Genomic DNA, 115,343 nt, shown 5'->3' with positions numbered 1-115,343 from the left:
ATGAGCTCGATGTGTCTTTCAACCCTCTTTTTAAACAAACGAAGGTCAACTGGAATATTCGCATTGAAGATTCTGTTCAAACTAGCACACTGACAACTGATCGCAGCCGATTAAAGCAAATACTGCGTAACCTGATTTCAAACGCGCTTAAATTTACCAGCGAAGGGAAAGTCGAGTTATATCTTCATCAGCGCAGCGCTGACACGATTTCTCTTTCCGTTTCAGATACGGGGGTGGGTATAGATGCCTCTAAACAGCAGCGGATATTTGAAGCCTTTGAACAGGAAGATTCTTCTGTCGATCGCGCCTATGGCGGCACCGGCCTGGGCCTCTCAATTTCAAAAGAGCTGGCGAGTTTGCTGAAAGGGTGCATCACACTTGAATCTGAGAAGGGTAAAGGCAGTAAGTTTGAGCTAACTATTACAACCAAACTCGATGCTCCTGAAGCCACTAAGTTACCTGCGACGTTTACAATGCTTGAGAAAGGGAGTCAGCAAAAGGCCCAAACCTTAAGCAGCGAATTCATTGAAAAAGACGCTAACGCGGATGAGCTTATTGAGCTGAAAAGGCAAGTCGAAGAATTGGACGGAACTAAGCTCTGTTTGTTGATTGTTGAAGACGATAAAGCGTTTGCAATGGCGGTTGGAGCTGCGGCTAAAAGACTGGATATGCAGGCCGTGTGTGTGGCCAGTGGTGAGCTGGCCATGGCATTGTTAGATAGTTTTACGCCTGATGCCGTGCTGTTGGATATCAAACTGCCTAATCTTAGCGGTATGGCCATTCTTGAATCTTTAAAATCCAACGTTAAAACGCGGCATATTCCCGTTCATATGATATCGGGTATGGACTATCAAAATAATGCCCTGCGTCTTGGGGCAATGGGGTATCTGACTAAACCCATGACGATTGATAAAGTTTCAGCCGCATTGGAACGGGTTAAACGAATTATTACTACGCCTCATCGTCGTCTGCTCTTGATTGAAGACAATGCAGGACAGCAGCAGGCAATTTCAGCGTTGCTGGGTTCTAAAACCACAGAAGTTGTGGTGTGTGGTTACGGTGAGGATGCTATTGCGGCGCTCAAATCGTCTAATTACGATGCTATTGTGCTGGATTTAAGTTTACCAGATACAACGGGTTTAGCTTTCCTTGAAACCATAAAATATATGGATATTTCGCTTCCCCCTGTGGTTATTTACACTGCAAAAGAGTTGGACCTAGAAGAAGAAAACACGCTATCCGGCCTGGCGGAAAGTATTATTCTGAAAGGTGCTCGCTCGCCAGAAAAATTGCTTGAACAAATCAATCTGTTCTTACATCGCGATGAAGCAGAATTATCCATAGAGCAACGTAAAGTGTTAGAAAAAAATACGCTCGCTGATTCAGAGCTGTCAGGGTACAAAATCATGCTGGTGGACGACGATATGCGCAATATATTTGCCTTAACCAGCGCGCTTGAGCAACGGGGTGCAGATGTCGTTATTGCCAAAGATGGTGTGGAAGCGATGAATCTGCTTGCTTCTGAAAGTCATTTGGATTTGGTGTTAACCGATATCATGATGCCTAACATGAATGGCTACGAACTCATAAAAGCCATCCGGGACGGTAAAGTAAAAAAATACGCCCGGGTGCCAATAATAGCGTTAACGGCAAAAGCTGGAAAAGAAGATCACGAGCAAATAATTGAATGTGGCGCCAATGATTATCTTGCAAAGCCGTTAAACCTGACCGCATTAATGTCTGTATTACGAGTATGGCTGCCAGAACAAGGGCTCATGGTGTGAGTCAGTTTCTACAGCAGGAAAATGCGCTTTTTCTGCATGGGCTAAAAATTTGTTTCAATTATGATTTTCAGCACTATGCTGACGATTATATTGCCCGCAGACTAGATAGCCTGCGCGGACAAAGTGGCGGTCGCTCGTTACTTGCGCTTCTGGATGAATTGCTCAAAGGAAAAGAGTCTCTCGCGTGGATAATTGATATTCTAACGGTGGGGACCACCGAGTTTTTTCGTGATCCGGATACGTTCCAGTTAATCAACGAGCAGTTATTTCCCTACTTTGAAACCCGTGCACATATTAAGATTTGGTCTGCAGGTTGCAGCAGCGGTAAAGAGCTCTACAGTTTGTTAGTGCTGCTATCGGAACAGGGCTTGTTATCCCGCACCAGCGTTTATGCCACAGATGTGAGTACTGCGGCGCTAGAAAAAGCCCAGCGCGGTGCATTTTCCCAAGATGAGATCAGGCAATTCATCCGTCACTACACCCAGGTGTCGGCGCAGAAACATGCCAGCGATTATTACTTTTTTCGCTACAATCTTGGCTTCTTTGATCAAGCGTTATTAGACCAGGTTACTTTTATTCAGCACGATCTTATTAAAGATGAACCTCTTGATGACATGGATCTCATACTGTGTCGTAATGTATTGATTTACCTGAACGAAGACGCGCAAAACAAGGCGTTGTCGTTGCTGGTATCGTCTCTTCACCAATCCGGTTTTCTTGTTTTAGGCCAATCCGAATCGCTGTTCAAACGAGAGAGTGAATTCGGGCTTCGAGCCTTCAATAGCCCAAAGCGTATATATCAGCGAAATACAGAGCACGTGTAGTATGTCTAATAAAATTCTAGTCGTAGACGACAATAACAGAAATCTAATGGCCATTGAGGCCCAACTGGAAACTCTCGAGCAGGCAGAGATTATTACTGCCCAAAGTGCAGATGAAGCGCTTGCTCTACTCACTGAGACGAACTTTTGTCTTGCCATTATCGACATAGAAATGACGCCCGTTTCAGGCTTTGAATTAGCGCGTTTAATCCGCGGTGTAAGAAAATTTCGCGAGCTGCCTATTGTGTTTCTTACTGCGCACAGTCAGTCAGAACAGTTTGAGTTAGATAGCTACGAAGCCGGTGGCGTGGATATTCTTTTTAAGCCTGTGTCTCGACCGGTTATTCAAAGCAAGGTGAAAGCTTTTTTACAGATGCATCAGCGCAAGCAAGATCTGGTGGCAAAACTGGAAAAAGAAGAAGCATTGCGCCAAAAAGTGGAAGCTGCGAATAAATCCATCGCGTTGATGCTTGCGAATGTTTCTCATGAACTGCGGACGCCACTGGGTAATATTACCGGGTTTGGTGAATTGCTCACTATGTCAGAATCCTTAAGCGATGAGCATCGCTATTTAGCGGAAAAAGTACTCAAAAACAGTCGCGAACTGAAAAACATTATTGATGATGTACTTGACCTTTCCCGGATGGAGGCGGGCCGTATTTCCATCGATAGAACAACGTTCTCTCCACGGGAACTATTGAGAGAGATAGACGAGCAAGCATTGCAAGCGGCACAGGCCAAAGGTCTGCGATTTATTTTGGCTATACAAGATCCGCTTCCCGTTAAAGTTGTTTGCGACCCCTTGCGAATGAAGCAAGTACTGAACAACATGATAAGTAACGCGGTTAAGTTCACCGAGTCTGGTGTCGTTACCTTATCGGTTTACTATGAAGACGAGATCCTCACCTGTAAAACTCAGGATACCGGTATTGGCATCAATGAGTTTCAACAAAAAGCGCTTTTCCAGCCCTTCAAACAGGCGAATAAGGCAATTATGGGGCGCTTTGGAGGCACCGGATTAGGACTCGCGCTGTCAAAAGACATTTGTGAAGAATTGGGTGGCTCATTGGTGCTGGAAAAATCCTCACCGTCAGAGGGTAGCCTCTTTGCTGCAAGTTTTCATGCACCGGTAGCAGAGCAGGTGGTTCCGGAAAAAAGTAAGCAGAGTAAAAGCGATCTACTGGCTGATATCAGAGGAGCCGCACTACGAGCACTGTACGTAGACGATTTAGAAGAAAATCGTTTTGTTACTGAGGCGTTGCTTTCACACATTGGTATCGACCTTCACACGGCCGAATCTGGCCCGGAAGGGTTAAGGTTAGTCGCTGAAAACCAATATGATTTCATTTTACTGGATATCCAGATGCCAGAAATGGACGGTTATGAGGTTCATGCCAAACTGCGAGAGATGGGATACAACAAAACCGTCATTGCACTCACCGCTCATGCCATGCCTGAAAATGTAGAAAAGTGTAAAGCATTAGGGTTTGATGGCTTTTTATCGAAACCGGTTTCGATAGATAAAATCGCAGCAGAGCTGAAGACTTTGTTACCATAAATATTAGGGTAGCGTTTTAAAATCCAAAAAAAGCCCCGCAGTGCGGGGCTTTGTTTTGTCAGTGGTTTGCCTTATTTGCGCTTTGCCATCTTAGAAATACGTCATATTCAATAATATGAGTACAATGCTGCTATAGGTTAGCGATATGGGTAATCCAATTTTAATAAAATGGGAAAACCGATAATTCGCCGCGTTATATACCAGCAAGTTGGTCTGATAGCCGTAGGGCGAAATAAAACTGGCGCTGGCGGCAAATGCGACAGCCAGTGCGAATGGCATCAGAGGCGCACCAATCAGGCCCGCCACGCCATACGCAAACGGGAACATTAATGCCGCCGCTGCGTTATTGGTGACAAACTCGGTAAGCAGCAAGGTAGCGACATACACCACGATAAGAGCAACAAACCAGTTGGTGTCAGACAAGTACGGCATCAGCATTTCGGTGCTCATGCTTATCACACCTACATTTTCCAGCGCACTGGCTAGGCTTAGCGCGCCTACAATCACCACTATGAGGTTCAGTGGCAGGTTGCGTTTGATTTCACTATTGCTGGTTACCTTGGCCGCGATAAGCACTGCAGCGAAGAACAGCAGCCCGATGCCGAGGCTAAGTATATCTGTTGCTGATAGGGCAACTACCAGTAAGAAACCACCCATGGTGATCCATTCCTGCCAGTTCGTCAGTGGTCGGGTGATCTTCTGCTCCGAGAGGATAAAGAAGTTTTTCGACAAATTCTGGCGAGTCTGGAAATCCGGACCGGTGGCTAACAGCAAAAAGTCACCCGCCTGCAATTTTATTTCACCAAGTTTGCCTGATAGCTGCTCACCATCCCGGCGAATCGCTACCACCGCAGCATCAAATAATGCGCGGAAACCGAGGGCTTTGATGGTTTGGCCGATGATTTGCGCGCGGTTAGATATAATCACTTCGGTAAGGTTTTCGCGAAGAATGCCGTCGGCTTCAGCGAACATGGTTAAGCCTTTAATGTGGCTTAAATTGTCCAGCTTTTGCACGTTACCAGAGAATATCAACTTGTCGCCCTGTTCAATAATGAAATCAGGAGACACCGGCGTGATCAGCTGACGGTCACGAACGATTTCCACCAGGAACAACTCAGGCAGATTTCGTAGGTGGTTCTCTTCCACCGATTTACCAATCAGTTCAGAACCGGCTTCTACTTCGGCTTCAACAATGTACGACCGGTAATCGGTTTTCTTGTTGGCGATATCCGGGAGCAGGCTTGCCAGTACGAACATTAACAAACCACAACTTAAACCCGCAGTAAGGCCATAAAGGGTGAAATCCCAGAAGGCAAAACCCGGATGACCGTGTTCCTGCAGAAACGAATCTACAATCAGATTGGTAGAAGTACCAATTAACGTGACCGTTCCACCGAGAATAGCGGCATAGGAAAGTGGAATAAGTAAGCGGGATGACGGGTGATACTGATTCTGTTTTACCGGGCCTATCAAGCTTGCTACCACTGCCGTGTTGTTAAGTAGGGCAGAAGAGAAGAAGGTTAAGCCGAATAAACGCCAGTAGGAAAGGGCAAAACTTGGAGCAATAAGTTTGCGACCAATTTGCTTTATCAATGCCGTTTTGTCGATGGCACTGCTTACCAGCAATAGGAGAATAAGGGTGATAAGCCCTTTGTTAGTCAGGTTCTGCAGTATTTCATCAAAGGTAATTTGCTGAGTAACCAGCAAAAGCAACATGGCGACCGCGAAAATAGTCGAAGGCCGCTTGTTGGTGGCGACTAGCGCAAAAATGGTGCTGAAGAAAACCCCCAGCACCATGATTTGGTTGACATCCATTTAAACCATTCCGGTTTGTTACAGTTTGCTGATGTCGATCGCGTTCCAGTGTGGGAAGTGCTTGCGAACCAATTCGTTGAATTCCAGCTCGAATGCTGAGAACTCAGGCGCTTTGTGTTGCTTGTCTTCGGCCAACTGGTCGATGATCATACCTGCACCCACGGTGCCATTGGTCAGCCGGTCAATAACGATGAATGCACCGGTTGCACGGTTGCGATCGTAATTGTCACAGGCCACTGGCTGAGTGAATTTCAGATCAACAACGCCAATTTCGTTCAGATTGAGATGGGCACCAGGCTTGTGTTCCATGGTGTTTACATCAATCTGGTATTCTACTTCTGACACAGAACCTGAAGTCGACTTGGTCGCAAACTTAAACAGATACTGCTTATGCGGCATCATCGGCTCTTCAGCCATCCATACCAGGTGAGATTTAAACTGGCTCGACAGCAGTGGCAGGTTGTCAGACTTAACAATCATATCGCCGCGTGAGATATCGATCTCATCTTCCAGTGTCAGGGTAACCGCCTGCGGTACGTAAGCACGTTCCTGATCGCCCTCGAAAGTCACTACTGACTTAACCTTAGACGTTTTCATTGAAGGCAGTGCAGTGATTTCATCGCCAGGCGCAACTTGACCAGATACCACGGTACCCGCGAAGCCACGAAAGTCCAGGTTAGGACGGTTTACATACTGAACCGGGAATCGGAAGTCGTCTTTGTTGTCATCGTTACCGATTTCAATGGTTTCCAGCATTTCCATGAGAGGTTTGCCAGTATACCAGGGCGACTGTTCGCTGCGGTTTACCACGTTGTCACCCTCAAGGGCTGACAGCGGAATAAACTGGATATCAGGGATATTCAGATTTTCAGAGAACTTCAGGAAGTCAGCTTTGATGTCTTCAAATACTTTTTCACTGAAGTCCATCAGGTCCATTTTGTTCACAGCAACGATAACGTGCTTGATACCTAACAGGCTGGCCAGGAACGAGTGACGACGGGTCTGGGTTTTTACCCCGGCGCGGGCGTCAACCATCAGGATGGCCAGATCACAGGTAGACGCACCCGTTACCATGTTACGGGTGTACTGTTCGTGTCCCGGCGTATCCGCGATGATGAACTTACGCTTGTCGGTGGAGAAGTAGCGGTAGGCTACGTCGATGGTGATACCTTGCTCACGCTCAGACTGCAGACCGTCTACCAGCAGTGCCAGGTCAACCTTGTCACCGGTGGTACCGCTTTTCTTACTGTCTTTAGTAATTGCTGCCAGCTGATCTTCATAAATCATTTTTGAGTCATGCAGCAGGCGGCCGATCAGGGTACTTTTACCGTCGTCTACGCTACCGCAGGTAAGAAAGCGCAGCAGGTCTTTCTGTTCGTGCTGTTCAAGGTAGCCCAGGACGTCTTCTTTCAATAATTCGTTATCTACATTCATTGCTTATGCGCTCACTAAGAAATAAGGGTTCAACACAGATTCTTTCTGGTTATAAGTCAGGTCAGGGGCGTCTTCTGCCAGCGGGTTTGAGCCATCCAGCACGGTCACTTTCGCGCCTGCTGCTGTGGCAACCGCATGGGCTGCGCCGGTATCCCATTCAGAAGTTGGGCCTAAACGCGGATACAAGTGGGCTTCACCAGAGGCTACCAGACACAGTTTTAACGAACTGCCCATAGCAACCAGTTCCGCTTCACCGCCCAAATCTTCCAGTAACTTCTGGATTTCAGGACTCTGATGAGAGCGACTGCCTACCACTTTCCATACTTCACCGTCTGTGTGTTTCTTCGCAGAAATCGGAGCAAAACCGCCTTCGTCTTCAATCCACGCGCCTTGCCCGTCGATACCGATGTACGAACGTTTCAGGGCCGGGGCGTAAACCACACCCATCACAGGCTTACCGTTTTCGATAAGGGCGATATTGACGGTAAATTCACCGTTCTTCTTGATGAATTCCTTGGTGCCATCCAGCGGATCAACCAGCCAGTATTTATCCCAGCCACGACGTTCGTCCCAGGGGATATCTGCAGATTCTTCTGACAGGATAGGCAGGTGAGATACCGCTTCCAAACCGGCAACAATAACGTTGTGTGCGGCAAGGTCAGCTTCCGTCAGTGGGCTGGTATCTTCTTTTTCGTAAATGGCGAAATCTTTCTCGTAGATTCCCATAATTTTGTCACCAGCTTCTTTGCTGATGGCAAGAATCTTTTCTGCTAATGGATCAGGTAATGCCATTACACAAGTCCTTTTTCTTCAAGCATGGCGTACAGACGTTCTGCAGTTTGTTCTGCAGGCTCGTCTTTGTACTCCAGATGGATCTCCGGGTTAACCGGTGCTTCATAAGTGGAGGAGATACCGGTGAAATGCTTGATTTCACCTGCTCGGGCTTTCTTATAAAGCCCTTTGGGATCGCGGGATTCACACACGTCCAATGGGGTATCAATGAACACTTCCACAAACTCACCTTCTTCAAGCAGATTGCGGCAGTAGTCGCGGTCAGCCTGAAACGGAGAGATAAATGCAGTCAGTACAATCACACCAGAATCGACAAACAGTTTGGCCACTTCACTCACGCGACGAATATTTTCAACCCGGTCTTCATCGCTGAAGCCCAGGTCGCCACATAAACCGTGACGCACATTGTCGCCATCCAGCAGATACGTGTGTTTGCCCTGTTCCTGGAATTTCTGCTCCAGCAGGTTCGAAATGGTGGATTTACCGGAACCGCTGAAGCCCGTCAGCCACAGTACGCGTGGCGTTTGGCCAAGGCTTTCGGCACGGGTCTTTTTATTGACCTCGTACTTATGCCATACGATATCCGTCGACATTAGAAGTACCCTTCCATTTTCTTCTTCTCCATAGAACCGGAGCTATCGTGGTCGATAACCCGGCCTTGACGCTCGGAAGTCTTGGTCAGCAGCATTTCTTGAATAACCTCAGGCAGCGTCGCAGCTTCAGACTCAACAGCACCGGTCAGCGGGTAACAACCTAAGGTACGGAAGCGTACTGAACGCATTTCAGGGGTTTCACCTTCTTCCAATGGCATACGGTCGTCATCAACCATAATCAATACGCCATCGCGCTCTACAACCGGACGTGGTTTTGCCAGGTAAAGAGAAGGAATATCGATGTTTTCCAGGTAGATATACTGCCAGATATCCAGCTCAGTCCAGTTAGACATAGGGAATACACGGATACTTTCGCCTTTGTTTACTGATGAGTTGTAGATGTTCCACAGCTCAGGACGCTGATTTTTCGGGTCCCAGCGGTGGTTACTGTCACGGAACGAGTAAACACGCTCTTTCGCACGTGATTTTTCTTCGTCTCGGCGGGCGCCACCGAATGCGGCATCGAACTTATACTTGTTCAGTGCCTGCTTCAAAGAAGCGGTTTTCATGATGTCTGTGTGCTTTGCACTACCGTGGCTGAATGGACCAACACCGGCATCAACACCTTCTTGGTTGATGTGTACCAGCAGATCGAAACCATGTTTCTCAGCTTGCTGATCACGAAACTCTATCATTTCGTGGAATTTCCACGTGGTGTCAACGTGCAGCAGTGGGAAGGGAATTTTGCCTGGGGCAAAGGCCTTACGAGCCAAGTGTAAAAGAACAGAGGAATCCTTTCCGACGGAATATAACATGACCGGATTATCAAATTCGGCAGCAACTTCACGGAAAATGTGGATGCTCTCGGCTTCGAGTTGTTTCAGATGGGTAATAGACGGTATATCAAGTGTCATTTTCGAGTCCGATTGTTGGGGTTATATGCTAAACAATTATATGTATAGAACCCTAACATATTTAGATCAGAAAGTAGTAATGCCAATTTGCTATACAAAATAGCCGTTTTATTACATTGAAACGAAATCGTCATACTAAAAAGCCGCTCAGGAGAGCGGCTTTGGTCAGGATATGCTTATTGGATGGCTGTTTCTCGTTGAGAAGTGCAGTAATCTGTCTGCGCACATCATGTCTGATTTAGCTGCCATGTTTCGCAGCGTTATGTCAGGTTCTAAAGCGATGCAATCTTTCAATGAATACGCCGGCCCATCCTATAAGTTCATCTATTTCTTAAATTCAGTCAGCTTTGCACTAAATGCATCAAACACATCAACAACACCTTCTCTAGGCGTTCCACTCTTACTCAGAATGATGATGGTCAAACTCGATAGAATAAATCCTGGAACGATTTCGTACATCCAGCTACTCAAGCTTTCACCGCCAATAGTGAATGGCAGGTAAATCCAAAGCAGCACCGTAACCGCACCCACAATCATACCGCCTAGCGCTGCTCTGCGGGTCATATCACGTTTAAACAAGCTAAACAGGACGAGTGGGCCAAACGCTGCACCAAACCCAGCCCAGGCATTACTTACCAGTGACAGAATTGTACTGTCTCTGTCGTAAGCCAGATAAATTGAAACCAGAGCAACAAGGATAACCGAACCTCGTCCAGCCAAAACTAATTCTTTGTCTGACGCATCACGACGCAGGAATGCTTGATAGAAGTCACTGGTTAATGAACTTGAGGTCACCAACAGTTGCGAGGAAATGGTACTCATGATGGCGGCCAGAATCGCTGCCAGTAGGAATCCGCCGATAAACGGGTGGAACAGCAATTGAGACAGGTGGATAAAAATGGTTTCGGGATCAATGGTATTGCTGTTTGCGGTAACATAGGCCAGTCCGAACAGGCCTGTCATCAGCGCACCAATGATAGACACAATCATCCAGCTCATACCGATACGACGCGCGGTTGGCACATCGCCCACCGAACGAATGGCCATAAAACGCACAATAATGTGCGGTTGACCAAAGTAACCTAGACCCCAAGCGAGTAAAGACACGATACCAATAAGCGACAGTGCTTCTCCGGTATCAGCATCGGTGAAGGGGTCAAATAGTTGTGGGTTGATGGTCGAAACAGCGTCAACGGCTTGGCCAAATCCGCCTAGCTCCATGATCACCACAACGGGTACCATAACCAGTGACACGAACATGATACAGCCTTGCACGAAATCGGTAATACTTACCGCCATAAAGCCACCGAAGAGGGTGTAGGCAACCACCACGCCGGTCGTAACATACAAACCGGTTTCATAACTGAGGCCAAATGAGCTTTCAAACAATTTACCGCCAGCTACAACGCCCGAGGAGGTGTACAGGGTAAAAAAGATAACAATTACCACAGAGGCAATAACCCGCAACAAGCGACTGTTATCGGCAAAGCGGTTCTCAAAATAATCGGGAAGTGTGACTGCGTTGTTAGCAACTTCTGTGTAGATACGCAGGCGAGGAGCCACCAAAATATAGTTGGCGAATGCGCCAGCCACTAAGCCAACGGCTATCCAGCCAGAGGATATCCCAGATACATACATCGCACCGGGCAGACCCATGAGCATCCAGCCACTCATGTCTGACGCACCGGCAGATAACGCGGTAACTGCAGGGCCTAATTGGCGACCCCCGAGCATGTAACCTTCAACGCTGGTATCTGTTTGTCGGTATGAGAATAACCCTATACCGAGCATGACCGCAAAATAGATGCCCAGGGAGATTATCGTACTTATTTCCATCGTATTCCTTCCTGTTTTTTTCTTTCATGCTAACAGGAAGTAGATACAGTCTCTATGGCAGTCTGGTTTATCTATCGGAAAATTCGGTTCGCTTTTGTTTGCAATGATTTTAAAAACAAAGGGTTACTGAATTCTATTAAACTCTGAATCGACGGACTTTACTTTCAATATTACCGCTAATATCGTTCAATTGCTCACTAAGTAACCCGACCTTGTCTGCATTTTCAGACACAGATCCTGCCAGGGAATTAATGGCTTCCACCTTCGCATTTAGCCGTGTTGCGACTTGATTTTGCTCTACGGCGGAATTTGCCACCTGGGCATTCATGTCGTTGATGGTTTTAACATTGGTAATGATCTTATCCAGCGCATCTATGGCTGCTGATGATTCATCAATGGTACCGGAAAGGGTTGCTCTGGTGGTTTCCATCATGCGACTGGAGTTATCCGAAGAAGATTGAAGCTCCTTAATGACTTCTTCAATTTCAGCCGTCGATGCCTGCGTTCGTTGAGCCAGTGCGCGAACTTCGTCGGCCACCACCGCAAAACCCCGGCCCATTTCTCCCGCCCGGGCAGCTTCGATGGCCGCGTTTAAGGCCAGCAGGTTAGTTTGTTCGGCAATTCCCTTAATCACCACCAGTATAGTGTTGATTTGGTCACTTCTATTTTTCAGTTCATTGATTTCCAGCGATGTTTCACCAATTTCTTTTCCAAGGTGTTTTATTTCGCCAATGGTTTTCTGAACAATACTATTGCCGTTGATGGCTAATTCATTACATTGATTGGTTTTTTCTGAAGTGATACTTGCATTAGACGCCACTTCTTCTATCGCTTTAGTCAGTTCGGCGAGTGCCGCAGCAACCTGCGCCGTTTCTGTTTTTTGCGTGGTGGTTGAAGAATGGTTACTGCCGGCGCTATTGTGGATGCCGGTGGCACACTGTTTTAAATCATTCGTGTGCTGAATGATTTCCGCAATGAGTGTTTGTAAATTACCAATAAATTGATTGAACGCTTGAGCCAACTGACCAATTTCATCTTCCGTTTTAATTTTTAATCGCATGGTTAAATCGCCGTCACCTTTGGCGATGCCACGTAACGCTTCTACAACCTGATTAACCGGCTTAATGACGTAGCGTCCAAGGACAAACCAATTCACTATCTGCAAAGTAAGAAGAATAATGATCGCGAGAATGATAAACATTACTTTAGTCGCGTTGAGCAAGCCCTCATTGCTGTCCAGCCTGAATGTGATGTCAAGCACGCCCACCTTTTGTTGACCATTCCAGATCACATCGATTTTTTTGTTCAATACTTGATCGGGTGACGGGGCGGTCTCGTTTGCGTTGGCCTCACCAATGGCTCTGCTGCGGTGGTCGTAAGCTTTTACCATTTGCACATAGGGCAATTTAACGAAAGACGTCAGGATATTGCTTGTTAATTCCTGATCATATGAAAACACCGGTTCCTGAAGCACCACTGCCAACATGGTGGTGGTATCTTCAATCTGTTCATCCCGCTGATGATTGAAATACATCGAGGTGAACATGTAGGCCACCACAAAAGCAATCACCATTACGGCGGCAGATACGCCTGCCAGTAAAATCATACTTCGTTGTTTAATCGACGTCATTTGTTGCCTGTTCCAAAATTAATGTGCAGATACATCCAACCAATATGCTTTTTTGTCGAGCGGTGTGTCGGCATGAAGGGCGGGATTATCAATTCTCAAAATGGTGCGTTGCTTCAAATTGGCCTTTGTCAGCACATCCTGAATCATAGGGTTGCTAAAAAATAGGTCATCAAAGCTGCCATCATCGATTGCGGCATTAAAACCGTTGTAAATAAGGTCGTGTAGCAATTGGTTATCTTTCTTCACATAGAAGTACATCGCGAAGGGATAAATGAGCATGACGTTTTCGTCGATTACAAGGTTTAGCTCAGGAAACCGATTTACTTCCACCCAAGGCTCGTGGACAGCCCGCGGAAAATAGTCGAACCTGCCGCCTTCCAGCATAGAAAATAAGTTGTTAAATTTTGTTGTAGTAACAAGGGGGATTTGCGCACTTTTCAGTACCTCGCTATCGCCCCAAAAGCGACCCTGTCCGGCCCTTAGTTGTTTTAAATCGTTCAGTGTTTTGATGTTTTTAAACGTGTCTTTATCTTGTTCCCGAATGATGAATATTCTGTGCCCGAGCAGTCCTTTTAACGCCGGAATTCGCACAGCCAGCATGTTTTCATCTTTATCCTGGGACGCGCCAGCCCACATGATATCCATTTCACCGGTTTCGATATCCGCCATCATTTGTGCTTCATTTTTTGTAACGGTATCAAATGTAAAATTGATATCTTCGTCGTTTTTAGACAGTGCCAATGTAAGGATATCGAGAAGCAGTTGCTCTTTCTCTTCTTCAATCTTTTTAAGCTTTACGGTCAATGCCTGAGCCTGTGTAAACGGCAGGGCCAGTAAAATTAGGAAAATGGCTAACGACTTAATTGATAAACGCATTAACTTCTCACGCAAACGATGGATCAGAAAGAATTGAACTTCTTTAAGTTATAGACGCGTTTAAAGGTGAGTCAAGGTGAATGCCGCCGCAAAGAGTCTTTTACGGCAACACGAAGAGGGGCTTAGGCTGAGAAGGTGATACTGCGTTTTACTTTTTGCATGAGCGGGGCTAAGTCAGCGCCTTTTTCACCCACAACCATAATACTGGCTTTTTGTAGCGCCCAGCTTTCACCGTGGTACTGGTTATCAGCAAACGCGTCGGGGACATTCTGGTCGCGTTTCTGCGGCATAATAAACACCGACATGGGGCCCTGATCTGTGTCGAGGATTAAATGTAGGCTCTGCGTTGTATTCAAATGACAATAATTCGCTACCCGCACGTTACCAATGGATGACACCAATGTGCCGCCAAAACCGGCAAGCTTAGCGTTGATTAGATCCATGTTTACCGCAACCGCTGAATGAGATTGCTCGGTTTCTGCATAGCGCATGTGAGCAAGGGCTTCATCGCCTATGTTTACATTAGCCCCGTGCATAACCACAGTGCCTGTTACACCTATTGTCAGAGCAACCGATGCAGCTAGACCGATGTACCAGGGTGTCCGACGTTTGTGTCGCTTTAGTTCTTCAGACTTTTGCTCCCAAATAAGTTTGTGGGCTAAATTGTCTGGGACCTGCACTTTTAAAGCCTTCATCAGATCATCGTCTAATTGTTGCAGGCTGTTTTTTAACTGTGCTTTGTCAGGATTTTTGGCAGCAATATCCGCTACCTCTTTGTCAGTCGTGTTTGGATTGGCGAAAACACGACGCCGAAAATCTAAATCATCCATTTTGACGACCTCTTTGTTGTGAAGATTCCTGCGCTAACATGTCTTTGAGTTGATTCCGGGCACGAAATAACCGCGTCATCACCGTGTTCTTGTTCAGTGATAGTTGTTCAGCAATTTCTTCCCCGGAATAGCCAAATAAAAGTTGTAAAAGAAGTGGCTCTCGATAGTCCATGGGGAGGCGGGCAATTAGCACGCGCAGCTCATCAGATTCATCTTGCGGCACAGCATGGAAGGCATCATCAGACACACTCACATCATCTATATCGACTAAATCTAATTGTTTGCGTTCAAACCGCCGTGCATTTTCCCGTCGCACAATAGTGATAAGCCAGGATTTTGCTGACTTTTCATCTTTTAACGCGTCGAGAGAACGCCACGCCCGCAGGAACGTTTCCTGGACCACGTCTTCGGCGATGGTTGGGTCACGGGTGAGCCAATAGGCATAGCGATAAATATCGCCATGAAAGGCATGCACCAGTGTTTCGTATCTTTGCTGTTTTTCTTTCATGCAAGAGTAGACCTGCAGTACCCGCAAAAACTTTCGTGTTTTCTAAATTATTTTTAGCCTAGAGGGGTGAAGGTAAGAAGGCAATCAGAAATCTGATTGCCTTTGAAGGAAGAAGCTTACATTGACTGCTGTTGTTTAACCCATTTATCTATTTTTTGTTCCAATACAGACAGGGGAACCGGACCATCTTTTAGCACTTCATCGTGGAAGCCTGAGAGGGAGAATTTATCTCCTAATGCGTTTTTGGCTTTTTCACGCAATTCCATGATTTTCAGCTTACCAATCATGTATGCGGTTGCCTGGCCTGGCAGAGCAATATAACGTTCAATGGCTTTTACCACATCGTGCTTCGGGTTTGGTGTGTTATCTAGCAAATACTGAATCGCTTCTTCTCGCGACCATTGTTTGTCGTGGATGCCGGTGTCGACCACCAGACGACAAGCGCGCCAGAGCTCCATGGCAAGACGGCCAAAGTCGGAATAGGGATCTTCATAGAAACCCATATCCTTTGCCAGCTCTTCAGAATACAACCCCCAGCCCTCGGTGTAGGCGGTTGCACTCAGAAACTTCTGAAACTGAGGAATTCCCTCCAACTCCTGAGCAATAGCCCTTTGCATGTGATGGCCAGGAATGCCTTCGTGAAAGGCCAATGCTTCTAATTGATAACTGGGCATGGCTTCCATGGTGAACAGGTTGGCGTAATAGGTGCCCGGGCGGCTGCCATCCTGAGACGGGCTTTGATAGAAAGCTTTCCCAGCCGATTGTTCACGGAAAGGTTCTACCCGTTTTACCACCATTTCTGCTTTTGGCAGCAAACCGAAATAGTCTGGCAGCGCATCGCGCATCTTATCAACCGCAGATTTTGCATCTGCGAGATACTGCTCTCGCCCTTTATCGGTGTTTTCATAATAGAACTGGGGATCGGTACGCATGAACTCGAAAAATTCAGTCAGCGTGCCGTCAAAACCAACCTGTTGTTTAATGGTTTCCATGGCGTTGTGAATGCGCTCAACATTCTCCAAGCCTATTTGATGGATCTCGTCGGCGCTTAGGTCGGTGGTGGTGTACCAAGCAAGACGATTGGCGTACCACTGATCTGCATTGGGTAAGCGCCAAACGCCATCGCCCTCAGGTGATAACTGGCGCTGCTGGATATATGCTGCAATGAGGTCTTCATAGGCAGGTTTAACCGACGTAACGAGGGCGGCTTTTGCCTCACCTAACAAGGTTTGTTTCTCAACGTCATCTATATCCAGTTTGTTCACTTTGTTCTGGAAATCGCTCCAGATCACAGACGGTGCTTCCGATGCATCGAAAGGTGCGCCGATAATCACGTTTTGCGCCGCTTTCACCATTTGGTCATAAGACCACTTGGGCGGAAACACGCCAGCTTCTTCCCGCACTTTCATTTGTTCGATAACTTGCGCAAAGTATTCATCCACTTTGTCGAGGCGGGAGATATAGGCTTTCGCATCGGATACATCTTTAACCTGGTGAATATTCGCCAAAAAGCTCGGAACCTGGGTATGCGCCGCCCGGAACTGTTGAACAATGTAGGTGTGATGTCGGAACGCATCGTTTGCCAGTTCGCGGCTAAGACCATAACGATAGAGTTCAACACTGAGCTTTTCCTGTTCGCTCAGGGCTTCTGTATTGAAACTGTCGAGCTCTTCAAGACGGTTTCGCTTCAGTGCTGCGGTTTGGTCTTTATATTCATCGCTGATGTCATCCCACTCACCATAATTCCATTTTTTGCCCAGGTAACTTTGAAATTGTGGGGAACGTTTAAGATCTTCTTCAAATGTACGGGCAAAAAAGGCTTCCAGGCGTTCAGATTCGCTCTGATTTGCGATGGTTTCGGTAGGGGCTTCAACTCTGTTGTCAGCGGGGTTTTCCGGTGCAGGTGAACAAGCTGAAAGCGCTGCAACCAGCAGCGCCAGCGGGGTAAGTTTTAGGTTTCGATTTGTGCTCAAAAAGGTGTCTCCCATAGTCGTATTATTATGATTACGGAAGACACTGCATTTACGATGAACGGCCTTCCGGATAAAGCGGCGAAAGAGAAGCTGTTGACGCGCTTTTTGGTTGCCCGCGAACGCTACTAATACGCTTTAACAGTGCCTTTCTATCCCATTGCTGCCTGTTTTCGCCATATTGACACGACAGCATGGCGTTAATCTGCGGCTGAAGTCCAGATTGAGCTAGCCAACTGTCTACCGACTGTGACGAGTTGAGAGTTTTCAGGTGACAGATAACCCAACGGTGTAACGCCTGCTGAATTTGCCCGGGTGTTCCCGTTTCGATAGTTTTAGAAAGTGTGTTGAACGCTTCCTTTTCACTACTATTAAAGGTGCTTGCGGACGGGCTCGTAATTTGAGGGCGTTCTGCCTGATTACGTTTGAAGTACAGAACAGTCATTACCCATCCAACAATGGTAAGTAGCCACAAGGATGCAAAGACATAAATCCAGAGCATAGAAACGCCGCTTTGCGATTCACCGCTCACCATTGAAGGGGGCGTTTGTGCTGTAGGCTCTTTGGAGGCCGGTTGGGGCGTAGCCGCGGGCTGCTGTATCGCTGGAACGGCAGGTGTTGCGCTGGCTGCAGCAGGGGCAACTTCTATGGAACGAGCAGGTAAAGTTGCGTATTCGGTACTGCCCGTTTTCACGTTAAACCAAGGCACTTTCACTTCAGGCAACACGAATTTTCCGGCCTTTGTGGGAATCATCGCCAGAGTTTCTACGCGGTTCGCAATCAGGTGATTGCCACGGTTAATTGTCGCTGTGCTGGCCTGATCAGGATACAACTTAAAGTCAGGCGGATACATTTGCGGCAGTTCAGGCAGTTGTTCTTCTACCACACCATCCGCCGTTAGCGTAATTGTGCGGGTAACCGGCTCGCCAACAGTAAACGCTTCCTGTTCCGGCCATTCTTCGTTAATCGCCACATATTCACTGGGTAACCAATAATAATCGATATCGGATGGGATAGGTTTTACGTTAATTGAGATATCCGGACCCCGGCGATTAATGCGTTTCGTACGATTAAAAAAACCAAAGCGGGCGTTGGGGTCTTCTGCCAACACTTCACCACTAAAAACAGGCCCACGGATGGTAAAAGTCCCTGATGATTGAGGCACCACAGCAAAGTTTCGTTCAATGACTTGATAGCGTTTGCCATTCACAATATCAGTATATTGTTTGTCTTCACCTAATTGCTGGATTTGTGCATTTTCAAGTTCTGGTGCTTGCAGGCTACCGCGCTCAATGTTTGAAGCCAGGTAAAGTTTCGTGGTGTACAGAATTTGTTGCTGCAAATACACATCACTGGATTTTACATTAGTGGTGAGATAATAGTCGCGGGCAGGTTCATCGCTACCAGACCGCACGGGAATTACTCGAACGGTAATCGGTTTGGTTTTTTTGCCTTCAATGTCGATGGCGGGAATCGTGAAATTTCCTTCGCCACGAGGAAATAGGGTGGTGGTCCAGGTTACGGTTTCCTGTTTATCAAAATTGATAATCCGTGTATTGGAACTTACCGATGTACGGCCGACCACGAAGTCTCCCAGCAGTGCTGAGCTATCGAATGCTTCCCGTGCCGGATCGCCTTCTGCCACTACCGTCAGTTGAATAGCTTCATCCACCATCACCGGGTTCTTGTCTATTGTTGCTTCAACGCGGGTGACGTCTGCAACTGCCGACTGCATCACCAGAAAAAGCGTTAAACCTAATCCAATCAGTTTTTTCATTTGCTACCACTCACTCCGGTTTGACGGCGGTCCCTGACGACGGCGCTGCTGCGCTTCCAATTGCATTTTACGTTTCAGCAAAAATGCCGGGTCATCGGGAATTCGCTTCATCAAATTATCCAGTCTTTGCATTTTTTCTTTCTCTTCATCAGTCAGTTCAGCGGGTTGTGCCTGAGCTTGTTGAGCCTGCTGCTCACCTTCCTGTTCCTGCTCATCACCAGGTTTTTCACTTTGCTCTTGCTCCGGTTCACCCTGTTCAGACTCGTTGGATTGCTGATCTTGCTGCTGGTGATTATCTTGTTCAGATTCATCCTTCTGACCGTTCTGTTGCTCTTGTTGCGACGAATCCTGTTGACTATTTTGTTGTTGCTGTTGGTCTTGCTGCTGATTGTCGCTTTGCTGCTGATCTTGGTTTTGCTGTTGGTCCTCACCGTCTTGATTTTGCTGATCTTGATTCTTTTCCTGATCATCCTGCTGTTGCTGATCTTGACGCTCTTGCTGTTCCTGTTGCTCTTGCTGTTTTTTCATTTCTTCCAGCAACGCCTTATTGGCTTTCGCATCGGCATGATCTGGATCACGGGCCAGTACTTTGTCGTATCGATGAATTGCATCATCAAGCTCACCAAGTTGAGCCAGCGCATTGCCTTGATTGTAAAGTGCCTCTGTGCTGTCAGATTGCGAGAATTGCTTCAGCGCTTCCTCAAAATTGCCAGCATTGTATGCAGCGGAGCCTTTCCATAGCGCGGATCGGAATGTGTCTTCAGCCGTTTGATAATTCTCGGCGGAATATTCCTTTAAGCCCTGCTGGTCGCGATTAAGAAACGGCTTCTCATACCATAAGGTGGCGGGAACTTCCGGTTCTGAAGCGGCTTGCTGGTCTTGCTTTACTACCGCCGGCATCGACTGTGCAAATGCAGGTTGGGAGGCCGAGAAAAACATTGGCGTCAACAATAGCGCAATCAAAACCCCGCGACGAAATGCGTAAGCAGCAAAGGGCAGCAATACAATCAGTAACCAAGGGCCAAGTTCTGCCCATTGGTCGCCATCCTGACTGGTTTGTTCATCGGTTTCCTCTGCATCTGCACGCAATATCTGCTGTTGGGTTAGCGCACGAATGTCAGATTCATCAGCGGTGAATTTACGATAAGTACCGCCACTTGTATTGGCGATAGCCTTTAACTGTTGGCCACGTAATTTCGGAATAACAATCTGGCCACGCTGGTCTTTCACCAGTTGCCCATCTAACTGACGAATCGGCGCGCCTTCTTCGGTACCGATTCCTAAGACGTTCACCGTAAACGGAAGATCACTGATGAGGTCTTGTAAGTCCTGGGTCTGAGACAGAGTAACACCATCGGTGACCCAGTAAATGTTGCCACTTTGATAGCCCGCATTGGATAGCAATTCTGCTGCCGCCTGAATTCCAGAGTACGGATCGCTTCCTGGTACCGGCATGATTTCCGGGCTCAAGCTTGGCAACAGCGCAGTAATATTGGTCGCGTCAGAGGTTAACGGGCTAATGGTGAATGCATCGCCAGCGTATGCTACCAGGCCCATTTCACCCTCATCAATGGTGTTGACAAGGTCGATCGCTTTATATTTTGCCCGGGTTAATCGGTCGGGAGTAACATCGGTAGCACGCATAGACAATGACATGTCAATTAACACCACATTACCTTGCTGCACCTGAAAAACCGGTTGCGGCAAACGTTCCCAAGTGGGTCCGGCAAGGGCAAGTACTGCCAGCAACCAGCCCCAGCCGAGCAGGCTTAATGAAGCTTGTTTTTTCGCAATAGCCTTTCCTGAAATCAGATGGTCGTAGAGATGTGGCGGAATGACACTTTGCCAACCAGACTGACTTTTGCGGTAGCGCCTAATCAGCAGTAGCATCACCAGCAGGGGGATAAGTGCAATAAACCATTCGGGCCTCAAGAAATGGAAATCTTGTAGTGGAAAATTCATGCCCCACCTCCTGAGCTAGCCTGACCACGTAAACGGTAGCCCACATTTCTCAAGCAATAAATCAGTGCGGGCAGGGCAGATAACAACAGCCCCAACGCAAGGGGATAGAAGAATAATGCTGTTCGAGGCCGCAATTTCCTCGCTTCGCCTTTTATGGGTTCAAGTTGGTCCAACGTCTGATAAATATTTTCCAGCTCTTCGGCATTGCGCGCTCTGAAATACTTCCCACCGGTAGATTCGGCTAAATCAGTCAGCATGGCTTCATCAAGTTCCTGAGAAGGATTTACCTGACGGCTGCCAAAAAAGCTGCGTATAAGCATTTCGTCGGCGCCTACACCGATGGTGTATAACGTAGCACCACTTTCCACTGCGAGTTCTTTTGCCTGTGCCGGGGTAATGTTACCCGCGGTGTTTTGTCCGTCTGTGAGCAGAATCACCACATTATTAGATTCGTCACGTTGCTTAAAACGTTTTACAGCTAGGCCGATGGCATCACCAATAGCCGTTTGTTCACCCACCAACCCGATGACCGATTCGTCGAGCAAGTCAGCGACAGTTTGACGGTCGTACGTTAGTGGAGCTTGCAAATAAGCCGTGTCGGCAAAAAGAATTAAACCGAGGCGATCGCCAACCCGGCGTTTGATAAAGTCGTGCAACACAGATTTAATCATGGTCAACCGGTTAACCTGTCGACCATTTACTTCCATGTCGTCTATTTTCATACTGCCGGACAAATCTACGGCCAGCATAAGCTCGCGGCCTTCATCGGGAATGCTTACCGGCTCTCCTAACCACTGTGGACGTGCTGCTGCGAAAACCAGGCACAACCACGCTAGCAGGGCGATGATTAACATCCATTTGGAACGAGCCGGTTTACGGCCGCTGGCAGTTTCACCTGGAAGTAATGCGGGTACTCGCAACGATGCGCCTTCCGCGCGCGGAACCGCAGGAAGTAATAAAAACAGGAGTGGTAAAGGCAGGGCAAACCACACCCACCACCAGGCAAATTCAAACATGAGTAGCAGGCTCCCTGACTGAACGACGTAAGGAGAATGAGTAAATATTGGCGTGGCGAATCCAGTGAGATACCGCGATTTTAATTTTCGATGTTTGCTGCGAGGTGGCCGCTGATTTCTGATAGAGCAACGTATTCATGTCGGTGAAAGGTTGCTGTGTAGCGGCTTGATGTTTTTCCGGCAACCGCTTCATGAGATAGATTGTCCACTGGTCACCATACATTGATGCCACATTGGAGGCACTATCGTAGTGGCGACTGACGCGTTTTAATATTTGATTCAACGTGGCAATGGCGTCTGGCGATTCGGGATTTATTTGTTCAACCAACCTTAACGCCTGACGCTTTGCCAGGTTAAATTGACGGTAACGTTTCCAAAGCAAAATGCTGCTTACAATCAACAGTATGACCGCAATGATAATAACCCACCAACCCCAGGCCAGAGGCCAGGCGCTGACATCCGTCGGCGTGTGGATGGCTTTTAACTGATCAAGCGGGTTCGGTGCTGCGGTTTGTGGCATTACCTGCGCCCTCCTAATGCTTCCATTTGCTGATCGAGGGGGAGTCCGGCAGAAATTCGGCTGTACTTTACCAGTTTGGACTTGAAGGTTTTTTCTATGTTCACGCTAACGCTGTCACGCCATTGACTGTATCGCTTGTTCAGCGATTTATCACCCAGCAACCAACTTTGATCGGTAAACCCATCGGTCACACTGACCTGTTGTGCTATTGCCACATCTGGCAGTGAGAAATCCATGGGGTCGTCAACCCGAATTGCTTGCACATCGCAGTGTCGAGCTATGTGGCTAAGCGGTTGCTCGGCACTTTGCTGTAAACTTTCGAAGTCGGAAATCAAATACACCAGGCTGCCAGGCTTCGCCAAACGACGCAGTCGCATGCAGGCATCGGTAAATGCGCCGGAATTGTGGTTTGCTGCAGGGGTACTTTGTACGCGGATAAGCTCGTGGCACATGGATAATACGGCACGTTGACGAGATAGCGGTTTGCACTCCCGGTGCATGCCATCGTTGAAGATGAGCGCGCCAACTTTATCGCCACGGGCTGCGGCGGCCCAGCTCAGTAGGGCTGCAATATGCGCTGCCTGTACGGATTTCAGCAACAACTGACTACCAAATTGCATACTGGCGGTTAGGTCACACAATATGAATACAGGGCGCTCTCGTTCTTCACGATAAATTTTGGTATGCGTTTTACCGGTACGTGCTGTCACCCGCCAGTCAATGGCACGAATGTCGTCGCCAGGCAGGTAATGACGCGCTTCGTCAAACTCCATGCCGCGGCCTTTTTGACGACTGAGATAGCCGCCAGACATCATTGCCCTGGGCGGGGACATAGGCTTCTGATTCAGAAGACGGGTAAGTTGTTGATATCGTATCAATTCCGGAAGAGACAGATGTACCCCATCGGTTTTTAACGATGCCAGTGCCTGTTGTGCTGCTGTCATGATCTTAAGGCACTGCTACCAAACGCAGAATGTTATCGAGTACCTGATCAACCGTAACGCCCTCGGCTTCCGCTTCGTAGGATAAAATCATACGATGACGCAACACATTGTGAGCAACGGCTTGGATATCGTCCGGACCTACAAAGTCACGACCTGCCAACCAAGCATGGGCTCGCGCACAGCGATCAAGTGCGATGGTTGCGCGGGGACTCACGCCCATTTCAATCCAATCCGCCATTTTCGGGTCGAAGGCCGCGGGCGTTCGGGTGGCCATAATGATTTGAACCAAATACGCTTCGAGCTCAGGCGCCATGTGCAGTGACAAGGCATCATTACGTGCTTTGAAAATATCATCCTGACTGAGTGAAGGGGCCTGTACCGGTGCCTTTTTTAAATCTTCGTTGCGAGTAAGGCGGAGTATCGATAATTCTGTTTCTGCGCCGGGATAGTCAATCGTCACGTGCATCAGGAAACGGTCAAGTTGGGCCTCTGGCAGCGGATACGTACCTTCTTGCTCGAGCGGGTTTTGCGTAGCCATCACCAAAAATAACGGCGACAGTTTATAAGTTTTATTGCCTACGGTAATTTGTCGCTCTGCCATGGCCTCAAGCAACGCAGACTGCACTTTTGCTGGCGCCCGGTTAATTTCATCAGCCAGAACCAGGTTGTGAAAAAGGGGGCCTTGCTGAAACACGAATTCGCCGGTTTCAGGGCGGTAAATATCTGTACCAGTTAAGTCTGCGGGTAGAAGATCAGGGGTAAACTGCACACGGTGGAAATTGCCATCGACGCCATTGGCAAGGGCATTAATCGCACGGGTTTTTGCCAAGCCGGGAGGGCCCTCAACCAGCATATGACCATCTGCCAGTAAGGCGATAAGCAAGCTTTTTGTAAGCTCTGACTGACCGATGATCTGAGTATCCAGATAGCGATGTAGCTGTTGAAACTGCTCTGCAGACATAGTGATCCAATCCACTTTTTATTTTTCGAATTTATTCACAACGGTGAAATACAAGTTACCGCCGTGGCGCTCTGTGCGACCGTGCAAACGAACGATTAAATATTTAACGGGTTAGGCTAACCTTTTACACCGATGAAATAGTACTTATACATAATAAGGTTCCATTCCTTTGCTTCAAGTCGTTATCAGAAAAATATCCTAAACCTTAATTGCGTGTTGTGATGTTGTGAAACCGTATTGGTTTCAATCTGTTGGATAAGGTAACTATTTTTCAGGACAAACAGCAGGCACGGGATATTTGCTATTTTGTTCATAGTTTGTAAAAATCAATATCTTTACAGGTCAGACCACTTAGGTCACACATATCAGGTGCTTTATGACAGTTAAACAATCAGTCACGACACGAAACGGTGACAGGATCGCGATTGTCGCGGGATTACGTACCCCTTTTGCCAAAATGGCAACCTACTTCCACGGCGTGCCTGCCGTCGACCTCGGCAAGATGGTCGTGAATGAACTGCTTATCAGAAACAACGTTGAAGCCTCATTAGTAGAGCAGGTGGTTTATGGTCAGGTTGTGCAGATGCCAGAAGCGCCGAACATCGCCCGCGAAATTGTGTTGGGTACCGGCATGAATGTGCATACCGATGCTTACAGTGTCTCCCGCGCGTGTGCTACCAGTTTTCAAAGCACGGTGAATATTGCAGAAAGTATGATGGCCGGAAATATTGAAGTGGGTGTAGCGGGCGGTGCCGACTCAACGTCAGTGTCTCCTATTGGCGTGTCCAAGAAATTAGCGCGGGCGCTGGTGGATTTACAGAAAGCTAAAACCATGGGCCAGAAATGGGCCATTGTTAAACGCCTTGGGTTAAAAGATTTATTACCCGTACCGCCTGCCGTAGCCGAGTACTCCACGGGGTTATCCATGGGGCAGACTGCCGAACAAATGGCAAAATCACACGGTATTAGCCGTCAGGCGCAGGATGAATTAGCACATCGCTCTCACTCTCTGGCAGCCGAGAGTTGGAACGAAGGTAAGCTGGATAGCGAAGTGATGACGGCTTACGCAGAACCCTTTAAAGGCTTTCTTGGAAAAGATAACAACGTACGCTTTGATTCTAAGCTGGAAGGCTATGCCAAACTGCGTCCGGTATTCGATAAAAAGTACGGTTCTGTTACTGCGGCAAACGCCACGCCGTTAACCGATGGTGCTTCTGCCGTATTGATGATGACAGAGAGTAAAGCAAAAGCGCTGGGCTACACGCCTTTAGGCTACATTCGTAGTTATGCGTTTGCGGCAATTGACGTGTGGGAAGACATGCTCATGGGGCCATCTTACGCCACGCCCATGGCTTTAGACCGCGCAGGTATGACGCTGAACGACCTTACACTGATTGAAATGCACGAAGCTTTCGCGGCACAAACGTTGGCCAACGTTAAGATGTTTGCAAGCGACAAGTTTGCACGGGAAAAGCTGGGCCGTGATAAAGCCACCGGTGAAATCGATATGGACAAATTTAATGTCATGGGTAGCTCTATCGCTTATGGACACCCATTTGCAGCCACAGGTACCCGAATGATCACGCAAATGCTGAATGAACTACAACGTCGTGGCGGCGGTAGCGGTCTGCTAACGGCTTGTGCGGCAGGTGGCCTAGGTGCAGCAATGATAGTGGAGACAGAATAATGAGTGAACAGGACATGCAAAAAAACACTGTTGCCGAGCAGACAAACGCCTTCACATTAACAAAGCAGGATAACGGCGTTGCCATACTAACCATGGATGTCCCCGGTGAATCCATGAACACATTAAAGGCGGCGTTTGGCGATGAAATCTCTGCCATGCTGGACGAAATTGATGCCGACAGCAGTATAAAAGGCGTGGTATTAACGAGCGGTAAGCCTTCATCGTTTGTTGCTGGTGCGGATATCACGATGTTGGCGGCCTGCAAAACCGAGGAAGATGCTCGTGCATTGGCAGCGGGAGGTCAGGCGGTATTCGATAGAATCGAAAAGATGCGCGCGACTTTTGTTGCTGCTATACATGGCCCGGCACTAGGCGGCGGTTTGGAATTGGCACTGGCTTGCCATTACCGCATTTGTTCTGATTCGCCGAAAACTCAGCTTGGTTTGCCTGAAGTTCAACTAGGTTTGTTACCGGGCAGTGGCGGGACACAGCGTTTACCTCGCCTTATTGGCGTACAGCAAGCCATGAAAATGATGCTGACGGGCTCAGCAGCCCGGGCTAAGCAGGCCAAGAAGTATGGCATTGTGGATGACATGGTGCCACAAAGCGTACTGTTAGAAGTGGCCCAGAAGTTTGCCTTAAAAGGCAAGCCTAAGCGTGAAGCGCCGCAAAAAGGCCTGGTTAACAAAGCGCTGGAGCAGAACAGCTTTGGTCGTAACATCTTATTTAAAAAAGCCCGTGAACAAACATTTTCGAAAACCAAAGGTAATTACCCTGCACCAGGCATGATTATCGACGTTATCGAAACAGGATTAAATGAGGGCATGCGAGCAGGGCTTCAGGCCGAGGCTGATGCGTTTGGCAAACTGGTGATGACGCCAGAGTCGTTTCAACTGCGTCAAATTTTCTTTGCTACCACCGACATGAAAAAGGAACATGGTGTAGAGGGCGTTAAGCCAGCTAAAGTCGGAAAAATTGGTGTTCTTGGTGGCGGTTTGATGGGCGGCGGTATTGCTTACGTCACTGCGACAAAAGCCAATGTGCCTGTGCGTATCAAAGATGTTCGCGAAGACGGTATCGCCAATGCCATGAAGTACAGTTATGACATTCTTAATAAGAAAGTGAAAAAACGCTTCATGCTAAACAGTGAAATGCAAAAACAAATGTCTCTACTCACCGGTAGTCTGAACTATAACGGGTTTCAGGATGCAGATATGGTGATTGAGGCCGTGTTCGAAGATTTATCACTGAAGCAGCAGATGGTGTCAGACGTTGAGAGTCACTGTAAGCCTGAAACCATCTTTGCATCGAATACTTCATCGATTCCGATCACCGATATCGCCGCTAAGGCCGCTCGCCCAGAAAATGTGATTGGCCTTCACTATTTCTCGCCAGTGGACAAAATGCCCTTAGCTGAAGTTATTGCGCACGAGCAGACATCGGATGAAACCATATCTACTACGGTGGAATTTGCCCGTAAACAGGGGAAAACGCCTGTGGTGGTGAAAGACGGAGCCGGCTTTTATGTGAACCGTATTCTGGCCCCTTACATGAACGAAGCGGCATGTTTACTGCTGGCAGGCGAGCCTGTGGACCATATCGACAAATCGTTGGTGAAGTTTGGTTTTCCGGTAGGGCCGGTGAAGTTACTGGATGAAGTGGGCATCGATGTAGGCACTAAAATCATCCCTTTCCTGGTTGAGCAGTTTGGCTCGCGATTCGAAGCGCCGAGCGCATTTGATAAAGTTTTGGCAGATGATCGCAAAGGTAAGAAGAACGGCAAAGGCTTCTATGCATACAGCGGTAAAAAGCCAGGTAAAGAAGTAGACGAGAGCATTTACTCTGTACTGGGTGTGTCATCGTCGAAAAAGCTCAGTGAAAAAGCGATTGCAGAGCGCTGTGTGCTTATGATGCTAAACGAAGCGGCTCGCTGCCTCGATGAGGGCGTAATCCGCAGTGCCAGAGATGGCGATATTGGTGCCATATTTGGTATTGGTTTTCCGCCATTCCTTGGCGGGCCCTTCAGATACATGGATAGCCTGGGTGTACAGAATGTCGTCAATAAGCTGACACAACTCAGTGAAACTGTCGATCAGAAATTTGCTCCAGCAGAGATCTTGGTTAACATGGCAAGTGTTCAAAAAACGTTTTACTGATGTTTAAATAATGTAAAAAAACCGGGCTTAGCCCGGTTTTTTTATGCTAAAAGGTTATTTAACTGGCTTTTCTCACTGATTTGAGTAAAATTCGCTCGCTTTGTTTATTTTGCAGTCAATTAATTGACGCGACGAATCAAGAGGTTACTGTCATGGGATTATTAATTCTGGCTGTGGGTGTATTAATGCTAAGTGCAGTGGCTTTTTATGTGGCAGCGTTTGAAGCGGGTATGAATGCGAAGCGATGGGCGGTAGCCGGTTTAATACTCGGTCCCGCATTGTTTCCGCTGTTTAATATGAAGCGTTACTTATTGTGGCGTCAGATTGTTGGCTTCCGGAATCCAGTCATGCCAGCTTAATTGTTATTTCGCGCTAGAGGCCATCTATATGGCTGAGAACCTACACTTCGTAGGCATCCTTGGCGCACTATTTATCAATTTCAGATACAAAAAAAGCCAGAAGATTCTGGCTTTTTTTATGTAATCTGACACTTATTTCAGGTCACATGCGCCAAAGTTTTTGCAAGGTAAAACCTTTTTAAACTGAGTGGTCGCTTCCTGTTGCTTCTGAACCGGCTTCGCGCCTTCTTCTACAGTAGTTACAGGTGCAGTTGTTGAAAGTGCGAGTGCTACAGCGGCTGCTTTTAACATGTTATATATCCTCTGATTTTTTATTTGAACAAACAACACCGTTATGTTCGGTGCACCAGAGATATTGCTAGATACGTGCCAGACTAAACCTTTAGTATGATTTTTTTATTTTTTCCAATAAATTCAACGAATTATTTTTGTTAGAACTTTGGTGTAAGAAATAAAGAAAATCTTTTGACTATTTGTTTAAATCGACTACGACTTTTTTTTGACGTTGTCTAGTTAAACGAATTATTACCAATAAGATTATAAAGCTTTTGATTTTCTTGAAGTAATTTCTCAAACCGCTCTGCGTTTAACGGTTTTGAATACAAATAGCCCTGCAGCATCTCACATTCGTAGCGACGTAAAATAGCAAGTTGGTCTTCTTGCTCCACCCCTTCCGCGACCACTTTTAGCCCCAGGTTATGGGCAATATTGATGATAGCGGCAGCCATATGCCGGTCTGTGTTGCTCACGGCAATGTCATCAATGAAGGCTTTATCAATCTTTAGCGTATTCAGCGGGAAGCGCTTCAAATAGGCAAGAGAGGAGTAACCGGTACCAAAATCGTCCAGTGCCAAATGAATGCCACGGTCACGTAGCCGCTTCATCAGTTCTAAACCCTGTTCCGGGTTTTCCATCAGTGTGCCTTCGGTGATCTCACACTCAAGGTGAAGGGGAGACAGGCCCACTTCTTTTAAAATCCTTTCAATGCGATCGTCGAGATCGAGAAGCTCGAATTGCTTCGCTGAAATGTTCACAGCAACCCGCCCAGAGAACAAGCCGGCACTCACCCAACGTTTAGTATCGGCACAAGCTTTCCTTAACACCTGCTCGCCAATTTCAACAATTTGGCCAGTTTGCTCTGCAAGGGGAATAAACTGGCCTGGGCTGACAATCCCTTTTTGTGGGTGCTCAAATCGTACCAAGGCTTCCATGCTGACTAATTTACCGGAGGCAATATCCACTTTTGGTTGATAGTACACGGTAAACAAATCGTCTTTGATACCCTGACGGATCAGGTTTTCAATTTGCAGTTGACGAACAGCATTCTGGTTCATTTCGCCACTGAAAAACTTGTACGTATTACCGCCATTATTCTTGGCAAAATACATGGCCGTATCTGCATTTTTCAGCATTTCCTGAGGGGTTTTGCCGTCATCAGGATAGAAAGCAATACCAATACTGGCACCGAGCACGAATTCCTGCTTGTTGATAATGAAAGGTCGCGACAAGTTATCTAGGATGTTCTGCGCATAATGGGTAATGGTATGAATGTCAGCCTGATCTTCCATCAGAATACTGAATTCATCACCACCCAAGCGGTAACAGGTAGCAGCGCTACCGGTGATACGCTGCAGACGTCGTGCAATTTGTTTTATCAGCACATCACCGGTTTGATGGCCCAGCGAGTCGTTAATTTTCTTAAAGTTGTCCATATCCAGGCAGAGCAGGGAATGAGACGCTGCCTTACGCACCAGGTTTTGGTGGCTGGCTTGGAAGAATGAACGATTCGGCAATTCTGTCAGGGGGTCTGTGTTTGCCAGTTTTAGCAGTTCTTTTTCAGTATTCTTACGCGAGGTAATGTCGGAAAATACGCCTACGAAGTGGCTAATGCGGCCATCATCATCGTGAACAGCATCGATATTAAGCTCCATTTCATAGCGCTCACCATTCACCCGCACAGACTCTACTTCACCGAACCAGTTCCCTTTTGTGCGCAGTGTCTTTTTGATCTCTTCGGTAAACGCATCAGGATACTGATTAAAGTACATATAGGAGGCCAATGCCTGGTCGCGACTCTCGCCGGTATAGCCGCAATACGCATTATTAATCGAAATATAACGGAAGTTAGTATCGGTAATGAATACCCCTTCCGAAATGTTTTCGATTGAGCGTTTAAATAAATTAAGTTGCTCTTCCGCCTCTTTAAGGTGGTGAATATTTTTCAGTGTTCCCGTCATCCGCATAGGTTGCTGATTGTGGTCTCGCTGAACAACTTTGCCGCGATCAAGCACCCATATCCATGCATTAGAGAAGGTTTTGGCTCGGTAGGCTAATTCGTAAAACTCGGTTTTACCTTCCAGGTGCGACTTAAGCGCTTCCTGCACGCGCAGAATGTCGTTAGGGTGAATATTGGCATCATACGCACTGGTTGTACGAATGTTGTCCTGCGGGAAATCCAGTGTACCCCAGGTGTTAGCGCGGTAAACTTGTCCTCGGTATACGTCCCAGTCCCACAGTTCGTCGCCAGAACTCCAAAGGGTGAGTTTTAGCCGCTCTTCAGATTCCTGTATTGCGCGCTGGCTTTGTTTACGTAGCTGATACTGACGTAGAATATAAAACAGAATAGTCAGCGCAACGAAGGCATAGAACACAAGCGCTGCAGTGTGTAGCCAGAAAGGACGACCGATAGTGACGTTGAGAGTACGACTGTCCGACCAATCTTTATCACCTTCTTTTGCCTGCACTTCAAAGGTGTAATTACCAAACGGAACGTTGTTGAATTGCGCATTTTGACTATTTCCTGCCGGGAACCACTCATCAACATTTCCAGTCATTCGATAGCGGTAGAGCACATCGCTAGACGAGATTGGATTAACAAGACCGAAATTTATGCTAAATCTTGATTGTTCGTATCCCAGGAAGTATGAATCATGTTCTAATAGGCTAGCACTTTTTGCGTTTGAAGCTTCTGTGTCGAATCCAGAAACGTGCGCAGATCCAAAAATCTTAATATCAAAGAGAAGGGGAATACGGGTAGCTTTTATATTTTCAATATTACTATCAATGTATGATTTTTTTATGATATTCAGACCTTTCACGCCTGCAAAGACTAATGCGTTTTGGGCTGTGAGAATTGATGCGCCTTCACTAAATTCGTTATTGCCTAAAGCTTCGCTGGAGATACTTTCTTTATCTTCGAGAGTGAAAAGATCAACTCTGCTAATTCCCTGTCGATTTGTATACCAAATTGAGCTATCAATTCCTATCGATGAAAAGGTAATGCCATCATTTGATGTTTTATTTTGCTTTTCTTCAATATCTAGAGTTGCTGCATTTACCTTAATAATCCCGTTGTAACGAGTAGATATCCAATAAAAATTTCTCCAGGAATATACGTTTACAGGATAAAATGCATTCGATGATTTGCCGCCAATTTCTTTTACAATTTCTTTGGAGTAAGTGTCGTAAATAGCAATGCCATACTCAGTGGATAGCCAGACACGGTCCTCGAAGTCCGTAAACATTGGATAAAACGAAGTATCTATTCCTGTTACGGGATACCGAGAAATAGTTAATTCAATTTCCTCTTCTGGCGCTGAGGTTGGTATCGATAATAAGTCCCCATTACTACTATTTACCCATATTTTTTGACCATCGAAATGTAGTCGTTCAACAATTTCACCGTCAAGCATTGTTCGCTCGAGGCTAAGAGTTGTGTCGTCATAATGATAGATCTTTAGTCCAGACGAAGAGGCAATCCAAAATCTTCCATTTTGGTCAATTGCAAAATCCCAGAACAAGTCTTCACTATTTTCCAAGTAATAGTCTATAGTGCCTAACTCAGGATTGAATTTACCTAGTCCTTCATTTTGAGTAACAAACCAGAGGTTACCAGTTGTATCTTCATCGATAGCCCATATCGTTGATGAAATTGAGGCCTCTTGAAACTCTTTTTTATTTCTGAATGTACGAACAGAACTCAATTCTGGCTGATATCTAAACAAGCCTGAATATGTTCCGACCCAAGTGCTACCGGTACTATCGGAAGCAATTGAGAAGATAATATTTTGAGTAACTCCAATTAATTTATTGTCTTTCGAGCCGTTTACAATAAATCTTTGTTTTTTAATATCATATATACTGAGGCCTTTGTAAGATCCTATAAAAATTAAATCATTAACTTGCTTGATAACTGATATTGCAGAGAGTTGCATTTCTCCAACTCTAGAACTTCCTTGGAGATATTTAGAGTTCCCATCGTTATCGATTATCAAAATACCATTCTCGGTTGCCAACCAGTACTCGCCGTTAATAACCTCAATATCACTGATGCGAGAATCTTTTGTTGAATAGCCGTAGGGATTTACTTTTGATAGCGGAAATATTTGATCAGAGTTTTTATTGAAAATGAAAACTCCGTGATCTCTTGTTCCAATCCAAAGACGATGCTGTTCATTATAAATTGTTCTCATATCATCTGGGAAATTAGTGCCTCGAAATGCGGGTTCGAGAGACTTCATATCTGGGGAAAGGCGATATATTTGATTCTTTGTCGTGACAATTAGCCTACCGTTTTCGTCCGACGTAATGTTGACAATGTAAGTTGAACTATTGCTATTAACTATTTCGAAAGGAATGACACTAAAATCGTCTGAACTGGCATTATATTTAGCTAAGCCTTGGTCTGTACCAGCCCACAACGTATCTTTTTCATCGATGTATAATACATTCACCCATGCTGACGGCAATGAGTTAGGATTTTGAGGCTGAGGATGATACTGCTTAGAACCGGAGTCATAGCCTGTGTAACGATGAAGGCCTGTAACAGTTCCAATCCACAAAATACCGTTTTTGTCTTCAACGATATCCAGTACGGTATGATCGGAAATGCCATCCTTCTGAGTGATGGACTGGAAGTAGATGTCTGTTATGGATACAGCTTGGCTGTCCGGAGAGAGAAGTGTCCCCAGTAGCAGAGAAAAGCTAACAAAAATCCAGTTTAAGGTTGAGCGCACCAATACACCTTTGGCGATATTATACTATCGTTCTAATTAAGTTTTATATCGGCAGCTTCCCTACAAACCGAAGGTTCAATATGCCGAAATACGCCATTATCTACAAGTTTTTTTCAGATTAGGCGGGTGTAGAGGTTAAATAATGCTCACATTATACTTTATTGCGTTTTTCTACCTTACTTATTGAAAATACTGTGTTGTTTTTTTGAACAATGCCAGGTCTTTCAATTTTTTGTCGTCAGATACGTCCATCGATGGAAATTTACCTGAAGCAAACAAGACCAGTTCGCCGAATACATTTCGCTCGGCGATTTTGTTCGCATAGGCCTGAATGTCCTGAAAAGACGTTCGGCTTATCAGGTCGGCTAATTTAGCATTTCGGTCGAAGGCTAAATCCTGCGTGCCTAAACAAACCCAAAGTCGCTGGGACTTCATCGACAACGAAAGGTCTCGTTCCTCAAGTTGCTTCAGCAGGTTTTTTTGAATCGTGGACCAGTAGAAACGATAAAAATCGATTTCATTAAGCTGTTCAAACAGAAATGAAGTCATTTCTTTTAAAAGCGCTTCGGGGGCATGTGAAGGGCTTTGAATGTAAAAAGCCATTCCAGGATGCTGATTGTGGGGTACATAGCCGGTACCCACAACATAACCGAGTTGTTTTTCAGTGCGAAGCACATTAAAGAAGGGGGCGGCCAACATCTGTTCAAGCACCATGCACATGGCGGTATCTATCAGGCTATTGCTAGGCGCCTGCAAATACAACACAACTGCCGCATCTTCATGTTCACAAGTCACTTCATGATAAAGTGCATCGCCAACAGGTAAAGCGGTTACTGCCCTAGACATGGGGCCCGCATTGGCATCTGTACATTGTTGTTGTAACTTCTCGGCAAAGTTCTGTGCTTCATCTTCAGACCAATTGCCATGCATGAAACATTCAACGTAATAGCCTTTAAGGGCGTTATCTAAACATTCACGCATGTGTTGATAAGTACATTCTTTTACCGCTTTGAGCAGGTCTATCGGTGCTTGTGTGTTTTTCTGAACAATGACACTTAAGCGGGAAAACAACCTGTTTGTAGGCTTATTCATCAACGCATTTTCGAGGGACTGTATTTGCATCGCTTTTAAACGATCGAAATGCTGTTGGTCAGGGACAAATGCGTAAATGGTTTCCAGCAACTGACCCGCGAGTTTGGGCTGATGGTTAGAAAAACCCCGTGTATGTAAGCTGAACCCAGCCTGATGCCCATAAATACGATAATGAAGGCCCGCAATTTCAGCGCGATAATACTTGGCTTGTAAAAAGTCGTTGAGCGCGGCCAACCAAATGCGTTTTGCCGCAACGGCCAGTAAATCGTCCGAAAACGCCGGGGTATCGAAGGAGACATACAAGTCGCCTTTTGGGCTATGGAAGGTTTCGTCCTGAGCAAACCAAAGTTTGGTGTAATCGTTATCCAGTATAAGCCGAGGCGTGAGATTTTCAGCCTGAGGAATCGTGAGGTGGTAATCGTCGCCTAAATACGGATTGGGAGGAGGAAGCTGAAGCTCAGGGATAATTTCAGGCTGGCAGAGTTGAGACAGCAAGCTTTGCGAAAGCGGGCGCATTTGATACTTTGCGTTATAAAAACGGCACACAGTATCTGTGGCCAGTTCTGGTGCAATCATTTTTACGCGAATGTTATCGGGCCTGAAATAGCTTAATGCGTTTTCAAGCACGTCTTTATCGAAGCTATCGATAACAATTCTGAAAAGTTTGATGTCGTCGCTGGTAAACGAGAATAAATGTTGCGAATAATCACACACGATATTCTGTAGTTTAGGATTGTCTTCATACTGATAAGCTAACGCACCCAAGTGTGCTTTTTCCTGGTAGCGCCATTTTTCATCCATTGCGTTGCTGATGAGTGCAATAAAAGAGAAGAGCGCCTGAAGGATGTGATCGCGGTTGGCTAAACCTTGCTCTGTAAGCTGAAAGCTGACATTGAAGTCTTTAAAGTCTTCACCTTCAATACCGCTGCCGGCAATAAGGTTGGTCACCCAGTTTTTATTTTTCAGGTAAGCCAGTAAACTGCCTTCGCCTTCATCTCCAATAAGGTGGCTCAGGTAATTTAATGGTTTGGTTCGAAAATCCTGATGCAGGCCGGGCAGGGCAAAAGTGACTATCATTCGGCGCGCCGTTTGCAGTGGAATAATGTTGATTTCAACAGCCAGTTGTTCCGGCGTGTACAAGGCTGGCCATTCCTTGTTGGCTTCTTCGCCTGCCTTCAATGCGCCAAAGCTTTGTGAAACCAACTCTAGTACGTCGTCAACATTTTCACTGGTAAAAATAGCAAGGCACATGTTTGCGCCTACATAATACTTCGCGTGATATTGCTGCAAAGCGGCGTGCAGCTCGCACTCAGGTAGCGAGCGAAAAATGTCTGCATTACCAACCGAGAACTTACTAAACGGGTGTAACGGATTCGCGGTTTCTTTATGGATTTGATAAAGGCGTCGTAAGTCGTCTTTAATCTTAAATTGAAATTCGGCTTCAATGGCATTGATTTCTTTATTCAATGTATCCGGATCGAGCAGGGGCAAGCGCATCATATCGCCGAATGCGGGAAGAATACGCTTTATTTCTGTACTGCGACAGTGGAAGTGATAGTTAGCAAACTCAGTACCCGTCCAGGCATTAATGGCACCGCCTGCACTTTCAACCATATCGTTAATGCTGTTTGCCTTTGGTAAATGCCGACTACCCAGAAACATCATATGTTCTAGTAGATGTGATAAACCTTCGCATTCCTGAGGGTCATAAAAATGTCCGGCTCGTACACTCATCGACACAGAGGTTGCAGGAGAAAGGTCATGTTGGTAAATCATGACGCGCAACCCGTTGGGAAGCGTATGGAAAAAGGCGTTTTCCAGATTTAAAGTAGTTGTCAAAATGCTCTCAATATTGTTTGTTATTACTGCATTTTTTTGAAGAAACTTTAGGTCGGAATTGGGTTCCAGAACGATTTAAATATTTATATCACCTAAAGTCGTAACTATTAATACTAGGCTACTCTATATGGGTCTGCTATGGTAACAGTGTAGTCCTTCATCATATTCATTAAACTATGCCACGTCAAAATTCCAACGCTGACACATTATTGTTTATTATGCGCCACGGTGAGGCAGAATCATTGCGGGTTGATGACAAAAGTCGTCAGCTAACCGAGTTTGGTCGTGCACAAGTCTCTGTAACGGCTAACTGGCTTATAGATAAATACTGTGAAGACAGGCAGGTAGATCTTGCATTGGTTAGCCCTTATCGTCGAGCCCGTCAGACTTTTGACATGCTCAGTCTTGATTTAAGTGCCGGCAAGTCGGAAAGTTGCGACGATATTGTGCCTGAAGGTAATCCAGCAATGGCCCACGATTATGTTGATACGCTGCTCAACGCGCATTCCGGCCGTGGTCATCAAATTAACCGTATGTTACTGGTTAGCCACATGCCGTTCGTGAGTTATTTTCTGGATGAAGTGTGTACTATCCCAACGCATAGCCTGTTTGCAACGGCATCTGTCGCGGTGGTTCGCTACAATATTCATAAACAGAAAGGCGAACTCGTCGCGCATTTTCAAGGCTAGTAGTCTGTCCTGCTCCATCTTTATCCGCAAAAATTGAAAAACCTCTTAAGAAGTTAATTTCTCAACCGATAAACTATGTAGTGAGAGTGTAACCAACTGCGCAGGGCAGTAATTCGAATGACAACTAAATCCATCCCTGATTTGCTCAGGCGTTCGTTAGAGAGTCATATGGCTGAGGCCGATCTTAAAAACGATGAAGAACTGAAGGATATTCTCGGTAAGTTGAGTTCATTGTCGGAAAAGGTGGCTGCGGCTAAGGCGCAAGTATTGGCCCGACGTGCGCGGGCCAGTGAAGAGTCTTAGTTCTCTGAAGACGTTTCCCGGGGTGTTTCAAAGTATTCCGGTAATACCCTTACTGTTTTAATCATGTTGTCTTTTATATCGACAATTTCCATTGGATAGCCCGCAAGGCGAACACTTACTTGATGCTCCGGAATTTCCTCAAGATATTCCAGAATCAAACCGTTCAAGGTTTTGGGCCCATCTAGCGGTAAGTTCCAGTCCATTTCTTTGTTTAGATCCCTGACGTTGGCACTGCCATCAACCAGTACACTGCCGTCCTGCTGAACATTGGCTTCTTTGCTGTGGTCCGGCACCATTGAAGTGGTGAAGTCACCGACAATTTCTTCCAGAATATCTTCCAGTGTTACCAGGCCCATGATGTCACCGTATTCATCCACCACCAGAGCGATGCGCTCTTTTTCAGCCTGGAACTTATACATCAGAGTATGCAGTGGAGTAGATTCAGGCGTGTAGTAAATTTCCCGTACTGCACGAAGCAGACTGGATTTGGTGAACTGGTCTTTCGATAACAGACGCAATGCGTCACGGGCGTGAACAAAGCCCACCGCATCATCAATACTGTCACGGTAAAGTAAAACGCGCGTGTGCTGGGCGTGGGTAAGTTGCTTCTGAATTTTCTTCCAGTCTTCATTGATATCAATGGCGACGATTTCAGCGCGAGGTACCATGATGTCTTCAGCGGTCACGTTTTCCAGATCAAGAATGCCGACCAGCATATCTTGGTGTTTTTTCGGGATCATCGTTCCAGCTTCATAGACTACGGTTCTCAACTCTTCCCGGCTGAGCGAGTCATCATTACCGTTCTTAGAGTCGATGCGTAATAAAAACAAAATGCCGTTGGTGATGGAGTTAATCATCGCCACGAACGGATAGAGTACAAACAGCAGTGGTAATAAGATGAGTGAGCTAGGAAACGCCACTTTTTCCGGATACAGCGCGGCCAGTGTTTTCGGTGTGACTTCTGCAAATATAAGCAGCACCAGGGTAAGACCAAATGTGGTAGCGATGAAGCCCCAATAATCGCCGAACAACCTCGTACATAAAATGGTAGCAATGGCAGATGCAGCAATGTTTACCATGTTGTTGCCTATAAGGATAAGACCTATTAGGCGATCAGGACGTTCGAGTAACTTCTGCACACGCAATGCGGCGCGGTTACCTTCATTTTGTAGGTGTTTAAGTCGATAGCGGTTAATCGACATCATGCCTGTTTCAGAACTAGAGAAATAGGCGGATAAAAGTATCAGTACGCCAAGTGCAATAAATAGCGTGCTTGTTGAAATGTCGTCCAAAAAAAAGGGTTCCTTTACCTGTGTGGACTGTCCAATTTAGTTATTCAGCCAACGGGTTTCAAGTGTAAGTTTGTGAAACTACGCATACAGTAGCCGCTTTTCACCTATTTTGGCGGAAGCAGCCCACTGATTAGTGATATTTTTAGTCTAAAGTAGTACTTCCCGAACGAAGCGACTACCGAAATAGGCGAGGGTAAGCAACAGCAAACCAACGACGGTAAGTACAATTACCTGTTTGCCTCGCCATCCCCAAATGCGCTGCCCGGTGAGCAAAAAGCCATATACCACCAGGGCAACGAGCGACAGCAAGGTTTTATGGGCGTACATCGTACTGAACATGTTATCGAGAAATACGAATCCGCTAATGAGCGACAGTACCAACAAAAACGTGCCGACGAGCAACAGTTTAAATAACATGCCTTCGACAAGCATTAACGGCGGTAACGGAGAGTTAAGCAGTGACGCGCCTTTTTGTTTTAGCTTGTGGGTAATAAACGACATTTGCAGCGCATAAAGAAAAGCGATAACCAGCGTGCCATAAGCGAAGAGCGACAGCGTAATATGAATAACCAGGCCGGGTTGCATCTGAATATGCATGATGTGTGTAACAGGCACAAAAACCGCTGCGGCAATAGTAAGAGCTGAAAATCCGAAGACAACCGGTAACAGGATAATATTCGGCATCACCGATGCGCTGATGAGCATGGAGGCGGTAATTAACCAGGACACCAACGAGAGGACGTTGGTAATACTCATGTTTTGCCCTGGCGCAATCACGATGGCCTGAGACAAATAACCGATATGTGCGGCAGCCCCGACAAGCGACAAAATAATCGCCAGTTTTTTGTTTGGCGACTGTTGATTAACAATTTTTCCCATCAGCAGATACGCTGCGGCAAGATAAAAAATAATGCCTGTAACGGCAAATACGGTGATCATCCCAATTCCTGTGCAAGATTCGCCGTGCAATAATCTGACGCGATATCCTTTGGCTGTCGGTTCGCTACTGTGCGAAACGTTTTTTATTTTAGCATGACCGGTGTTGGGAGGAAGGGCGTTATTCTCCGGAAAATAAAAAATAACCGGTCCATGAATCTTTGCCTGTATTGATACTGCAACTGCACAGAGAATTCAACCAGAACCATTGTTTTTACACAGTTTAAGGCAATATAAAGAGAGAAAGTGTATTCATGGTTCGTTGTGAACGCCTTTTTCGCTATAATGCCGTGAAAATGAATAATCCGATTTAAAGAAGCTGCCTTATGTTTGAGAATTTATCTGAACGCCTTGGCCAGACGTTACGCAACGTTTCTGGTCGCGGCAGACTCACCGAAGACAACATTAAAGAGACGCTAAGGGAAGTGCGTATGGCACTTTTGGAAGCAGACGTTGCGCTGCCTGTCGTTAAAGACTTTGTTGCTCAGGTGAAAGCCCGTGCGGTTGGCACGGAAGTGACCAAGGCGCTGAAGCCTGGTCAGGTATTTATTAAAATTGTTCAGTCTGAACTTGAAGCGGTAATGGGGGAAGCAAATGAAAAGCTAAACCTTTCTGCTCAACCTCCTGCTGTGGTACTGATGGCCGGCCTTCAAGGTGCGGGTAAAACAACCAGCGTGGGTAAGTTAGCCAAATACCTCACTGAACGCGAAAAGAAAAAAGTGCTGGTGGTGAGTGCCGACGTATATCGTCCCGCCGCGATTAAGCAGCTTGAAACCCTGGCCGACGATGTGGGTGTGGGTTTTCATCCTTCAACGGCCGATCAAAAACCTATCGACATCGTTAATGGAGCTATCGACGCCGCCAAGAAGCGGTTCTATGACGTTCTGTTAGTGGATACCGCCGGTCGTTTGCACGTCGATGCCGACATGATGGACGAAATTAAAGCGCTGCATGCGGCTGTGAAGCCGGTTGAAACCCTGTTCGTGGTTGATGCCATGACGGGTCAGGATGCGGCGAACACGGCAAAGGCATTTAATGATGCACTGCCATTAACGGGTGTCATTCTGACCAAAGCGGATGGTGACGCCCGTGGTGGTGCTGCACTGTCCGTGCGTCAAATTACCGGTAAACCCATTAAGTTTATTGGTATGGGCGAAAAAGTGGATGCCCTTGAGCCATTCCACCCTGAGCGTATAGCGTCTCGTATTCTGGGAATGGGTGACGTTCTCAGCCTTATTGAAGAAGTCGAGCGCAAAGTCGATAAAGACAAAGCCGCTAAGCTGGCGAAGAAAGTCCAGAAAGGCAAAGGCTTCGACTTGCAAGACTTCAAAGAGCAGCTCGAGCAAATGCGCAATATGGGCGGCATGATGGGATTAATGGATAAGCTGCCTGGCATGGGCGGTATGGCTGACAAAATCAAAGATCAGGCAAATGAAAAGCAGTTTAATCAAATGGAAGCCATCATTAATTCGATGACACCTGCTGAACGTGCCCGCCCTGATGTGATTAAAGGTTCGCGTAAGCGCCGTATTGCTGCCGGTTCCGGTACCCAAATCCAGGATGTGAACCGTCTGCTGAAGCAATTTACGCAAATGCAGAAAATGATGAAGAAAATGTCTGGTGGCGGCATGAAGAAAATGATGCGCCAGATGAAAGGTATGATGCCGCCAGGTGGAATGGGCGGTGGTGGCGGTATGTTCCCGCCACGGTAACCCTTTTTAGCTACGCAACACCAGAAGAAGCTGCCTTGGATGTAATTGTTCAGGCAGCTTTTTTCGGCATTACAACGCACAATAATTCTCATGCCGAGTTCAAGACAGGAAATTTATGGCCGGTTTAAAACGCATCATTCTCATCGACACACACTTACCCGGTGTGGTTGAACTGAAAACGGACGGACACACAAACATTTGTGGTACCAATGCCTCGGGTAAAACCACCTTACAACGTCTGATCCCCGTATTTTACGGTGAATATCCAAGCCGGGTGGTACCAGCTACCCGCGACAGTTTCGAGCGCTGGTATTTACCGCGCACTTCCAGTTTTATCATTTACGAATACACCCGCGCAGAAGGCGATCTGTGTCAGGCTGTGTTGAGTTCAAATGGCACTGGTGTGAATTATCGGTTCATCGGCAAGCCTTTCGATATCAATGATTATTTGATTGAACAGAAAAACGGCAAACTGGCAAGCGTCAGCAGTGCCGAGTTGGCCCGGGCTTTAAAGCGAAACAATGTGCTGGTAACCAGCCTGCTTACCACTAAAGATTTCCGCGCCATTCTGCAAAACGATCACGGTGTGCTTAACCAGAGCAGTAATGCACGTGAACTACTCGGTTACGCCCGCATATTCAGTTTGTGTCAGCCGAATCTTCATGTTCGCCATATTGAAAAGCTGGCCAAAGCGGTTCATTCCAAAGAAGGCAAGATGGAAACCATCAAAGCCATGATTGCCGCCATTCTGGAAGAAGACGGCGTACAACCGCCCACATCCAACCTCAGTCGCAATCGTGTGGACGACTGGTTGCGTGAGTGTCAGTTAATTAAGCAATTCGATGGCATTCGTCCAGAGTTTGCCAAACTGGAGCAGGCCGATATGGCGCTGGGCTCCACCGAAAAACAATTAGCCGGATTGAAAAAAGTTTTCGAAAACGACAAGAGTCACCTGGCGGCGGCGCTGGAAACTTCGAAAAATCAGCTGGAAGAAAATCAATTTCAGCGTAAGCAGAATGATAATCAGTGGGCCGAAACCCGTGATTCTTTGAATCAGACAGTATCGTCGGCCCGGGCTGACGTGGAGAAGTACACCGCAGAACTCGACGCGGTGGAAGATGAATTCCAAAGCTGGCAAGAACAAAATATCGAACAGCTCAAGGAAGATGTGGCCAACCTTGGCCAGTGGCAGAACGAACTTGAACTGGCCAGTAGCCGCTACACACTGTTGACCGAAAAGCATCAGGATATCGAATCCACGTTTAACCGCCGTATAGCTGAGCTGGGTGAAAAGCTCAGTATGAACCTGGAACAGCTGTCTGCCAGTCGTCAGGAGGCCGCTGATAAGCGCAGTGAGTTACAGCAAAAAGAACGGGATGCGTTACAGGTTATCCGTGATGATTTTGCTCAGCAATTACAAACGCTGGACCATGCACATCAAAACGCGTTGAGCGATTTAAAAGTCAGCGAAGCGGAATTGAAAGCGGGATTAAATAACGCCGGTTATAACGAGTTTGAACAGTCGCAGTTAGATCTGCTCGATGCGGCAATTAAAGAAGCCAGCGTGAACGAAGATGCTGCTCGCAGTGAATATCGTCAGACTCAGCAAACACACAGTAAGGCGATTCAGCACCGTCAAACGGCGTCTGCGGCACTGGATAAAGCTCGTCAGCATCATCAGAAGCAAGAAAAGCTGGTTGAAAGCATCAATCATTTGCTTTACCCCGGCGAAGGTTCGCTACTGGAATTCCTTCGAGGCAACCTGGACGACTGGGAACATTCCCTCGGCAAAATCATTCGCCCGGAATTGCTAGAGCGCAAAGATCTGGCACCGCAGTTAGCCGAAGGCGATAGCCTGTTCGGCATCAAGTTGGCTCTGGAAACCTTAGATACACCCGAATACGCCAATACCGAACAAGAACTCAAAGCCCGTTTGAACGGGGCAGAAGAAGCCCTTGAACTGGCGCTGGCATCACAAAATGAATGCGAGTCGGAATTAGCACAAGCCAATGAAGCGGTGCGAAATGCCGAGCTTGCCATGACCCAACGTGATAACGCGGTTCGCAGTGCAGAAGCTACCCGTAAACGGGCACAGCAAGATCGTGATTCGGTGCTGAGTGAATACCAGCAGGCATTGTCGGTACGTAAACAAAAAGCCCGCAGCAAGCTGGAAGAGAATGTACAAGCCAGAAAGCATCTAGTGGCACAGTTCGAGCTCGACCGCGATGAAATTAAAGATCAACAGCGGGAAACCGAAACCGAGCATAGCTTCCACTGGCAACAACTGATTGCTGATACCGACGCCCGAATTAGTCAACTCGACAGCGACATGCGCAAGGCCCGGGATAACGCCGCAAAAGATAAGCGTGACACCGAGCAGTGGCTTGAGAACGAATTGAATAATCGCGGCGTTGATGTGGATGAAATCGGCGAACTGAAGAAGCGCACGAAGAAACTCAAAGAAGACATTTATAGAACGGAAACCCACCGCCATAAGGTGGCAGATTACGAGCGCTGGTATCAGACCGTATTCAACGGTCATAAAGTGGCGTGGCAGAACAGCCTGGCGAAAGCCCGTAAATCGCTGGCGGAATCTGAACGTGAACTGGCGCAGAAGCAAACCGTGTATCGTGAAACTCGCGAGCAGCTGAAAGACCAACATGCTCAGTTGGAAACTTCTGTTAAAACAGTATCAGAGCAGCATGAGCAAGTGGTGAACTTCTCTCGTTCGCTGGCAAAAATCGCCCTACCTAGTGTTCAAAGCGACGATGAACAGCGTCAGGACGAGCTCTCCATTAACCAACGCCTGTCGCTGGTACAAAGCGCGTTGCAGGAGCGTGAAACCTTACTGTCTGATGTAAAGGCTTATGTTGAACGGTTCGATCAGCTGATTGCTGCCCAGGCCGGTACGGGTCTGTCTGATACCTGGGAACGTGCTCGTGAAGAATGCGCGGTGATGAACGCGCAAGGTGTGAAGAGTATTGATCATCGTCGTATGGTTACCCACCTTGCCCAGCTCTTAAATGTGATTGTGCCGCAGAAACTGCAGGGCCTGAAAGAGCAAGGCAGGATCTTTGGGGCCGACCTGAGCCAGTACTACTTTGTATTGGCCGATATCGACAAACGTATTGTCAGTCAGAGCCGCCGCATTACTAAAGAGGTAGACGGTGAACTCTTCCTTGATGGCGTGTCAGATTCCGCAGTGAAAATCCGTTCGCGGATCAGCGAGCTGGAATTTTGGCCTGAATTGGAACAGTTCCGAAGCCTTTACGATGCGTGGATGGCGGAGGGGGCTAATCAGCTTCCTGATGAAGAATACGGCCAAAGCATGCGCCGGGTGTTGGATATTCTTGGGCGCGCCGCACTCACTGGCGGTATCAGCAAATTGCTGGATATTGAATTGCATTTGCGGGAAGGCAACAGCGACCTGGTAATACGCACTGACAGACAGCTTAACGAGTCGTCGAGTCACGGTATGGCATACCTTATTCTGTGTAAATTCTTGCTGGCATTCACCCGACTGCTTCGTGGTGAAGCTGATGCCACCATCCATTGGCCCATTGATGAATTAGGTACGCTTCACCAGAGTAACGTGAAGAAAATTTTTGATGCCTGTCAGAACAATAATATCTGTGTGGTAGGGGCTTTCCCTAACCCGGAATCAGACGTGCTGACGCTGTTCGACAACCGTTATCTTATCGATAAGGTGAGCCGTCAACTACAGGTGGTAGAGCCTAAGGCCAGCGCCATTGCCGAACGAATTAAAGCCCGTCGTGAACAGGAGGCTTCAGCATGATGTCAGAACAAGGTCGTATTTTAAGTCTGCTGTTAAGTGGTCAGTTTGTTTGTCAGGTTAGTGATGAAGAAGGTTGGCGGTTTCTGAAAAGCCGAGACAATGCAGCAAAGCTAGAGCCGCACCTGAACGTGCTCAATCGTACGCTGGCGTCTACCGCTGAAGGGGATGTGTTTTTTGCCGCATACCTTACGCTTGGTGACGACGAGCGCAAAGTCTTAACGCAACAGTTTCAGGAAACAGCATCTAGCTTGGTGCCTCTGGTAGAGTGGCTGTTATTGGTGCAACAGGCGAGTGAATCGGATATGCCGGTAACCATGGGTAACGCCTTACGCTTAAACGAGTTGCAAAGCGTGATTGAAGATACGCCAGCCTACGCTGAGCAGCTTGTGAAAATTTCCCGCTATCGTATTTTCAACTCTACCAGCATGAATTTAGATGGTCAGTTGAAGCAGGTTTTCAAACGTCTTACCGACATGGGCTATCTCATTAAACCAAACTCTGAGAAACAGATTTATCTGGTGACCGGAAAGGTAGAACACTTATACGAGATGATTAAATTCATCGACGAGACTGAAAGCTTGTCGTTATCGGCACAGGCCGAAGCGGCGGTACAGCAGGGTAGTCTGTTATGAGTCAGGTGTTAATTCAGGCGGGTAACCGCCTGTTAAATGCGCTTGGCCGTCATAGCGAGCTTATCATGCAAGCTTATGTAAATGGCTCGGTAAAAGAGGCAGACCACAGCCGTAAGGTGTTGGAGCAATTGGTGCAACTCGGCGTGCTTTGGCGCCCCGATCCGCAAAGCCCATTGCGTTTGAAAAATGCGGTGCGCGCACTGTTAGAAGGCAGTTTGCAGGATGATCGCAGCCGTACCATAAACACCAATATCACGGCGTCATTGGCGAGCCTGCGCACGCTGGCCGAGCATTACAAAGAGTCACTTCACCATAATCGCTTTAATGAAGCCCATGCGCACATGGGCGATCTTACTGAGCATGTTTACCAGCTGACGGAATCGCTTACGAACAGCGTGCGCGTGCTGTTTGGTCGCATTAATAACGAATTCGGTTATGTGAGTTCGGTGGAAGCCAAGATCCGTGAAAACGAATTGGCCCAGGGCCAGGTAAGTGACTTGCTGCAACAGCTTGAAAGCTTCCATTTTGACGAGCTCAGCGAGCTGGCAGGCAGCAACCGTGAATTGCGCCATTTGTTGGTGGTAGCGCTACAGCAAAGCTTCTCTAAGGCAGCGCAGGAGCTGTCGGTAGTACAGGCGCGTTTGCTTGATTTACTCGGACGCTTTCGTGAATTTCAGGGGCGTACCCGCCTTCTTAAAGGCTTCCTGCTGCATATGGAACAACAACCTGATTTTACACCGGGAAATTACCCGGCGCTGAGTCAGGTGCCGGTATTGTTTAATCAGTCTGCCAGTCTGCTGGCACCGGCGGCAGCCGACGTGAATCAGGTTGAACATGAGGCTGATTATCAGATGATTGTCAGTAATTTGACTGATATTCATCGTCGCAAGCCTGATGAGGAAAGCCACAAAGCCGCGCAAGAAATTGAGGTAGCGGAACAGGGCAGTGTATCGTTAGAGAAAGATCCCATTCACCAGGCTGTTGATGACTATTTTTGTGATGTCATCGATTCAGGGCAACCTAAGTCGGCGCTGGAATACTTTGCCGAACATGCACTGGACTTCGATCAAGAGGTGTGGATTTATCAAGTGATTGGTGGTTACCAGTCCCTTGACGAAAATGACAAACAATTTTTCGCCTTAGATGCCGCTGGGCAGCCTGATAAAACTTTTACCGGCAATTTCTATATTAACGACGTCACACTGGGTTTGCGCTGATATTCCATATTGGCACAAACCCCCATGATTCAGATCAAAACTGATCTAAACAAAGGGTGCAATTTGCTGCAAAGTAAATATAATTAACAATTGTGTAACATTATGAACTTTGTTCTATGTCAGTGCGTAATATGCTTGTCACTTTGAGGAAGCAAAGTGATGCGCCGACCGATGGCAGTTCCATCGAATTAGAATATATGGCACACAACGGAGAGTAATATGCAGTTGTCCCATGAACAGGCCTTTAACCAGGCTTTAATCCGTTTATCAGTTCTGTTGTATCAGGTTGACGGTAAAGTAACGCTTTCGGAACAGGATTATCTGGAAGATGTTATCGACAAACTCGATTGGCAGAGTCCTATCTGTCGGGAAGCTTTTTTCACCGATGCAATCTATCAAACACGTCAGGTTATCGATGCCGGAGAGCAACTACGGTATCTACGAACGTTGCAGAATGATTTGATTTTCGATGCTGACAAGGCGCTGGAAGTAGCCATGGCCATCACTGGTATCGACGGTGAGCGTAGTGAAGAAGAAACCGAGTTACTTTCTTTGCTTACCCATAAAGTGCTTGCTAAAGCATTGGTGAATGGCAGTCAGCCAAACACGGCAACGCCACTGAATTAGCATGCTGTAAATCAGGCTTAGAAAAACCGTCTGCCGACGGTTTTTTTGTGCCCACTTCTTATCGAAAAGGATGAATACACTGCATATGAAAACGGGACCATGCAGGTCCCGTTTGTGTTTTTAACTTTGCTGACGCTTAAGCAATTTGCTGCTCATCGGCATCGGTCAACTCTTTCTCAAGTCGCTGTGTTTCATCAGCCCGAGGCTTGGTGAAGCGGGCGAGGGCAAGATACAGCACCGGCGTGAGATACAGGGTAAACACAACCGCAATACCCAAGCCACCAAACACAACCCAGCCAATGGCGTTGCGGGATTCCGCACCAGCACCCGAAGACAGGATGAGCGGCAGACCACCGAGGATGGTAGATACCAGCGTCATCATGATAGGGCGCAGACGCACTTTACCGGCTTCTACAATGGCATCATAAACAGAGTGCCCTTGATCGCGAAGCTGGTCGGCAAATTCGATCAGCAAAATAGCGTTCTTCGCTAACAGACCGATTAGCATCACCAGTCCGATTTGCGAGTACACATTAATGGACGTATTAGTGAGGTACAGGGCATAAATTGCAGCCGCAATACCAAACGGTACTGTAAGCATCACCACGATGGCGCTGTTAACACTTTCAAACTGAGCCGCAAGGACCAGCAATACAATGATAAAGGCGAGAATGTAGGTAAGCGCGACCTGCTGTGAGGTTTCTTCAAATGTTTGTGCCTCACCTAAGAATACCAGGCCGATACCATCGGGCAAGGTGTCGTTACCCAATGCACGTAAACGTTCTACAGCTTCGTTGATGGTGAAATCATCCGGTAAATCCATCGATAAGTTGATGGCTCTGCGCTGGGCCTGGCGTTCCAACTCAGCGGCTACACCTTCTTCTGTAATGTAAGCCACGCTAGACAGCGGGATCAACGAACCGGTTGTGGATTTCACGTACAGGTTGGTCAAATCAGACGGGTTGGTAGTGTTGCGCTTACTGGATTCGAGCATAATGGGGATCGCCTGATCGCCCACGTTCAAATCGGCAATGTCATCACCATTTACCGCTGCACGTAAGGTGGCAGCAATATCGCTTAGCGGCACACCCAATTCCTCGGCACGGCGACGGTCGATATTCACACGTAATTGCGGCTGTGTAGGTTCATAGCTGACGCGAGGCGAACCAAGCTGTGGAATGTTTTCTTCGATGGCTGCGGCAAAGTCTACCGCTGCATCGTAGATACCTTCGTAGCTATTGCCGGTTAGCGCCAGTTCCATGCCGCCACTCTGGCCGCGAAGATTCAAGCTGTTACCACCAAACGCATTACCTGGTGCACCCGGAATAGCTTGCAGGCCCGGACGAATTTCTTCGACGATGTCTTGCAGCGATTTATCACGCTCGTCCCAGTGTTTTAGCGGCACGGTAATAAATACGATATTTGGGTCCCAGGAACCGACAACGGTATAAACAGAATCAACGGTGCCGTTTTCCACGTAGGGCATCAGCATTTCTTCCATTTTATACGCCTGGCGATCCATGAAGTTCATGCCTGCGCCGTCAGGTCCACGGGCGAAAATACGAATAGTACCGCGGTCTTCACTGGGTAATAACTCATTGTTGATATTCTTGGCCGTAAACCAAGCCCCAGCAGCGGCAACGATACTGAGTACCACAATCAGCCAGGCATATTTCAGTGACCACACCAGGGACCGCTGATAGCCACGTAGACAGACATTACCAAAACGGCCCAAGGTTGAAGTGAACAAACTTTTCTCTTTTGCTGCTTTCACTGGCAGACGGGCAGTTAATGCAGGAACCAGTGACAGGGCAACGAACGAAGAAATGATCACCGCACCTGCCAATACACCACCAAACTCACGGAACAAGCGCCCGGCGGTGGAGGGCAAAAAGGCAATAGGAATAAATACGGAAGCAAGCACGGCGGTTGTCGCCACTACTGCAAAGAATACCTCGCGGGTACCAATGACCGCAGCCGCGCGTGCACCCAGACCCATGCCACGACGTCGTTGGATGTTTTCCGATACCACGATCGCATCATCAACAATCATCCCTGTGGCTAATACCAGCGCTAACAGGGTAAGAATGTTGATAGAGAATCCCAACATCCAAATCACACCCAGTGCACCTGCTAACGATACAGGAATGGAAAGAGCGGGAACAATCGTCGCTCGCCATGAGCCAATAAATACCAGAAGTGTCACCACAACCAGTACGATAGTGGCGCTTAAAGAGCCGATAACTTCGCCTACTGAATCACGAATAAACTCAGCGTCATCACTGGTCACTACAATGTCCATGTCAGGGAAGCGCTTGTTCAGGCCTTCAACCATGGCCATGACTTCATCGGAAATTTCGATGGTATTAGAACTCGCCTGACGAATAACACCGAGGCCAATCACCGGGCGGCCGTCTAGTCGTACCATAGATGTACTGTCAGCGGGGCCAAAAAAGACGTTTGCAACATCACCTACGCGAATGTCGCCGCTTATCACGATATCAGACACATCTTCAGCACTGATTGAGGTGGCATCGGCGCGCACAATCAAAGATTGATCCTGCGATTGGATACTGCCCGCGGGAACGTCAAATGGGGCTTGGGCCAGTACGTTCGCTACGTCAGTCATGGACAAGTTAAAACTGGTTAAACGTAGCGGGTCCACCGACACGCGTAACACCCGTTCACGATCGCCGCTCATTTGCACATCGGCTACGCCAGGAATGCTTAGAAATAGTGGCGCGAGGTCTGTGTCTACACGCTCGGTGAGCGTTTCCATATCCAATGTTTCGCTGGATATGGCCAAGCTAACTACCGCCTGGGCATCACTGTCGGCGCGAATAATTGAAACTTGTTCAACGTCTTCAGGAAGTTGACGCTGCACGCGGCTAACCGATTCCCGGGTTTCGTTGGCAGCATCTTCGAGATTAACACCAGGACGAAACTCAACCCTTACCCGAGCCGATCCTTCTTCACTTTGTGCGGAAATATTTTTTACCCCACTCACCCGGGCAACAGCGCCTTCCAGTCGGCTTGTTACTTCGGCATCAACCGTTTCCGGTGATGCACCGGGGAATTCGGCGGTAACCGTAACCTGAGGGGTATCAACGTCGGGAAGTTCACGAACTTCAAGACCATTTATCGCGGCGAAACCCGCAATAACGATGAGTAAGTTAAGTACAACAATAAGTACCGGGCGTCGAATGGATACGGAGGGTAAATCTCCGGTTTGCAGGGAATGCTTAACCATTGTCGGTGCTCCGGCGCGCCAGTTCAGTGGTGATTTCCTGACCTTCGCGAAGACGTTGTATGCCTTCTGAAATCAGCTTGTCACCGGGAGACAGGTTGCCGGACACTAAAATGGTGCCACGCAAGCGTTGATGCACAGTGACATCAATGCGCTTAGCTTTACCATTTTCTGCAATCCATACGTAAGCTCCGGTTGCGCCCCACAGTAGAGACGCTTCGGGTACGGCTGCGTATTCGTTGCCATTAATTTCAAGATTTACCCGGAAGCTCATTCCCGGACGGAAGTTATCTGCATTATTGTCTAACATGGCTTTTGCACGGAGTGTGCGGTCGGTTTCGCTGATGCGTGAATCCACTTCGGCAATTTCAGCGGCCAACTGTTTATCACGGCTTGACCACGGTTGCAGAGTAACTTGCGGGTCGTTCAGTAGCACTGTTAATGCCGCTTCAGGGGCACGAAAATCGATAAATAATTTGCTTCTGTCATCGAGAGTGGTGATAGCGGTGGTGGCGGTAATACGGTCACCAACTTCAACATCGGTTAAACCAACAATACCACTGAACGGAGCAGCAACGGCGCGGTCTTCTAAATCCGCTTTGGCTTCATCAAGGGTGACTTTGGCAAGATCGCGGGTGGTTTCAGCCAGATCCAGTTCACTTTGCGGAATGGCGCCTTTCGCGCGGCTTTCCTTTAAGCGTTGAAATGAACGTTCTGCATCTAGGAGTTGCAATTCTGCGCGGCGAACGGCCACCCGTTGACGACGGTCATCTAAACGAACAAGTACCCGGCCTGCCTCTACGTATTGGCCAGGGACAAAATTCACTTCTGTTACTTCATCGGCTACAGCAGGGTATAACACAACTGAACGGACAGCTTCTGCGGTACCCACCGCTTCTACATCGCGTTTTGCATATTGAAATTTAATTTCTTCGAGCACCACCAGTTTTGCCTGGCTGTCGCCAAAGAACTGAGCTTTTGCACTGGAGCTCAAGGCGAGCAGTGTAAGAGATAAGCCGAAAAACAGCATTGTTCGTAAATGAGAGATCATTAATAGTTCCGTGATTAAAATCTTTGCTTAGCCGAAAAGCACTGGCGAACGGGCAGGCCCAACGGCAAAACCTTTCTATTGTTAATTTTTTGTGGTTTTAAGTGGCGTATAGCACCACACCCTCGTTAGCTAAGCAATTGCAGTTCAGCGTACTCTCGATACAGCGTATCGTTTTCTAACAGTTCATCGTGTTTTCCCGTGCTTACAACGTGTCCCTTGTCCATCACAATGATGCGATCCACATGTTTTACGGTGGCAAGACGGTGGGCGATGATGATAGTGGTACGACCTTCCATGAGCTTATTTAAAGCTTCTTGCACCATTTTTTCACTGCGGGCATCTAATGCGCTGGTGGCCTCGTCCAGCAGCAACACCGGACGATCTGCTAGTAAGGCGCGGGCGATAGCTATGCGTTGTTTCTGCCCACCGGATAAGCGCACGCCTCGTTCGCCTAATTGGGTTTGGTAGCCATTTTCAAGTTCTTCGATAAACTCATGAGCAAATGCTGCTTTTGCCGCTTTTTTCACTTGTTCATCGCTGGCAAGCGGGTTGCCATAGCGAATATTTTCAATGACAGAAGTAGCAAACACCACCGGTTCCTGGCTTACCATGGCAATTTGAGTACGCAGTGAAGATAATGACAAAGAGGTTACCGGCTCAGCGTCAAGACAAATGCAGCCGGCTTTAACATCGTAAAAACGCAGTAGTAATTGAAACAGCGTTGTTTTACCCGCACCGCTTGCCCCGACCAAGGCCACTCTTTCACCGGGGTTTACATCCAGGTTCAGTTTGTTAAACAGGCACGAGCTGCCAGGGTACTGGAATGTGACATTGTTGAAACTAATGGCCGGAGGCGTGGTGTTGCCGTTGTCAAAATCCGTTTCACCAGAATGAATGGCGGGCTCAGTGGCCAAGAGTTCCAGTAAGCGTTCGCTTGCACCAACACCGCGCTGCACTTCACCAATCACCTCACTCACAGTGGCTACACTGCCTCCTGCCATGACCGCATAAAATAAAAATGCAGACAGTTCGCCGGCAGACATGTCGCCAGAAAAGACTTGTCGGGCACCGAACCAGGCAATCAATACAATGGCGCTTAAGCTCAGCAGCATAATCAAACCAATGAGCAGTGAACGATAATGAATACGGCGTTGGGCCGTTGTCATAACGGCATCCACACTGGCGTTAAACTGGCGGGCTTCGAGGCGCTCAGCGTTGAAAGCCTGAACGGTCATAATTTCGTGCAGGCTTTGGTCGATATGTGCCCCTAAATCGGCAACACGGTCTTGACTCAATCTTGCGTATTTTCTTACCTGTGGCGCAAGTAGGCGAATAGGGACCAACACCGCAGGCACGGCTAAAAGCACACAAAGCGTAAGGATAGGGCTGGTGATGGTCATTAACACCAGCGAACCGATAAAGGTGATGGTAGAGCGAATAGCCATAGACAAACTCATACCCACCACCGTTTGCACAATAGTGGTATCGCTGGTGAAGCGTGAAATCACCTCTCCAGTACGAAGTTGTGCAAAGAAAGAAGGGGGAAGTGTTAGTAAATGCGAAAATACCGACATGCGGATGTCTGCACTGATGCGCTCGCCTAGCCAGGTCATGAGGTAAAATCGCACATAGGTGGCGAGACTAGCCACGGCTGTTATTACCAGCACGCCCAAAACTGCTTTGTTCAGCATATCGGCATTGTCGTTTAGAAAGCCCTGGTCGACAGCTAACTTAATGCCTTGCCCCAACAGGAGCCACGCGCCCGCAGCAACGAGAAGCGCGACTATCGCTCCCGCCACTTTTAGCCGGTAATGTGCCAGCAACGAGGAAATCCAGGCGAGTACCTGTGTGGTGGTGAGAGTGGAGTGAGTTGGCGAGTCGGACATACCTTTCCTGAATAGCTAAGCATCTTAATAACCGAGTTTACGTCAGTGCTGAGAGTTCGGTCTGCGAGATCCGACCATTACGGTATTCAGCACGACTAAATACCTAACGAATTTTATGCCTGTAGATTTGAAATTCTGGCGTCTTTGACCATAGTTAATGCATAACCCTTGTGCGTAAATCTCTCAACGTTGTCGCAAGCGAACTGCAAAATGAGTCAGGAATTTTAATGTCAGAAAGAGCGCTGTTAGTTGATGATGTAGCCAACGTGCTAGCTTCGTTTAAGCGTAACCTTAGAGGACAATTTGCATTTGACGTCGCAGATAGTGGTATGGCGGCGCTGAAAATGTTGTCTGAAACAGAATACGCGGTATTGGTTACCGACATGCAAATGCCTGAAATGGACGGTTTAGCACTGCTTAAAGTGGTGAAAAAACGCTTTCCGAATGTGGTTAGAGTCATGCTTACCGGAAATGGCGATTTGCAAACAGCCGTTGATGCTGTCAACGAAGGAGACGTGTTTCGTTTCGTGACCAAGCCTTGCTCTGTCGACGTTCTTCGTTCCGTCATTACTGCCGGTTTTCGTCAGCATCAATTATTGATGAGCGAGAAAGTACTGCTAAACGATACCGTCAGCGGCGTTGTAAACGTTCTGTCAGAGGTGATTGGGCTAGTTAATCCCGGCACTGTGACGAGGAATGTGCAGGTAAAAAATTACATGATGCAACTCGTTCGACAGATGGGGCTTAAACCCAGTTGGACATTTGAACCCATGATAGAACTCTCCAGGCTGGGCGCCATTCTCACTCCCAGTATTGAAGCTGATCGGGATAGCACGTCGGCAATGTCTCATGCCGAAGCGGAGTTAATGGAGCAGCACGCAGGATTAGCCCACGACCTGCTCGCGCAAATTCCCCGGTTTGAGTCCATTTCGCGAAGTATTCTTTATCAGGATAAATGTTTCGATGGGCAAGGCTTTCCCAAAGACGACGTAAAAGGAGAAGACATTCCTTTGGGAGCCCGCATGCTGAAAGTGGTGAATGATTTTCTTGATCTTCGCGAGGCAGAAATGTCGTTTTCCGATGCAATAAAACACATGCATGGTGAGCAGTCAAAATACGATAAGAGAATTCTTGAAGCCTTTAATGCGCTACTTTTTCAGCAGCACGATGTACTCCAGGTATCGCTGGAAGAAATTGATGTTGGCATGGTGGTGGCAGAACCCCTCATGACAGATTCCGGTAAGCGGCTTGCGCCATCGGGGCAAGTTATCACAGCGTCGTTTCGTCAATTGTTATCACGGTGCGTTGCCAACGGACTGTTGAACGCGAGTACGCATATAAAAGTCTATTTTGATTACGATGATCAGACATTCGATAAGGAAGCGAGTTAATGGATTTATGGCGTTTTACCGTACCTGATTCTGCTTACTTTACTGAAGTAACGGCGAGCTACAATCCTTTCATATTATTCCTTTCTTTGCTTGTCTCTACCTTAGCGGCTTACTCGTTAATCGTTGTCTTTAAACGCGTCTGGCAAACACGACAAGCTGAAACCCGCAGGCAGTGGGAGTGGTTTGGAAGCGTTGCTTTTGGTTTAGGTGTATGGGCCATGCATTTTACCGGCATGCTGGCGTTCATGCTGCCGATTAGTATGTCTTTTAATGTGGTACTTACTGTTTTGTCGATAGTTCCGCCAATGTGCGGAGCTTATATCGCCGCACGAATTTTGGCGTCGCAGCGTTTCTCTTCGTTGGATATTCATGTTAGTGCTCTTGCCCTAGCACTAGGTATTGGCGCGATGCATTATATTGGCATGGAAGCGATGAAAACCCAGGCATATATGGTGTATAACCCCTGGCTGTTTATCACCTCGATTGGTTGTGCGTACCTGTTAGCTTTAATCGCTATTTTTATGTTGGTCTACGTGCAAAAAAATAATGTCATAGGCCAACCTGGATTGATTGCCTGTGCTGTGGTGATGGGTATGGCAATAGCCGGTATGCATTATGTCGCCATGTCTGCGGTTCATTTTTATGTTGCTACCGGTGTTGACGTGTTGCATCACGAAGAACACAGCGGTTCGGCAATACTCGCACTTACCATCACGGGCTTAGTGTTCGTGATTTTTGCTACTACCTTGCTAGGTTCTATTGTTGATAAACGTTTGCAGGCGGCTGAACTTGTTGCAAGGGTCAGCGCTGCTCGGGAAAAAGACATTGTTGAACATCTCGCTGATGGGTTAATGATAATTAACAAAAATGGCCGTATTAGTATGGTCAATCATGCTGGCCTGACAATGTTTGGATACACAAAACAGAATGAGCTTAGGCATGCAGACATTAATAAAATTTTACCTGGCTTTAAATTAGAGTGGCTAAGTGAGGATGTTGAAAGCGAAGACAAAGTCACCCAGCTAGAAGGGCGGTGTGCGGACGACAGCGTGTTGTCTTGTGAGGTGAATTATTCCCCGATGACAGCGGTAACGGAAAATGCTCAACTCTATAATGTAGTAATTCGGGATGTGAGTCAGCGTCTCGCGTTGGAAGATCAGCTTCGCCAGGCGCAAAAAATGGAATCCATTGGCCAACTCGCTGCAGGCATTGCCCACGAAATTAACACGCCAACCCAGTATGTCTCTGACAACATGTCATTTTTACAAGGCGCGACAGCATCTTGCCTTGCTGTTGTGAGTAAAACCCGCGAGTTTTTACAGGCCGCCAACAGTGAACAAGAGGCGCTGTTGAAAAACGAACTTGCCATACTTGTCGAAGATGAAGACATCGACTTCTTTATCGAAGAAATTCCAGTTGCAGTTGAGCAATCTTCCGAGGGCCTAAAACGCATTGCGAAAATCGTTAGTGCAATGAAGTCCTTTTCCCACAGTGGCGACGACTCTATGACCAAAGTCGACCTCAAGGAAGCCATCAATGCCACTATCACTGTGGCACGCAGTGAATGGCGGTATGTGGCAGACCTGAGCGCGGAGTTTGACGAAGATCTACCCTTGATTACGTGTAGTCGTGATGAAGTGAATCAGGTTGTACTTAATTTTATTGTTAACGCAGCACACGCGGTGGAAGAAAGGTATGGCCGCGATTCCGCTGCAAAAGGGCACATTACTGTCAACGTGTTTTGCCGCGAAAACGAAGTCACTATCACTATTGCCGACAATGGCGTAGGAATGAGTCGGGAAATCAGCAATCGCATTTTTGAACCATTCTTTACCACTAAGCCGCCAGGCAAAGGCACTGGGCAAGGATTGTCTTTAGCGTATGCCATTATTATCGAAAAGCATCATGGCAGTATCACGGTAAACAGTGAGCCGGGGCAGGGCACGACATTTAATATTGTACTGCCGGTAGAGCAGGGGAATTTCCACAGCGAAAATGAGGAAAGCCGTGAAGATCTTATTTGTTGATGATGAACCCATGATCCTAAATGGTATTCGGCGCGCCCTCTACCGTTCAGGTTGGAAAATAAGCATTGCAGACGGACCACAAAAAGCTCTCGATTCACTGCAGGACATTCAACCGGATGTGATTTTCTCAGACGCTATTATGCCAGGGATGAATGGTGTTCAGTTTTTACAGCAGATTAGTGAAATATCGCCCTGTATTGCGCGGTTTATATTGTCTGGTCAAGCTGATGAAAACTTGGTGTTACAAGGCAGTCAAGTTGTCCATGGCTGGTATACGAAACCGTGCTCTCACACCTTATTGAATGAACAATTAGAAATAATATCATCCATTGCCGCCATGTTGCCCGTGGAAGCGCCGGATGTGGCCGCACAGGCCACAGCTTCTCCTTTATTTGCACCGCTCTCACTGTTGAAGCAACACATGCAGTGTGTAAATGGACAGGTTTGCGCACTCGGTAATGCTGACATCAGTAAATTCACCGATGACCAGAAACAGGCGCTGTTCCACGTTGCTGAATCCCTATTTAACGATATCGATACTGATAAAATAAAAGATGAGGCATCACTTGCTCATCTCACTCAAACCCGTTTTCCCCTGCTGCTGCTCACTGAAATGTATCTGCGGGCGCCTGAGCTCATCCAAAATGAAGAACTGAAAACACAGGTTACACTGCATGGTGAGCAGTTTGCCGAACGCGACAATACCGACGGCATGGCACTACTGATAAACCTTTTGAAGCCGTTATTACGTGATAAACTTACCGCTACTGAACATATCTCTGTGGATACAATGCTGCTTTATATGCTGCACGTTTGGAGTCTGCCGTACTCGGTTATTCATAAAACACTTTGAACCGCAGGATAACCCGTATTTAAAGGGTCAGATAACGGCGCTTTTTTCTTCACTAAACTTGCATTTCCCTTCCATATCCGTATAATTCCGCGGCCTTCTTGCTGGCACTGGATTTTTCTGTGTTTTTCAAGGGGTAAGTTAACGGTAACGCTACAACGAGTTTGAGGCAACTATGGTTACTATTCGTTTACAGCGTGGTGGCGCGAAAAAGCGTCCATTTTATCAAGTAGTTGTGGCTGACAGCAGCCGCGCAAGAAACGGTCGTTTCATCGAAAACATCGGTTTCTTTAACCCAACTGCACAAGGTCAAGCAGAACGTCTGCGTTTAGATCTGGAACGTGTAGAGTACTGGGTTGGTGTTGGCGCTAGCTTATCTGAGCGCGTTAACAGCTTGGTAAAAGAAGCTAAAAAAGCTGCAGCGTAAGCTGTGCTTAATTCTGGTAGGTAGAGATGAGTCAAGCGTCTGACAAAGTGATTGTTGGCAAAATCGGTGCGCCGTACGGTGTGAAAGGTTGGGTCAAGATCAACAGCTTTACTGATGTGCCAGAGGGTATTTTTGACTACTCACCGTGGCAACTCAGTGATGGTAAAGAATATCAAATTGACCAGTGGCGACCTCACGGTAAAAGTCTGGTGGCGAAAATTGTGGGTGTAGAGAGTCGTGACGACGCTGAGCGTATCAAGAATCTCGACATCGCGATTAACGAAAACCAGTTACCTGAATTAGATGAAGGTGAATTTTACTGGCGGGAGCTCACCGGCATGCAGGTGGTAACTACGCAAGGTTACAATCTGGGTGTGGTGAAAGATGTGTTTAACACCGGCGCAAATGACGTTTTGCAGGTCCGCGCTAAGGTGAACGACGCATTTGGTCAAAAAGAAAGATTATTGCCGTTTGTGATGGATTCCGTCATCAAATCGGTCAATAAGGCTGAGAGTGTGATTACGGTAGACTGGGATCCGGGGTTCTAGTGACTGCGGAGAAATGGTTCGGCGTTATCAGTTTGTTTCCTGATATGTTCGCACCCTTCATGCAACAAGGCGTGGTAGGGCGAGCTGTTAAATCAGGCATTCTGGATGTCGAGATGTTTAACCCACGTGATTTCACCCACGATCGTCATCGTACGGTAGATGATCGCCCTTATGGCGGTGGTCCTGGTATGTTGATGATGGTGAAGCCTTTAACTGACGCCATAGCCGCGGCTAAACAGGCCGGCGGTGAATATGCAAAGGTGATTTACTTATCACCACAGGGTAAAAAGCTGGATCAGGCAGGGGTTAAACGCCTTGCCACCAACGACCGCATGATTTTTATCTGCGGGCGTTATGAAGGAATCGATGAGCGCGTCATTGAGGCCCATGTTGACGAAGAATGGTCAGTAGGGGATTACGTGTTAAGCGGCGGCGAATTGCCAGCGCTTGTGCTCATGGATGCGGTAGCCAGAATGGTACCGGGTGTACTCGGTCATCAGGCGTCTGCCATTGAAGATTCCTTCACCGACGGGTTATTGGATTGTCCGCATTATACGCGGCCTGAAGTGCTCGACGGGAAAGCGGTTCCTCCTGTGTTGTTAAGTGGTGATCACGAAAAAATCAGACAGTGGCGACAAATGCAATCGTTAGGTAGAACCTGGCAGCGTCGCCCTGAGTTATTAAACAACCTAGCTCTGACTGAGGAGCAGCAGCGTCTTCTTGAAGTATTCAAGTCGCAGTTGCAGCAAGATGACAGTTAACTAGGACGAGAGGATATGATGAGCAAAGTCAGTCAAGATATCATCAAGAAAATTGAGCAAGCACAGCTCAAAACTGATGTTCCTGCGTTTGGTCCAGGTGACACAGTAATTGTAAAAGTTCGCGTTACTGAAGGTGACAAAGAGCGTCTTCAGGCGTACGAAGGTGTTGTTATCGCTAAGCGTAACCGTGGTCTTCACTCGTCTTTTACCGTACGTAAAATTTCAAGCGGCGAAGGCGTAGAGCGTGTGTTCCAAACACACAGCCCGGCGGTTTCTTCTATTGAAGTTAAACGTCGTGGTGCAGTTCGTCGTGCTAAGCTTTACTATCTGCGTGAGCGTTCAGGTAAATCTGCACGTATCAAAGAGAAGCTTAACTAAGATTACTAATCCTTGCGTTACTGTTAACTATGAAAAAGCCCGCTTTAAGCGGGCTTTTTTGTATATTCTAATAAATAATGATTATCTAATACTAATGATAATAATTATCATTTGAAATTCCTTCTAACCTCTCTATAATGCCGTTCGAATTTTAAAATTGGTTAAGAGCAGGTTTCACAATGACTAAAAAGCAAGTATTTGCGCTTTCACCTATTATGTTGGCGATGGCAGTACAGGCGCAAAATGCAGCAGTAGATAACAGCGAAGTAGCAGCGGATGAAGATAATATTGAAGTTATCCGAATCGTTGAAAGTCGCGTCCAGCGTATCAGTTCAGGTGCAACAGGGCTAGGCCTGGATAGTTTTGATACTCCTCAGTCATTGTCGATTCTAGAATCCGAGCTGATTGAAGATTACCGTTTAAGTGATATCAATAGTCTGTTCAAGCAGGTGACCGGTATTAACGTAGACCAGTCAGAAACCGACCGTACTTACTTCAATGCTCGCGGTTTTGACATCACCAGTATGCATATCGACGGTTCAGGTATTCCCTTTGGTGATATTTTTGTCGGCGATTTAGACACTGCGATTTATGAAAAAGTGGAATTTATCCGCGGTTCAAATGGCCTCATCACCGGTCTGGGAAATCCATCCGGTACCGTTAATTATGTGCGCAAACGCCCTGGTAACGAAACCGAAGCCAGTGTTGATTTTACACTGGGACGTTGGGCAAACATGCGAACTGTCGCCGATATTTCCACACCATTGACAGATTCTGGTAGCTGGGCGGCCCGTGTCGTTGTTGCGCATCAAGATAAAGAAAGCTGGCTGAACCTGTACGAAAATGAACGCAGCGTATTTTACGGTATCGTTGACGGGCAGCTAAGTGATGACGTTACGATTATGTTCGGCTACTCGCACCAGGATAACAACAGTGACGGTGTAACATGGGGTGCAGTGCCTTTAATCTATTCCGATGGCACCCAGGTTGATTTCGACCGTTCTACCACAACGGCGATGGACTGGACCTATTGGGATACATTGAATAAAACCGCGTTTGCCGAGCTAAACTGGTTTATCAACGACAATCTGCAATACACGTCTAAGCTGAATCACATCCGCTATGAAGATCACTCTGCGTTATTTTACACCTATTCCAACACCGGCTTAGACGCTGAAACAGGTTTAGGCATGCTGGGTTATCCGGGTAAATATGATGCTGAAGACAAAACGTTAATCTGGGACAACAACCTGCAAGGTGCGTTTGAAGCCTGGGGCCGGGAACATACCTTCAATGTGGGTATTAGCTTGGCCGACGCAGAAACCAGTGATATGGATTACGGTGCACTGAGCGGTTTTGATGTTATGCCAGCGTTACCTGGTTGGACTGGCAGTGAAGTCGCTTTACCTGAATGGGCGGCGCCTTACCAAGCGGGTTATACCGACATTTCATTAAACCGTTTTTACGGTTCAGTACAGCTCGCGGTTACCGATGCGCTTGATTTGGTACTTGGCGTGAGTTTTGTTGACTATGAAAACGAAGGTGAGTCCTGGGGTGCATCAACCTCGACAACCGAGGACGGCAGCAGCCCATACATTGGCTTTACCTGGGAAGTATTGGAAGGCTTGAATGTTTACGGTAGTTACAGCGATATCTATCAGCCACAGTATTACCTGAACGAAGACTTGCAACCACTGGGTTCTGCAGAGGGGCGCAGTTATGAAATGGGCGTTAAGAAAGAGTTTGCCAACAACTTCCTGCTGACTGTTGCGTTGTTCAGAACGGAACAAGAAAACCTGTATGAGTTCCTCGGATACGACGATGGCGACGGCGTTGATGATGACGATTATTCTGATGACTTTAATTATGCCCTCTATCGTGGTGTGTCTGTCGATTCTAACGGTTTTGAAATTGAATTGTCCGGTGCCATCACCGATGAATTATCTGTTCAGGGTGGTTTGACCGTACTGAGTATGGATGAAGAAAACGGCGATGAAGCCCGCACCTTCATTCCTCGCCGCACGTTTAAACTGCTTGCAGACTATGCGCCAGCGTGGAACGAGAAACTGAACATGGGCCTTTCTGCCCGTTATCAGAGTGAAACTTACTTTACATCAGGCTATGGCCGAATTACGCAGGATGCTTATGCTGTTCTCGGCGGTTATGTTACCTACAGCTTCAATGATAACTTATCGTTCAGTCTGAATATGGATAACATTACGGATGAAAAATACTTAAGCTCAGTGCGCACAGAACAGGCGTTCTACGGTTCACCGACTAACTACAGCTTGACGGTAAGCTGGGACTATTAATTTGTTCTGAACCTCTTATAAATGCCCGCTTTTACGGCGGGCATTTTTTGTGAGTGAGATTACGGTTTGAGTGATGAGAAGCGGGCCCTACAACCAGCCTTTTTGTGAAGCAATTCGAGCTGCATCAACACGGTTGGTCGCGTCTAATTTAGCGATGGCTTCCGACAGGTAGTTACGTACTGTGCCTTCAGATAAAAACAGTGAAGAGGCGATATCATGGGTTTTCATTCCTTCGCCTGCTAGCTTGAGAGCCTTGCGTTCTTTTTCTGAAAGAGGATTGTTGTCATCTAGCGCCATGAGCGCGAGTTCTGGCTCAATAATCCGTTGCCCCTGAGATATTTTCTTTAAAGCGTTAATGAGATACGTACTGTCGGATTCTTTAAGAATGAACCCTCTCGCGCCAAGTTGCATAGCGCGTTTTACGTAACCGGGTTTCGAGAAGGTAGTCATGAATACCAATATGGATGAACAATGCTGGTGATTCAGTTTTTCTGCCATATCGAGCCCGCTTAGTCGCGGCATTTCAATATCGGAAAGAATGATGTTGGGGGGAGGATTCTCTTTCAGCCAGTCCAGTGCGGCTTGGCCGTCTGCACAGGTGCCCAACACATCAATGTCGTCTTCAAGAGCAAGTAAGCTGGCAATGGCATCACGAACAAGAGATTGGTCTTCTACGATGATAAGAGAAAGTGATGACATCATTATTCCTGTGTTTCTAACGGTAAAATAAGGTGGAGTGTCGTGTTCTCGCCTGGAGTAATATGTAATTTCGCGCCAATCAATGCCGCGCGTTCATGCATGCCCGTTACCCCATTGCCTACAGCAAGGCGCAGTGTATTGCCGTTATCGGTCACAATGAAATCAAGCACGTCGTTCTCGCAGTGTGCAGATACATCCACACTGTTGCCTTTGCTATGACGTAGAATATTGGTAATAGCTTCTTTTGCTATCAGTGCAATGTGTGTTTCTTGTAACGCCGATAGCTTCAAGAATGCCTGCTCATCGATTCGCGTGGTTACATTAAAACCTATTGCTTGAAGCGAGGTAAGCCCCTTGTTAATCTCATCTGCTAGTGCGTGTTGCTTCATATCGCTCACGGCATGGCGGATCTCGCTGAGCAATGATTGCGAGAGTTTTGTTAGAGCTCGTACTTCCTCACGGGCCTGTTCGATACGGCCTTTTTCTAATAGTTTGTCTGCCAGCTGCGCTTTAAGAGACATGCTACTCAAAGCATGACCGGCTATGTCGTGCAGGTCTCTTCCTATGCGTTCCCGCTCAGCGATGGCACTGAGGGTGCCGATGGATGCATTTTGCTGCGCCTCCCTTAAACGGCTTAGGGTTTCTTTTCTCTCCATGATGCCAAAGCCCATTAGCACAACGGCATTTGCGGCGGAGGTGATATAAAAGAAACTTTGCTGATAAATGCCCACTTGTTGAAATATAAGCAACGAAGTTGCGAAGAATCCGACCATCCAGAGTACTTTTCTGAATGGGAAATAGTAGCCGCAGATATAGGCGATAAAGCCAAAAATGGATGAGGCACCCACATGAATGAAGCTGATTGAATAAGCGATTGTCACCAACAACCCCAAAGGATATCGCAACAAAGGACGGGGTGTATGAATAGCCCATAGGTATGTGCCAACAAACCCGACATAACCTGCCAGAATTGCGGTTAGTGCCAGTGTGGAATGTGGCGTACCGTAAAGCAGTGGCAAAAAGTAAAATAGCGAGAATACCAGTGCACTGTAAGACCACTTCTTTTTATAACCATGAGAGAGCAGCGGCAACGTTACGTCATGCATATTTGCCAATCCTTGCTTACTGAAAAACAACTGTTGATTTGGTAGTGATCAGCAGTGACCCTGAGAGGATTAATACTATACCGAGTACAGAGTAAATATCGAATTTCTGCTCCCAGAAAATAACCGACGCGGTAACAATGAGTGCGATCCCCATGCCGGACCAAATCGCATAAGCCACACCAACGCCCATGTCCTTAAGCACCATGGCGAAAATCATGCCTGCGACGGCATAAAGTGCGATCGACGCTGAACCATATAAGGCTTTCTCCCAACCATTGGATAATTTAAGACAAAGCGTGGCGCTTACTTCAGCGATAATCGCCAGGGCAAGTAGAAAATAAGTCATAGGGCTTTTTCCTCAGTATGCTCGTTATGCAGTTTTAAGGTTCGATAGCGGTCTTCTAGTACCAGTAGAGAAATCATGTAAACAAAAACAATGACCGCGGATATAGCTTCAACCCGATTGTTCGGAAATAAATACCATACCGCGACAATGCCGGCAGTTCGGGAAACTGCATGAAAATAACCTACCCAGTGTTCGGCGGCCCACGACCAGGTCATCCACATCAATCCAGTGAGAATACCTAGACTGAGTGGAACGGTGTGATGATCGATGGCCGCGACAGGCAGGGCGAAAGCAAATACCAATAGCGACATAGTCATGCCGACATAAAACAATTTGTCGAAGTCAGTATTAGTGCGGTTTTTCGAAAAAAAGCGTTCCCCGGTCACATAGGAAAGCCCGGCGCCAATGTAGAAAATGCTACCAACGCCAATGTAAAGCAACCAAGTCATTTCTAACGCATCTAAGAAAGGGCTGGCAACACCAATGGCCGACCACACCAGCATTCCTGCAAGTGGCATGGCAATGAACCGCTGCTGTTTAAAAATGTAACGTTGTTGTTCTAGCGATGTCTCTGTGGTTTTCATTGTTATCTATTTCCCCTGAGAGTATGAGCGCATTATGAATGGGAGGTCTAGCCTTGTTTAGTCACAACCATCACATCCTGAAGGTGACATTTGTCAGGTTCTCGTTAAGGGGAGTGATACAATTATGTTTATCTGGTGCAGGAGGATAGTTATGTCAGGCAACGCACTTTTTGACGACGAAAATTGGCAGCTGATGACAACTGGGCAATGGTATCAAACCAACAGTAAAGCCTTGGTGAGCTTTCGTAGGGAGATAAAACGACAGTGCCAACAATTTAATCAGGCTCAAGGCGAACGGCGTAAGCTGTTGCAGCGCGCATTGCTTCCCAATGTTGAGGCGGTAATTGGAAACCACTTTGCCTGTGACTACGGTTTTCAAATTAACAGTGATGGCATCTTTACCGTTGGTGAGTTTTTAACCATTCTGGATGGTGCATCAGTAAAAATTGGCGCAGAGACTATAATAGGTGATGGGGTTGTCATTACGAGTGTCGAACATCATAAATCGCCGCAAGCGCGCTTGCAGGGTTGGCAAAAGGCAAGACCGGTTATCATTGGTAAGCGCGTAACTATTGGGAATGGAGTGACTATTTTACCAGGAGCCGTTATTGCGGACGATGCCGTCATCGCAGACGGTGAAATAGTTGGTAGGCAATAACAGACCATGATGAACCAATCCCTCAGACTTTAGTCAAAAAAGTCTATCATCATGGTTGCGGCCTTTATCAAAAATTGATAAAAAGTCAACGAGCCTAAGCAATAAATACTAAGTCTTGTTGTAATCTTAAGTTTACACCTGAGCTAACATAATAAAAATATGAGTTGCACGTGTGCAACCACAAAGGGCCAATTAGCAATTTGGTCAGTAACCTATCCAAGTAAAGAGAGTCTTATGATAAAGGACAACGTAAATAACGTTCACGTTAGCGCAGAACAAGTGCTAATTACGCCTGATGATTTAGCCAAAGAACTGCCGGTTTCAGAAACCGCCCTGTCGGCTATCTCTGAATCCAGAAAAATAATTTCTGACATCATTCATGGTCGCGACCACCGTTTACTGGTGATTTGTGGCCCTTGCTCTATTCACGATATCGATGCCGCGAAAGATTATGCACTGCGTCTTAAAGAGCTTCATGAATCCTGTAAAGATACACTGTTTATTGTTATGCGTGTGTATTTCGAAAAGCCGCGTACGACAACAGGCTGGAAAGGGCTAATCAACGATCCGCACCTCGATGGCACCTTCGATATTGAAACCGGCCTGCGTAAAGCCCGCGAATTATTGATCTGGTTAGCTGAATTGGAAATCCCTGTGGCAACAGAAGCGCTAGATCCAATTAGCCCGCAATACTTGGCCGAGTTATTCAGTTGGAGTGCCATTGGAGCACGGACTTCAGAGTCTCAGACGCACCGCGAAATGGCGTCTGGCCTGTCTATGCCTGTAGGCTTCAAAAACGGTACCGACGGAAGCCTCGATATCGCGGTGAATGCGCTGAAATCTGCAGCCTCTGGCCACAACTTCATGGGTATCAATAAACAAGGGCAAGTCGCCGTTATTTCAACGAGCGGTAACCCTGACGGTCACATCATCCTGCGCGGTGGTAAGCAACCAAACTACGATTCGGTTTGTGTTTCTGACTGTGAAGTTGATTTAGAAAAAGCCGGTTTAACAGCAGGTCTGATGGTGGATTGTAGTCATGCTAACTCAAGCAAAGATTATCGTCGTCAGCCACTGGTGGCGCAAAATGTTGTAAATCAAATCCTAGAAGGTAACCAGTCGATCATTGGCATTATGTTGGAAAGCCATATCAATGCAGGTAACCAGAAAGGTGACGGCGTACCCGTTGATGAACTGGACTACGGCGTATCTATAACCGATGGCTGTATTGACTGGGAAACCACGGACAATCTGATCACACAAACCAGAGATAAACTGATAACTGTGTTACCATTGCGTCAGAATAAACGTTCTGCTGTAGCCTAAGGTTGCAGCGCTTTTTGAGTCGCAATATGACGGATCATTCCAAACAACTGGCCGCCCTGCGGTCAGGCATTGACGAGCTCGATTCCGAGCTCGTTTCATTACTCGCCCGCCGGGCTGAACTGACGACACGAGTTGGTCAGATAAAGGCTGAAACCGGAATGCCAGTGTACGTTCCCGAGCGTGAAAAGGAGCTAATTGCTTCACGACGCGCAGAAGCGGAACAAGCGGGGGTTTCACCGGATCTCACTGAAGATTTACTGCGTCGCATTATGCGCGAGTCTTATCACACCCAGAACAATCGCTATCGCTGTATTAATCCTGCGGTAGAACAGATTGTTGTGGTAGGGGGCGCTGGTGCGTTGGGTAAAGTCTTTGTCAGTCTGTTTGAGAAGTCAGGCTATCAGGTAGCGGTTGTTGAAAAAGACGACTGGGATTCTGAACTTGCTAAAGCAGCATTTGCTCGTGCCGATTTGGTCTTAGTTGCAGTGCCTATCACCATTACTGAAGGGGTTATTGCGCGGCTGAATAATCTACCTGCGCATTGTGTGCTAGCCGATATCACCAGTGTTAAAGAAAAGCCGCTTAACGCCATGTTGGCTGCCCATAACGGGCCTGTGGTCGGTTTGCATCCCATGTTTGGCCCTGATGCCCCCGGCATGATTAAACAAGTGGTGGTGGTTTGTGACGGCCGTGGTGAAGGCAAATACCAATGGTTAGTTGAACAAATGAAAACCTGGGGTGCAACCATTCATCGAAGCACCGCACAGGAACACGATCAGGCAATGGCGTTCATTCAGGTGATGCGTCACTTCAACACCTTTGTTTATGGTGCGCATTTGCAAGGCGAAGGTCCGGATTTAGAAACCTTGACCGTATTTAGTTCTCCCATTTACCGTCTTGAACTTGCCATGGTGGGGCGTCTTTTCGCGCAGTCACCGCAGTTGTATGCTGACATTATCTATAACAATCCAGATAACTTTGCGTTATTGCGACGTTTCCACGAGCGTTTTGGCAATGCACTGGCGTTATTGGACAAAGGCGATAAGCAAGAATTCATCAACGAGTTTAATCGTATTGGTGAATGGTTCGGCGACTACGCTCGCAAGTGCCTTGTCGACAGCAAGCAATTGTTACTCAAAGCTGATGACGACGAGATGTTAAGAAAGTCATAAAAAAAGCACCGGTTGGTGCTTTTTTTATCTGATGAATTCGTTTAATCCTGGGTCAGCGCTTTTGCGGCTGCCACTTTTGTCGGACTGACTTCTTCACTTGGGTAACAACCCAGTACCTTCAGGTAGCGAGTGAGCTTTTTCAAACTCTCCACTGCGGTTTGGACAGGACCATCTTCCAGGTTGCCCTCAAAATCAATGTAGAACATTTCTTCCCACGGGTTTCCAGTGATTGGGCGTGACTCGAGCTTTGTCATATTCAGGTTGTTATCTTTCAATACCGTGAGTGCTTCCACCAGTGCACCTGGTTTTTGCACTGTAGACATAATTACCGTAGTTTTGGCTGGCACTTGCAACGGCACATTCACGGGGTCGCGAGAAACAACAAAGAAGCGGCTGTGGTTTTCTTTCTGGTTAGCCAGGTTCGATTTAATTGCCATTAAACCATACAAGTTACCACCCGCTTCGCTACCAATGGCGGCAACGTCATCGCGTTGAAGTTCACTGACTGCCATCATTGCGTGCGCTGTACTTTCCATGGTTTTCACTTCGACATTGCCCAGTTCGGCAAGGAAGTGACTGCATTGTGCAAATACCTGCGGATGCGCATAGAGCGTTTTAATGTTTGCGATGGCAGTGTCTTGAGACACCAAAAGGCTGTGACGAATAGGGTGAGTGAGTTCACCAATAATGCTGAGTTGAGTGTGTTGTAATTGGTCGTACACTTCGTTAATACTGCCGGAAGTGGTATTCTCAATCGGCAGAACCGCATAGTCAGCTTCGTTCTTTTCAACTTTCTGAACAATCTCGGCAAAGCTCTGACATCCCATTTCAACCAGTTCACCGGGACGACGGGAAAAGTACTTCTGCGTGGCCAAATAGCTATACGAGCCTTTATCGCCCAAAAACGCCACGCGATTAAGCGGTAGGGTGCTGCCCGGGTTGGCGTGTTCTGCCAGCATGGCTTGCTGATTCAGTACGCTATCTTCAATAATGACGTGGAAAACCTGAGTAACATAATGAGGATCAAGACCCACATTCTTGCCTTCTTTAATAAGGCGGAAAAGCAGTTGTTCTTCTCGCTTTACATCGCGCACGGGGATATCGTGGCGAATTTTTGTTTCTGCTACTTCATTGGTAAGCTGGCGGCGTTCAGCCAACATAGTCAGCAATTGACTGTCTAATTCTGTAATGCGTTTTCTTACTGCGTCCAAAGCCGTATCTGACATTTTTTAAAACCCGTTTTCTTGGCAAAAAAAAACCTCCCGGTGGGAGGTTCATACACACGGCGCATCCTCCCTCATTTGAAGGTGATAAAACCAAAAAAGAATGCGTTAGTGTGTTTGATATTCGTTTTCATAGCTCGACTTTAAGGCGATGTTGCCTAAGTGTCAATAGTTTTATACGCCTGCAGCATATCATCAGTGGGGAGGGGCTTCTCCTTTCGTATACGCTGTGCTATGCCACTTTGCTTTACGCGTAGACTTTTACGTTATTCTCCGAGCAATGCCGCTAGCATTGCGCGCACTTCCGTTGGCTCGAAAGGCTTATCGCACAAAGCGTTAACCCCAGTTTGCTGAATGTTCGCCATGTGCACGCTGTCTTGTGATTCTGAGGTGACCATGATGATTGGAATGTGCGCTGTTTCCGGGTTGTAGCGAATAAACTCGGACAACTCGCGACCGTCCATTTCAGGCATGTTGTAGTCTGTCACCACTAAATCAAACTCCGCATCCTTAATATGCGTTAGCGCCATCGCGCCATTCTCTGCTTCAGTAATTTTTTTCAGCCCCATACCTTGCAGTACACGACGAATATGATTGCGGGCCAGACGGCTATCGTCAACCAGCAGTACCCGCACTTCTTGTACATCAAACAGGTCAAGATCCAGCTCATCGTGGTTGATCAAATCGAGGCTGGCATTCAGCGCTCGCGACAGGTGTAATGGCTCAAACGGTTTTGGCAAAATAGCCGCAACACCGGCTTGCTTAAACTCTTCTAACTTTACAGTACGACTTTCACTGGAAACCAGCATGAAAGGAATAGACGCGTACTCGGTGCTGTCCTTAATAAATTTAAGTAACTCAATCGCCGTACCATCTTCAAAATACATGGCACTCACTACAAGATCAGCACTGTGACTTTCAATCGCTTTACGCGCTTCTTCTATGGAACTTACCGCGTCAATCTCGCGAACATTCTCCTGCATCAGCAGGCTGGTAATGATTTTTCTTTGTGTGTCTGAAGGCTCAACCAACACAATGTGCAGGTCAGAGATTGATAGTTTTTCCATTCTTCTAATACTCAGCTAAACGTCTAAACACGTGTAAATCTAATTGTAGTTGGGATTTGCTCTATCCACCGGCCAGTTTTACAGTAAATTGCTTTTGCTCAAGCAAACTGCGTAATTTTTCCCGGTCGTCGGTTTGCACTTCAATGGCACCGTCTTTGACTGCGCCGCCACAACCACACTTCTTTTTTAATTCTGTACACAGGCTCTTCAGGCTTTTCTCATCTAAGTCCAGCCCCTGAATGATAGAAACGCCTTTTCCTTTGCGCCCCTTCGTTTCACGGTGAATTCTAACAATACCGTCTTTGGAAACAGAGCGGCTCATTTCAGGTCGCTTCTCCTGAATTTTGCCACCGTCTGTACTGTAAACCAATTTTGAGTCGTGCATATGTATATCTCTGTTTACTATCGTATATCCCGCTGAGGTAACGCTTTGCTACTCCAACGTTTTATCGTGCATCCGTCGAGCGCGAATCGCTCACATGGTTGTTATAATAAGGAAAATACAGAGTAAAACCCAATAGAATTATACTTTATCGCCATTTTTACTTTCATAAAGTAATAATATGGGACTACGCTTATTCAAGGTTACTTTAAAGGAAGAATGGATGACGATTACAGCAAATTTGGCTGATGATAATGCAACTTGGGTGATCAAGTTGGATGATAAATTCGATTTTGGCAAAGTACAGGAGTTCAGAGATGCCTATCAGTCTTTACCTGAAGACATTACAACCGTAGAGGTTGATTTGGGGCAAACCGAATATATGGATAGCTCAGCGTTAGGCATGCTGTTAAACATGCAGAAATCGCTAGGTGAAAGATCCCTCGCTTATAAAATAACGCATTGTCGCCCGCAAGTGGCGCGCATCCTAACAATTTCGCGTTTTGATAAGAAATTCGACATAAGTTAATGGTCAGTGATTATCTTCCTGCTATGTTTGATGGGGATGGCGTTTGAAAATTCTGATTATCGATGACGAGTCGCTGAATCGCTTTCTTCTTTTGCATATGCTCGAAGAACAGGGGTACACCGATTGCTACGAAGCAAAAGACGGGCAGCAGGGCATTCAATTAGCCCAAGAGGTGCAACCTGATCTGGTGTTACTCGATGTAATGATGCCGGGCATGGATGGCTTCGCAGTTGCGCCTGTACTTAAAGAAATGGCTGGGGACAATTACCTGCCTGTTATCTTCATTACTTCTCTTGATGACAAAGAAAGTCTGGCGCGATGTTTAGAAGTTGGGGGCGATGACTTTGTTGCCAAGCCTTTCGACAAGCTTATTCTCGCGGCAAAAATTCGCGCCCATGACCGAATTCGCCAACTAACCAGCAAAATTGAACAACAAAACCAGTCGCTACGCTATTTTCAACAAAGTGTCGATCGTGAGCACGCTATCGTCGAACACATATTCAATAACGCCATTGTGAATAAAGAGCTGGTTACTGACTTCTTTGATTTCAGTCTTTCACCTGCGGCGGTGTTCAATGGTGACGTATTCCTTTGTGAATCGAGTCCTGCAGGCGGGCTATATTTTCTGGTGGGAGATTTTACCGGTCATGGTTTGGCTTCTGCCATTGGTGTGCTACCGGTAAGTCGTACGTTTCGGTTTCTGGCGCGAAAAGGCTACTCTGCTGGCGAAATTGCTGCGCAACTGAATACGACCCTCGGGTCACTGTTACCGCCTGATATGTTCTGTGCCGCCGCGGTTATCGAAGTCGATGCAAGCGGGTGCCGATTTAACATATGGAATGGCGGACTGCCGTCTCTGTTACTTAAATCATCGACCAATCTATCGATGTATAAAGTGGTGTCGAGACACATGGCATTAGGCATTCTGGAGTCCGACGAGTTCGACACAGAATGTGAAATTATTGAGGGAGAGCCGGGAGACCAATTACTGGTGTATACCGATGGTTTGATGGAAGTCATGGATGAGCACGGAAAAATGGCCGACGAAGAGGGGGTGATGTCGTGGTTTTCCAGTCCAGAAACCATTACTGCGGCGTTCTTATTTGAACGCGCGGCTGAATACCGTGCCGATACCATTCAGGCCGATGACACCACCATTGTTATATTTAGCTGTCAGTCGTTAGAAGTACTTAAAGAGGATTTCGCAACAAATGAGCTGCCATACTCAATACACCTGACATTGCAAGGCAGAGAGTTAAATAACCCGCATATTATTACTTCTTTGATGGAGATGATTAATTCCCAGCCCGGCATGACGCTCGTGCGCTCTGATTTGTATACCATTCTATCTGAGATGTTTAATAATGCGTTGGAACATGGCGTGTTAAAACTCAGTTCTGATTTGAAATCGACACCTGACGGTTTTCATCAATATTACCAGCGTCGAGACACGCTTCTGGCAAACCTGACCGAAGGTGAGATTGCCTTCAAAATTCTATTCAAACCCTCAGAATCGGCCCTTGATATTACCATCTCTGATTCGGGAGACGGGTTCGATGTCAGTGCGCTCGATGAAGATTGCCTAACGGCCTGCTATGGCCGCGGGATCTGTTTTTTACGGGAACTCTGCGAGAGTGTCAGATTCAGTGATAATGGTTCAACGTTAAGTGTGCGGTTGTCCATGGCGAAATAAACGGCACGTGATTAATCGGCTTAAATTTGAAGCCTGTCTCAGTAGAAAATACATTTTGTTAATTTGCGCGTATATAAAGGTAATTTTTCTCAAACGGACATAAAGCTATGTTAAAAGCGGTACTTGAGCTTTTTCGCAACAATCACGACGATAAACCACAACAACACACGGTCAAATTGGCTACCGCAGCACTGCTAAGCGAGATCATTCGTGCAGATAGGCAGGCCGATCCACGCGAGTTAGAAGCTTATAAAACGCTGCTCAATGAGCAATTCTCCTTGTTAGATGATGAGCTAAGTACATTAATGGAAGAGGGACAATCATCGGCAGAAGAGGCGGTGGATTTGGTGCAATTCACGCAAGTTATTAATCAAAAGTGTAATAATGGTGAAAAGCAGGATATTCTTACCGACCTGTGGAAAGTTGCCTATGCTGACGAAAATATAGCGCCAATTGAGGAGCATATTATACGGCGAATCGCCGATTTACTGCATATACCTCACAGCCAGTTTATAAAATCTAAGCTCTCGGTAACTGAAAATCATGCTGAGTAGCCTGCGCCTTTTTGCGTGTGCAGGATAGTTAAGGAAAGACGCCTTGTTCCGGTCGATAAAATTGCCTCTTACACTGTTGGTAACAGCGGTAGTCTCTGTCTCCGTAGTGGCGACGTTCTATTTGTCTGCGCGCAGTCAGGACGAACGGATAGAGATGCTGGAAAAGCAAAAAGTATCGAACCTATCTGACAATATCGCCATGCGAATAGCTAGCGAGAGTGATGCTAGCCGACAAAACGTCATCATCGATAGAGAGTTGGCACTGCTCGAAAACAGTCAGGCCATCATTGCTGCATACATTTTCGACGAACAAAAACGTTTGCTTGGTGCTTCCGGGAGCGGTCGTTCAGAGGAAATGAAACAACTGGCCTTAAAGCATCCCTACGGTGTCCTTGCTGACGACGATCTCATTCTTAGCGTGTCGGAAATTGGAAGTGATTATGCCGTAGAGGGCACAGTGGTCGTTATCAGTGATTTATCTGATGTTAAAAAGCAAGGTCAGCAGGTCCTGGCGTTTCAGACTTTGCCTGAACTCATTGCGGTTATTATTATTGCTGTTGTTATCGCTTTTTCGATTATTCAAGTGCTCTTGAAGCCACTCAAAGACCTCATCGACTTCACCCGAAAAATATCGCTTAGCAAAGATTACACAGCCCGTTTCCTGCCTGGAAAAAGTCGCGAAATCAGCAGTCTCGTTGGCAATATTAATAGCTTTCTGGACACGATTGAAGTTGAACTCACCATCAATAAAGAGCAAAACGCGACACTCGTAGAGCAGCAGCAAACCATGATGCGACTTGCGAATTACGACAGCCTGACAGCGCTTCCTAATCGCCAGTTTGTCATGGATAACCTCAGGTTAGAACTGGCGAGAGTGAGACGTCTACGAGAAGATTTAGCACTCATCTTTTTTGACCTTGACGGTTTTAAAAGTATTAATGATTCACTGGGTCATGAAACCGGGGATTTAATCCTGATTGAAGTGGCCGACAGGGTGCAAAATTTATTGCGGGAAGGGGATTTAGTGGCCCGTCTCGGCGGCGATGAATTTATCATCGTTCCCGACCGCGATGTGTCCGATGTAAGTCTGAATAATCTGGCGACAAAATTAGTAAGTGCCTTTGAAGAGCCCTTTATGCTGCGGGGACTGGCGTTGTCTGTGGGGGTGAGTGTCGGTATTGCCAGAGCCACGGATGCAGGCTACGAGCTTAGCCAACTGATGAGTAATGCCGATCTCGCCATGTATCGCTCAAAAGCGAAAGGCCGGGGAACCCATACCCTCTTTACCGTTGATATGGTGGAATCGTATAAGCGCAAGATGTCTCTGGCAAACAGTATCGACAGTGCGATTCGTCATGATGAATTCCGCGTTTACTATCAGCCGAAAATCTCTAAGCATGGCGCGGTCATAGGTCTTGAAGCGTTAATCCGCTGGGAGCACCCAGAGTACGGTATGGTGATGCCTGGCGAATTTATTCCTATTGCAGAGCAGGGCGGACGAATTTCTTCCATTACGCAATGGATGATAGAGCGGGTCTGCATGGAGTTGCCTGATTTGCAGATGCTGGTTGACAATAAGTTTAGAGTTGCCATTAATCTTTCTGGTCACGATTTGCGTCATACCGACCTATTCAACGATATTTATGAATTGTTCGAGCGCTATAAGGTGCACCCTGAATATTTCGAGTTTGAGGTGACAGAATCCTCTTACCTGGAAAACTTTGATACTGCTGACAAGTTTTTTAAACGCTTGAGTAACATGGGCTGCGCCATTGCATTAGACGACTTCGGAACCGGGTATTCATCGTTAAGTTATCTCACGCAAATCACTATCGATACATTAAAGATTGATAGACAATTTATCTGTGAATTAGAATCTTCAGATCGGTCGCGAATGGTAACCGGCTCGATCATTGATTTAGCAAAACGCCTTGCGCTTACCGTCTGTGCTGAGGGCATTGAGCAACCAAGCCAGTGGCGCTATCTCAATGAACATGGTTGTGATCATGTGCAGGGCTTTTTGTTCAGCAAACCTGTTCCACTTTCTAAACTAATAGAACTGCCGAAAAACTTTTCCCATTTTTTGGATGACACAACTTCCGTTGAGTAAATCCCATCTTCAGTGTGTAGATATTTAGCAACACTCTACATGTTGTTATTTATTGGTCTTATTGTAAGTCTCTGATGTTTAACTGCTTTTAATGTTTGGCATTACTCCTGCTTACTTATGAGTAGGTGAGCTTCTGTATTGACGCAGTGATTACGTTTCCATACATCCGCTCACGCATATTTGAGCACAGGAGGTCTGATATGAAACGTATTGAAAAACTATTTTTGCTGCTACTTACCATCGTCACTATCCAGGCAGTCGCCGTGGCAGATGCCCATGCTGTTGAAACAATGTTGTCAGATTTAGATGACGACCAAGATGGCGCTATTTCCTTGAAAGAGGCCGTAGCGGACACCCGATTATTGCGCTTGTTCAGTCGCATCGACAAGAACGGTGATGGTTTGTTGAGCATGGAAGAACTGGAAAGTAGTAAAGAAGTGATTTTGGTGAGTTTGCAAACGCCAAACTAAGTTTTAATTACGATGGCTACGCTGTTTTTGGCGTTGCCATCTATTGCGGCAATCATAGGGGTGTGCGATCCTGAAAAACCGGATTTTACTTAGTGATCGAATTTTGCGAGTTGGTTCCCTCAGACAACTAACCCTAGGCAGTTTCATACTGGCTTTGGTTCCCCTCATTGCACTGTTGTGGCAAAGTCAAAGCGACCTTGCAAAAGTAAGCCGTATGACAACGGCGGAAACCCGGTTCGTGGTTACCGCAGTGGGATTCATGCAGCAATTAGAAGGTGCGGCGACAGACCTGGAGCGTACACTTCGACAATATGCCATCATACAAAACACCACCGTGGCTGATTTGACAGATAATGCCATTGCGCAGTTTGCCTCAGCGCAGCAGGATTTGTGTGACATCATCGACAATTCCGAAAACTGTCAGCAATTAGTTAAGCAAATCGAACAACTTCGAAATTTCCGCACGATTAACGATCAACTATTACTTAATGCCTATCTTGCATCGTTAAGTAATGGCGTTATTGCTATGCGCAAAGACGTCGATGCATCCATTCAGGCTCGACTGGCTATTCAACGTGAAGACATGACCAACATGCAGGCCAAACAAGCTTGGTCTACAGCCATGTTGGTATCGGTGTCATTACTGTTAATTCTGTTAGGAAGCCAATTGATTGTTAAGCCGGTCAACAAACTGAAACAGATCATTCAAATTCTCGCTCACCAACGGGGGGAGTTGCCGCCTCTTTCAACCAAAGCCCCGTTTGAACTTATTGGTGTGGAAAAAGATCTACACTGGCTTTCTGAACGTTTACAACAACTTGAGCATATCCGCACTGCGCTGTTACGTCATGCGGCCCATGAGTTAAAAACCCCGTTGGCAAGTATTAAAGAAGGCTGTAGCTTGCTATCTGAGAATGTAGTCGGGGAGTTGAATCCCCAACAGGCAGAAGTTTTATCGCTTTTGAGTTCCAGTACCCAGCGCTTGAATACGTTGGTGGAAAAGTTACTTGACTATAACCTCTTGCTACAACAGGCCGAGCCTAAATTCACCAGTATCGATCCTGCCGAACTCGTACGTGATTGTGTAGAAGATTATGCACTGGCGCTTCAAGACAGAGAAGTGACGGTGGATGTACGTGTTGAATCGGTCAGTGTCGACGAGGAACTCTACCGCCGTATCCTCGACAACCTCGTGTCAAACGCCGTTGCCCACGGTGCTATTGGCAGGCCGATTTCAGTCAATATTTATGAACAGGACGGTGTAGCCGTGCTCGACGTGGCGAACCGCGGTAAAAAAATACCGCAGGAAAAAGTGGGTAAATTATTTGAACCCTTTACCCGCGGTGACGATCCGAGAAATGACAATGTTATTGGAACAGGTCTCGGCCTGTCTATCGTCTCAGATTGCGCGCGCTTGATGTACGGTGATGTCGCTGTTGTTGAAGTTGATTATGCTGATGTGTGTTTCAGAGTCAGTATCCCGCAGAAGGAAAAACGTAAATGAGAATTAAATTATTGTTGCCCATCGTCGTCTTGTTAGGCGGGTGCGCAGCAATAGAAGGGAATCAGTCAGCGCCGGTTATCCCGGTTGAAGACAACAGTCAAACGCCACAACTCGTGGAAAGCGACTCCTTGTGTCTTGTTGACGAAGATGCAGCCAATTTTGAACATCAGTGCGACTTATTATATTGGGTCAATTTATGGGTTCAGGCTGACAACACCCGCTGGCCTGTACGTAAACAAGCTATCGCTGATTTGGGCGAGGGCATTGACGATAAAATTAAAAAAGTCATTTTATCGTTACCCACGGACACGCCGTATCAGTCTCGACTGCGGGCTCAACACTGGTTAGAGGAAGTCGTCAGCCAACTTACGCCAGAAATGCAAGCTGTGGTGAAAACCATTGTCGACGCGCCAAACAGCGAAATGCTGGAGTTGGAATCGGCACTGGTCATTCTAAACAGAGTGAATACTGACAAAGAAAAACAAATAAAGATGCTTGAAGAAGATTTAGAAGTGCAAACAAAGAAGATGGATGAGTTGCTCAAAGTAGAAGCAACGCTGATGGATAAAAACAGGAGTACCCAACGATGAATAAATCCGGAGAACGCAATGCCCGATTGCTACTCGTTGATGACGATAAGAGTCTGTTACGCCTGCTAACCATCCGACTTGAAGGTGAAGGCTATCAAGTCACTGCGGTCGAAGACGGCCAAGCCGCTTTGCGTAAAATCCGCAGCGAAGATTTTGATGTGGTGTTATCCGATCTGCGCATGCCCGGACTCGATGGATTAAGTCTGTTCGAGGAAATAATGGGCGTACGAAAAGATATTCCAGTGATTTTAATGACGGCCCACGGCACCATTTCAGATGCAGTTGCGGCCACGCAACGGGGTGTGTTTGGATTCTTACCAAAGCCTGTTGACCATGATGAATTAAGAAAACTACTGCAAAAGGCGCTGAGCCAATCGCTTTCAGTGCAACCTGAAGATTGGTGTAAAGACATCATTACCCGCGCGCCGGAAATGACCAGCGTGATGGATCAGGCATTCCGCATCGCACAGCGTGAAGTGAGCGTGCTGATCAGTGGTGCTAGCGGTACCGGTAAAGAACTGTTAGCAAATGCGATTCACCGCGCCAGCAATCGTCGCGACAAACCGTTTATTGCGATTAACTGTGGCGCACTGCCGGAAAACCTGCTGGAGTCAGAATTGTTTGGCCATGCGAAAGGGGCTTTCACCGGCGCCGTACATGCGAATGCGGGTCTGTTCCGTGAAGCGGATGGCGGCACACTGTTCCTCGATGAAATTGGTGACATGCCGATGACACTGCAAGTTAAATTATTGCGTGCTCTGCAGGAACGTCAAATTCGCCCAGTGGGTAGCGCTAAGCATGTGGATATTGATGTACGTATTATCTCGGCCACCCATAAAGATTTGCACAAAGAGATGGAAGAGGGCACCTTCCGGGAAGATTTGTACTATCGCCTGAATGTTGTGAATCTGAAACTGCCATCGTTGAAAGAACGTAGCGAAGATATTCCGCTGTTGGCGCGCACCTTGTTGCAACAAAGTGGGCAGCGTCATGGCGTTAACGTGACGCAGTTTTCCGACGACGCCATGCAGTTAATGGTGAAGTCTGAATGGCCGGGTAACGTGCGTCAACTGGTTAACGTGGTTGAACAGTGTGTGGCGTTAACCCAGACGCCGGTTATTCCGTTACACCTTGTTCAGCAAGCACTGTCGGCGACCCGTCAGAGCTGGCCAACCCTTACCGAAGCGCGGGATGCATTTGAGCAGAAGTATCTGCACAAACTGCTTAAAATGACCGACGGTAATGTGACTCGCGCGGCTGAGCTGGCTGGTCGCAACCGCACCGATATGCACAAGTTGATGAAAAAACATGAACTTGACGCCGGAGATTTCCGCTAAATACTCCCTTGCTAAGACACTCTGAAACCCGTCAGAGTGTCTTATTTCTGTTTAAATTACCTTTCTGAACTCAAGAAGCGCCGCGTCAGAACAGCGAGGTTTGCTCGGCAGCGGGTGGCGGAAACGTCAGCGTCGGTAAGGCATTTTCAGGGTAGCGGGCGTTGTAGGCATCAATAAATTCCGCCGCCAGCCACGGCGCATCGCCGTTTTCCGGTCTGTGAAAGAACATATAGGGCGTCCGGCCTTCCTGTCTCCACTGATGACATTTGCCAATCCATGGCTGCATGCAACATGTGTTCGCCTCATCATCCGTTCCGCCAACGAACCGGACCACAGGCTGCATGCCGGTGGCAATCACGTTAACCGGTAACTTCGGTTTTTTTCTTTGCACTTCTGCGGTGAGTTCATCAAGAGGCGGATTAGCAAATAATCCCCGGGTATCCATGATTACTCGGTTTGCGTTTCTTTCCATAAGCAGGCGGTTAAACTGCTGCTCTGCCTGTCCCTTTTCGAAAAACGCCGGATGGCGCACTTCTACACCCATCGCTAAGTCCTGAGGAAACTGCGACAGCATTTCTGCAATGGCAGGCAGAGACTGCGGGCCGACACTGGCAGGAAACTGCAGCATCAGCATGCCCAGTTTCTCTTTCAGCGGGGCGAGCAGGGCAAGCTGTTTTTCGATATCCGGATGAAAAGGATCAAGCGCACCGCCGTGAGTGACGGTCTGATGTACCTTAAAATTAAAGCGAAAATTAGCCGGTGTCAGTTCAATCCAGCGCTGCACGGTTTCCTCTGACGGCAGAGAATAAAAAGTGGTATTCCCTTCTACCGAATTCATTTGTTTTGCATAGTACTCAAGCATGTTTTTTCTGGCACTGGTGTCGTTAAACCAATCTGTAGGCCAGCGTTGGTGTTGCCACTGCGGTACGCCAATGTACACAGGTGGCAGAGAATTGTTCAGTTGGCCAGGGATTTCGTTTTTTGTCATTGGGCTTTACGATGCATTTGTTTATACTATGCGACCTTATTTTTATCTAAAGTCTGAGGCTTATCCGGATTGTTCATTTAGAAGAACGCGAATATTCGGCAGCATTGAAGCACTGACAGCATCGCCATGCAAGTCAGCATCGCCAGGCAGACAACACATTACCAGAGGTTCAGGGACCATGCGCACAGATTACTGTGGGAATATTGATTCATCATACGTCGGCCAGGAAGTCACACTTTGTGGTTGGGTTAACAAGCGTCGTGACTTAGGTGGCGTTATCTTCATTGATCTTCGTGACCGCGAAGGTATTGTGCAGGTGGTCTTCGATCCGGATTTACCGAAAGTGTTGGAAGTGGCGAACAAGCTGCGTAACGAATTCTGCGTAAAACTCACCGGTAAAGTACGTCCTCGTCCTGAAGGACAAATCAACAAAGCCATGCGCACTGGTGAAATTGAAATTCTCGGCACGGGCCTGGAAATCATCAATAAGTCGGCAGTACTACCTCTGGACTGGAATCAGGAAAACTCAGAAGAGCAGCGCCTGCGTTACCGTTACCTCGACCTGCGTCGCCCGATAATGAGCGACCGCCTGAAGTTCCGTGCCAAGGTAACCGGCGCAGTACGCCGTTATTTGGAAGAGGAAGGTTTCCTCGATATCGAAACGCCAATCCTGACCAAAGCAACGCCAGAAGGTGCCCGCGACTATTTGGTGCCAAGCCGTACTCATAAGGGCGAATTCTTTGCGCTGCCTCAGTCTCCGCAGCTGTTTAAACAACTGCTGATGATGTCGGGCATGGACCGCTATTACCAAATCGTAAAATGTTTCCGTGACGAAGACTTACGTGCTGACCGTCAGCCGGAATTTACCCAAATCGATTTAGAAACCACCTTCCTTGATGCCGATGGCGTGATGTCTATCACTGAAGGCATGATCCGCGACCTGTTCCAGAAAATGTTGAATGTCGATCTGGGCGAATTCCCGCGCATGACCTACGCAGAAGCGATGAAGCGTTTCGGTAGCGACAAACCAGACCTACGTAACCCGCTTGAGCTGGTGGACGTGGCTGACTTGCTTGAAAACGTAGAGTTTAAAGTATTCTCTGGCCCTGCTACCGACCCGAAAGGGCGTGTTGCGGTTATCCGTGTTCCGGGCGGTGCAAGTCTGTCACGTAAACAGATTGACGAGTACACCAAGTTTGTTGGTATTTACGGCGCCAAGGGCTTGGCATGGATGAAGGTTAACGAAGACAAGCCTGGTCAGGAAGGTCTGCAGTCGCCTATTTTGAAGTTCCTGTCAGAAGATATTACCGATGCGCTGCTGCAGCGCACTGGTGCGCAAGCTGGCGACATTCTGCTGTTTGGCGCAGATAACAAAAACGTTGTTACCGAAGCCATGGGCGCATTACGCCTGAAGTTAGGTGAAGATTTTGAGTTGCTGGATGGCGACTGGAAACCGCTGTGGGTAGTAGACTTCCCGATGTTTGAAGAAGCCGACGGTGCATTGTTTGCGTGTCACCACCCGTTTACAGCACCTCGCGGCCTAACGGCAGATGAGCTGAAAGCCAACCCGGCAGAAGCCATTTCTGATGCCTACGACATGGTACTGAACGGTGTAGAGCTGGGCGGTGGTTCTGTGCGTATTCACAATCAAGACATGCAGTCAGCGGTATTCAGTATTCTGGGTATCGATGAAGAAGAAGCACAAAACAAGTTTGGCTTCCTGTTAGAAGCGCTGCAGTTTGGTGCGCCACCGCATGCAGGTTTGGCATTTGGTCTGGATCGTCTGGTCATGTTGATGACCGGTGCAACGTCTATTCGTGACGTCATGGCGTTCCCGAAAACCACCACTGCGGCGTGCCCGCTGACTGACGCACCAAGCCCGGCTAACCCGGCTGCGTTGGCAGAACTGGCGATAGCCACAGTAAAAAAAGACACTGAATAAACCCTAATGGCGTTTAAGCGACCGGAATCGGTGCTGGTGGTGCTCTATGACGAGCACCACCGAATTTTAGTGCTTCAGCGCGATGACGACCCGGAGTTCTGGCAATCGGTAACGGGTACCGTCGAGCAGGGTGAAAAGCCTGTCGAAACAGCCCTGCGCGAGGTAGCAGAGGAAACGGGTATTGTGCTGGTTTCCGCACAGCTGAAGAACTGCTTTCAAATTAACCGCTATCTCATTCGTAAACGATGGCTCCATCGTTATCCCCCAGGCACCCAATACAATACCGAACATGTGTTTACTGCCCAGGTTCCCTCTACAGCGAACATCATTCTTACCGAACATTTAGCCCACGAGTGGCTAAGCAAACCCCTTGCGTTAATGCGTTTATGGTCGCCATCTAACCGCGATGCAGCAGAAGCATTTGTACCTGGACCACTAACATGATTATACTGGGTATAGATCCAGGGTCGCGAATTACCGGCTATGGTGTCATCGCCAGAAAGCAGGGAAAATTAGTGTACCTGGGAAGTGGTTGTATCCGTGTGAAAAGTGATGTGATGGCCGATCGACTGGCGCAAATTTTTGCTGGTGTAGGTGAAGTGATTCGCCAATTTAGCCCGCAACAGTTCGCCATCGAACAAGTGTTTATGGCTAAAAATCCTGACTCGGCATTAAAGTTGGGGCAGGCCAGAGGGGCCGCAATTGTTGCCGCAACGCAGGCTGAACTGCCGGTGGCTGAATATTCCGCTAGGCAAATTAAGCAAGCGGTGGTAGGAAAAGGCAGCGCCGAGAAAACCCAGGTGCAGCACATGGTGAAACATTTGCTGAATCTGCCAGGCACACCTCAAGCTGATGCGGCCGATGCCCTGGCTGTGGCACTGTGTCACGCCCACACGGAACAAAGTCTAATTAACATGGCGGGACAGGCCAGCAAAACCGTCCGTCGCCGCTTGCGCTGAGAGATACCCGCCTAAATTTCGCGGCACAGCACAGATTTGCGACCCCAATCAAAACACGCGGTAAACCCATCCATGGGCGCTCTACCGCAGCGTCCCTGCTGCGGAAGGTTTTGAATGGGGCCACTAATCTCTGCCTGCAAAATTTAAGCGGGCATCTAGGCCGGCACCTAATTTGGTTATCAAATAAATGATTGGAAGAATTGAAGGGCGATTATTAGAAAAACAGCCCCCGGAAGTATTAATCGATGTGAATGGCATTGGCTATGAAATTCAAATGCCGATGACCAGTTTTTATCAATTACCAGCAGTGGGTGAGAGTGTGGCAGTTTATACACACTTTGTGGTGCGCGAAGACGCCCAGTTACTGTTTGGTTTTGCCGATAAAATGGAACGGGAGCTGTTCCGCGAACTGATTAAAGCCAATGGTGTGGGGCCGAAGTTGGGCCTTACCATTCTGTCTGGCATGTCTGCAGGACAATTTCTAATTAGCGTACAGAACGAAGATGTGAGTGCGCTGGTAAGTCTACCGGGTATTGGCAAGAAAACTGCCGAAAGGCTGGTGGTTGAACTGAAAGACCGACTGGCGAAGTTCGGTAAGCAACAAGCTGTTCCAATGCCTGTAGACGTCGACGCCAAATTCATGAACACTATCGTGCCGGTAAACGATGCCAGAGAAGAAGCGCAAAGTGCACTGATTGCCTTAGGGTATAAACCTGCTCAGGCCAGTAAGCTGGTTGAATCTGTTTATCAGGACGGTATGGGTAGCGAAAGTCTCATTCGCGAAGCTTTAAAAGCGGCACTTTAACGGAAATTTTTGATGATTGAAGCTGATAGACTGATTGCCCCTTCTGCTACTACGGAAGACGAAGTCATTGACCGCGCCATTCGGCCAAAAATGCTGTCTGACTACACCGGTCAGCCTCACGTGTGTGAGCAGATGGAAATTTTTATTCAGGCTGCCCGCAACCGCGAAGATGCGCTGGATCATCTGTTGATTTTTGGTCCGCCAGGGCTGGGTAAAACCACCCTGGCAAACATCGTGGCTAATGAGATGGGTGTGAACATCAAAACTACCTCCGGCCCGGTACTAGAAAAAGCGGGCGATTTAGCGGCACTGCTGACTAACCTCGAAAAGAACGATGTGTTGTTTATCGATGAAATACATCGCTTGAGTCCGGTGGTAGAAGAAATCCTTTATCCAGCCATGGAAGACTATCAGTTAGATATCATGATTGGCGAGGGGCCTGCGGCCCGTTCTATCAAGCTCGATTTACCGCCGTTTACGCTGGTGGGAGCGACTACCCGGGCCGGTTCGTTGACATCACCACTGCGAGACCGCTTTGGTATTGTTCAGCGTCTTGAGTTTTACAACGTTAAAGATCTCACCACCATTATTCAGCGTAGCGCTAGCTACTTGAATTTAGACATGGACGAAGAGGGGGCTCAAGAAGTGGCCCGTCGCTCCCGCGGCACGCCACGTATTGCTAACCGCTTGTTACGTCGTGTACGAGACTATGCCGAAATAAAAGCCGATGGACAGGTACACGCCGATGTCGCGGCGAAAGCCCTGGATATGCTCGATGTAGACAAAGAAGGCTTCGACTATATGGATAGAAAGCTGCTCACTGCCATTATTGACAAGTTTGATGGTGGTCCGGTAGGTCTGGATAACCTGGCTGCTGCTATTGGTGAAGAGAAAGAAACCATCGAGGATGTGATTGAGCCTTTCCTTATTCAGCAAGGGTTCTTACAGCGCACGCCGCGGGGACGCATTGTTTCTCAACGGGCCTATTTACATTTCGGATTTGAACCTGAATCCTGATATCTCCCCTATATATACAGGAAAGAACAGCCGTTTTTTCCTTTTTCTTTCTATTCATGTATCTTTCAGGCAGTTTTCAACAGGCATAAAAAAAGCCCGCTCAAAATGAACGGGCTAAAACAACAAGTGTTGAAGGAAATAAATCCAGGGAACTCATGTCAATCAGGAGAAAACTCGTGTGAAACGTCTTTCAACTGTTTCACTCTGTTCGACAGATGACGCGCATTATAAAGCGTATTTTTACCCTGGCAATTGAGTAAAATTATATTTTTTAATTAGAAAAACTAATGTGTTAATTCAGTGTTATCAATATGGTTGCTATTCGCTGTTAACCTTGATTTATCGGCGATCTATCGCCAAAAACAGACCATTTGGTGGGTGCTGAACGTTGAATTATACTGTGACATTTTCATTACATTTTTATAGTGGAGTATTGCATGGCTACCCATACCCTGAAAGTCAGGGTTTACTATGAAGACACCGATGCCGGAGGCATCGTTTATTATGCCAATTATTTGAAATTCATGGAGCGTGCGCGCACAGAGTGGTTGCGAGAGCTCGGCTATGAACAAGACAAGTTAATGGAACAATCTATAGCCTTTGTCGTCAAACGGGTTGAAATGCATAACCATGCGCCAGCCAGATTTAATCAATTGTTGAGTATTGAATCGCAAATTGTAGAATTGAAGGGCGCAAGCCTCACGTTCAGGCAACTAATAAAAGATCCGCATGACAAATTGATTGTTTCGGCGGACATAAAAATTGCATGTGTCGACCCTGTGGCAATGAAGCCACGGAAAGTACCAGCCACTTTATTAGGGGATTTATCCAGTGGAATCTGATTTAACGTTTATCGGACTTTTTTTACAGGCCAGCTTTGTAGTACAGCTCATCATGTTATTGCTGTTGAGTGTTTCCATTGCTTCCTGGACATTTATCTTCCAGCGCACTAAAGCGCTAAATGCCGCAGACAAAGAGATGCGCCAGTTTGAAGACAAATTCTGGTCCGGTGCCGACCTTAACCGCCTTTATCAGGAATTGTCTGCCCGCTCAGATGTAAAAGGCATGGCCAATATTTTCTGTGCAGGATTTAAAGAGTTTGTGCGTTTACGCAAAGGAAGCACGCCTGTAAACGGCATTGTCGACGGTACATATCGTGCCATGCGTGTATCCATGTCACGCCAAGTAGAAGAATTGGAAAGCCGTTTACCGTTCCTCGCCACCGCGGGTTCCATTAGCCCTTACATCGGCCTGTTTGGCACGGTGTGGGGTATCATGAATGCCTTTATTGCCTTAGGCGAAGTGCAACAAGCTACACTGGCTATGGTTGCGCCAGGCATTGCAGAAGCGCTGATTGCTACCGCAATCGGTTTGTTTGCTGCTATTCCAGCTGTTATTGCCTACAACCGCTTCAGCCACAAAGTTGAAAAGCTTGAAAATAGCTATGGCAATTTTATGGAAGAATTTTCTGCGATTCTGCAGCGCCAGGCCTCAGCAGCGCAACCACAATAACTTTCGCACTGGAGAACGAGTATGTATACCCGTAAACGACGTCGTCCGGTATCCGAAATCAATGTGGTGCCTTACATCGACGTTATGTTGGTGCTGTTAATCATCTTTATGGTTACCGCGCCACTTATCTCACAGGGCGTGAAAGTCGAACTGCCAAAAGCCAGTGCCCAGCCAATTGAACAGGAAGATACGCCGCCGCTCATTGCGTCAGTCGATGTGCAAGGCAATTACTATCTAAATATTGGTAACGATCAGGAAACTGCTTTAGGTACGCAAGAGCTTACCGCCCTTGTCGCTGAGAAGTTAAAAGCCGAGCCGCAAACGCCCGTTGTGGTGAAAGGCGACGGTCAGGTAGCGTATAACGAAGTCATTCAGTTGATGGTGTTGCTACAGCAGGCGGGCGTGCCGTCAGTTGGCCTGATGACCGATCCTGTAGACGAATAGTCATAAAGTATGCGTAAATTAAATTCTAATCAGCAAGCATTAGCTAAAGCCATTGGCGTTCATGTGGCGATTGCTGTAGTGTTGCTAATTAGCGTCAGTTTTTCTCCTGAGCCTTTCGAGCCGGTGAGCAACAGTGATGCGCCTGTTATACAGGCGACTTTCATTGATGCTCAAGCAATCGCCGACAAGAAGAAAGCCGAGGAAGCTGCTGCAGCGAAAGCCCAGGCTGAAGCAAACGAGCGTCAGCGCAAGGCACGTGAAGCCGCTGCGGCGGAGAAGAAGCGTAAGGCTGACGCGGCCGCTCGACAGGCAGCAGAGAAAAAGGCGGCCGACAAAAAACGCCGGGAAGAAGCTGAACGTAAAAAGCAGCAAGAACTGAAACAGCTAGCCGCACAAAAAGAGAAAGATCGTAAGGCCAGGGAAGCCCGTGAAAAGGCTGAAGCCGAGCGAAAAGCAAAAGAAGCGGCTGAAAAAGCAGAACAGGACAGGATCTTGCAAGAGCAGCTTAAAGCGGAACAAGCTGCGCAGGCTCAGCGTCGTAGGAAGCAGGTGATGAGTGAGGTCGATCGTTATCGCGCGCTAATTACTGCAACCGTACAACGATTCCTGATTGCGGATGACAGCTTTAAAGGAAAAGAGTGTAAATTAAATATTCGCCTCGCAACTTCGGGTTATGTTACCCAGGTCACTCGTCGGGGCGGTAATGACGCACTTTGCCGTGCAGCAGAAACAGCCGTTCGTCGGCCGGATAAATTGCCTGTATCTGATGATCCGGCTGTATACGAACAAATAAGAGATATAAACATAACGGTGAGACTGTAGTGACGATGAGAAATATCAGGATGTTATTAGGTCTGGTTCTACTGAGCATCAGTGGCCTGGCCAACGCTTCATTAGAAATTGTGATCACCGAAGGGGTAGACAGTGCGCGTCCTATTGGCGTAGTGCCGTTCAAGTGGGGTGGTCCCGGTCAGATGCCGGAGAACATTTCGGATGTGGTTACCGCGGATTTAACCCGCAGTGGTAAATTTAATCCTATTGCTCGGGCAAAAATGCCTCAGCAGCCTACGACCGACAAACAGGTTAATTATAATGCCTGGGCCAAAGCGGGCGTCGATACTATTTTAGTGGGTACCATTACCCCGGAAGGCACAGACAAGTATCGTGTGTCTTACGAACTGATCGACGTGTTACGAGGCCAAGTAACGGGTGGTAAATCCCAGGGCATGAGCAATGGTAAACTAGCAAACAGTGCCGACCATGTTATCGATAGTCGTCAGGCTGTTATCAGTTCGGCAGATTTTCGCCAATATGCTCACCGTATCAGCGATGTGGTGTATGAAAAACTTACCGGTGAACGTGGTGCCTTCCTGACTCGCTTGGCTTATGTGGTTGTGCGTGATCGCAAAACCAATAAATTACCCTACCAGTTGGTTATTTCAGACTACGATGGTGAGAACGAAACGCGCTTGTTGTCGTCACCAGAGCCATTGATGTCGCCGGCATGGTCGCCAGACGGAGAAAAGCTAGCGTATGTGAGCTTCGAGAATAAACGTCCGCAGATTATCATTCAGGATATTTACACCATGAAACGTACCACGATGACGGATTTCCCTGGCATCAACGGTAGCCCGGCATTCTCACCCGATGGCAAGAGTTTGGCCATGGTGTTATCGAAAGATGGAAATCCTGAAATCTATGTTATGGATATTGCAACGAAAAATCTGCGCAGAATCACCCGTAACCGCGCTATCGACACTGAGCCAGGTTGGTTACCAGACGGTAGTGGGTTAATTTTTAGCTCGGAACGGGGTGGTAAACCTCAGATTTATAGCGTAAATTTATCTTCCCGGAAGGTAAGACGCCTTACATTTGAAGGCGAGCAGAATCTTGGCGGTACCATCACACCTGATGGCAGGCAGATGGTTTTGGTTAATCGCACTCGTGGTGATTATCATATCGCTAAACTTGGATTGGAAAATGGCGGCATACAGGTACTGACGAAAACCTTTTTGGATGAGTCTCCGAGTATTGCCCCGAATGGAAGCATGATTATTTACAGTACCCTTCATGAGGGCACTCAGGTACTATCTTTAGTGTCACTGGATGGGCGCTTTAAAGCCAGGTTACCAGCCACAAATGGACAAGTGAAGTCGCCGAGTTGGTCACCATTTTTGTTATAAAACAGATAAACATAAATAAAATATAAGGATTAAGAGGATGCAAATGAACAAAGTAATGAAAAGCTTCATTATTGCCTTACCGGTGGTGACTATGATGGCTTGTTCTTCAGGCCCTTCTGAGGAAGAGTTAGCCGCAGAGCGTAACCGTGTTGCGCAAGAACAAGCAGAAGCAGAGCGCCAGGCTCGTGAAGCAGAAGCTGCACGCGTACAGGCTGAAGCTGCTCAGCGCGTTGAACGTATGAAAGAAATTGTTGAAGAGCAGAAAGCTGCACTGAAACAAGAGCAAACGGTTTACTTTGATTTCGACCGTTCAACGATTAAAGCGGAATTCCAAACTCTGTTAGATAAGCACGCTGAGTTCCTGGTACAAAATCCAGATCAAAACGTGGTTATCGAAGGTCACACTGACCAACGTGGTACACCAGAATACAACATTGCACTGGGCGAGCGTCGTGCACAGGCAGTTGAAACCTATCTGATGAATGCTGGTGTAAGCAGCAGCCAGATCTCAACCGTTTCTTACGGTGAAGAGAAGCCAGCAGTTATGGGTTCTACCGAATACGCGATGGCACAAAATCGTCGTGGTATCGTTGTTTACCAATAAGGGCTTAAGCTTTGGTTAAACCAATGATTCAGGGCGTCACCTTGTGTGCCGCCCTTTGTATTTCAGCAGTGGCACAGGCGCAAGCTCCGGTCTACGACCTTGGCAATTCGCCTCAGGCATCCTCAGCGTCTTCTGGCGCGCCGTCTAGCACACTGGAACAGCGTATTTCTGTTCTTGAGCGGATGGTCGACAGCCGTACGCAAATGCAACATCGCTTACAGCAGCAAATCGATACCATGCAAGGTGAAATTGATGAGCTCCGTGGTACGGTTGAAGTACACACTAATCAGCTAGAAAAAGTACTCGAGCGCCAGCGTGAGTTATATCTAGAGATTGATAAGCGAGTTGAAGCATTGAAGCAAGCGGGAATTGGCGCAGCGTCGTCAGCAGATCCTCAGGCTGCTTACACGCCGCCAGCGACACCAGCCGCTTCACGTCCTACGCAGAGTCAGCCCGCGGCAAGCACAAGTTCTGCTGCGAGGAACGATCAAAGCGACAGTGACGCTTACGAGGCCGCTGTGAATCTTATTCTCAAATCGGGTGAGTATGACAGGGCAATCGCCTCGTTACAGTCGTTCCTGAGCGATTATCCTGATAGCTCATACGTCCCTAATGCCCATTACTGGCTCGGGCAGATTTTGTTCCGTGAACAGCAATGGGACGCCGCTTATGAGCAGTTTGATACTGTCGTTAATCAGTACAGCGACTCAGCCAAGCGTCCAGATGCGATTTTTAAGCTGGGTATGATTGCGGAAAGGCAGGGGAATGCGAATAAAGCCCGTTCGTTATTCGAACAGGTGATCAAGGAGTATCCTGATTCAGCCGCAACGAAACTTGCTCAATCACGTATGTCAGGCGTCTAACGTTTTTAAAAACCTCCTTCGGGAGGTTTTTTTAATTTCGTGTCTCTGCAATTCCCATGATTAATTTGTACCTTATCGTTTTTTACCGATAAAGGTTGTCTTTTTCACACTTCCTTCGTACCAATTGTAACCAGTGGAAATATCCTCTATTCATAATAACTTGCCGGAATTAGCAGGTTTACTGAACGATTTGATTTCATTTTGAGCGTTTGAACGGATAAGGACAGAAAAACACAAATAAATGCGTATTTTGGGTTGCGCTGCCTCAGAATATGAGTATTATATGCCGCCGTTGCCACAGAGTGGTGACGAAGAAAAGCGAATGGGTCGTTAGCTCAGTTGGTAGAGCAGTTGACTTTTAATCAATTGGTCGCTGGTTCGAATCCAGCACGACCCACCATTCTCTAAAATGAATAATTCGCCTTTCGCGCAATCAAAAGATGGGTCGTTAGCTCAGTTGGTAGAGCAGTTGACTTTTAATCAATTGGTCGCTGGTTCGAATCCAGCACGACCCACCATCTTTTCCAGTCGGAAAGACATCTTTTAAATTGCAATCAAATGATGGGTCGTTAGCTCAGTTGGTAGAGCAGTTGACTTTTAATCAATTGGTCGCTGGTTCGAATCCAGCACGACCCACCATCTCTTCTTGATTGCACACTCACTCAGAAATATCCTAGTAATCACACGCTATCTATCATTCCAAGCTGAATAGTCATTACTTTACTTTCAAGCCACGTTATTCTTTCGTCTGATAATCCGCGATAACCTTATATTCGTAGCTTAACAGTATGTAATTTTTATGACAGTCGGGTATAATCCGTCGCCCTATTGTCCATAATTCAGGCTACTTGTTATGTCTATTGCTTTCAGAGTCGATCAAGTTGATTATCCGTTCCCAGCAAAGCCTGCGCCGTTAAGCGCAGAACGCAAAGCTGAACTTAAAGAACAGATCAAACAACTGCTCAAAGATCGCAACGCTGTTCTGGTGGCACATTACTATACTGATCCCGAAATTCAGGCACTGGCAGAAGAAACCGGTGGTTGTGTGGCTGACTCGCTGGAAATGGCGCGCTTTGGTCGAGATGCCGAAGCCGACACCCTCATTGTTGCCGGCGTGCGCTTTATGGGCGAAACCTCAAAAATTCTCAGCCCTGAGAAAACCGTGCTAATGCCCAATCTGGAAGCTACTTGCTCTTTGGATTTAGGTTGTCCAATTGAAGAATTCAGCGCATTTTGTGATGCCCATCCTGATCACACCGTGGTGGTGTATGCAAATACCTCGGCGGCAGTAAAAGCGCGCGCAGACTGGGTTGTGACTTCCAGTATTGCGCTTGAAATTGTTGAGCACCTGGACGAGCAGGGCAAACCCATTATCTGGGGGCCAGACCGTCACTTAGGTTCATACATTGCTAACAAGACTGGCGCTGAGATGTTGATGTGGCAGGGCGAATGTATCGTGCACGATGAGTTTTCGGCACAGAAGCTCAATGATATGAAAGCTTTGTATCCTGATGCGGCAATTCTGGTGCATCCTGAGTCTCCGGCAAGTGTGGTAGACCTGGCAGATGCTGTTGGCTCAACCAGCCAGCTTATCAAAGCTGCTGAAGATATGCCGAATCAAACCTTCATTGTGGCCACAGACAAAGGCATTTTTTATAAGATGCAACAACTGATGCCACAAAAGACGTTTATAGAAGCCCCGACGGCCGGTAACGGCGCAACCTGTAAAAGTTGTGCTCACTGCCCGTGGATGGCAATGAACGGCTTACAGGCCATCTACAACAGCCTGACGGAAGGCGTAAACGATCACGAAATTCATGTGGACCCGGCACTACGTGAAAAAGCGCTCATTCCACTGGATCGCATGTTGAACTTCTCTGCAGAATTAAAACGTAAACAAGCCGTAAGTGCTTAATTATAAAGCAGTCGGCGAATTTTTACTGACTTTTGCTTGATTCTGCGACGGAGTTTCCCTACTATACGCGCGCTCGACGATATACCGTCGACACACAATTTGGAGAGATGGCTGAGTGGCTGAAGGCGCACGCCTGGAAAGTGTGTATACGTTAATAGCGTATCGAGGGTTCGAATCCCTCTCTCTCCGCCAGATTTGACGAAGCCCCGCTTATGCGGGGCTTTGTTGTTTTTAGGGCTCGGAAAATCACTTCTACCCTCTACGTGTGCAAAAAATCCTGAGATCAGCGCCATCTGTGCCTGGTTTCCAAGCAACATTTATGATTGATACTTTGCGACTGAGGCACAATTGATCAAGTAGGAAGCTGAGTCAGACTAGCTGATGCCTGCAAAAACTAGTCTTTACAGTGTCAGCAAAAAAGCGTGACATTTCTAGTCCTCTTTAATGTTCTGCCAGACAAGCAAAAGGAACTCAATGAGCATTATCAGAAAAGTAAGAAAATCAGTCTGGAATCTCGGTGCAACTTTTTTCTTTATATGGTTTGGATTCAAGTGCCTGGGCTATGGAATGGATCTTTTAAGAATTGAAGGCCCGTCATTGTGCTCTCATACCAACGTTGCTGAATTTATTTCACCGAATGGTAAAAAAATTGCGAAGCTTGGCTATTCAGAATGTGGAGCAACAACCAACTGGCAGACGGGAATAATCATTGTAGATGTAGAATCAGGTAAAGAGTATACCGGATTCTTTGGATTAGATGGTAAGCCCGACAATCTACATGTGGCTTGGACGTCAGATACAGAATTAACGTTTAGCCGCTTTCCAGTAGAAAAATTACTCTGGTTCAATCAGGATTATATGTCTGGTGTGATAGTAAAAATTGAGGCCAGTATGGCTTCAGCCAATATTTTACATTAACAGGCTGATTAGGGCAGGGATCTTTGAAATGATCACAGGAAATCTATGAAACCATTATTTATTCTCGTACTGTTAGTTGGACTGGTTGGATGCATGAATCCTGCTGCAACCGGGCCTCAGTTTTCTGGGGTAATGCCGAGCAATACTGATAAGACACTGATTTATTTTTATCGGCCATTAGAAAATGATGGCGGTACGGTTTGTTTTAAAGTTTTACTCAATGACGTCGAAAAGGGGTGCTTTGGTACAAAAGGTTTTCTGGCGTTTATGTCAGCCATTTTGCTTACACCGTCCTCGTTTATGCTCTGGAGAAAAAAGTACGAGAGAGCATTACCGCTTTAGCGGTTTAATTTGGAAAACTATCCTCAGGTTCAACTCTACACTGGCAGAATATATGGTGCTGGATTGTCTGGTTTCTGCACCTAATAAATCGCTGCGTCGGATAGACATCGCAGACGCACTGGGCAGAACTGGCTCTGGCGTTACGTGCATGCTGATGCCGATGGAAAAAATTGGATTCATTGGTCGCGATACCAACGAGCGTGATTCGAGGGTAAGTCTGGTCAGGCTCACGGAAGCAGGAGAGAAGCTTTATCAGTACGCGTCAGCGACACTGGAGCAGAAATCGGCCTCTGTATTGAGTGACCTGAGTGAAAGTCAGGTTCAGGAACTCAGCCAGATGCTTAAAGCATCATAAAACAAAACCGCCATACAGGCGGTTTTGTTGTTTATGGTTAGAAGTGAAAGGCCTCAGATTATGACTTAATCACACCGCACAGCGCCCTGGCACCGCCACCACCAAGTTTTTCAGGGGCATCAGAATAGTTATCACCGCCTTGGTGAATCATCAATGCACGGTCTTTCAGGTCGTCCATGGTTAAGCGGGGAGCGAGTACGGGATGCGTTGCCATGCCGTCACTGTCTACTAGCAGGATAGGGAGGTCGCCGAGATGGCTGTTGTCTGCCCAGGGGTAGCCATGCTGTCCCGTCTTCTCCGGATCGAGGTGACTGCCTGCAGCACCCGCTGGTACGGTTTTACCGTCTTTTTCAGCACTTTCACAAGAGGCGTTCTCGTGTACATGGAAACCATGTCCGCCCGGCGCTAAACCTTCCAGGGAGGGGGTGAACACCAATCCATATTCGCTATCACTGATCATTACTTCACCGGCTGCCTCGCCGGAAGAGGGGTCCATCATATAAACCGTCAACTCGTCATCAGCCAATGCGGCTGTAGTAGTAAGTGCAATCGATAAGGCAATAGCAGCTTTCTTCATTGTGATACTCCGTGATCCGATTTGAATTATTTGCCGTCACAGAGGAGCTGCCTTTCATGCAACGTCAGTTAACCATTTCTACTCATGCCCTTGTGCAAAGAGATCAATGAAATATCCAACAAGCATAAAAAAGCAGCCGATTGGCTGCTTTGTTCATAGGTGTTTTTTCGATTTACAGCGCCGCAATGGCTGCTTCGTAATCTGGCTCATCAGCCGTTTCAGCGACTTGCTGGGTGTAGGCCACTTTGCCCTCTTCATCAATTACCACAACGCTGCGTGACAACAAACCAGTAAGTGGGCCTGTGGTAAATTCAACGCCGTAGGCTTTACCGAAATCAGAGCGGAAAGTTGAACCGGTTTCTACGTTTTCTACACCTTCTGCACCGCAAAAGCGAGCTGCTGCGAAAGGAAGGTCAGCAGATACGCAAACCACAACCGTGTTATCTAAAGACGCCGCTTTTTCGTTAAAAGTACGTACCGACATAGCGCATGTGCCAGTGTCTACCGATGGAAAAATATTCAGTACAATTTTCTTGCCTGCCAGATCAGCCAGCGTGACCGTAGACAGATCGGTTTTTACCAGTTCAAAAGCCGGAGCGGCTGAACCAACAGCAGGCAGTTCGCCAATTGTTTCCAGTGGATTGCCTTGCAGTGTAACCGTAGCCATGGGGAGTTCCTTGGTTGTTGTGAATGTTCCTACTTATAGTGATGGTATAAGATTTAAATTCAACCACCTAAGCAAAAATTTCATCGCATTTTTCCACTGTAGTCGGGGGTCGGTAACAATCATGCCGGCTCCGTAGGTTAGCGTTGTTAAATGTGCCAGAGTGTTAGCTAGCAGCCAACTTTGCCAGCGCTGCGCCATCCAGGCGATAACCTAACCATTCCGACTTGGGTTTTGCGCCAAGAGAATCGTAAAACTCAATAGCCGGTGTGTTCCAGTCTAGTACGCTCCATTCGAAACGACCGCAGTTGTTGTCTACCGCTAATTTCGCCAGATGCTTTAACAGGGCTTTACCCGCGCCGGTGCCGCGAGCAGACTGAGACACATAGAGATCTTCAAGGTACAAGCCATTGCGTCCTTGCCAGGTTGAATAGTTAAAGAAATACACGGCAAAACCAATCGCTTCGTTCTCGTTTTCGCAAATTACGCAATGGGCCGTGGCACTTTCGCCAAATAAGGTCTTTTCTAAGTCACTGACAGTAGACTCAACTTCATGTTCTGCTTTTTCATAAATTGCCAGTTCAGTGATAAACGCAAGAATTTGCTGGCAGTCATTAATGGTTGCGGGGCGAATGGCTAATTTACTCATAACGTTCTCTTTATCATTAAAAATAAAAAACGCCTCAGTGAGGCGTTTTATTAAAGCGGCTTCAGGGTTTTGCTTCCGATATGTCTGTCGAGCGCTTGCCTGGCAGGCGTTTGCTAATAACGGTTTTTACCGCATTACCAGCCATACCCATATCGACAAGAATCATATATAGGCAGGGTACCAGAATAAGTGTAACCAGTGTGGCATAAAGTACCGCAAAGCCCAGCGCGATGGCCATGGGGATAACCAGTGCTGCTTGCATACTGGTTTCAAACATTATTGGAGTTACACCCGCAAACGTTGTGATGGATGTGAGCGTGATGGCCCTAAAGCGGGCAGACCCGGCTTCTTCCACGGCATCACGAATAGAATAGCCCTGAGCACGGCGCTGATTCACAAAGTCCGTCATTACCAACGAGTCGTTTATTACCACCCCTGCTGCGGCAATCAGACCAAACATAGAAATAGCGGTGAGGTCGTAGCCAAGGAAATAATGCCCAAACGCGGCGCCGGTAAAACTAAAGGGAATGACTGACATGATGATGAGTGGCTGAGCATAACTTTTTAGCGGTACAGCAAGCAGAATGTACACCATAAGCATACCAGCAATGAAGAACAGCATCTGTTCGTCTTGCTGAGCCATCTGTTCCTCAATATTGCCGCCAATCTGCGTTTTCACTGAGGGATACTTTTTCAGCAATTCAGGAAGAATGTTTTCGTCCACTTCACCCATAACCGTAAAGGGCGCGACTTTCTGCTCATCGATGCTGCCCCAGATATAAACACTGCGGTAGCCACCTTCACGACGGATGTAGCTGATCCCTGGTTTCTCTTCGAGGGATACCACATCTCCCAGCATGACCTCACGACCTTGTGGGGTAGTAATAACCGAATATTTTAGGTCGGCAATACGTTCGCGTGACATGGCAGGGTAGCGAACCATTACCCGAACTTCTTCGCCATCACGAATTACCCGTTGCGCTTCGCCGCCGTAGAAACTGCTACCCACCTGAGCAGCGACATTCTGCAAGGTAAGTCCGAGATCGTAAGCCACTGGCTTCAACGTCATCTGAAACTCTTTACTTGTCGGGTCGATGGTCGAGCTAACATCAAACAGGCCATCTTGCTCTTGCAGCATTGAAATGAATTCTCTACCAGCGGCATTCAGGGTTGCTAGGTCGCTGCCGTAGAGCAGGTAGCCGAATTCGCCGTCTCCATCTCCACCGCCCATCAGGCTGTCGTTAATGTAGAATGCCTTCATGCCGGCTATTTCGGGCATGGCTTCGCGCCAGCGCCGTGCAATCTCAAAGGTGTCCATTACCCGCTCGTCTTCATGAACTAATGGCATGAAAAGTTGCCCGTTGGTGCGGTCATCGTTAAAGGCCAGGATATCCCGAACCATGCCTGCGCCACCAAATTCCTCTATGACCTTTTCGTCTTCTTTTCTGATGATGGTTTCGATGGTTTGTAAGGCATTAATTATCGCGTCATCAGCCACATTTTCATTCATCTCAATAGAGATAGAGGGGAAGTCATGGGGAACCTTGCCTTGAGGGACAAAGCGCAGATGATTACCGTCCATCAGGCCTTTTGCAAGCAGCAGTAAAGCAACGAAAATCATCAATGTTGCCCAGCGCCATTTGATTGCGCGTACAACCGTACGGCGGTAGGGGCCATTTACAATGCGATTAAATCCAGCGTTGAATTTAGCACGCCAGCCATCAGGTTTGATGGGAGTGAAATTAATATGTGCAATGTGTGCCGGAAGAATGAGTTTTGATTCCACCAGGCTGAAAAACAAACACAAGATAGCCACCACGGCAACATTATAAAACATAGCGCCGTCCATACCGGAGCTGCCGGTAAACGGTGCAAAAACCGCAATGGTGGTGAGTACACCGAATGTTGCCGGCGTAGCAACCCGCTTAGCACCGCGTATTACGCTGTCTACACTGGCGCCTTTATTCTCTATTTCGGTATAAGCGCTTTCTCCTATAACGATGGCATCGTCTACCACGATGCCGAGCACCATGATGAAAGCAAACAGAGACATAAGGTTAATACTTACGCCGAACAGAGGCATTAACATAACTGCGCCGAGGAAGCAGATAGGTAAGCCAACCATTACCCAAAAGGCGAGTCTGAACCGCAGGAACAACGACAGCATGATAGCGACCAGAATCGCGCCCTGAAGCAGGTTTTTCAGCATCATATCCAAGCGGGCATCGAGGTAATAGGTGAAGTCCACCATCACTTCTAGCGATACACCATCGGGTAATTGTTTATTTTTTAACTCGACGTAGTCTTTGATGCTTTGCGCTACAGGAATAATACTCTGGGTTTTCGTTGCCCTCACAGTCATGTAAATGGCGTTTTTACCCGAATATTTGAAGTACATATCACCTTCGGTGAAAGCATCTTTGATTTCAGCTACATCGCCGAGTAACACCTGAGAGCCGCCTGTGCCGATTTTAACAGGGATCTTGGCAAACTCTTCTCCCTGGTAATACTGGTTTTCAACCCTAACCGCAATAATGCCGGATTGGGTTCTAAGCTGACCGGCGGAAATGTTACTTGAGTAGGCACGAATAGCCGTGGTGATGTCGCTGATCGAAAGGTTGTACTTACGCAGTACGTCTGGTTTCACTTCTATGGCAATTTCATCAGGCGGGTAACCGGCTTGCACGATGCTGATGTTGTCCAGTTGAAGTAATTCGTCTTCCACTTCTTTCGCGATGTCTTTTAGTTCGGTAAGGGGAAGGTCACCCACCAGTGGAAGCTCGATAACCTGCTGAGTAAATTCTTCCTGTACGATGGTAACGGGTTCCATGTCGGCAGGGAAGGACGCAATACCGTCGACACGGAGGTTAACCTTGTCGAGTACATTAGCCAGAGAGGCTTTTTCGTCAATAGTGAGCCTTAATGAGCCAGAGCCACGAAAGGCCCGGGAAACAACCCGCTCCACTTCAGGCACATCTTTTAATGCTTCTTCAATTTTAACGATGATCCCTTCTTCAATCTCCTGAGGCGAAGCACCGGGATAAGACGCACTAATTCTGATGTAATTGAATTCCGCCATGGGAAACATCTGGCGCTGAAGACCAGTGTATGCCGCCAAACCCATAACAACGATGAAGATCATTAAAAGATTTGCAGCAACGCTGTTGCGGGCGAACCAGGCGATAATGCCATGGTTCGTATCATGTTCATTATGCATGGCGTGTCCTTACTGCGTGATACGTTGAGAGGCGACGAGTTTCTTGCCGCTTTCAATCACTTTCACGGCCATTCCGTTGATTGGGTATTCAGGTGGGGTAACAACCAGCATGCCGCCGTCGATGTCGCCACTAACGAAGAAATATTCCCCTTCTTCACGCAGCACATTAACACGTTCACCGACCAGTTCGCCGTTCTCGTTTACCAGCCAGATCTGTTTGTTGTTCACCAGTTCCTGAGGTACCCGGTAAACGGCTTCAAGGGTTTTGCCGGTAAAACTAATATTGGCAAAGCTACCAAACTTCACCAGTGGCTTGCCTGAGCGTACGCCGTATGGGTCGTCAATACGGGCGACGAGATGACTCATTCGGGTTGCTTGATCAACAACGCCGGTATCTCGGTCGATGCTGGCTGTAATTTCACGATTGTCGATAGTGATAATGGCATCAGTACCGGAAACCGTTACTGGCAGAAAAGACTGGTCGAAACCGGCAACCGGAAAGTTTAGTTCGGCCGTTTCTACATTATTTAGCGTTGCTGTTACCGTGCCGGTACTAACAAAATCGCCGGTACCAATTTCCCGAGAGACGACCAACGCATCATAAGGCGCACGCACTTCGCAATTGTCTAAATCGCGTTTGGCAATGCGAAGCATGGCTTCCGCTGATTTCACCGCTGCCTGCGCACTTAATAACTGTGGCTTTCTTAAATAGAGATCAGTAATTCGGCTACCCGACATACTCGCGGCTTCGCGCTCGGCAACATCGGCTTGGGCTTGTTCTTGAACGAGCTGCGCTTGCGCAGAAATCAGTGTGGCTTCGGCTTCCAATAACGCCGCTTCATAAGCATCTTTTTCAATGCTAAACAGAATTTCACCGCGCTTCACCAGGCCGCCGGGCACAAATTTTGGATTCCAGGACACCACTTCACCGGCTACCTGTGCGGCTAAGTTAGTGCTTTCAAGCGGCGTGATTTCGCCGTAGGACGTAATAGTAACTTTGTAATCTTCTGCCCGAAGCTCACTGATAGATACCGTAGGTCGTGTATCTATTTCTGCTGACGATTCTTCCTCATTTCCCGCAGAAGCGATCAGCGTCATACCTGCATAACCCGCCACGAGTATGGCTATTGGCAGGACGATTTTTTTCCATTCCATCGACATTCCTTTCCCCAGTATTTCTTTATTATTTTATTTTAATAGCTTTGTGCTTCGATTGAATTGACTGTTTGTAACAGTTTATGACTTCACATTATGGCAATGTTATTAGGCCATATCGTGTGCGCATACTATCTTGTTACGGCCCAGTTGTTTTGCTTTATATAATGCCTTATCGGCAAGCGATAGTCCCCGGTTTAATGAAATATCACTGTTAATTTCACATATTCCAAAGCTGGCAGTTACTTTAATTTCCCTTTCTTCCAGCCATACGGCGGTGTTTTCTAGTGTTTTTCTCACTTTCTCTGCCAATATGGCGGCGCTCTGTTCTGAAGTTTCCGGCAGAACCATGAGAAATTCCTCGCCTCCCCAGCGACTGACAATATCTTGTCGGCGCACATTCTGTCGCAAATGCTGTGCCGTTCTTTGCAACACGATATCACCATTAGTATGTCCGTAGGTGTCATTAATTTGCTTAAACTTGTCTACGTCTACAAGGATGAGTGTGAGCGGAATGTGGGTTCGATAATGCCGTTTAATTTCTTGATCAAGTAACTGACTGATCCCGCGCCGGTTTGGTAAAGAAGTAAGAGTATCATGTAATGCTTGTTGTTCAAATTGCGCACTGAGCATACGCATCATTTCGTAGGTGTTTTGTCGACTGTATTCATAAAATGCAGAAAGAAACGTGACAGTGCAGAAGGAGAGTAGCAAGCGAGTTTTGAAACTGCCGCTGTAATGCGTAAGGAGCAGCGACTCATGAGGGCTAAAAAGAATGATAGTAATAAGCAGGGTGAATACCACCATGACGATTAAGCCGCGTTTAAAACCACCGAAAAACATGGCCACCGGCGGTAGAATATAAAGCCAAAGCGGACCCGTGTTATCGTGGCCGCCGGTGACCAGCAGGTAAGTCTCCAGCCCCATTAGACAACCGGTTAGCAAATACACTGAAACCGCTTGGCCCACCTTATTGCGATAGGCAACCTGAATCTGACTAGCCAGGAAAAAGATGAGAGAAGCGGTAAGTAAACTGAAGCCTAGTGTCCAGGTTCCACTGAACAACGCATATAATCCCAACACGAGCGTGATGGTGTAGCCAACGAAAGAAAACAAGTTAACCACCAGGATACGGCGGTTCGTTTCCTCATCAAAGTCGGGATGACAACCCCGTTTAAAAAAACTGTTGGCGGTGGTTTTGCGCATATTCCTACTATTTTTGTTGCGCGCTACACCTCATCGGAAATCGCCGTAGCAAGATCGCTAACGAGTTGACGCATGGTGACGACGGCTTGCTCAAATCCGTCGCCTTTCATTGGGCGGCGGAAGTCAAAATACTGAATTTTTTCAGATTTGCCTTCGCCATCAAGCCAAAACTGGCCCTTTAGCAACACGATACCGTCGGATGAAGCAATAAAGTCATCAATTTTTACATAAAGTTTAGCAACCGACGACTGTTTTGCATGGCGGTGGGGCGGAATTATCTCGATATTTTTATGAGAAAGTAATGCGCCGTTTAAAGCCTGTACAAAACTTTTATCTAAGGGTTCAGCCCACACGTGCTGATTAGAGACATATACCGTTGCTGGCCCCGTTAGCATTGTGAGCGAGCGTTGTTGCAGGTAATCCGGTAATACCAGTTGCTGCAGAGCGATTTTTTGCGTGGGTTGATTATGATTGCTGACTTTTGCGTTCGGTGAATGCAACACATAATAAGTGAGTGACGTAGAGGAACTGCTACATCCTGCCAGCACTAAGGAAAAGAAAACAAAACACAGTCGACTAATTTTCATCAAAGATTCCTTTATTTGCTGCTTTAGGTTGCATGTCATTGTCGTTATCGTCGGAGAAAATTAAACGATTAGGTTTCTGATTAAGCTGTAACAGCAATGGCTGAATGTTGCGCAACGTCTCTTGCAGCGCATTTGCTGTTTCAGTAATTTCCCCGGCACTGCGCCCGCCATCGGAATAGTTGTCTAAAAGCGCAGACACTTTCGTTAGCATTTCATTCAGGTTTTCATTCAATGCTTTGGCGTCGATATCGCCCATTAAATCGTCGAAATCACTACTTGCTTCTTCTACCCGGTTTGACGCAGCCTTAATGTCGTCAATCACGTTTGTCACTTCAACAATCATTTTCTCCAGCGGGAGGTTATTCATTTTGTCGAGGATGGCGTCGGCTTTTTGCGTTAGCTGGGTAAATTCATTCGATACCGTAGGAATAACTTCAATATCATTAATGGTGTTTATCGCCAGAGCTGAAGCATTATTGTCGTGCTGCAGGTCGACATACAACCCGCCCGTGATCACATTCCCCATACGTAGTGTTGCCCGCAAGTCGCGGCCAATCCAGGTATGCATGGTGTCTTTCACTGCCTGCAAACCTTCTTCGGTATCCTGTTGACGGACTTTACCGGGATAGATGCGAATAACGACAGGGATCGGGTAGTTCTGGTCGAGGATATTGCCATCAATTAAATCCGGAGGATTGATGCGCGCAACTTCACCAATTTCGATGCCACGATATTCTACCGGTGCCCCTTCGGTGAGCCCCCGCACAGTTTCGTCGATTAACAGTAGGTACTTTGCATACAATTTATATCGGGCATTGGACGCAGCAGCATCATCCTGGAATATCTTAAATTTTGCATTCTCGTCCACATCGCCGCCGGATGATGCGCCGCGCGGTATACCGAATGTCACACCATTTGCTAACAGGGTTTCCAGAGAGCCGGTTTCAACTTTAACTCCGTTCGAGCGTAGGTGAAGTTTAACGCCACTGACATTCCAGAATCGCGTATTTTGCGTGATCAGTTTGTGATAGGGCGCACGAATAAATGCACCGTAGTGTAAAACCCGCTCTTCTATGTCAAATTCTGCATCTTCAAATTCACCGACTTTAAAACCTTTGTAGATAATCGGGTCGCCTGGCTTGTACGCAAAGTTGTCATTACTGGTAAGCGTAACATGCAAACCAGGTGTACCTGGTGGTGTGGCGGGAGGACGCTCAAGGGCCACAAAATGGCTTTTACTCTTACCTGAATCATCTGCCGTCATGGCAATGTAAGCACCCGATAGCAAAGTATTCAAACCGGATACTTCAGAGAAGCTGATCCGTGGCGCTACAACCCAGAATTCAGAGTTTTCAGTAAGAAGTCGTTCGGCACTGGCATCGATACGTGCGGTTACTAATACGCCGTCTAAATCTGGTTTAAGATCGATTTTTTTTACCTGGCCCACTTCTAAATCACGCACTTTAATGGGGGTTTTGTTAACTTCGATGCCGCTGGCAGATTTCAGTTCGATAGTGATTAACGGGCCTTGGTTTTTCCACTGATACCACACCATCCATCCACCGATAACGATGGCGAAAAGCGGTATCAGCCATACTTTGGAAATGTGAGTGGTGGATTTTATTTTTGCGTCACTCGTCATGTTTACTTCCTGTTCTGCCAAATCAGGCGGGTATCAAATGTCATTGCTGCCACCATAGTAACGAAAACTACGGCGCAAAAGGCCAAAGCTGCAGGCCCTGGATAAATAGAGAATGTATTACCGAGTTGCACCAGGGCGACAAGAATGGCAACCACGAAAACGTCGATCATCGACCAACGGCCAACCCCTTCGATAATCTGATAAAAGCGGGTTCGAATGCGGGCGCGCTTCTCTAACCCACGTTGCACCGTTAAATTCAGCCAGGCTAGAACGACAATTTTAGCCACCGGGATCAATACGCTAGCAATAATAATGATTAATGCTACAGGATAATCGCCGCTTTCCCAAAGCGTAATTGCGCCACCGATAATGGTACTCGGTTCGTCTCTGCCGAACATTTCAGTATGCATGATGGGTAAGAGATTCGCCGGAATATAAAGTAGTGTTGCAGTAATGAGCAATGCCCACGTACGCTGAATACTTACCGACGCCCGTGCTGGTGTCAGTGGCTTGGGCGAGGGGACTTCTCCAAAAAGCCAAAGCGCGAAACGGTTGCTGTCGAATTGAATAATGCAAGCGGTCATACAAATGGCAAAGCCGATGAATGCGTAAAACGACAATCCAATAGAGATATCTGCCATGGACGATATTTTGATTAAGCTGACCAGCGTGCCCACCAGAAATATCTCAGCCATGCTCCAGGGCAGTAAGGCTTTTACCCAAAAAAAGATATGTCTGACGAAAGGTCTATGAATATCCCGGTGACGACAGTGACTCAGCACAAGCATGCCCAGCAATACCAAGCCAGGAAAAATAACCGTCGCTGCCCCAGTAATGATGGCTAACGAAATATAGTCTTCGTTGAACAAAGTAATGAAGCTATCTGGCAATGCAATTTGATGCTGAATGCCACTGGAGCGAAAAGATAGAAAATTAAAGGGTAAAGACAGGGCAAGAAATACGAGCGCACTGAAAGCTAACGCAAACACATTGTCGTTCTGATGCCGCCTGTAGGTGAGCAGCGTATGACCGCAGTTCGGACAGACGGCGCGCTGCCTGTGCGCCAGTGCTGGCAGCGCCACCACTGTCAGGCATTGTTCACACTGTATTGTCTGTGACGATTCGGTATGCATAAAGAACGCTGAGACTCAATAAACGATTAGTATACAATAGCATGATTTTATTCATGTTTACGGTATTAATGTGTAACCGGATGTCATATGCCTCAGAAAAACATAAGGCGGCCTTTCGGCCGCCTTATTATTAATTCTTTATGCGTTTTGTGATCAGTAATTTGCATTACCCGGCGTGCGCGGGAATGGAATAACATCACGTACGTTTTGCATGCCGGTTACGTAGGCAACCAGGCGCTCAAAGCCTAAACCGAAACCTGAGTGCGGTACGGTGCCATAGCGGCGTAGATCGCGGTACCAGCTGTAGTCTTCTTTATCGAGGCCCATTTCTTCCAAACGTTGGTCGAATACATCCAGACGTTCTTCACGCTGAGAACCACCAATAATTTCACCAATGCCTGGTGCCAAAATATCCATCGCTGCAACCGTTTTGCCATCATCATTAATGCGCATATAGAAGGCTTTAATATCCTTCGGATAATTTTGCATAATGATTGGCGCGCCAACGTGCTCTTCGGCCAGATAACGCTCGTGCTCAGATGATAAATCTACACCCCACTCAACAGGGAATTCAAATTCTTTGCCACTGGCCTTCAGAGTATCAATCGCATCGGTGTAATCCATACGAACGAAATCAGTACTGATCAGTTTTTCCAGGCGGCTGATAGCATCTTTGCTGATGCGCTCGGCGAAAAATGCCATGTCGTCAGCACGCTCTTCAAGCACAGCTTTACACACGTATTTCAGCATGTCTTCTGCCAGTTGCGCCACATCGCTTAATTCCGCGAAAGCCACTTCTGGCTCAATCATCCAGAACTCCGCTAGATGTCGAGAAGTGTTACTGTTTTCAGCACGGAATGTCGGGCCAAAGGTGTACACTTTTGACATAGCGGCACAGTAAGTTTCAACGTTCAACTGACCAGAAACCGTAAGGTAGGTTTCTTTACCAAAGAAATCTTCTTTGTAGTCGATATCGCCTTTGTCGGTGCGTGGCAGGTTCATCATATCTAACGTAGATACTCTGAACATTTCACCTGCGCCTTCTGTATCGGATGCAGTAAGGATAGGGGTACTGATCCAGAAATAGCCACGCTCGTGGAAGAAACGGTGAATGGCTTGTGACAAACAGTTACGAATACGGGTAACCGCACCTATCACATTGGTACGAGGGCGAAGATGCGCATACTCACGAAGATATTCGATAGAGTGGCGTTTTGCCGCCATCGGATAGGTATCGGGGTTTTCAACCCAACCCAGAATTTCTACGCTTTTCGCTTCCAGTTCTACTGCCTGGCCCTGACCTTGAGAAGGTTTTACTTCGCCAACAACAGACAATGAGCAGCCTGCGGTTAAGCGCTGAATATCAGCATAATTTGACAGAGAATTTAACGCGATTACCTGTACGGGATTAAAGCAGCTGCCATCGTGCAGAGCAATAAAAGAAAGTCCGGCTTTCGAGTCGCGGCGAGTACGCACCCAACCTTTAACCGTCACCGTTTCGCCAACTGCGTACTTACCTTCAAGCACGTCGACAACGGGCGCATGCGTCATTTGAATGTCTCCATCTTACCTGTTTAAAATAAATATACTTTTTCGGTCTGTCATTGTAGTTGAGCCGAAAAGTGTTAAAGACACAGCAGAATTGCCGATAGTAAATACAAAACCAAGCGCTGCGAAAGGCAACGAAAAAACTTAGATAGTGCAGTGACATGCCAGCCTTCAGAATAAGGCATGACTCTGTTGTGTCATTTCCTACGTATAAACGAACCGCTAGTATACTCATTCAGAAACGGGATACCAGCTAACTTTCAGCCCACAGAGCCAATTTGCATGAATTCAGGTCACCAAGACAGACGGGTCATTCCCAGAGACAAAGACGGATTTTACCGTTTTATTGTTACCGTTAACTTTATGAGTTGGCTGGTGCTAATTGGCGCTTTGATCGTGTTTCATTTTGCCCGCCCGGAAATGGTGACGGGTTTACAGACCTACTGGGGAATAGAAGGGCGAACTACCTGGTCAGATGAACACGTAGACATGCTGGTTGTGCTGTTACAGATTTGCCTGGGCATGGCGTTGCTCACCATGTTACTGCGTTCGCGCCGCAATCGTCGTGAGGCCGACAATTACGGCGTGAATTTGTTTATTCTTGCAGGTATTTCAGTGGTGAGCCTGGTTACCTTGAATGTAACCGTAGCCTGATAAAATACCTGTTTAGCTTACAAAAGCCGATTGTACCAAGTACCAGGTATACGCCACGTAACCCAATACAAATACACCACCTTCTAATCGGTTCAAGCGGCCCTGACGACCTTTGAGGCCGATACAGAATATAAACAGGGCAACCGACAACACCAGCATAATGAGTACATCGCGATACAAAAAGCTTGGTTCTACTTGCATAGGCTGAATGGTACCGGCAATACCCACTACCGCGAGGGTGTTAAACATGTTCGAGCCGATAACGTTGCCCAGCGCCATGTCATGTTCGCCTTTGCGAATTGCCATCAGTGAAGATGCCAGTTCAGGTAACGATGTACCTACTGCGATAATGGTTAAACCGATAATCGTATCGCTAACGCCAAAATCGGTGGCGATTTCAACGGCACCCCACACCAGAATACGAGAGCTGGCGACTAACAATAACAAGCCCGTAAACAGCCAAATTGCATTGGTCTTTACGCTGATTTCTTCGCCGGGGATTTCGCCGTCGTAACCTTCTGCCAATTTGTCTTTATCGCCTTTGGTTGCAGCCCAGATGCTCCAGCCCATTAACAGAATAAATAAACCTAATAACGAAAATGCATCGTCGGTGGAGATATAAAAGTCAATCAGTTGCCAGCTGGCAAAAAAGGTCAGGCCGAGCAGGATAGGGAGTTCACGTTTGATGATGTCTGAACTGACGGCAATGGGGCTGATAACCGCGGTGAGACCAAGAATAAGTGCAATATTGGCAATGTTCGAACCGTATGCGTTACCCAGTGCAATACCCGAATTACCTTGAATAGCGGCGAAAATAGAAACAATGATCTCGGGGGCTGAGGTGCCGAAGCCGATGATCAGCATACCAATTAATAGCGGCGAAAGGCCGAAATGACGGGCAATACCTGCTGCGCCACCGACAAATTTACCGGCACTCCACAGTAAAACTGGCAGGCCAACAATAATAGCAGCAATGGCTAAAAGCATATTTTCTCCTTGGGTCCGTCTCTTTCAGGCAAACGAAATAACTGATCTTAGAACTGCCATTATATGGCGACTTCGTTAAACATTTTAAACGGTTGAACGCGCAAAATGGGCCAGAAATCTTTTCCAGCAACGCTATCACAAAATCTCATGGTTACGATAAAAAAAAGCCGTGCTGAAATCTCTGGTGAATCAGCCGGTTTCCTCTACACTGCGCTTCAATATCTGCCACCTCTGAACAAGTTTAGAAGTGGCAGCAAATCACTTTTCTTTAGGAAAAAAGAAGCATTTCATGCACAAGACTTTAATCGTAGTTGATGACACCAGCGGTTTTGACATTCCTGAGCAGACAATTCTGACCTTTCAGCAATATCTGGAAGAATTTCCGAAACGCAACGAGCCGAAAACCCGGGTAATCAACCTGTGCGATACATCACGTTATTTGAGTCAGGGTTATTATTGCTCGTTATTAGCTCAAGCCCGTCAGCACCGCGTATTGCCGTCGGTGAAAACCATCAATGATTTACGCATTGTTGATGAAGGTAGTGCTCGGCTGCCTTTGCCGGAAAAATTTCAGTGGTCCGGCGCTGAAGGCATTGAGTCGTTCTTTGTACTGTTTGGTAAAACCAAAGATCAACGTTTAGCTGCTTTGGCAAAAGCGGCGTTCGAGGCGTTCCCGTGCCCGGTGCTTACCGTTGCGCTGCATATTGCGGCGGACAACATTGGTTTTATGGAAATACAACCGCGGGGCTTTGTTGATTTATCAGACGACGAAAAACAAACATGTATTGATGGGTTGCAACAATTTACCGAACAGGAGTGGCGTAGCGACCGTAAAGGCAAAAAAATGCGCTGGGACATGGCCATTTTGGTTAACCCTGATGAACCGACACCGCCGTCTGACGACAAAGCAATTCGCAATTTCGTGAAAGCTGCTGAGAAGGTTGGTTTTAACGCGGAAGTGGTTACCAGTCTAACGCCAGAAGCGGTTGGGCATTACGATGCACTGTTTATTCGTGAAACCACGGCTATTGACCATCACACTTATCGTCTTGCCCGTGCGGCAGAACGTGAAGGACTGATTGTGATTGATGACACTCAGTCCATATTGCGCTGCTGTAATAAGGTGTACTTGCAAGATGCGTTCGCGTATCAGCAAGTACCAGCACCGCAAAGCGAAATGGTGTCAAACAGTAATGACGAAACCTGTGCAGAGCTTATCAGCAAGCTGGGCTTGCCGCTGGTACTTAAACTACCAGAGAGTTCATTCTCGCGGGGTGTGTACAAAGTGGAAAGTGCCGAGGCACTGAAAACGCGACTGGTAGAAATGCTGGAAGCATCAGCGTTGGTGCTGGTACAGGAATATGTGTTTACTGAATTCGACTGGCGAATTGGTGTGTTAGGTGGCAAGCCTATTTATGCCTGTCAGTATTTCATGGCGCGCAACCATTGGCAGATTTATCACCACGAGGGTGACCGATTCAGCTCTGGTGGCTTTAAAACCATGCCGACCTTTGAAGTGCCCAAAGCTGTGCTTCAAGCTGCAATTAAAGCAGCAAAGGTCGTGGGTGATGGCCTCTATGGTGTAGACATTAAGCAATCAGGCAACAAAGTTTACGTGATTGAAGTGAACGACAATCCAAGTATCGACTCGGGTGTTGAAGATAAATACCTCGGCAAAGAACTGTATCAGTTAATCATGCAGGAATTTGCTAACAGATTGGAGTTACGCGGTCGATGAGCGCAGAACGTGCTTTACCGCTTCCAGCGATACTGAGTGTGCGCTCAGCTGACGCTGGCGATTTACCGCAGTTGTGCGACATAGAACAACGCTGTTTTGCCCACGACCGGTTAAGCCGCAGGAGAATGCGTTTTTATCTCACTGCCACCCATGCTGAACTGCTGGTGGCAGAGCGGGACGGCGTGCTGCTTGGCTATACCTTGCTACTGTTAAGGCGGGGCACCATGCTAACGCGACTGTACTCTATTGCGGTTCTGCCTGAAGCCCGTGGACAACAGGTGGCGCAATCACTGATTGCTGAACTGGAGGTCAGGGCGCTGTCGCGGGGAAAGCGCTTTATGCGTCTGGAAGTGTCTGAGGACAACAAGGGCGCCATTGCACTGTACCAGCGTTTAGGTTTTACCCAATTTGGTATGTATAACGAGTACTACGAAGATAAATCTGATGCCATTCGTATGCAGAAGGTGCTTAATTTTCCTTCCAGTACCACAGAAGTCGATGTGTACCCTTGGTACCAACAGACAACGGAATTTACCTGTGGCCCGGCATCATTAATGATGGCCATGGCAGCATTGGATAAAAACTATGTGTTGTCGCAGGAAAAAGAGTTGGCATTATGGCGTCGAGCCACCACCATTTTCATGACTTCAGGCCATGGCGGTTGCCATCCTGTGGGATTGGCGTTGGCGGCCGTAGACGAAGGTTTTAGTAGTGAAGTTTGGGTTAACCGTGCTTTTCCGCTGTTTACCGATGGCGTGCGTACAGCGCACAAGAAGGCCATTGTAGAAGTGGTGGAACAAGGCTTTCTGGACGAAGCCGAGCGCAAGCAAATCCCCATGACCATTTCAGAATGGAAAATGGAATCCGTAGACGCTTTGCTGGAAGAGGGGGCTGCGGTAATGTGCCTCATCAGCACTTATGCCTTTGACAAGAAAAAAGCGCCGCACTGGGTAACGCTAACAGCATCGGATCAACGGTGCTTTTACATTCACGACCCCGATCCGGAAGCGTTCGAAGGCCAAGCTGTGGAGTATCAGCATATCCCCGTGGCACGGGAAGATTTCACTCGCTTGGTAAGCTATGGCCGCCGGAAGGTACGAGCAATTGTCATCGTCAGGCAAGCCTGACATCAAAAGCTAAATAAGCGCTGTCCTCAGGGGCAGCGCAAAAACTAGTGACTAATTTTTGCGTTAAATGACCGCAATGAAGAAACCAATGCCGCTAAATCGCTTAAAGACTGATTGCTTAACGCTGGCTTGGTAAAGGTGGTGCCTTTGCGGGCAGTGTTGAATGCGCGTTTAATGTCGAATGCTGCAGTGCGCTCTTTCAAACGCAGCCATTCGTTTTGCAATGAACTAGGGATAACATGACGTTTAGCCAGAATCTTGTCTCGAATTTGCAACACTTGGCCAATTAATAACGTATTTTCATTTAACATTAGTAAACCTATTTTTCGTCTGGTTAGTTGTTTAAGCCTTTATTTATGGGGTCCTACAACAACTACCTGCTTTGTGACCCAGAATAAAGGAACGTCTTACACCAGAGGAAAATGCAACATTGATGCCTATAGTCTTTAGTCTAATAGGATATCGATGAAGTGCAGTTGAGAACGATAAATTGAAAAAAGGGAAGGAAGGGTTTATTCAGCAGTATGTTGGCAAGCAAAGCCTTTTGTATCCACCCGGGCGATATCTTCATTGCCGCACATTTTTTGTGCCGTAGTCTGTTGATTATCGTCGTTAAATCCTTTTGCTACGACACTTGCCGTTGCGACAACAAGAATTGCTGAAACCACTTTTGCGAATCGAGTCATTTCACTACTCCTGCACTTATAATATCCAGATTAACTCATCAAGCCTGAAAATAAGTACCCGACAAATAGTAAGGCGCCAACCAACAGGGCAGAGCGAAATAATGAAAACTTTCCGGATTTACCTGCATTTTTTTCTTGTTCAATCTGCTGGAGTATTTCTTCCACTGAACCTTCTTGCGCGCCAAAACGGGTCATTCTGAACGTACGTGTTTGCTCCGAGCAGGCGAAATCGTCGTTACAGGCTTCGCGGGTAGAGAGTAAACGTGGAGATTTATTCGCAGACACTTTGTTGGCAAATGAAGGCGCACCAGCGCTTTGTTTGCTAGTGGTGTCATTTCTGCGTTGATGATCCGTAAATTGGCGTGTAGTCATTCGCATTCCCTGCCCGACATTGTGTTCGTTTTTCATAGTGCCAGTCTATTGTTGCCGAGTGAAATATCAACAATTCATAGACGAATGACAGTATGGAATTAAAATCGTAGTTCTTTGCTTATATACCTGAAACCTGATTTTAACGCTGAGAGAACGTTAATACATTAGCGACTTGCGCGGCGCACCGGGCTTTTTCGAGCTGCTTTGAGAAACAGGTGGCCAATGCTCATGACCAAAAGAGAAAGAATAAGCGGGAACAAACCGGCTAATAGCGGGGAGATGCCACCATACGATATTGAAATGAAACTATCGCTGGTTGCTACCTGATAATCAGCTGGCGTCCAGAATGTATGATAGACACTCATTGTTAGTGCAACTGTTGCACCAATGAGACCTGATAACGTGAGCACCCATCCGGTGGCTGTGGTGATGTGTTTCCCTAAATCCATGGGAATCTCCAGGTAATTGGAACGAATTTTAACCAATTATCGTAGGAGATGGGGCTATGATCAAGTCTACGGCTATCTACTTTAGGGTAAATCGCAGTATAACCGCGATAAAATAAGATTTATCGCAAGTCCTTGGGGGACGTCGTGGCATCATCTACAACAAAGCGGCGCAGCGTAAAGCGATAATCGTCCTGCAACTGGATGCGGGTGACTTCACTTTTCTTGTCAGCCCGATAATGCCGCCAATTCCATTCACCGTCTTTCAGAATGACATTATCGATACCAAAGCGGGACATGTCATCTACCGAGTAATCAAACCCCTGTGGCCCGTAACCAAAAAAGTTCAGGAAACGCTCTTTAAGTGCTTTTACGTGCTGTCCGTAAACAGTGAAAAGATTATCAATTTCTAAATCAGCGTAAAATTGGGTTTCCTGCTTGCGCATTGCATTGATTATAATATCGAAGCCTTCGATATCTTCACTGCCTGCCCAATCTTGCTGCCAAGCACTGCCGTGCCAAAGAAGAACCGAGTCTTTTCTTAAGAACTTCTTGTTGGCAGCCGGAAAGACATAATTTGCACAAGAAGACGCACAGACTACAGATACCTCCACATTCAAATTATGTTCATGCACCCATTTTCCGAGGGCCATACCCTGAGTAACATCGCCTCCACCACTGTTGATGATCAATAAATCAGGTTTGTCGGTGGCGTTGTCAAAATCGTTGAAAACTTTCTGATTGTTTTCTTTGGTGATAGGCCCGTCGTAGTGAAGTGCGTTGACATCCCGGTTTGCCAGTGACGTGGCGAGGGCATTATTAGTCAATAGCAAAAAAACAGCTGAAACGGTCATTGAGGATTGCGTAAAACCCATCATCTTGTCCCTGATGAAAAATAAACAATGACCAGGATAATAAACGGTTCGCGTGTCAAAAACACGGTGTGTTGTCTTTTATGCAGCACATTTTATCGTGCATCAGTCCAGTCTTTTAACTGCCTTATATTGTCTTTTTAATAAACGTTCAGGCAGATAAATTACCGCAATATTCATGCTGCGGTTATCATCAGACAACATAGCGGACTGAATTTGAATTTTGGTGCCGTCAGCGCTGAACGTGGGATGAGTGTGGTCTCTTGCCGTGGGTTTATGGCCAGTGCTGAGCAGCATCATTTCATCGGTTGTGCGATCAATCAAATACAGGCTGCGGCTAAAATCATCACCTACTGCCCATCGTCCGTCAGAAGAGCCATGGACATGCCATAAACCGCTGCCACTTCGGGTTTGACCTGCAATGCGCATTTCATTGGTTCGAAGGTTAACGATACCGAGTCCAGTGGGTTTTTGTCGACTGGCCGATGGACCCCATTCATCATCGGTGCCTACTTCACGGTGCCCCATAATTGCAAAAGCCACTTCATCTTTGCTGATCACAGCTTCGTGCGTTACCCATTCATAACTGGCTTCCGGGTATAAGGCTTTCACTTCGCCGCCCACTTTCATGGTCCACATGCGTTGTGGAGATTTACCGCCGGTTTCCCAACAGAATACCAATTCCCGACTGACCCATGGGTTGGTTTGAATATGACCGAGCTGGAAGGGCAGTGCGACCACCATATCTATTTTCCCGGTGCGTAAATCCATGCTCGCAATACCGGTAGGACCTGCGCCCATATTTCGTGGACCAAAGTTTTCTTCCAGTTCCACATCATCGGGTAGGTGCCGGGCGGCTTCTTCACGGCCAATTCGAAAATAAATGATGTCCTCGGCGGCATCCAGTGCCATGTCGCCACCGGCACCCATGCTCGCTGGGACTACGCCCACCACACGCTGATAATGGCTTTTATCTTTCACCTTCCCTTTGGTGGCATCACGCAGTAAGGCCGCCATATCCACCTCAACGATTTGCTTATCGTTATCGCTGCTTCCATATCGAGGTTGTTTATCCGCGCTGAAAGAAGGATCACGCATCAGGTACAGTTTGTCCG

The 115,343-nt window shown here is 47.2% G+C and carries 101 protein-coding genes and 4 tRNA genes (2 of these 105 cut by a window edge); 55 read left to right on the top strand and 50 right to left on the bottom strand.

The annotated features are described in order from the left end of the window. The 3 genes in view from ACXAGX_RS08480 to ACXAGX_RS08470 are tightly spaced (at most 1 nt apart) and all read left to right on the top strand, a layout consistent with a single transcriptional unit that may run on beyond the window. Positions 1 to 1,784 carry the 3' portion of a GAF domain-containing hybrid sensor histidine kinase/response regulator gene (locus ACXAGX_RS08480; protein WP_474817972.1) on the top strand. Its footprint begins 1,717 nt before the window's first position, so 1,784 of the gene's 3,501 nt are visible here — the last part of the coding sequence; its start codon lies off the left edge, out of view; its stop codon occupies positions 1,782 to 1,784. After that, entirely contained in the window at positions 1,781 to 2,608 is an 828-nt protein-coding gene (locus ACXAGX_RS08475; RefSeq protein ID WP_474817973.1) for a CheR family methyltransferase, read from the top strand. Before ACXAGX_RS08480 ends, ACXAGX_RS08475 begins: the two co-directional genes overlap by 4 nt. Position 2,609: 1 nt before the next feature. After that, the gene (locus ACXAGX_RS08470; RefSeq protein ID WP_474837737.1) at positions 2,610 to 4,163 is read left to right on the top strand and encodes a response regulator; all 1,554 of its coding nucleotides are present in this window, start codon (positions 2,610 to 2,612) and stop codon (positions 4,161 to 4,163) included. A gap of 90 nt (positions 4,164 to 4,253) precedes the next feature. Here ACXAGX_RS08470 and ACXAGX_RS08465 read toward each other — a convergent pair whose 3' ends face one another. From ACXAGX_RS08465 to ACXAGX_RS08385, 17 genes are all read right to left on the bottom strand, one after another. After that, positions 4,254 to 5,978 (bottom strand): SLC13 family permease, encoded by a 1,725-nt coding sequence (locus ACXAGX_RS08465; RefSeq protein ID WP_474837735.1) that lies wholly within the window; start codon positions 5,976 to 5,978, stop codon positions 4,254 to 4,256. A gap of 18 nt (positions 5,979 to 5,996) precedes the next feature. After that, the gene (gene cysN, locus ACXAGX_RS08460; protein WP_474817977.1) at positions 5,997 to 7,412 is read right to left on the bottom strand and encodes a sulfate adenylyltransferase subunit CysN; all 1,416 of its coding nucleotides are present in this window, start codon (positions 7,410 to 7,412) and stop codon (positions 5,997 to 5,999) included. A gap of 3 nt (positions 7,413 to 7,415) precedes the next feature. Next, a complete protein-coding gene (gene cysQ, locus ACXAGX_RS08455; RefSeq protein WP_474817978.1) occupies positions 7,416 to 8,204 on the bottom strand; it encodes a 3'(2'),5'-bisphosphate nucleotidase CysQ in 789 nt (262 codons plus the stop codon). Further along, complete coding sequence (gene cysC / locus ACXAGX_RS08450; RefSeq protein WP_474817979.1) at positions 8,204 to 8,797, bottom strand: adenylyl-sulfate kinase; 594 nt, start codon at positions 8,795 to 8,797, stop codon at positions 8,204 to 8,206. The genes cysQ and cysC overlap by 1 nt, the downstream gene beginning before the upstream one ends. Further along, complete coding sequence (gene cysD, locus ACXAGX_RS08445; protein ID WP_070123678.1) at positions 8,797 to 9,711, bottom strand: sulfate adenylyltransferase subunit CysD; 915 nt, start codon at positions 9,709 to 9,711, stop codon at positions 8,797 to 8,799. The genes cysC and cysD overlap by 1 nt, the downstream gene beginning before the upstream one ends. Positions 9,712 to 10,035: 324 nt before the next feature. Next, on the bottom strand, positions 10,036 to 11,547 hold the full coding sequence (gene putP, locus ACXAGX_RS08440; RefSeq protein ID WP_474817981.1) for a sodium/proline symporter PutP: 1,512 nt from the start codon (positions 11,545 to 11,547) through the stop codon (positions 10,036 to 10,038). 136 nt (positions 11,548 to 11,683) lie between these two features. Continuing rightward, entirely contained in the window at positions 11,684 to 13,177 is a 1,494-nt protein-coding gene (locus tag ACXAGX_RS08435) for a methyl-accepting chemotaxis protein (RefSeq protein WP_474837733.1), read from the bottom strand. An 18-nt stretch (positions 13,178 to 13,195) separates the two neighbouring features. Further along, entirely contained in the window at positions 13,196 to 14,053 is an 858-nt protein-coding gene (locus ACXAGX_RS08430) for a diguanylate cyclase (protein ID WP_474837731.1), read from the bottom strand. A gap of 122 nt (positions 14,054 to 14,175) precedes the next feature. Next, on the bottom strand, positions 14,176 to 14,883 hold the full coding sequence (locus ACXAGX_RS08425) for a DUF3379 family protein (RefSeq protein WP_474837729.1): 708 nt from the start codon (positions 14,881 to 14,883) through the stop codon (positions 14,176 to 14,178). Further along, positions 14,876 to 15,391, bottom strand: coding sequence for a sigma-70 family RNA polymerase sigma factor (locus ACXAGX_RS08420; RefSeq protein ID WP_474817985.1), 516 nt, complete (start codon positions 15,389 to 15,391; stop codon positions 14,876 to 14,878). Before ACXAGX_RS08420 ends, ACXAGX_RS08425 begins: the two co-directional genes overlap by 8 nt. 116 nt (positions 15,392 to 15,507) lie before the next feature. Then, positions 15,508 to 17,364 carry a DUF885 domain-containing protein gene (locus tag ACXAGX_RS08415; protein WP_474837727.1) on the bottom strand — a complete coding sequence of 619 codons (1,857 nt, stop codon included), beginning with the start codon at positions 17,362 to 17,364 and terminating at the stop codon, positions 15,508 to 15,510. 49 nt (positions 17,365 to 17,413) lie between these two features. Next, positions 17,414 to 19,138, bottom strand: a complete 1,725-nt coding sequence (locus tag ACXAGX_RS08410; RefSeq protein WP_474837725.1) for a BatD family protein — start codon at positions 19,136 to 19,138, stop codon at positions 17,414 to 17,416. A gap of 3 nt (positions 19,139 to 19,141) precedes the next feature. Beyond that, positions 19,142 to 21,100, bottom strand: coding sequence for a VWA domain-containing protein (locus tag ACXAGX_RS08405; protein ID WP_474837723.1), 1,959 nt, complete (start codon positions 21,098 to 21,100; stop codon positions 19,142 to 19,144). After that, complete coding sequence (locus ACXAGX_RS08400; protein WP_474837721.1) at positions 21,097 to 22,116, bottom strand: vWA domain-containing protein; 1,020 nt, start codon at positions 22,114 to 22,116, stop codon at positions 21,097 to 21,099. The genes ACXAGX_RS08405 and ACXAGX_RS08400 overlap by 4 nt, the downstream gene beginning before the upstream one ends. After that, a complete protein-coding gene (locus tag ACXAGX_RS08395) occupies positions 22,109 to 22,636 on the bottom strand; it encodes a DUF4381 domain-containing protein (protein WP_474817990.1) in 528 nt (175 codons plus the stop codon). Before ACXAGX_RS08395 ends, ACXAGX_RS08400 begins: the two co-directional genes overlap by 8 nt. Continuing rightward, positions 22,636 to 23,580: a DUF58 domain-containing protein gene (locus tag ACXAGX_RS08390; protein WP_474817991.1), complete on the bottom strand. Its 945-nt coding sequence runs from the start codon at positions 23,578 to 23,580 to the stop codon at positions 22,636 to 22,638. The genes ACXAGX_RS08395 and ACXAGX_RS08390 overlap by 1 nt, the downstream gene beginning before the upstream one ends. A 4-nt stretch (positions 23,581 to 23,584) precedes the next feature. Next, on the bottom strand, positions 23,585 to 24,541 hold the full coding sequence (locus ACXAGX_RS08385; RefSeq protein ID WP_474837719.1) for an AAA family ATPase: 957 nt from the start codon (positions 24,539 to 24,541) through the stop codon (positions 23,585 to 23,587). A 376-nt stretch (positions 24,542 to 24,917) separates the two neighbouring features. Between ACXAGX_RS08385 and fadI the strand changes: the two genes are divergently transcribed. The 3 genes from fadI (at position 24,918) to ACXAGX_RS08370 (ending at position 28,743) form a co-directional block, all read left to right on the top strand. Beyond that, entirely contained in the window at positions 24,918 to 26,228 is a 1,311-nt protein-coding gene (fadI, locus tag ACXAGX_RS08380; protein WP_474817993.1) for an acetyl-CoA C-acyltransferase FadI, read from the top strand. Continuing rightward, positions 26,228 to 28,384, top strand: coding sequence for a fatty acid oxidation complex subunit alpha FadJ (gene fadJ, locus ACXAGX_RS08375; protein WP_474837717.1), 2,157 nt, complete (start codon positions 26,228 to 26,230; stop codon positions 28,382 to 28,384). The genes fadI and fadJ overlap by 1 nt, the downstream gene beginning before the upstream one ends. Before the next feature lie 152 nt (positions 28,385 to 28,536). Next, on the top strand, positions 28,537 to 28,743 hold the full coding sequence (locus tag ACXAGX_RS08370) for a hypothetical protein (RefSeq protein ID WP_474837715.1): 207 nt from the start codon (positions 28,537 to 28,539) through the stop codon (positions 28,741 to 28,743). Positions 28,744 to 28,875: 132 nt separating this feature from the next. On the opposite strand, the gene ACXAGX_RS08365 is transcribed toward ACXAGX_RS08370, so the two are convergent. From ACXAGX_RS08365 to ACXAGX_RS08355, 3 genes are all read right to left on the bottom strand, one after another. Then, on the bottom strand, positions 28,876 to 29,034 hold the full coding sequence (locus ACXAGX_RS08365; RefSeq protein ID WP_474817996.1) for a hypothetical protein: 159 nt from the start codon (positions 29,032 to 29,034) through the stop codon (positions 28,876 to 28,878). A gap of 218 nt (positions 29,035 to 29,252) precedes the next feature. Continuing rightward, a complete protein-coding gene (locus tag ACXAGX_RS08360; protein WP_474837714.1) occupies positions 29,253 to 33,758 on the bottom strand; it encodes an EAL domain-containing protein in 4,506 nt (1,501 codons plus the stop codon). Positions 33,759 to 33,938: 180 nt separating this feature from the next. After that, entirely contained in the window at positions 33,939 to 36,689 is a 2,751-nt protein-coding gene (locus ACXAGX_RS08355; protein WP_474837712.1) for an insulinase family protein, read from the bottom strand. 176 nt (positions 36,690 to 36,865) lie between these two features. On the opposite strand from ACXAGX_RS08355, the gene sixA reads away from it, so the two are divergent. Further along, positions 36,866 to 37,378, top strand: a complete 513-nt coding sequence (gene sixA / locus ACXAGX_RS08350) for a phosphohistidine phosphatase SixA (RefSeq protein ID WP_474817999.1) — start codon at positions 36,866 to 36,868, stop codon at positions 37,376 to 37,378. A gap of 117 nt (positions 37,379 to 37,495) precedes the next feature. After that, on the top strand, positions 37,496 to 37,681 hold the full coding sequence (locus ACXAGX_RS08345) for a hypothetical protein (protein WP_474818000.1): 186 nt from the start codon (positions 37,496 to 37,498) through the stop codon (positions 37,679 to 37,681). Here the strand turns inward: ACXAGX_RS08345 and ACXAGX_RS08340 are convergent. Both ACXAGX_RS08340 and ACXAGX_RS08335 read right to left on the bottom strand, forming a co-directional pair. Beyond that, a complete protein-coding gene (locus ACXAGX_RS08340; RefSeq protein ID WP_474818001.1) occupies positions 37,678 to 38,973 on the bottom strand; it encodes an HlyC/CorC family transporter in 1,296 nt (431 codons plus the stop codon). The genes ACXAGX_RS08345 and ACXAGX_RS08340 overlap by 4 nt on opposite strands. A gap of 147 nt (positions 38,974 to 39,120) precedes the next feature. Further along, on the bottom strand, positions 39,121 to 39,912 hold the full coding sequence (locus tag ACXAGX_RS08335) for a cytochrome C assembly family protein (protein WP_474837710.1): 792 nt from the start codon (positions 39,910 to 39,912) through the stop codon (positions 39,121 to 39,123). Positions 39,913 to 40,235: 323 nt separating this feature from the next. Here ACXAGX_RS08335 and ffh point away from each other — a divergent pair, with 323 nt between their 5' ends. From ffh to ACXAGX_RS08310, 5 genes are all read left to right on the top strand, one after another. Next, a complete protein-coding gene (gene ffh / locus ACXAGX_RS08330; protein ID WP_474837708.1) occupies positions 40,236 to 41,621 on the top strand; it encodes a signal recognition particle protein in 1,386 nt (461 codons plus the stop codon). Positions 41,622 to 41,736: 115 nt separating this feature from the next. Continuing rightward, entirely contained in the window at positions 41,737 to 45,417 is a 3,681-nt protein-coding gene (locus ACXAGX_RS08325; protein ID WP_474837706.1) for an ATP-binding protein, read from the top strand. Continuing rightward, complete coding sequence (locus ACXAGX_RS08320) at positions 45,414 to 46,049, top strand: condensin complex protein MksE (RefSeq protein WP_474837705.1); 636 nt, start codon at positions 45,414 to 45,416, stop codon at positions 46,047 to 46,049. Before ACXAGX_RS08325 ends, ACXAGX_RS08320 begins: the two co-directional genes overlap by 4 nt. Then, positions 46,046 to 47,266: a phosphoenolpyruvate carboxylase gene (locus ACXAGX_RS08315; protein ID WP_070126909.1), complete on the top strand. Its 1,221-nt coding sequence runs from the start codon at positions 46,046 to 46,048 to the stop codon at positions 47,264 to 47,266. Before ACXAGX_RS08320 ends, ACXAGX_RS08315 begins: the two co-directional genes overlap by 4 nt. 219 nt (positions 47,267 to 47,485) lie before the next feature. Then, positions 47,486 to 47,893 (top strand): hypothetical protein, encoded by a 408-nt coding sequence (locus ACXAGX_RS08310; RefSeq protein ID WP_070126908.1) that lies wholly within the window; start codon positions 47,486 to 47,488, stop codon positions 47,891 to 47,893. A 136-nt stretch (positions 47,894 to 48,029) separates the two neighbouring features. Here ACXAGX_RS08310 and ACXAGX_RS08305 read toward each other — a convergent pair whose 3' ends face one another. From ACXAGX_RS08305 to ACXAGX_RS08295, 3 genes are all read right to left on the bottom strand, one after another. After that, complete coding sequence (locus ACXAGX_RS08305) at positions 48,030 to 51,143, bottom strand: efflux RND transporter permease subunit (protein WP_474837703.1); 3,114 nt, start codon at positions 51,141 to 51,143, stop codon at positions 48,030 to 48,032. Then, complete coding sequence (locus tag ACXAGX_RS08300) at positions 51,136 to 52,191, bottom strand: efflux RND transporter periplasmic adaptor subunit (RefSeq protein ID WP_474837701.1); 1,056 nt, start codon at positions 52,189 to 52,191, stop codon at positions 51,136 to 51,138. Before ACXAGX_RS08300 ends, ACXAGX_RS08305 begins: the two co-directional genes overlap by 8 nt. Positions 52,192 to 52,316: 125 nt before the next feature. Then, on the bottom strand, positions 52,317 to 54,077 hold the full coding sequence (locus tag ACXAGX_RS08295) for an ABC transporter transmembrane domain-containing protein (RefSeq protein ID WP_474837699.1): 1,761 nt from the start codon (positions 54,075 to 54,077) through the stop codon (positions 52,317 to 52,319). 227 nt (positions 54,078 to 54,304) lie between these two features. Between ACXAGX_RS08295 and ACXAGX_RS08290 the strand changes: the two genes are divergently transcribed. The 8 genes from ACXAGX_RS08290 to ACXAGX_RS08255 all read left to right on the top strand — a co-directional run bounded on the left by ACXAGX_RS08290 (position 54,305) and on the right by ACXAGX_RS08255 (position 62,771). After that, a complete protein-coding gene (locus ACXAGX_RS08290) occupies positions 54,305 to 55,468 on the top strand; it encodes an HD domain-containing phosphohydrolase (protein ID WP_474837698.1) in 1,164 nt (387 codons plus the stop codon). Then, positions 55,468 to 57,495, top strand: coding sequence for an MHYT domain-containing protein (locus ACXAGX_RS08285; protein ID WP_474837695.1), 2,028 nt, complete (start codon positions 55,468 to 55,470; stop codon positions 57,493 to 57,495). The genes ACXAGX_RS08290 and ACXAGX_RS08285 overlap by 1 nt, the downstream gene beginning before the upstream one ends. Further along, a complete protein-coding gene (locus ACXAGX_RS08280; protein ID WP_474818010.1) occupies positions 57,476 to 58,348 on the top strand; it encodes a response regulator in 873 nt (290 codons plus the stop codon). Before ACXAGX_RS08285 ends, ACXAGX_RS08280 begins: the two co-directional genes overlap by 20 nt. Positions 58,349 to 58,520: 172 nt before the next feature. After that, positions 58,521 to 58,772, top strand: coding sequence for a 30S ribosomal protein S16 (gene rpsP / locus ACXAGX_RS08275; RefSeq protein ID WP_070126901.1), 252 nt, complete (start codon positions 58,521 to 58,523; stop codon positions 58,770 to 58,772). 26 nt (positions 58,773 to 58,798) lie between these two features. Continuing rightward, a complete protein-coding gene (gene rimM / locus ACXAGX_RS08270; RefSeq protein WP_474818011.1) occupies positions 58,799 to 59,320 on the top strand; it encodes a ribosome maturation factor RimM in 522 nt (173 codons plus the stop codon). After that, complete coding sequence (gene trmD / locus ACXAGX_RS08265) at positions 59,320 to 60,081, top strand: tRNA (guanosine(37)-N1)-methyltransferase TrmD (RefSeq protein WP_474837693.1); 762 nt, start codon at positions 59,320 to 59,322, stop codon at positions 60,079 to 60,081. Before rimM ends, trmD begins: the two co-directional genes overlap by 1 nt. An 18-nt stretch (positions 60,082 to 60,099) precedes the next feature. Beyond that, positions 60,100 to 60,459: a 50S ribosomal protein L19 gene (rplS, locus tag ACXAGX_RS08260; RefSeq protein WP_105936106.1), complete on the top strand. Its 360-nt coding sequence runs from the start codon at positions 60,100 to 60,102 to the stop codon at positions 60,457 to 60,459. 179 nt (positions 60,460 to 60,638) lie between these two features. Next, the gene (locus ACXAGX_RS08255; RefSeq protein ID WP_474837691.1) at positions 60,639 to 62,771 is read left to right on the top strand and encodes a TonB-dependent siderophore receptor; all 2,133 of its coding nucleotides are present in this window, start codon (positions 60,639 to 60,641) and stop codon (positions 62,769 to 62,771) included. A gap of 87 nt (positions 62,772 to 62,858) precedes the next feature. Here ACXAGX_RS08255 and ACXAGX_RS08250 read toward each other — a convergent pair whose 3' ends face one another. Genes ACXAGX_RS08250 through ACXAGX_RS08235 form a run of 4 tightly spaced genes read right to left on the bottom strand, consistent with a single transcriptional unit; the run spans position 62,859 to position 65,506 of the window. After that, entirely contained in the window at positions 62,859 to 63,470 is a 612-nt protein-coding gene (locus ACXAGX_RS08250) for a response regulator transcription factor (protein WP_474837689.1), read from the bottom strand. A gap of 2 nt (positions 63,471 to 63,472) precedes the next feature. Next, the gene (locus tag ACXAGX_RS08245; protein ID WP_474837687.1) at positions 63,473 to 64,576 is read right to left on the bottom strand and encodes a sensor histidine kinase; all 1,104 of its coding nucleotides are present in this window, start codon (positions 64,574 to 64,576) and stop codon (positions 63,473 to 63,475) included. Between the two features lie 16 nt (positions 64,577 to 64,592). Continuing rightward, positions 64,593 to 64,922 (bottom strand): DMT family transporter, encoded by a 330-nt coding sequence (locus tag ACXAGX_RS08240; RefSeq protein ID WP_474837685.1) that lies wholly within the window; start codon positions 64,920 to 64,922, stop codon positions 64,593 to 64,595. After that, the gene (locus ACXAGX_RS08235; protein WP_474837684.1) at positions 64,919 to 65,506 is read right to left on the bottom strand and encodes a DUF7010 family protein; all 588 of its coding nucleotides are present in this window, start codon (positions 65,504 to 65,506) and stop codon (positions 64,919 to 64,921) included. Before ACXAGX_RS08235 ends, ACXAGX_RS08240 begins: the two co-directional genes overlap by 4 nt. 151 nt (positions 65,507 to 65,657) lie before the next feature. Here ACXAGX_RS08235 and ACXAGX_RS08230 point away from each other — a divergent pair, with 151 nt between their 5' ends. The 3 genes from ACXAGX_RS08230 to tyrA all read left to right on the top strand — a co-directional run bounded on the left by ACXAGX_RS08230 (position 65,658) and on the right by tyrA (position 68,662). Continuing rightward, complete coding sequence (locus ACXAGX_RS08230) at positions 65,658 to 66,164, top strand: maltose acetyltransferase domain-containing protein (protein ID WP_474837682.1); 507 nt, start codon at positions 65,658 to 65,660, stop codon at positions 66,162 to 66,164. Between the two features lie 234 nt (positions 66,165 to 66,398). Continuing rightward, positions 66,399 to 67,490 carry a 3-deoxy-7-phosphoheptulonate synthase gene (locus ACXAGX_RS08225; RefSeq protein ID WP_070126896.1) on the top strand — a complete coding sequence of 364 codons (1,092 nt, stop codon included), beginning with the start codon at positions 66,399 to 66,401 and terminating at the stop codon, positions 67,488 to 67,490. Between the two features lie 26 nt (positions 67,491 to 67,516). Then, complete coding sequence (tyrA, locus tag ACXAGX_RS08220; RefSeq protein WP_474837680.1) at positions 67,517 to 68,662, top strand: bifunctional chorismate mutase/prephenate dehydrogenase; 1,146 nt, start codon at positions 67,517 to 67,519, stop codon at positions 68,660 to 68,662. A 41-nt stretch (positions 68,663 to 68,703) separates the two neighbouring features. Here tyrA and pheA read toward each other — a convergent pair whose 3' ends face one another. From pheA to yciH, 3 genes are all read right to left on the bottom strand, one after another. Beyond that, positions 68,704 to 69,888, bottom strand: coding sequence for a prephenate dehydratase (gene pheA, locus ACXAGX_RS08215; RefSeq protein WP_474837678.1), 1,185 nt, complete (start codon positions 69,886 to 69,888; stop codon positions 68,704 to 68,706). Between the two features lie 263 nt (positions 69,889 to 70,151). Beyond that, entirely contained in the window at positions 70,152 to 70,952 is an 801-nt protein-coding gene (locus tag ACXAGX_RS08210) for a response regulator (RefSeq protein ID WP_474818018.1), read from the bottom strand. Positions 70,953 to 71,013: 61 nt separating this feature from the next. Continuing rightward, entirely contained in the window at positions 71,014 to 71,337 is a 324-nt protein-coding gene (gene yciH / locus ACXAGX_RS08205; protein WP_474818019.1) for a stress response translation initiation inhibitor YciH, read from the bottom strand. A 220-nt stretch (positions 71,338 to 71,557) separates the two neighbouring features. Between yciH and ACXAGX_RS08200 the strand changes: the two genes are divergently transcribed. The 8 genes from ACXAGX_RS08200 to ACXAGX_RS08165 all read left to right on the top strand — a co-directional run bounded on the left by ACXAGX_RS08200 (position 71,558) and on the right by ACXAGX_RS08165 (position 80,121). Continuing rightward, positions 71,558 to 71,863, top strand: coding sequence for an STAS domain-containing protein (locus tag ACXAGX_RS08200; RefSeq protein ID WP_474837676.1), 306 nt, complete (start codon positions 71,558 to 71,560; stop codon positions 71,861 to 71,863). Positions 71,864 to 71,906: 43 nt separating this feature from the next. Next, the gene (locus tag ACXAGX_RS08195; RefSeq protein WP_474818021.1) at positions 71,907 to 73,556 is read left to right on the top strand and encodes a SpoIIE family protein phosphatase; all 1,650 of its coding nucleotides are present in this window, start codon (positions 71,907 to 71,909) and stop codon (positions 73,554 to 73,556) included. A gap of 107 nt (positions 73,557 to 73,663) precedes the next feature. Continuing rightward, entirely contained in the window at positions 73,664 to 74,110 is a 447-nt protein-coding gene (locus ACXAGX_RS08190; RefSeq protein WP_474837674.1) for a tellurite resistance TerB family protein, read from the top strand. A gap of 43 nt (positions 74,111 to 74,153) precedes the next feature. Further along, positions 74,154 to 76,220 carry a putative bifunctional diguanylate cyclase/phosphodiesterase gene (locus ACXAGX_RS08185; RefSeq protein WP_474837672.1) on the top strand — a complete coding sequence of 689 codons (2,067 nt, stop codon included), beginning with the start codon at positions 74,154 to 74,156 and terminating at the stop codon, positions 76,218 to 76,220. 200 nt (positions 76,221 to 76,420) lie between these two features. After that, positions 76,421 to 76,690 (top strand): EF-hand domain-containing protein, encoded by a 270-nt coding sequence (locus tag ACXAGX_RS08180; protein ID WP_474818025.1) that lies wholly within the window; start codon positions 76,421 to 76,423, stop codon positions 76,688 to 76,690. A gap of 100 nt (positions 76,691 to 76,790) precedes the next feature. Further along, complete coding sequence (locus ACXAGX_RS08175; protein WP_474838101.1) at positions 76,791 to 78,194, top strand: sensor histidine kinase; 1,404 nt, start codon at positions 76,791 to 76,793, stop codon at positions 78,192 to 78,194. After that, entirely contained in the window at positions 78,191 to 78,784 is a 594-nt protein-coding gene (locus tag ACXAGX_RS08170; protein WP_474818026.1) for a hypothetical protein, read from the top strand. The genes ACXAGX_RS08175 and ACXAGX_RS08170 overlap by 4 nt, the downstream gene beginning before the upstream one ends. Beyond that, positions 78,781 to 80,121 (top strand): sigma 54-interacting transcriptional regulator, encoded by a 1,341-nt coding sequence (locus ACXAGX_RS08165; RefSeq protein ID WP_474837670.1) that lies wholly within the window; start codon positions 78,781 to 78,783, stop codon positions 80,119 to 80,121. Before ACXAGX_RS08170 ends, ACXAGX_RS08165 begins: the two co-directional genes overlap by 4 nt. 85 nt (positions 80,122 to 80,206) lie before the next feature. Here the strand turns inward: ACXAGX_RS08165 and ACXAGX_RS08160 are convergent, their stop codons facing one another. Further along, the gene (locus ACXAGX_RS08160; protein ID WP_474837669.1) at positions 80,207 to 81,109 is read right to left on the bottom strand and encodes a DUF72 domain-containing protein; all 903 of its coding nucleotides are present in this window, start codon (positions 81,107 to 81,109) and stop codon (positions 80,207 to 80,209) included. Between the two features lie 178 nt (positions 81,110 to 81,287). Here ACXAGX_RS08160 and aspS point away from each other — a divergent pair, with 178 nt between their 5' ends. From aspS to ACXAGX_RS08060, 20 genes are all read left to right on the top strand, one after another. Continuing rightward, positions 81,288 to 83,051, top strand: a complete 1,764-nt coding sequence (aspS, locus tag ACXAGX_RS08155) for an aspartate--tRNA ligase (protein ID WP_474837667.1) — start codon at positions 81,288 to 81,290, stop codon at positions 83,049 to 83,051. Between the two features lie 6 nt (positions 83,052 to 83,057). After that, positions 83,058 to 83,495, top strand: coding sequence for a dihydroneopterin triphosphate diphosphatase (nudB, locus tag ACXAGX_RS08150; RefSeq protein ID WP_474818031.1), 438 nt, complete (start codon positions 83,058 to 83,060; stop codon positions 83,493 to 83,495). Then, entirely contained in the window at positions 83,492 to 84,010 is a 519-nt protein-coding gene (gene ruvC, locus ACXAGX_RS08145) for a crossover junction endodeoxyribonuclease RuvC (RefSeq protein ID WP_070126880.1), read from the top strand. Before nudB ends, ruvC begins: the two co-directional genes overlap by 4 nt. A gap of 187 nt (positions 84,011 to 84,197) precedes the next feature. Next, positions 84,198 to 84,815 carry a Holliday junction branch migration protein RuvA gene (ruvA, locus tag ACXAGX_RS08140; RefSeq protein ID WP_474818033.1) on the top strand — a complete coding sequence of 206 codons (618 nt, stop codon included), beginning with the start codon at positions 84,198 to 84,200 and terminating at the stop codon, positions 84,813 to 84,815. 12 nt (positions 84,816 to 84,827) lie between these two features. Further along, positions 84,828 to 85,832: a Holliday junction branch migration DNA helicase RuvB gene (ruvB, locus tag ACXAGX_RS08135; RefSeq protein ID WP_070126878.1), complete on the top strand. Its 1,005-nt coding sequence runs from the start codon at positions 84,828 to 84,830 to the stop codon at positions 85,830 to 85,832. A gap of 437 nt (positions 85,833 to 86,269) precedes the next feature. Further along, entirely contained in the window at positions 86,270 to 86,674 is a 405-nt protein-coding gene (ybgC, locus tag ACXAGX_RS08130) for a tol-pal system-associated acyl-CoA thioesterase (RefSeq protein WP_070126877.1), read from the top strand. Beyond that, a complete protein-coding gene (tolQ, locus tag ACXAGX_RS08125) occupies positions 86,664 to 87,344 on the top strand; it encodes a protein TolQ (protein ID WP_474837665.1) in 681 nt (226 codons plus the stop codon). The genes ybgC and tolQ overlap by 11 nt, the downstream gene beginning before the upstream one ends. Before the next feature lie 21 nt (positions 87,345 to 87,365). Next, positions 87,366 to 87,788: a protein TolR gene (gene tolR, locus ACXAGX_RS08120; RefSeq protein WP_070126875.1), complete on the top strand. Its 423-nt coding sequence runs from the start codon at positions 87,366 to 87,368 to the stop codon at positions 87,786 to 87,788. A gap of 9 nt (positions 87,789 to 87,797) precedes the next feature. After that, positions 87,798 to 88,610 (top strand): cell envelope integrity protein TolA, encoded by an 813-nt coding sequence (tolA, locus tag ACXAGX_RS08115; RefSeq protein ID WP_070126874.1) that lies wholly within the window; start codon positions 87,798 to 87,800, stop codon positions 88,608 to 88,610. 5 nt (positions 88,611 to 88,615) lie between these two features. Next, positions 88,616 to 89,971: a Tol-Pal system beta propeller repeat protein TolB gene (gene tolB / locus ACXAGX_RS08110; RefSeq protein ID WP_474837663.1), complete on the top strand. Its 1,356-nt coding sequence runs from the start codon at positions 88,616 to 88,618 to the stop codon at positions 89,969 to 89,971. A 37-nt stretch (positions 89,972 to 90,008) separates the two neighbouring features. Beyond that, complete coding sequence (pal, locus tag ACXAGX_RS08105) at positions 90,009 to 90,575, top strand: peptidoglycan-associated lipoprotein Pal (protein WP_474837661.1); 567 nt, start codon at positions 90,009 to 90,011, stop codon at positions 90,573 to 90,575. Between the two features lie 23 nt (positions 90,576 to 90,598). Then, positions 90,599 to 91,438, top strand: a complete 840-nt coding sequence (ybgF, locus tag ACXAGX_RS08100) for a tol-pal system protein YbgF (protein ID WP_474818403.1) — start codon at positions 90,599 to 90,601, stop codon at positions 91,436 to 91,438. A 324-nt stretch (positions 91,439 to 91,762) separates the two neighbouring features. Then, positions 91,763 to 91,838: transfer RNA gene (locus tag ACXAGX_RS08095), tRNA-Lys, on the top strand. Positions 91,839 to 91,880: 42 nt separating this feature from the next. After that, a tRNA-Lys gene (locus ACXAGX_RS08090) sits at positions 91,881 to 91,956 on the top strand. 45 nt (positions 91,957 to 92,001) lie between these two features. Continuing rightward, positions 92,002 to 92,077, top strand: a tRNA-Lys gene (locus ACXAGX_RS08085). Between the two features lie 214 nt (positions 92,078 to 92,291). Continuing rightward, on the top strand, positions 92,292 to 93,353 hold the full coding sequence (gene nadA, locus ACXAGX_RS08080; protein WP_070126870.1) for a quinolinate synthase NadA: 1,062 nt from the start codon (positions 92,292 to 92,294) through the stop codon (positions 93,351 to 93,353). Between the two features lie 101 nt (positions 93,354 to 93,454). Then, a tRNA-Ser gene (locus ACXAGX_RS08075) sits at positions 93,455 to 93,545 on the top strand. A gap of 282 nt (positions 93,546 to 93,827) precedes the next feature. After that, a complete protein-coding gene (locus ACXAGX_RS08070; RefSeq protein ID WP_474837659.1) occupies positions 93,828 to 94,271 on the top strand; it encodes a hypothetical protein in 444 nt (147 codons plus the stop codon). A 45-nt stretch (positions 94,272 to 94,316) separates the two neighbouring features. Further along, on the top strand, positions 94,317 to 94,613 hold the full coding sequence (locus tag ACXAGX_RS08065) for a hypothetical protein (protein ID WP_474838121.1): 297 nt from the start codon (positions 94,317 to 94,319) through the stop codon (positions 94,611 to 94,613). Next, complete coding sequence (locus ACXAGX_RS08060) at positions 94,513 to 94,968, top strand: MarR family winged helix-turn-helix transcriptional regulator (RefSeq protein ID WP_474838099.1); 456 nt, start codon at positions 94,513 to 94,515, stop codon at positions 94,966 to 94,968. The genes ACXAGX_RS08065 and ACXAGX_RS08060 overlap by 101 nt, the downstream gene beginning before the upstream one ends. Before the next feature lie 58 nt (positions 94,969 to 95,026). Here the strand turns inward: ACXAGX_RS08060 and sodC are convergent, their stop codons facing one another. From sodC to asnS, 10 genes are all read right to left on the bottom strand, one after another. Then, positions 95,027 to 95,545, bottom strand: a complete 519-nt coding sequence (gene sodC / locus ACXAGX_RS08055; RefSeq protein WP_474818041.1) for a superoxide dismutase [Cu-Zn] SodC — start codon at positions 95,543 to 95,545, stop codon at positions 95,027 to 95,029. 172 nt (positions 95,546 to 95,717) lie between these two features. Further along, positions 95,718 to 96,212: a thiol peroxidase gene (gene tpx, locus ACXAGX_RS08050; protein WP_070126859.1), complete on the bottom strand. Its 495-nt coding sequence runs from the start codon at positions 96,210 to 96,212 to the stop codon at positions 95,718 to 95,720. Positions 96,213 to 96,375: 163 nt separating this feature from the next. Continuing rightward, a complete protein-coding gene (locus tag ACXAGX_RS08045) occupies positions 96,376 to 96,858 on the bottom strand; it encodes an N-acetyltransferase family protein (protein WP_474818042.1) in 483 nt (160 codons plus the stop codon). A 61-nt stretch (positions 96,859 to 96,919) separates the two neighbouring features. Further along, on the bottom strand, positions 96,920 to 100,075 hold the full coding sequence (locus tag ACXAGX_RS08040; protein ID WP_474818043.1) for an efflux RND transporter permease subunit: 3,156 nt from the start codon (positions 100,073 to 100,075) through the stop codon (positions 96,920 to 96,922). 9 nt (positions 100,076 to 100,084) lie between these two features. Continuing rightward, positions 100,085 to 101,230 (bottom strand): efflux RND transporter periplasmic adaptor subunit, encoded by a 1,146-nt coding sequence (locus ACXAGX_RS08035; RefSeq protein WP_474818044.1) that lies wholly within the window; start codon positions 101,228 to 101,230, stop codon positions 100,085 to 100,087. 108 nt (positions 101,231 to 101,338) lie between these two features. After that, complete coding sequence (locus tag ACXAGX_RS08030; RefSeq protein WP_474837657.1) at positions 101,339 to 102,436, bottom strand: GGDEF domain-containing protein; 1,098 nt, start codon at positions 102,434 to 102,436, stop codon at positions 101,339 to 101,341. 23 nt (positions 102,437 to 102,459) lie between these two features. Then, the gene (locus ACXAGX_RS08025; protein WP_474818046.1) at positions 102,460 to 103,023 is read right to left on the bottom strand and encodes a PqiC family protein; all 564 of its coding nucleotides are present in this window, start codon (positions 103,021 to 103,023) and stop codon (positions 102,460 to 102,462) included. Continuing rightward, entirely contained in the window at positions 103,013 to 104,665 is a 1,653-nt protein-coding gene (gene pqiB, locus ACXAGX_RS08020) for an intermembrane transport protein PqiB (protein WP_474818047.1), read from the bottom strand. Before pqiB ends, ACXAGX_RS08025 begins: the two co-directional genes overlap by 11 nt. 2 nt (positions 104,666 to 104,667) lie before the next feature. Further along, positions 104,668 to 105,798, bottom strand: coding sequence for a paraquat-inducible protein A (locus tag ACXAGX_RS08015; RefSeq protein ID WP_474837655.1), 1,131 nt, complete (start codon positions 105,796 to 105,798; stop codon positions 104,668 to 104,670). A gap of 153 nt (positions 105,799 to 105,951) precedes the next feature. Next, positions 105,952 to 107,349 carry an asparagine--tRNA ligase gene (gene asnS, locus ACXAGX_RS08010; protein WP_474837653.1) on the bottom strand — a complete coding sequence of 466 codons (1,398 nt, stop codon included), beginning with the start codon at positions 107,347 to 107,349 and terminating at the stop codon, positions 105,952 to 105,954. Positions 107,350 to 107,628: 279 nt separating this feature from the next. Between asnS and ACXAGX_RS08005 the strand changes: the two genes are divergently transcribed. Beyond that, positions 107,629 to 108,000: a hypothetical protein gene (locus ACXAGX_RS08005; RefSeq protein WP_474818050.1), complete on the top strand. Its 372-nt coding sequence runs from the start codon at positions 107,629 to 107,631 to the stop codon at positions 107,998 to 108,000. A 12-nt stretch (positions 108,001 to 108,012) separates the two neighbouring features. Here the strand turns inward: ACXAGX_RS08005 and ACXAGX_RS08000 are convergent, their stop codons facing one another. Next, positions 108,013 to 108,987 (bottom strand): calcium/sodium antiporter, encoded by a 975-nt coding sequence (locus ACXAGX_RS08000; protein WP_474818051.1) that lies wholly within the window; start codon positions 108,985 to 108,987, stop codon positions 108,013 to 108,015. Between the two features lie 289 nt (positions 108,988 to 109,276). Between ACXAGX_RS08000 and ACXAGX_RS07995 the strand changes: the two genes are divergently transcribed. Next, complete coding sequence (locus ACXAGX_RS07995) at positions 109,277 to 110,725, top strand: RimK family protein (RefSeq protein ID WP_474837651.1); 1,449 nt, start codon at positions 109,277 to 109,279, stop codon at positions 110,723 to 110,725. After that, a complete protein-coding gene (locus tag ACXAGX_RS07990; protein ID WP_474837649.1) occupies positions 110,722 to 111,852 on the top strand; it encodes a peptidase C39 family protein in 1,131 nt (376 codons plus the stop codon). The genes ACXAGX_RS07995 and ACXAGX_RS07990 overlap by 4 nt, the downstream gene beginning before the upstream one ends. 44 nt (positions 111,853 to 111,896) lie before the next feature. Here ACXAGX_RS07990 and ACXAGX_RS07985 read toward each other — a convergent pair whose 3' ends face one another. The 6 genes from ACXAGX_RS07985 to ACXAGX_RS07960 form a co-directional block, all read right to left on the bottom strand. After that, on the bottom strand, positions 111,897 to 112,163 hold the full coding sequence (locus ACXAGX_RS07985) for a hypothetical protein (RefSeq protein ID WP_474818056.1): 267 nt from the start codon (positions 112,161 to 112,163) through the stop codon (positions 111,897 to 111,899). Positions 112,164 to 112,364: 201 nt separating this feature from the next. Next, positions 112,365 to 112,538 carry a hypothetical protein gene (locus ACXAGX_RS07980; protein ID WP_474837647.1) on the bottom strand — a complete coding sequence of 58 codons (174 nt, stop codon included), beginning with the start codon at positions 112,536 to 112,538 and terminating at the stop codon, positions 112,365 to 112,367. 30 nt (positions 112,539 to 112,568) lie between these two features. Further along, complete coding sequence (locus tag ACXAGX_RS07975) at positions 112,569 to 112,910, bottom strand: hypothetical protein (RefSeq protein WP_474837645.1); 342 nt, start codon at positions 112,908 to 112,910, stop codon at positions 112,569 to 112,571. A 164-nt stretch (positions 112,911 to 113,074) separates the two neighbouring features. Beyond that, positions 113,075 to 113,359, bottom strand: a complete 285-nt coding sequence (locus ACXAGX_RS07970; RefSeq protein ID WP_474837643.1) for a hypothetical protein — start codon at positions 113,357 to 113,359, stop codon at positions 113,075 to 113,077. Positions 113,360 to 113,478: 119 nt separating this feature from the next. Then, the gene (locus tag ACXAGX_RS07965) at positions 113,479 to 114,210 is read right to left on the bottom strand and encodes a hypothetical protein (RefSeq protein WP_474837641.1); all 732 of its coding nucleotides are present in this window, start codon (positions 114,208 to 114,210) and stop codon (positions 113,479 to 113,481) included. 123 nt (positions 114,211 to 114,333) lie between these two features. After that, positions 114,334 to 115,343 carry the 3' portion of a hypothetical protein gene (locus tag ACXAGX_RS07960; RefSeq protein ID WP_474837639.1) on the bottom strand. 337 nt of this gene lie beyond the right edge of the window, so only the last 1,010 of its 1,347 coding nucleotides appear in the window; the start codon falls outside the window, past its right edge; the stop codon is at positions 114,334 to 114,336.

This window comes from Alteromonas sp. ABV4_515 (assembly GCF_056160345.1).
This window is presented reverse-complemented; position numbering and strand designations above follow the sequence as displayed.

What these genes read in the sequence shown, in the direction of transcription:
- ACXAGX_RS08035 (WP_474818044.1), bottom strand. Translation starts at nt 101,230, where the DNA reads ATGGAATGGAAAAAAATCGTCCTGCCAATAGCCATACTCGTGGCGGGT.
- ACXAGX_RS08285 (WP_474837695.1), top strand. Translation starts at nt 55,468, where the DNA reads ATGGATTTATGGCGTTTTACCGTACCTGATTCTGCTTACTTTACTGAA.
- ACXAGX_RS08200 (WP_474837676.1), top strand. Translation starts at nt 71,558, where the DNA reads ATGACGATTACAGCAAATTTGGCTGATGATAATGCAACTTGGGTGATC.
- tyrA (WP_474837680.1), top strand. Translation starts at nt 67,517, where the DNA reads ATGACGGATCATTCCAAACAACTGGCCGCCCTGCGGTCAGGCATTGAC.
- aspS (WP_474837667.1), top strand. Translation starts at nt 81,288, where the DNA reads ATGCGCACAGATTACTGTGGGAATATTGATTCATCATACGTCGGCCAG.
- nudB (WP_474818031.1), top strand. Translation starts at nt 83,058, where the DNA reads ATGGCGTTTAAGCGACCGGAATCGGTGCTGGTGGTGCTCTATGACGAG.
- yciH (WP_474818019.1), bottom strand. Translation starts at nt 71,337, where the DNA reads ATGCACGACTCAAAATTGGTTTACAGTACAGACGGTGGCAAAATTCAG.
- ACXAGX_RS08045 (WP_474818042.1), bottom strand. Translation starts at nt 96,858, where the DNA reads ATGAGTAAATTAGCCATTCGCCCCGCAACCATTAATGACTGCCAGCAA.
- ACXAGX_RS08345 (WP_474818000.1), top strand. Translation starts at nt 37,496, where the DNA reads ATGACAACTAAATCCATCCCTGATTTGCTCAGGCGTTCGTTAGAGAGT.
- rpsP (WP_070126901.1), top strand. Translation starts at nt 58,521, where the DNA reads ATGGTTACTATTCGTTTACAGCGTGGTGGCGCGAAAAAGCGTCCATTT.
- cysC (WP_474817979.1), bottom strand. Translation starts at nt 8,797, where the DNA reads ATGTCGACGGATATCGTATGGCATAAGTACGAGGTCAATAAAAAGACC.
- ACXAGX_RS08290 (WP_474837698.1), top strand. Translation starts at nt 54,305, where the DNA reads ATGTCAGAAAGAGCGCTGTTAGTTGATGATGTAGCCAACGTGCTAGCT.
- ACXAGX_RS08255 (WP_474837691.1), top strand. Translation starts at nt 60,639, where the DNA reads ATGACTAAAAAGCAAGTATTTGCGCTTTCACCTATTATGTTGGCGATG.
- ACXAGX_RS08365 (WP_474817996.1), bottom strand. Translation starts at nt 29,034, where the DNA reads ATGTTAAAAGCAGCCGCTGTAGCACTCGCACTTTCAACAACTGCACCT.
- pal (WP_474837661.1), top strand. Translation starts at nt 90,009, where the DNA reads ATGCAAATGAACAAAGTAATGAAAAGCTTCATTATTGCCTTACCGGTG.
- ACXAGX_RS08170 (WP_474818026.1), top strand. Translation starts at nt 78,191, where the DNA reads ATGAGAATTAAATTATTGTTGCCCATCGTCGTCTTGTTAGGCGGGTGC.
- tolA (WP_070126874.1), top strand. Translation starts at nt 87,798, where the DNA reads ATGCGTAAATTAAATTCTAATCAGCAAGCATTAGCTAAAGCCATTGGC.
- ACXAGX_RS07990 (WP_474837649.1), top strand. Translation starts at nt 110,722, where the DNA reads ATGAGCGCAGAACGTGCTTTACCGCTTCCAGCGATACTGAGTGTGCGC.
- ybgF (WP_474818403.1), top strand. Translation starts at nt 90,599, where the DNA reads ATGATTCAGGGCGTCACCTTGTGTGCCGCCCTTTGTATTTCAGCAGTG.
- ACXAGX_RS08040 (WP_474818043.1), bottom strand. Translation starts at nt 100,075, where the DNA reads ATGCATAATGAACATGATACGAACCATGGCATTATCGCCTGGTTCGCC.
- rimM (WP_474818011.1), top strand. Translation starts at nt 58,799, where the DNA reads ATGAGTCAAGCGTCTGACAAAGTGATTGTTGGCAAAATCGGTGCGCCG.
- ACXAGX_RS08395 (WP_474817990.1), bottom strand. Translation starts at nt 22,636, where the DNA reads ATGCCACAAACCGCAGCACCGAACCCGCTTGATCAGTTAAAAGCCATC.
- ybgC (WP_070126877.1), top strand. Translation starts at nt 86,270, where the DNA reads ATGGCTACCCATACCCTGAAAGTCAGGGTTTACTATGAAGACACCGAT.
- ACXAGX_RS08435 (WP_474837733.1), bottom strand. Translation starts at nt 13,177, where the DNA reads ATGACGTCGATTAAACAACGAAGTATGATTTTACTGGCAGGCGTATCT.
- ACXAGX_RS07975 (WP_474837645.1), bottom strand. Translation starts at nt 112,910, where the DNA reads ATGACTACACGCCAATTTACGGATCATCAACGCAGAAATGACACCACT.
- ACXAGX_RS08420 (WP_474817985.1), bottom strand. Translation starts at nt 15,391, where the DNA reads ATGAAAGAAAAACAGCAAAGATACGAAACACTGGTGCATGCCTTTCAT.
- ACXAGX_RS07965 (WP_474837641.1), bottom strand. Translation starts at nt 114,210, where the DNA reads ATGACCGTTTCAGCTGTTTTTTTGCTATTGACTAATAATGCCCTCGCC.
- ACXAGX_RS08310 (WP_070126908.1), top strand. Translation starts at nt 47,486, where the DNA reads ATGCAGTTGTCCCATGAACAGGCCTTTAACCAGGCTTTAATCCGTTTA.
- ACXAGX_RS08470 (WP_474837737.1), top strand. Translation starts at nt 2,610, where the DNA reads ATGTCTAATAAAATTCTAGTCGTAGACGACAATAACAGAAATCTAATG.
- ACXAGX_RS08160 (WP_474837669.1), bottom strand. Translation starts at nt 81,109, where the DNA reads ATGACAAAAAACGAAATCCCTGGCCAACTGAACAATTCTCTGCCACCT.
- ACXAGX_RS08225 (WP_070126896.1), top strand. Translation starts at nt 66,399, where the DNA reads ATGATAAAGGACAACGTAAATAACGTTCACGTTAGCGCAGAACAAGTG.
- ACXAGX_RS08245 (WP_474837687.1), bottom strand. Translation starts at nt 64,576, where the DNA reads ATGCATGACGTAACGTTGCCGCTGCTCTCTCATGGTTATAAAAAGAAG.
- ACXAGX_RS08430 (WP_474837731.1), bottom strand. Translation starts at nt 14,053, where the DNA reads ATGCGTTTATCAATTAAGTCGTTAGCCATTTTCCTAATTTTACTGGCC.
- ACXAGX_RS08385 (WP_474837719.1), bottom strand. Translation starts at nt 24,541, where the DNA reads ATGTCTGCAGAGCAGTTTCAACAGCTACATCGCTATCTGGATACTCAG.
- ACXAGX_RS08320 (WP_474837705.1), top strand. Translation starts at nt 45,414, where the DNA reads ATGATGTCAGAACAAGGTCGTATTTTAAGTCTGCTGTTAAGTGGTCAG.
- ACXAGX_RS08325 (WP_474837706.1), top strand. Translation starts at nt 41,737, where the DNA reads ATGGCCGGTTTAAAACGCATCATTCTCATCGACACACACTTACCCGGT.
- fadI (WP_474817993.1), top strand. Translation starts at nt 24,918, where the DNA reads ATGACAGTTAAACAATCAGTCACGACACGAAACGGTGACAGGATCGCG.
- sixA (WP_474817999.1), top strand. Translation starts at nt 36,866, where the DNA reads ATGCCACGTCAAAATTCCAACGCTGACACATTATTGTTTATTATGCGC.
- ACXAGX_RS08015 (WP_474837655.1), bottom strand. Translation starts at nt 105,798, where the DNA reads ATGCATACCGAATCGTCACAGACAATACAGTGTGAACAATGCCTGACA.
- ACXAGX_RS08065 (WP_474838121.1), top strand. Translation starts at nt 94,317, where the DNA reads ATGAAACCATTATTTATTCTCGTACTGTTAGTTGGACTGGTTGGATGC.
- ACXAGX_RS08405 (WP_474837723.1), bottom strand. Translation starts at nt 21,100, where the DNA reads ATGAATTTTCCACTACAAGATTTCCATTTCTTGAGGCCCGAATGGTTT.
- pheA (WP_474837678.1), bottom strand. Translation starts at nt 69,888, where the DNA reads ATGTCAGATACGGCTTTGGACGCAGTAAGAAAACGCATTACAGAATTA.
- ACXAGX_RS08030 (WP_474837657.1), bottom strand. Translation starts at nt 102,436, where the DNA reads ATGCGCAAAACCACCGCCAACAGTTTTTTTAAACGGGGTTGTCATCCC.
- ACXAGX_RS08315 (WP_070126909.1), top strand. Translation starts at nt 46,046, where the DNA reads ATGAGTCAGGTGTTAATTCAGGCGGGTAACCGCCTGTTAAATGCGCTT.
- ffh (WP_474837708.1), top strand. Translation starts at nt 40,236, where the DNA reads ATGTTTGAGAATTTATCTGAACGCCTTGGCCAGACGTTACGCAACGTT.
- ACXAGX_RS08250 (WP_474837689.1), bottom strand. Translation starts at nt 63,470, where the DNA reads ATGTCATCACTTTCTCTTATCATCGTAGAAGACCAATCTCTTGTTCGT.
- ACXAGX_RS08425 (WP_474837729.1), bottom strand. Translation starts at nt 14,883, where the DNA reads ATGGATGATTTAGATTTTCGGCGTCGTGTTTTCGCCAATCCAAACACG.
- ACXAGX_RS07980 (WP_474837647.1), bottom strand. Translation starts at nt 112,538, where the DNA reads ATGACTCGATTCGCAAAAGTGGTTTCAGCAATTCTTGTTGTCGCAACG.
- ACXAGX_RS08335 (WP_474837710.1), bottom strand. Translation starts at nt 39,912, where the DNA reads ATGATCACCGTATTTGCCGTTACAGGCATTATTTTTTATCTTGCCGCA.
- ruvB (WP_070126878.1), top strand. Translation starts at nt 84,828, where the DNA reads ATGATTGAAGCTGATAGACTGATTGCCCCTTCTGCTACTACGGAAGAC.
- ruvC (WP_070126880.1), top strand. Translation starts at nt 83,492, where the DNA reads ATGATTATACTGGGTATAGATCCAGGGTCGCGAATTACCGGCTATGGT.
- rplS (WP_105936106.1), top strand. Translation starts at nt 60,100, where the DNA reads ATGAGCAAAGTCAGTCAAGATATCATCAAGAAAATTGAGCAAGCACAG.
- ACXAGX_RS08190 (WP_474837674.1), top strand. Translation starts at nt 73,664, where the DNA reads ATGTTAAAAGCGGTACTTGAGCTTTTTCGCAACAATCACGACGATAAA.
- ACXAGX_RS08005 (WP_474818050.1), top strand. Translation starts at nt 107,629, where the DNA reads ATGAATTCAGGTCACCAAGACAGACGGGTCATTCCCAGAGACAAAGAC.
- nadA (WP_070126870.1), top strand. Translation starts at nt 92,292, where the DNA reads ATGTCTATTGCTTTCAGAGTCGATCAAGTTGATTATCCGTTCCCAGCA.
- ACXAGX_RS08180 (WP_474818025.1), top strand. Translation starts at nt 76,421, where the DNA reads ATGAAACGTATTGAAAAACTATTTTTGCTGCTACTTACCATCGTCACT.
- cysQ (WP_474817978.1), bottom strand. Translation starts at nt 8,204, where the DNA reads ATGGCATTACCTGATCCATTAGCAGAAAAGATTCTTGCCATCAGCAAA.
- ACXAGX_RS08240 (WP_474837685.1), bottom strand. Translation starts at nt 64,922, where the DNA reads ATGACTTATTTTCTACTTGCCCTGGCGATTATCGCTGAAGTAAGCGCC.
- ACXAGX_RS08070 (WP_474837659.1), top strand. Translation starts at nt 93,828, where the DNA reads ATGAGCATTATCAGAAAAGTAAGAAAATCAGTCTGGAATCTCGGTGCA.
- ruvA (WP_474818033.1), top strand. Translation starts at nt 84,198, where the DNA reads ATGATTGGAAGAATTGAAGGGCGATTATTAGAAAAACAGCCCCCGGAA.
- tpx (WP_070126859.1), bottom strand. Translation starts at nt 96,212, where the DNA reads ATGGCTACGGTTACACTGCAAGGCAATCCACTGGAAACAATTGGCGAA.
- ACXAGX_RS08000 (WP_474818051.1), bottom strand. Translation starts at nt 108,987, where the DNA reads ATGCTTTTAGCCATTGCTGCTATTATTGTTGGCCTGCCAGTTTTACTG.
- ACXAGX_RS07985 (WP_474818056.1), bottom strand. Translation starts at nt 112,163, where the DNA reads ATGTTAAATGAAAATACGTTATTAATTGGCCAAGTGTTGCAAATTCGA.
- ACXAGX_RS08390 (WP_474817991.1), bottom strand. Translation starts at nt 23,580, where the DNA reads ATGACAGCAGCACAACAGGCACTGGCATCGTTAAAAACCGATGGGGTA.
- ACXAGX_RS08025 (WP_474818046.1), bottom strand. Translation starts at nt 103,023, where the DNA reads ATGAAAATTAGTCGACTGTGTTTTGTTTTCTTTTCCTTAGTGCTGGCA.
- ACXAGX_RS08230 (WP_474837682.1), top strand. Translation starts at nt 65,658, where the DNA reads ATGTCAGGCAACGCACTTTTTGACGACGAAAATTGGCAGCTGATGACA.
- ACXAGX_RS08210 (WP_474818018.1), bottom strand. Translation starts at nt 70,952, where the DNA reads ATGGAAAAACTATCAATCTCTGACCTGCACATTGTGTTGGTTGAGCCT.
- cysN (WP_474817977.1), bottom strand. Translation starts at nt 7,412, where the DNA reads ATGAATGTAGATAACGAATTATTGAAAGAAGACGTCCTGGGCTACCTT.
- ACXAGX_RS08305 (WP_474837703.1), bottom strand. Translation starts at nt 51,143, where the DNA reads ATGGTTAAGCATTCCCTGCAAACCGGAGATTTACCCTCCGTATCCATT.
- ACXAGX_RS08370 (WP_474837715.1), top strand. Translation starts at nt 28,537, where the DNA reads ATGGGATTATTAATTCTGGCTGTGGGTGTATTAATGCTAAGTGCAGTG.
- tolR (WP_070126875.1), top strand. Translation starts at nt 87,366, where the DNA reads ATGTATACCCGTAAACGACGTCGTCCGGTATCCGAAATCAATGTGGTG.
- ACXAGX_RS08300 (WP_474837701.1), bottom strand. Translation starts at nt 52,191, where the DNA reads ATGATCTCTCATTTACGAACAATGCTGTTTTTCGGCTTATCTCTTACA.
- ACXAGX_RS07970 (WP_474837643.1), bottom strand. Translation starts at nt 113,359, where the DNA reads ATGGATTTAGGGAAACACATCACCACAGCCACCGGATGGGTGCTCACG.
- ACXAGX_RS08165 (WP_474837670.1), top strand. Translation starts at nt 78,781, where the DNA reads ATGAATAAATCCGGAGAACGCAATGCCCGATTGCTACTCGTTGATGAC.
- ACXAGX_RS08235 (WP_474837684.1), bottom strand. Translation starts at nt 65,506, where the DNA reads ATGAAAACCACAGAGACATCGCTAGAACAACAACGTTACATTTTTAAA.
- ACXAGX_RS08410 (WP_474837725.1), bottom strand. Translation starts at nt 19,138, where the DNA reads ATGAAAAAACTGATTGGATTAGGTTTAACGCTTTTTCTGGTGATGCAG.
- fadJ (WP_474837717.1), top strand. Translation starts at nt 26,228, where the DNA reads ATGAGTGAACAGGACATGCAAAAAAACACTGTTGCCGAGCAGACAAAC.
- ACXAGX_RS08400 (WP_474837721.1), bottom strand. Translation starts at nt 22,116, where the DNA reads ATGTTTGAATTTGCCTGGTGGTGGGTGTGGTTTGCCCTGCCTTTACCA.
- tolB (WP_474837663.1), top strand. Translation starts at nt 88,616, where the DNA reads ATGAGAAATATCAGGATGTTATTAGGTCTGGTTCTACTGAGCATCAGT.
- ACXAGX_RS08295 (WP_474837699.1), bottom strand. Translation starts at nt 54,077, where the DNA reads ATGTCCGACTCGCCAACTCACTCCACTCTCACCACCACACAGGTACTC.
- pqiB (WP_474818047.1), bottom strand. Translation starts at nt 104,665, where the DNA reads ATGACGAGTGACGCAAAAATAAAATCCACCACTCACATTTCCAAAGTA.
- asnS (WP_474837653.1), bottom strand. Translation starts at nt 107,349, where the DNA reads ATGACGCATGCGCCCGTTGTCGACGTGCTTGAAGGTAAGTACGCAGTT.
- ACXAGX_RS07995 (WP_474837651.1), top strand. Translation starts at nt 109,277, where the DNA reads ATGCACAAGACTTTAATCGTAGTTGATGACACCAGCGGTTTTGACATT.
- cysD (WP_070123678.1), bottom strand. Translation starts at nt 9,711, where the DNA reads ATGACACTTGATATACCGTCTATTACCCATCTGAAACAACTCGAAGCC.
- sodC (WP_474818041.1), bottom strand. Translation starts at nt 95,545, where the DNA reads ATGAAGAAAGCTGCTATTGCCTTATCGATTGCACTTACTACTACAGCC.
- putP (WP_474817981.1), bottom strand. Translation starts at nt 11,547, where the DNA reads ATGGAAATAAGTACGATAATCTCCCTGGGCATCTATTTTGCGGTCATG.
- ACXAGX_RS08465 (WP_474837735.1), bottom strand. Translation starts at nt 5,978, where the DNA reads ATGGATGTCAACCAAATCATGGTGCTGGGGGTTTTCTTCAGCACCATT.